Here is a 115,343-nt window from a genome sequence, read left to right as displayed (position 1 = left end):
ATTGATATGATTATTTTAGCCACAATAACACCTGATTATTTCACAATGCCCTCAACCGCATGTTTAGTAGCTGAAAAACTGGGAATCACAGCGCCAGCAGTGGATATCAGCGCCGCTTGTACCGGCTTTATTTATGCCCTTGCCCAGGCAAAGGCTTTTATTGAAAGCGGGGTATATAAAAACATATTGATAATCGGTGCGGAGACACTCAGTAAAATAGTAAACTGGAAAGACAGAACCACCTGTGTTTTGTTTGGTGACGGGGCGGGAGCCGCAATTATAAGTGCAACAGATAAAAAAGAAGAAGCCATAACAGACATAGATATAAATGCCGACGGTAAATATAAAGATTTTTTAATAACACCTGGCAGAGGTGTAAAATATGGATGTGAAAGCGATAGAATCTGGCTCGAAATGAAAGGCAACGAAACATTTAAAGTCGCCGTTAAAACATTGTCCCAGTCTGTAACCGATATATTAAAAAGAAACAGTATGACAAGCAGAGAAATAGACTGGTTTATTCCTCATCAGGCAAATTACAGAATAATTGATGCTGTTGCAAGAACCATTAAAATGCCAAAAGAAAAATCTGTTTTAACCGTTCATAAATACGGAAACACTTCTTCTGCTTCAATACCTATGGCAATAAATGATTTATATAAAGTTGGAAAAATTAAGAAAGGCGATATTATGCTTCTTGACGCTTTCGGAGGCGGATTTACATGGGGCAGTGCGATAGTCCCTTTTAATCTATAAGATTTCTTTCCAAATCATCAAGAGCCAATAACACATTACTTTCAAGTTCGGGAATATGGGAAAAAGATAAAGAATATGCAATTTTAATCCCGTCTATTTCAAAATTATCTAATGATTTTCTTATTCTGTTTATTATTTTTTCCGTTACATCAAGAGGAGAAAATGTTATTATTTTAAATCTAAAATCGTTTCTGAAAATAAAGTCTATATCCCTTAGCAAATTTTTTAATTTATCGGCAATTGCTTTTAATATTTCATTTACTTTTTCTCTTCCGTATAATCCTTCAATTACCCCTGTGTTTTTTATATCTATATAAATAATTCCGAGAGGTTTGTCAAAATCCTTGTATTCTTCAATCAACACTTCAAAATATTTTTCATTATAAACACCTGTAAGAGGGTCTTTTATTACAATATCGGCAATTCGTGCACTTATCATTTTAAAATTAACTTCACCGATAAGCTCGTTGTTTTTAATTACAGCTACTTTTTTTAAATTGTTTGAACGCATATAATAATACGCATCTATAATATTTGTATCATAATTTAAAACATTTATTTTTTTAGGATGTTTTTTGATATACTCCAAAACATTTACATCCAATTCATTACTCAAAAGCACATCTAAAAAATCAATATGTTCAAACATAAAAACAGGATATTTATTTTTTGTCAGATAAATTGAATCCGTTTTATATTTATTTGATAAAACAATTAATTCTTTAATTGTCATATCTTTTACTTCATTACACTCTTTATAATAAACGTCTTCGACATATTTTTCTATAGTCATATTTTTAATCCTTACATAATGTATCATTATTGTAGCATAAAATTAAACTTTATGGTATAATTTCATCTCAATTTGAGTAAGGAGCTTAAAATGCCTAAAATGAAAACAAACAGAGGGGCGGCTAAAAGATTCAAAGTTAAAAAAAGCGGTAAAATCAAAAGAGGAAGCGCTTTTAGAAGCCATATTTTGACTAAAAAATCACAAAAAAGAAAAAGAAATTTTAGAGCCCCTAAATATGTTGCAAAAGCAAACATAAAAGAAGTAAGAGAACTTTTAGGAGTTTAGTGTAGAAGTGGCCAAGTGGGTAAAAGACCCCGCCTAAAAGGCTAAGTTGCGAAAGTTTGCACGCCAAAAAACAAGGAGAAATAATGAGAGTAAAAACAGGAACAGTAAGAAGAAAAAGACATAAAAAAATATTAAAAATGGCTAAAGGCTTCTATTCTGGCAGAAGAAAACATTTTAGAAAAGCCAAAGAACAGATTGAAAGAAGTCTTGTATACGCTTTTAGAGACAGAAAACAGAAAAAAAGAGATTTTAGAAAATTATGGATAGTAAGAATAAATGCCGCATGCAGATTAAATGGTATTAGCTATTCAAGATTTATAAACGGTCTTAAAAAAGCCGGCATCGAACTTGATAGAAAAATACTTGCCGATTTAGCTATGAACGAACCAGAAACTTTTGCTGCGGTTGCTCAAAAAGCAAAAGTTGCATTAAAGGAGCAATAAATGAAAAAAGATATACATCCCAAATATTTAACTTGTCAGGTTACATGCACATGCGGTCACACTTTTGAAATACTTTCAAATCAACCTACACTGAGAATTGAAGTATGCGACAAATGTCATCCTTTCTATACAGGACAGGAAAGAAACTTAGACAGAGGCGGAAAAGTAGAGAAATTTAAGAAAAAATACGGCTTAAAATAATTGATATATTTTGTTCCAACACCCATTGGAAATTTAGCCGATATTACAAAAAGGGCTCTTTTAGCCCTTGAAAATTCCGAAATTATATTTTGCGAAGATACAAGGGTTACAAAAAAACTTCTAAATCTTTTAAAGATTCCCCTAAATAAAGAATTTATTTCAATGCATTCACATAATGAATCAAAAATAATTAACAGCCTGGATATAAATCTTCTAAAAACAAAAGAATGCTCTTACGTCAGTGATGCGGGAATGCCCGGAATCAGCGACCCAGGCAGTAAATTAATTCGGTTTTGTCAGGAAAACAATATACCTTACACTGTTTTACCGGGACCGAGTGCATTTGTAACGGCATATGTTGCAAGCGGATTTGAAGGTGAATTTTGTTTTTATATGTTTTTACCGAATAAAGGAAAAGAAAGAACCGATAAATTATATGAAATTATGCAAGCAGGCAAAATTTCTATTCTTTACGAAGCTCCTCACAGAATTGAAAAACTGATTAAAGAAATTCAAAAAATAGATGAAAACAGAGAAATTTTTCTAATAAAAGAAATATCAAAAATTCATGAAAAATTTATAAAAGCAAAAGCAAAAGATATAAAGTTAGATAATACCAAAGGCGAATGGGTTGTTGTAATAGACAAGGCAAAAAAAACAAAAATGCTAAATTTAACATATGAAGACATATTAAACCTTAACCTTTCCATAAAAGAAAAATCAAAACTTCTTGCTAAAATCAGTGATAAATCACAAAAAGAGATATACAATTCACTGTTAAATAATGGATAATTGAAAATATAAAATGGAAAATTAATAATTTGATATAATAATGATAAAAAGGTAATTTTATGAATTATCAATATAATAACTTCTATGAAATACTTGAAAAAAATGCAAAAAATTTAAAAAACAAACCTGCCTATTTTCTAAATAACAGAAAAATTTCCTGGGAGAGAGTCAAAAAAAAAGTTGACACGTTTGCCAGGGCTTTGGAAATTATAGGTGTTAAAAAAGGTGATTTAGTTCCTGTTTTAGTTGGAAATTCAATAGAATTTATTGTTGCAATTCTTGCCATACAAAAACTCTCTGCCGTTGCTATACCGGTTAATACATTTTTAAAAGAAGAAGAAATTACTTTTATTTTAAATGACACTGAAGCTGAAATTTTAATAGCTTCAAGCAAATTTAAAAACAATCTAAAAAATATAAGAAACAATACAAATATTAAAAAAATAATATGGGAAGGTGAAGTTGAAAATATAGATGAAAATAATATCTCTTTTTCAGAAATTCTCTCAAACTTTGAATCACATGAAATAAAAGAGCTTCCTAAAAGAGATGATTTGGCGGTAATTATTTATACATCCGGAACTACCGGAAAACCAAAGGGGGCAATGCTTACATACAAAAATTTTTTCTCAAACATCTACGGGGTAAATGAGCTTATTAAACTCACAAATAAAGACAGATTTATAGCGTATCTTCCAATGTTTCATTCTTTTACTTTAACTGTAAACATACTTCTTCCCATGTTTTACGGCTCACCTGTTGTAATAATACGCTCAATTATGCCTTTTAGTAATATTATAAAACAGACCCTACTAAAAAGAGTTACAATTTTCACAGGCGTTCCGGATGTTTATTCTGCACTCTCAAGGGCAAAACTTCCTTTTTATTTTCACTGGTTTAATAAAATAAGGTTTTTTGTTTCAGGTGCCGCACCACTCGCCGGTGAAGTACTTGAAAGATTTTCAAAAAAATTCAAAAGGGCAAAACTGCTTGAAGGTTACGGACTTAGCGAATGCTCGCCTGTAGTAGCCGTCAACAGAGCCGAACTTCAAAAACCTTTTTCAGTCGGCCCCGCAATACCGGGTGTTGAAGTAAAAATAGTAAATGATGAATTAATTGAAGTGCCGAGAGGAGTTGCCGGTGAAATTATCGTAAAAGGCGATAATGTCATGAAAGGCTATTATAAAAGGGAAGACGCCACTCAACAGAGCATCATTAACGGATGGCTGCTTACGGGAGATATAGGAAAAATAGATGAAGACGGATATATTTATATACTTGACAGAAAAAAAGATTTGATTATCTCTAAAGGCGTTAATATTTATCCAAGGGAAATCGAAGAAATCTGTCTGAAATTTCCGGGAATCAAAGAGTGTGCTGTAATTGGGAAAAAAGAAAATAACGATGAAATACCGGTTGCTTTTATTGAGCTTGAAGAAGAAGCCGATTTTAAAGAATTAAAACTAAAAAAATTTTTAAAAGAACATCTTGCAAATTATAAAATTCCAAAAGCTTTTTATGTAATAGAAGAACTTCCAAAAAATGCCACCGGAAAAGTTTTAAAAAGAAAACTGAGAGAAAACATTGAGGAATATATTAAATGAAACTTTCAAAAGAAAATGAAGAGCTGATAAAAAATCTTGAAACATTAATTCAGAGGACTTATGAAGTAGAAAACGAATTTATCGAACTTAAAAATATATTAAACGGGGTTATAGAATTTTTACCTCATGCCCTGTGGGTAATAGATGAAAACGGGGAAATTATTGCCCAAAATTCTAAAACCAATGAGTTTGATTTTATTCCAAACGAAGGCGAAATAGAAATAAATAAAAAAGTTTATTTAATCAGAAGCTCAAAAATCGAAAATAAAAAAATAATAAGCGCTACCGACATAACAGAGCAAAAAAGAAATGAAAGACTAATCTCTATGGGACAGATGGCGGCACACTTAGCCCATGAAATCAGAAACCCAATAGGTTCTATTTCCATACTTTTGTCTTTATTAAAAAAAGAATGCCCAAATAACGAATTAATCAATGAAGCAAAAAGCTCGATTTTCAGGATTGAGAGAATAATTAAATCGACTCTTCTTTTTTCAAAAGGCTTAAAACTTAATAAAAGAATCTTTTTTTTAAGCGAATTACAAAAAAATTTGGAAGAGATTATAAAATATTATTCTTATTCTAAAAATATAGAATTTATATTCTTTTTACCTGACATTGAAATAAATGCCGATTATGATTTAATATTACTCGTTCTTCAAAATATGTTAATAAATGCGATTGATGCAATAGAAGAAGATGAAAATGAAGAAGGATTAATTGAAATTTTATACGATAAAAAAGATAATTATCATATTATTAATATTTATGATTCCGGAAAAGAAATAGAGGATAAAAACATTCTTTTTACACCTTTTAAATCCACAAAAACAAAAGGTAACGGTCTTGGACTTGCTTTAAGCAAGGAAATAATAGAAGCCCATAACGGAAAAATAGAATTGGCAAAAGAAAAAAAAGGATTTAGAATTTATCATCCTATTTAAAAAACAGATTTTCACATTCCTCTTTAGTTACGCCATCTCCATTATCACAGACAATAAGACCGTTTGTTGAATTATATTCAAATTTTAAATCTTTTGAAGAATTGTATTTATATTCGTATTTATTGTCATCATACTCTTCAAAACATCCGGAATTTTTATTTCCGCAAGAAAGTACGGGCACTTTTAATATATAAGAAAAAAGCTTATCAGTATTTTTTCCGTCATCAAGTTTTTTAGGATATCCTGTATTATCATCAAAATCTGCTGAATGGTCAATTCCGTCAGCCCCGATCCATTTAAAATCATCATTTACAATCCACTGAGAATGGATATTGTCAATTGCGGATTGAACAGAGGTAATTGTTGATTTAAGCGCGGAATTTTTAGCATTTGTTGTAAGATGTGTAAATTTAGGAACGGCCACAGAGGCCAGAAGACCTATGATAACTATTACAAAAATAAGTTCTATTAATGTAAACGCTTTTTTCATTAATTATTTTTGTGTTGCTAAATCTATAGTATAGGAAGTTCCACCTGGTGAGCAATCTAAACCATGAGCTTTTAAATAATTTTCAACTGCTTTTCCCTGATCTGTTGAGGTATCACAATAATTTGTTATAGTTACTGTACCATCATTGTTATAAGTAAAAGTGGCATTTAAATCGTTATACCCGTCTCTATATATGGCACTTTTATTGTCATTTGATACTTTCCAATAACCGCCTTCAAATTTATATAAATTTGTTAAATTTAAATCTGTATCTTTAACACCATTCAATTCTGTTGCATTAAGATAAGCACTTGCTCCACCACTTCCATTTAAATCATTAATTGCCCCTACCAATGGTGATGCCTCAGCATTTTGTTTAAGATTCAAAAATTTAGGAACCGCAACTGCTGCCAAAAGACCGATAATTACAATTACAAAAATTAACTCAATTAACGTAAAACCTTTTCTCATTTTTACTCCTTTTCTTTATTTTTTTTAATTATACTACAATGTGTTTTAAAAGTCGAGCGTTTTAATAAATATTTCATAATTTTTTAAATATTGGAAACTTTATAAATTATCCATAAAGCAAAAGCTAAAATTATTGTACTGATAATTGCCGTTATTATACTTCCCGTCTCTATCCCCATATCTTCTCCTATTGCATTGCCTCTGTAAGGTTCCACATCGGCAAAAATATTCCAAGTGCCAGTGTAAATACAAATCCCGCTATTGCAGCTATTAAAACAGGCTCAATCAGTGCTGCTATATTATCAACAATATACCTGTATTTATTCAGATAATAATTGCTTGCTTTTTGAAGCATAAGTACAAGCGAGCCCGATTCTTCCCCCGCCGCTATCATTTGAATTATCATATTTTCAAACAGTCCGCTCTCAACAAATCCCTGTTTTACAGTCCCACCCATCTGAATGGAATTTTTAATCAGTATCAGTCTTTTGTAGATAAATCTGTTATCAACAATATTTAAAGCAATTTCCACCGCATTAATTATAGGAATCCCCGCATCAATAAGTCTTTGCATTACAAAAATAAACCTTCCAATCATGGCAAGCTTAATAACAGGCCCAACTATATAGATTTTCAGCATAAACTTATCCATTTTAAGTCTTGCTTTTTCACTGGTATTATAAATATATGTTAATATTCCAAAAATTATTATAGCACCTGCTAATACATAAAGTCCATATTGTTCAAAAGCATATTCTATCCACAATAAAAACCTTGTAGGAAGCGGCAATTCGGTATGAAGAGAGGCAAAAAGGGATTTAAATGGAGGAATTACAAATAAAATCACCACTACAAATGCAATCATCATTGCAAATATAATAAAAACAGGATAACGGGTTGCTTTTTTAAGCCTTTTTCTATTTTCCAAAATTTCACTTAAAATTTGAGAGAGATCATGCATCGCCCTTGCCAAATCTCCTGTTTCTTCACCCAAAGAAACCATTGCTGTACTTAATGTACCCAAATCTTTTTCAAATTTTTTAACACTTTCGCTAAGTGAAAGCCCTGCTCTAATATCGTTAGAAATAGCATAAAAAATTTTTTTTAATTTTTTATTTTTTATATTTTCTTTTATATTATCTATTACTGTATCTATACCAAGTCCGGCATCAAGCATTACATATAATTGATCAATAACGCTTATATATTCTTCCAAATCTATTTTTGCTAAATCAAGTTTTGTTAAAAGTTCATCTATAACCGAAGCTTTTTCTATTTCTTCAATATTTTTTACAATAGCTCTGTTATCTCTTTTTTTTAATAAAAAAATAGCTTCTTTTACATTTTTTGCCTTAATGATTTTTGAATTTAATTTTCCTTTACTAATATAATTAATTTTAAACAACATCTACTTTTACAACCCTCAAGATTTCTTCTAATGTAGTAATACCGGCTTTTACTTTATTTATACCGTCATCTATCATACTTACAAACCCAAGTTCTTTTGCGATTTCGAGAATTTCAACCTTGTCTTTGCTGTTCGCTATCAAATGGGCCAGTTTGTCATTAATAATTAATACTTCGCTTATCATTTCACGTCCCAAATATCCTGTAAAATTACATTCCTTACATCCTTTGCCTTTGTAAAAGGTAATATTTTCTTTTAAATACGGTTTTATTAATTCCAGTTCCTGCTTGCTTGGATGAAAAACTTCTTTGCAATAAGGACAAATTTTTCTTACAAGTCTTTGGGCAACCACTCCGATTAAAGCGTCGGCCACCAGATAATTCTCCGCCCCCATCTGAACCATTCTTGTAATTGCACTTGGTGCATCGTTTGTATGAAGTGTGGCGAGTACCAAATGTCCCGTAAGTGCCGCCTGAATGGAAGCTGTGAGTGTTTCAGTATCCCTGACTTCACCTATCATTATAATATCAGGGTCCTGCCTTAAAATACTTCTTAAAGCCACGGCAAATGTTACACCTATTTTATAATTTACGGGAATTTGTTGAATCAGAGGAATTTCATATTCTACAGGGTCTTCCACTGTAATAATTTTTTTATCAACACCTTTTAATTCATTTAACGCAGCATATAAAGTGGTTGTTTTACCGCTTCCTGTAGGACCTGTTACAAACACTATTCCATAAGGGGTATGGATAAGTTTTTCAAATCTTTTTAAATTATATTCGCTCATTCCAAGTTCTGTTAGCCTAAGGAGTATTTTTTGCTGGTCAAGAACTCTTAAAACCACGCTTTCACCGTGCAGTGTCGGTGTGGTGGAAACCCTGAAATCATAAATATGGTTATTATAATTTTTTGTAAATCTTCCGTCCTGGGGTCTTCTTTTTTCACTGATATCCATATTTGAGAGTAATTTAATTTTGGAAATCAAAGGAAAATATATATCTTTATCGAAAGAAAAAAGCTCTCTTAAAACCCCGTCTATTCTGCTTCTTACCGAAAAATTGTATCTGCTCGGTTCTATATGAATATCGGTTGAACGCTGTTTTATCGCATTTTGAATTATTACATCCAAAAGCTCATCTATTGCGGCTATATTTTTCCCGCCTCCTTTTTGAAGTTCAATTTTTACCTTTTTAATCGATTCATTGGTTGAAAGGGTAACTTTTAATCTCTCAAATATGGCATTTATATCTTTGCTTAAAGATATATATATTTGAAGAGGTTTTGGAGAAAATTTTTCAACCGTTTCCACCGCTTCATAATCAAGCGGGTCTGAAGTGGCAACATAAATATATTCGTTATCTTTTCTAAAAGGCAGAATCTTATGTCTTTCGAGCAAAGCAATTGGAAATGAGCTCATCAAATCATAATCTATTTTTTCACCAAACAAATCTACAAAAGGATATCCGAGCTGACGAGAAAGTGTTTCAAGTATCTCTTTTTCCGTTGCAAAACCGAGTTCAATTAATATTTCGCCGAGTTTTTTATAAATCCCCTCTTTTTTTAATTCTTTTTGTTTTTCGAGAGCTTTGTTTAATTCTTCTTCGTTAATTATTTTATTTTGTATTAATAAATCCCCAAGTCTTACATTTTTTCTAATCATCTGAACCAATACCTTTTTAATAATTCTTTTTGATTATATTCTTCTATTATCATTTTATCATTTTCTTTATACATTTTTATCGTTAGATTTTTATTTTTAATTAAATAAATATCTCCTATTTTTTTATATTGTTTATTTTTAACAGCATTAAACACTACAGATAAAACATGATCGGTTTTTGGAAAATCAAAACTGTTTATATTAAAATTATCAAACAAAAATGAATAAAGAAGTTTTTTTTCGTTAAATATAACCAAAAAATAGATTGCGTTTTTTCTTCCGACTGACGTGTGTATTAAATAATTTATTGTATACGGAAGCATATATAAATTATTTGTTTTAACACAGGAATCACCGATAATAGAAAGAATTTTTTCATTTTTTTTATATTTCGTTATATTTTTATAACTGCATACTTTATTATAATTTTTATTTTTATATTCATCAATTATTGAAGCATTTAAAAAAACTGTCAATAAAATAAAAACACTAAAAAGTTTCCCCATTTTTCATCCTTTCTATAAGATTTAAAATATCTTTATTTTTAGTATAATCATAATAAATTTTTAAAATTTTAATCGCTTTTTGTTTTTGATTTAATTTATAAAGACTTTTGGCCACGATAATCCAGCTTTCAGGTTTATTTTTATTTTGCAAATTGGCATTTTTTGCCCATTTTAAAGCATTTTCATAATCACCGTTTTTATAATAATTTTTAGCCAGTGTTATACATGTTTCAAAAGAAGGCAGGGTTGAAATATTTAATAATTCTTTTTTGGATTTAATAATTTTTGTATTATTAACTTCCTTTTTAATCTTTTTTTTAGCTTCATCAACAGATATATTTAAATCTATTATCGGTTTTAAAATTTCTGTTTTTTTTATTTTTTTAATTTTTTTTGTCTTTTGAACTTTTTTAATTTTTTTATTTTCTGTTTTTTTTATCTTTTTATCTTTTTTAAATGAAAAATAATAAGCGCTCAAACCGATACTTAACATTAAAAAAATTAAGAACATCAATAACAAAAACGAGTTTCTTTTTCTTTTTTTACACTCTTTTTCCAATTCGTAAAAAGTCATTTTAATCCCAGTTTTATAGCACTCATTGTTAAAATACAGTTATCTATTTTCCTGTATTTCAACGAATTTTTCAAAGAATAATTTAAAAGAAACAAAGAGGTAAACACTATTTTTTTGCAGAGCCTGAAATTACCTCCGGAAAGGTTATAAATTTTTTTAAGTATTTTTTTATTTATTAATTCCGGTTTGTTATATTTTAGAAATTTTGCTGTCACATATTTTTGAAAGTCTTCAAAATTCAACGGTTTTAAATAAATTTTCTCATTGTATCTTGAAAAAAACTGTGGAAGTTTTGCAATTTTTTCCCCTTCAATTTTGTGCATCGCAAAAACAACCTGATTTCCCCTGTCGCTTAATATTCTTAAAAATTCAAGTATTTTAATGTCCAAAAGCTGGGCTTCGTCTATTAATATTTTTTTATTATTTATTTCTCCCGCAATCCTAAAAAATTCTTCTTTACTTTCGAAGGGTTCTTTTATTAAAATATAACTGTTAAAATTATTAAAAAGATAATTCAGTAAAAAACTTTTTCCGCTTCCCGGTTCTCCCAAAAGAAAAATAATATTTGATTTTGAAGAAAGCAGTGATTCTTTAATTATTTCAAAATTTACATAAGAAAAATAATCTTTCAAATTTATTTTATCCTCAAATTCATTTATTAAATCACTTAACATCCAAATCCTCTAAACTCGGAAGTTTCTTAAAACCGTAATCTTTAAGCGTTTTTTTGGTATTTAAATCGATAATATGCGGGGTTATAACAAATACAAGCTCTTTTCTTGAAGTTATTTCGTCTTTTGAAGAAAAAAGATATTTAACCAAAGGGATTTCTTTTAAAACAGGAACTCCGTTTACATTTACATTGGAATCGTCCGTAATAAGACCTCCTAAAACAAGTGTTTGGTTATTTTTCATCCTGACAACGCTAATTAACGAATTATCTTTTGTATCAGGCGGCATATCTCTTTTTGTATCTTTGAGCTGACCTGGATTTTTAAAAGCGCTTATTCTGGGACTTATACTTAAAATTATATTCCCGTTATCGCTAATTTGGGGGGTTATATCAAGAACCACCCCAACAAACGTTGAATTAATTTCATATGATGCTGTGGGATTTCCGTTTGAATTTGTGGTAATTTCATTTGCATATTTATAATAAATCGTATCCCCTACTCTGATTAACGCTTTTTGATTATTAAGTGTTACTATTTTAGGATTGGATATTGAATTTACATTTCCGTTTTGAGCTAAAAAATTTAAAAATCCGCTTATATTAAACGTTGCCGAATTGAAAACAGATTCACTGCCTCCAATATATGCCGCCCTGAGAGGAATATTCGAAGCATCCATTGCAATATTGAGTTTTGACCAGTCTATACCAGTCTGATGTGATTTTGAGAGTTCCACACTGTAAATTTTAACATCAATTAACACTTCTTTATGAAGCCTGTCACTTAAATCATTGAGATATTTTTTTATTTGATCCATTTGCGGTTTATTCGCAGTTACTGTTATCAGCCCTGCATTTTTATCTATTACAGGTTTTTTATAATCCCCGTTTATATTTGAAAGAATATTTATCAAATTATTTCTGAGGTTCTGCCAGAAATCAAAACTGTAATCGGTTTTTACCGTATTGTCGGTTGTATCCATATTTGAAACACCGGTTATGGAATTTGGTACAAAATCGAGCTTAAATGTCTTTGTTTTATAATAAGATATATATATATTATTGTTTTCTATTTTATAAAAAAGATTTTTAACATCAAAAAGGGTGTTTAAAAAATCCTTTAATGAGACATTGTCAATATTTATATAATTTATATCGGTATTTAAAATATCCTTTGCTTTTTTATCAATAATTACCACATTTAAATTACATTCGCTTGATATGTCTGAAATAATGTTACTGAATTTTACAGGGCTTTTTAGATGCAGGGTAAAGAGTTTTTTATTACAATCTGTGGCAAAAAGAGTTATTGCAATAATTAAAAACAGAAATATTTTTTTCATTTTTTAACCTTTAAAATATTACTTTCAAATTTTAAAACAACATATTTGTTGTTTTTTTTCAAAATCACTTTTTTTGGAAACACTTTTATTATTTTATAACCTTTTACACTGTTTCCAGCCCTCACCCATTTATGGTTAATAAGAGCTTTTTTATTAAAAATCGCTTCCAGTTTTAAATTCAAATTACTAACAGTATTGTTTAATACAGTTTTTTTTCCTTTTAAAGTACATGCTGGTAAAAATATTTTTTTAAAACGAGGTTTAAAATTTTCTATTTTTACTATTTCCATTAAAGCATTGCTAATACCCGCATATAAAAAAATCCCTGCTAATAAAAATAAAAATTTTTTCATTTAAGTCCCCAGACATTATATTTTATGTAAAAATTTGATCTGTTTTCATCAATATAACAACTCTCTACACTGTTTACATATTTTTGGGATTCCAAAAATTTAATAAGATTGAATAAATTTCTTTCATTGCAATACCCTAAAGTCCCGTTTATTTCTATATTGTAAATTTTAAAATTATTATTGTTTTTACTAATATAGAAATTAGGGTTTAAATTTAAAACCGAACTTTTATACAAAATATTTTCAAGCAGGGAGTAGAAATTTTTATCATTTATATTCAAAATACTTAAATCAATTTTTTTATTTAAATAATCCAGATCCTGAAGCTTTGAATATTCTTTTATTTTTAAATTTCTATATTCTTTTTTCAGTTTTGCCAGTTTTGTATTGTATTTTTTTAATGAAACATTTGCTTTATTTTCCAAATCACCAATCAATCGGCTGTTTTCATCAATTTTTGAACTTAAAACATTATAATTAAAATTGTAATAAATAATAATTCCGATTATAAATACAGATAAATAAAGTAATAATAAATTTTTTTTATCAAGATTTTGTAAAAATTCTTCCAATCTATTCATCATTATACTTTATTACAGTGATATATCTGTTTTTTTTATTGGTAATTTTATTGGAGAAAACATTTTTATATCCCAAATCTATAAGTTTTTTTACAAATTTTGCAATTAAATCTGAATTGTCAATATTGCTTTTTATCATTAAGTTTATTTTATTTTTGTTTTTTTCAAATTTTATAATTTGTAAATTATGTTTAACCGCAAAATCAACTGCATCGGCTATTTCATTGAAAAGGGGTTTTTTAACTTTTAAACCATATAAATAATCTATTTTTGATGAAATGTCTTCTGTTTGGGTGTCAATATTTGCAGTATTTTCTTTTTCTTTGTCAAATTTTTCTTTATATTTTTTTATGTAAAGTTTAACCAGTTTTATTTCTTTTTCTTGTTTTTGAAAAAAATTTTGCAATCTTGAAATCTGTTTTTGTTGATTGTTTATCAAATAATATTTGTATATTCCGTCAATTAATAAAAACATTAAAATAATAAAAGAAAATACCACAAATTTACCGCTTTTTGTTTTATAAAATTTCGGAGGTCTTAAAAAAATACTGAAATTGACTTCTTCATTATTATAATTTTTAGCATTATATACAGTTGCACAATATTCAAACGGGTCATATTCGCTCTCAATTTCAAATTTTTTAAATTCAATACCGCTTAAATGCCAAAAATTTTCATACGTTTCAATTAAAGCGTTTATTTTTATATCTGAATAAAAAAATATCCTGTTAATTTCATCCATATGGTAAAAATTTTTGGAATAATTAATCAAATTATTCACTTTCATAAAAAACTGTGAAAAAAAACTTTCTATTTTATTAAAAAATTCATCATTTTCATAAGATGTTTTATTTAAGCCTTTTTCTTTTAAAAGAGTGATAAGGGCGTCTTCTTTAAGATTTGTAATTGCAGCCAATTTGGAAAATTTATCCAGACTTTTGACAAAAACAAATTTTTTATCTTTAAATCCCACCAAAAATGCGTCTTTTGGAGTAAAAAATATAAATATATCGTTTTTGGGAATTATATTTGCAATATTATAATATTCTTCGAAAACAAAAGGGGCGGCCCCGACAAAATCGATATATTTAAATTTTTTAATAATATCGGAAAATTCTTCTTTTAACCTGTCAGCCTCAGCTATAAAAGCATCCACCAAATAATAATCATCAAATTTTTGAAATTTATAATTAATTTTATATTCTTTACTCAAATCAAGCGTGGCTTCGTTAAAAACCGTTTTTTCAGCTTCTATAACCAATTCGTCTTTATTTAAATCCGCAGGGAGTTTAAATGTATTATTAAAAATATCTTTAAAATAAATTATTGAAGTATAAATACCTTTTTCTTTTTTAAGTTCTTTTTTTACAACTCTTCCGTCAACATATTCATACATATAATCTTTAGTTAAAAAATAGACATTTTCCATTAATTACCTTACATATCCGCTTACAGGATAGAGTGTTAAATTTTTCTCTTTATTTTTATAATTTAATGTTATTGTAACAAAATTTTTAAGCAAATGTGTAAGCTTTTCATCCACCCCTCCGTCATAAGGCCTTCCCATATAATCAAAACAGAGTAAATCGCCGCTTAACCCGCTGACTTGAATATCCGATTTAAAGCGGTATTTGACTCTTGAAGCATTTTCTTCACTGTTAATATCGTTTTTTGTTAATTTTATACACGTTTCATTGTTTTCACCGAAAATTTTATACCCGAGGGCATTTGTTTTTTTAGTTAAAATAAGTTTTTTTAAAATTTCAGAATCACTTAAAGGCGTTTCATTTGGAATAAACTGCATTCCCACAAATGAAAGTATTCCCATAATAACCAAAACAAAAATAAGTTCTATCAAACTAAATGCTCTCATTCACGGCCTTTGAAGTGTTACTTTTTCAAGCACTATTTTTTTATTGTCATTTTTTGCACTGTTTAAGCTCACTACTTTTACATCCATTAACACATATCCGTTTGAAAAACCTGTTTTTATAGGAACACATATATTACAGTTATTTGGGCATTTTTTATAAATATAATATCTCAAAATCGTAATATTGGCTTTAAATCTGCCATCTTCATCTGTAAAATGAATTGTTTTAAGGCAATTTCCACCGCTTCTATCATATCCCTCAATTGCTAAAATCGCATTTTCAATTGCACTTTGCATAAAAAGCTGGGCCCTTTGAATCATATAAGTATCGCTTGTATGTTTAACACTGAAAAATGCTATTTTTGTAACAGCAGTCATTAATGTAGCTATTAAAAGCAATATTATAATCGCCCAAATAAGTCCTATACCTTTTCTCAAAATACTACCTTTTGTTTGGAAACGGAGATATTAATATCACCCCTGCTTTTAAAAAATGTAAAAAACATTTCAAGATGTGAATTTACTTTTTTAAATTTAAATCCTTTTACATTTTGAGCCAATACTGTAACGTTTCCTTCCGGATTTCCATTATTATCCGCACAAAAAGTATCACCCTTCCATGGTCTGTAATTGTAAAATAAAAAAAGAGTATTATCCAATTCATTATCCGGAATATGAAGATTGGCTATACACGTGGCATTTTTGTTTATATCTTTTCCAAGCGCCAGTGCATAGGCACTGTCGGCCAGATAAAATTTGGCATATATTCTTTTGCCGTCTGTATCATTTAAACTTAAAAAACAGTTATTTCCATTTTGGGTATAATTTGATATTGTAAAAACATAGTTATGATTATGATTATGCCATCCAAATGCATTTTTATAATCAGTTAAAACTTCCTGGCCCCCCTCATCAAATGTCCCTGCAAAAATCACCGCTGTTAAACTATCTAAATTATTTGAAGTATTGTATTTGTTATGCAAAACATCATTAACAAAAGAAGAATTAAAATCAAGTGCTTTAAGATTTGGCTTGCTGCTGGCATATAAATCCGCAAAACCGCTTAAATTTCTACCGGTTTTTGCATCGTTAAGCTCTCCAATCCATTCCATTACAGGATAATTTTCATTTTCACCAATCTCACCAATATATTTAAAATCATTTCCGTTATAACCAATTACACTCAAAGGAATTCTGTTATATAAAAAAATTGACAGCTGATCAGCGAGCTGCTGGGAAAAATATTCAAAATCGCTTTCAGTTTTTGCTATGTAGTTTCTTTTATAAAGTTTTGAAATTAAATTAAAACTGCCGATAGCAATAAAAGCCAAAATAACAATTACAAAAATCATTTCAATTAAAGTAAAAGCTCTTTTTACCATTGCACACTTCCGATTTTTATATGCCCGATATTTGCAGAATAATATTTAACAGAAGAAATTTCTTTACCATTTTGAGAAACTTTAATTTCTATTCTTTTTATATTAGTTTTCTTATTATTACTTGTATTTGTAAAATGAAAATCCAGTGAAGTTCCGTTATAATTGTTTTTATTCCATTCATCTGTATAACCAACAGTTACATTTATATCATAAGTTGTATGACCATAACTTAATGTTTCATGAAAACCGTTATAATCATCCACATCATCATAAGGGGGCTCATTTGAATCAGCTCCTATAGCACTCTCTTCAATGTGGTTTATACAGTTTCTGCTTCCGACAAATCCGCCTATTCTGTAATTAGTAGTTGTATTACATTCTAAAATATTTTGATTTCCTGTTAATAATATATCATCATATTTTGTATTTTTTTCATCATATTCTTTTAATGAAATATCCATAGCTTTACTCATCATATTAAATATCGCATCCTCTTTTTTTGAAAACATAAGAGATTTGTTTGAAATTTGAATTATTTTTGGAATTACAGTAAATGTAAAAGCAATTATTACCATGGTAAAAATAAGTTCTATTAAAGTTAACGCTTTTTTCAGCTTTTTTCCTTTTCACTAATTAATACATCTTCTATAATTTCCTGCAAATCCCCGTCAAGTATATCGTCAACTTTTGAATATGCCTTATTACTTCTAACATCTTTTACCTGCTGATAAGGAAACAGCACATAACTTCTTATCTGATGGCCCCACCCCATTTCATCTTTCGGTTTTCCTTCTTCTTCGGCTCTTCTTTTTTCAGCTTCAAATTCATAAAGTTTTGACTTTAACATTTTAAACGCCATTTCTTTATTTTTATGCTGACTTCTGTCCTGCTGGCAGGACACTACTATACCTGTGGGGATATGTGTAATTCTGACTGCGCTTTCCGTTTTATTTACATGCTGTCCCCCGGCTCCGCTTGCCCTGAACACATCAAGTCTGATATCTTTCGGATCAATTTCTATATCAATATCATCGTCTATTTCAGGGGAAACCTGAACGGAAGCAAATGAAGTATGTCGCCTGCCGCCGCTGTCAAACGGGGAAACCCTTACGAGTCTGTGAATTCCGTTTTCTGTTTTTAAATATCCGTAGGCATTGTCACCCTCTATCAAAATTGTAGCATCTTTTATCCCGGCCTCATCTCCGGCCTGATAATCAAGCACTTTTACCTTCCAGCCTTTTCTTTCGGCAAACCTTAAATACATACGATAAAGCATACTCGCCCAGTCATGGCTTTCAGTCCCCCCGGCACCCGGATGAATTGTGATAATTGCATTTTTTGAATCATTTTCATCACTTAGCATTACTTCAATTTCAAGTTCTCTTATTTTATCTTTTAATTTTTGCGCTTCATTAAAAACTTCTCCCAGTGTCTCTTCATCTTCTTCGGCACTGGCCAGCTCATACATATCGTTGTTATCCATAAGTTCTTTTTCAACTTCAAGATATTTATTCAGTTTTTTTAATAAAATATTTTTTTCTTTTTGAATTTTTGCGCTTTTTTTAGGATCATTCCAAAATTCAGGCTCGTTTTCCATTTGTTCAATTTCAGAGAGTCTTTTTTTTATTTCATCCGGTTTTAAAATAGCTTTTATGTTATTAAGTTTATTTTCGAGTTCTTTACTTAATTCAGAATATTCGAATGCGTCCATCTAATTCCTTGTTTTTTTTATATAATTCTACCAAAAAAGGCTGGTTATGAAAATTTTAAGCTCACCCGAAGAGGCCATTGAATACACAAAAAGCTTAAAAGGCAATATCGGTTTTGTACCAACAATGGGCGCTTTGCATGAAGGGCATTTAAGCCTTATAAAAAAAGCAAAACAAGAAAATGATTTTGTAATAGTTTCAATTTTTGTAAATCCAACCCAGTTTTTACCGGGGGAAGATTTTAACAAATATCCAAGAAGGCTTGAAGCTGATTTTGAAATATGTAGACGCGCGGTGGTTGACGCTGTCTTTACCCCGACACCTGAGAATATGTACAGTGAAGATGAGGTTTTAATAAAAGCCCCGAAAGTAAAAGGATATATACTCGAAGGTTTCAATAGACCAGGACATTTTGACGGTGTTTTGCAGGTGGTAAATAAACTCTTTAATATTATCCGCCCAACAAAAGCATATTTTGGCAAAAAAGACGCCCAACAGCTATATTTAATAAAACAGATGGTAAAAAACTTCTTTTTTGATATTGAAATAGTGGAATGTGACACAGCCAGGGAAAAAGACGGACTGGCACTTTCAAGCAGAAATATCTATTTAAGCGAAGATGAGAGAAAAAGGGCTCTTAGTATTTCAAAATCGCTAAAAAGAGCCGCAAAATTATCAGCTACTATTAAAGACACAGACAAAATAAAAGAAGAAATGCTGAAAATTTTGGATATAGACGAGCTTCAGTATATTGCTTTTGTAGACAGGGATTTTAACTATATAAAAGAAATTATTCCTGGAAACACAATAATTTTAATTGCTGCAAAAGTTGGAGAAACAAGGCTTATTGATAATATTTTTATCTAAAAATTTTAACACCTCTTTTTGTTTCATTTACTTTTGTAGTATTTGATTCTGTTCCTTTTGTTTCTCCGCTTTTAATAACCCCTTTTTCTCCGTTTTCCCAAGTTATACTAAAACAAAAATGATTTAAACAGGTAGAGTTAGGTGAAATGTTGTAATCATTTCCATATCTTGAATACCAGAGCCATTTTAAATTAGGTTCAAGCAAATGCACAACCGCAAAGTTAACTGATGAATTCGTTCTTTTAATATGAAAAGTGATTTTTCCATTTTGAATAGAATTCACACTTACCTCAACACCGTTTATTTGATTAGAAGCGTTATAATCGCTTGATACAACAATATCACTGTTGCTTATATTTCCATCAATGGTATTATGATAACTGTTTACATACCAATCAGGCAGTATTTCATTATTTGAAGGTAGTTTATCATCACTTTCATTATTGTCATAAACTATAAAATAATCTTTTCTTGTATCAAATTCATCGCTTGTGACTTTTTCGTCAAAAAGTACTAAATTTCCGTAATAATAAAGTACTTTTCCTATATTTTGAGTATTTCCGTTTGCCTGTTTGTCAGTTAAATTAATTTCACTAATGTTCATATCAAATGGATTTACAGCATTTGAACTGTTTCTGTCAAAATTAATAAACAAACTTATTTTAGTAGAACCGTTATTATCGGTTGTAAAATTAGTATCTTTATAATGTATTTGGACAGTTTTATTAATATCCTGAGAAAAAATATTTGATTTATTATCTTTTGCATCAATATAATAATATTTTATTTTATCCAAATTAGGTATAGGAGCTAAGTTTTTTGAAATATTTATATCAATATCTTTAGCATAACAGTCTTTATTATAATTCGTTGTGGTTTTATTGTCTTTATTTTTTGCAGTAATATTAATATCCAAAATTGAATATAAATTTAAATCATTATCCAAATAGGTAAAATTTTTATCATAATTTTGAATACTTGCATTAATGTCAAAATGATCAGGAGAAACTGAAATTTTAGCTTCTGCAGGCACTATTAGCCTATCATTATCAGAAGTGTCATCATTATCAGCAATTGAAAATTCACTGCCATTTACTTCTTTAAGCGTCAAATTAACATCCCCAACTTCGCTATATTTTAATATAACTGTTGCAATTCCATCCTTAAAACTACCACCACTAACTAATTCTAAATTTCCGTTATCACAATTATTTTTTGAAATATTGTATTCCAAATCGGGACTAGCTCCATTAATATTTACGCTTTCATTATAATCTTTTGAAGGATTACCGTTAACATCTAAAGCTTTTAGGGTTAAATTAAACTCATCCCCGGCTTTAATATTTGAAGGAATATTTGTTATTTCAAAACTTTCAGGTCTCACGGCAAAATTATCGGTTGCATTACTTTCCTGTATCGGATTTAGCGGATTGGTAACATTTCCTTCTATATGGACCTTTATACATTTTACAGCTTTATTTACTTTAACATCAGAAATACCCAGACAGCCGGTAGGAGAAGTTTGGCCACAGTTAGTACAAATATTTTCTATATTATAATTTCCACTACAGTCGTTTGAATTATATTCATAAAAATCAACTTTTGTAATATTTGCCTCAAGTGGAACATTTAAATCTTTATCTTTTGCCAAAACTGTTAAATTAAAATCTTTATTTACAATTTTTGTGGTTATATTGTCATCCCAGTCATTCAAAGCATTACACTGCCCTGAAACATAATCAACTGCATTAAAAGTTCCGTTTATTTCCTGAGTGCCTCCGCAGGAAGGGCATATTCTTTCACTTCCATCATAATTTTTTCCACTCTTTTCATTATTATAAATAATTCTAATATTTCTTTTTCTTAATGTGGTATTGTATATTTCAAATTCATCCACATCAGTTCCGATTGACTGACCGTTTGGCTCATTGTCTGTATTGCTTCCATAATCACTGTTAAATATAAGCCCTAAATATCCTGTATTAGGATGAGTATTAAATTTATCATAATATTTCCCATCCAAATAAAACTTCGTATTTTTGTTAGTTATTTTAAAAGTCAGCATATGCCATCCATTAAGATTTTGAGGATTGAAATTTATACTGTCCCCGCCATTATCATCATCTACATTTAAAGTCCACGAATCTGAAAACCAGCTTTTTTCTTCAGTAAAATAGATAAAATCATATTTACTTCCAACCCTGTCTGCAATATTGAAATAATTTACTATATTATATTCTAAACAAATCCCAAAAAAATAATTTGTACATACTTCAAAATCTTTATGCCCCTGCGTATTCAAAGGAAATTTAATCCATACATTAAGTGTGTATTTTTTAGGCAGTTTATAATTATTTTTTAATAAAACTGCTTTATCTTCTGTTGAAGTTGAATTTATATCACCGCCTCTGCAAATTTTTCCTTCAGTTGTATTTGCGCCATTTAAAGCTGTGGCATTATATGTATTCCCTGAATTACCACTATTGTTTATTTCATATGTATTTGGATTATTATCCCATTTACATTCATCCATTCTTAAATCTATTACTGGTTGAGATATTGCATATAAAAAACTAAAAAACAAACCGAATAAAACAATCAATTTACGCAAGCTTAACCCCTATAAACAAAATTATTATTCCAAATAAAAGAGGCATTAAAATTTTTAAAATACCTCTGAATTTTTTATAAAATACCCACAAAACCCATAAAACCAAAATATTAAAAGCAGCAAAAAAAACATATTTTCCAAACCATTTGCTCTGATTTAGCTCAAAAGATAATAAAATATTTTTATCAATATAATACATTCCGATAATAGACAAAATCAAACCGACAAATAGTCCCAACTTATCCACTTTTCACCTTTTATTAATTTTTATTGATTTAATTATATCACTTTGATAAAATAAATCAAAAAAGGAGAATTTTGAAAAAACTGTATTTAGCATCTCTAGGGTGTGTAAAAAATTTAATAGATTCAGAAGTAATGCTAGCTCGTCTTAAAGATTATAAACTAACAGACAACCCAAATGAAGCGGATGTTATTATCGTAAATACCTGCGGCTTTATAGAAGCTGCAAAAGAGGAAAGTATTGAAACAATTTTAAGTTTAGCGCAAGTTAAAAAAGAAAATGCCATTTTAGCAGTTACAGGATGTTTAAGCGAAAGATACAAAGAGATCCTGCCAAAAGAGATACCTGAAGTTGATATTTGGAGTGGCGTCGGGGATTTCAACAGAATTGATGAATTGATTGAAAATAAAAAGTCTCAGTTTAGCCCAAATATATATTTAATCCACAATGAAGAAAGAATTATTACAGGAAGCAGTTACCACGCATATATAAAGCTCAGCGAAGGCTGCAATCAAAAATGTGCATTCTGCGCAATTCCAAATTTTAAAGGAAAATTAAAATCCCGTACAATTGAGGAAATAGTTGATGAAATAAAAAGACTAAAATCACAGGGCTTTAAAGATTTTTCACTTGCATCTCAGGATAGCAGTTCATATTTAAGGGATTTTGGTATAAAAGATGGTCTAATTAGGCTTATTGATGAAATAGATAAAATAGAAGGAATAACAGTTAGAATTTTATACCTTTACCCTGCCACCACAACTAAAAAACTGATTAGAAGGATATTTGATTCAAGCGTAGTGGAAAATTATTTTGATTTACCAATCCAGCATATAAGTGAGAGAATGCTAAAAATTATGAAAAGACCATCAAGCGTTAAAAAATTAAAATCACTTCTTGAAGATATGAGAAAAGAATTTTCATTTGTAAGAACTTCTGTTATTGTGGGACATCCGGGGGAAACCGAGGAAGATTTTGAAGAACTTAAACAGTTTTTAGAAGAATATGAGTTTGACAGGGTAAATGTGTTTGCATATTCAGACGAAGAAGATACGGGCGCTTATAAAAGAAAAGATAAAATACCTCAACAAATTATTGAAAAAAGACTCTTTGAAATAGAAGAAGTTGTAAAAGAAGCCACAATAAATTCGCTTAAAAAATATATTGGAAAAACCTGTAAATGCTATTTTGACGGATTGACTGAGGATAGTCTTTTTTATACAGTAAGACCAAAGCTGTGGGCACCTGAGGTTGACGGGGATGTTTTAATAAATGAAAGTGAAACAGAAAATCTGGAAATTGGTAATTTATACAATGTAAAAATTAAAGAACTTATAGGAGATGAATTAATTGGAAAAATTACAAAATAATCTTTTGGCATTTTCAGGGGGAGTTGATTCTACGGCTCTGTTTTTTTATCTTCTTGAAAGAAATATACCATTTGATATAGCCATTGTAAATTATCACACAAGAAAAGAGAGTGATGAAGAAGTTGATTATGCCAAAGAACTGGCCCAAAAATACAATAAAAAAATTTATATTAAAGACTGTTTATTAGAAAAATTCAGCGAAAAAGAGGCAAGAAAGTGCAGATATAAATTTTTTGAAGAAATTATGAAAAAATTTAATTATAATACACTTATTTTAGCACACCAGTTAAATGACAGGTTTGAATGGTTTTTAATGCAGTTTGGCAAAGGTGCGGGACTTAATGAATTAATAGCAATGGACAAAACGGAGGAGAGAGATTTTTATAAAATATATAGACCTTTTTATAATATATCTCGTGATGAAATATTAGCATACTTGAATGAATCAGGTGTTAAATATTTTTACGATAAAAGCAATGACGACATAAAATTTGTAAGAAATTTAATCAGACACAGATTTTCTAATGAATTTATTACACAATTTAGAGAAGGGGTTAAAAAAAGTTTTGAATATTTAGAGAAGGATAAAAAACTTTTATTTGATAAACCTGTTAACAGAGAAAAGGACCTGTTCTATTTTGAAAAATCAAACCCTGAAATTGATATAAGAATAGCAGATAAAATTATTAAAAAATTAGGAGTCTTACTTACTTCAAAACAAAGGGAAGAAATATTAAAAACAAACTTTAACTGCGTAATTCAGGGAAAAATTGCTGTTGACAACAATGAAAAATATATCTATATATCACCTTATATTAAAACTCCAATGCCAAAAGAATTTAAAGAAAAAATGAGAAAAGAAAAAATTCCTCCAAAAGTTAGAGGTTATGTTTTTACATTCTTAAAGTAGCTATAATTCTTTTTGGTTTTTCCAATAAATTTACAGCATCAATTATGGATTTGCAGATAACATCAGAATTTATAATCGATTTAGAACTTGCCCCTTCTTCATTTATTACACATACCCCAATATCTGCAGCTTTAAGCATCAAGGAATCATTACTTCCGTTTCCTACGGCAAATGTGTTTTTTAAATTTTTTACAAATTCCTCTTTTTCTTTTGTGTGATTGTTTGTTTTTAATATTGTAAGTTTAACCGGCAGATTTTGGAGCTCTTTAGCGGCATTTCCGTGGGTATCGGAAGTTAAAACATATATATTAAAATTTTCAGCAAGATTTATGATTTTGTCTTTCACTTCTTTATATATTTTTCCGTCTTTTGCAATTGTTCCGTTAAAATCAAAAACTATATTTTTTATCTCAATATTTCCTACATTTTGAATTTCAAGTTTCATTTTACATCCTTAGTGAGTAGTGAGTTGTGATTGGTAAGTAGTATAGAGATTTTTACAACTCACTATTCACAATTCACCACTCACTAATTAATGGTGGTCGCAACAGGGCTCGAACCTGTGACCCCTACCACGTCAAGATAGTGCTCTACCAACTGAGCTATGCGACCTCGGATGAAATTTTATCATTTTTTTTAAAAAAATAAAAGTAAGCAAACAGTATTATACTTAAATCTATCATTGTATCCGCAAAATTAAAAATGGCAAAATTAAATCCGCAGTGCCAGTAAACATAATCCACAACCCCGCCTCTTATAAACCTGTCAGACAAATTTGACAAAGCCGCCCCAAACAAAATACCGCTAAGTATCGGATGTTTATTTATAATTTTTTCTTTTATAAAATAAAATCCCAGTAAAACAATCAAAATTAACTGAATATATTTTAAATAATTTCCCAAAAAACTGAACATAGAAAAAGCAACGCCTTTATTTATTGCAAGTGTTAAAGATATACATCTGTTATTCCATTCAAATCCGTTTAAAAATAAAACTTTTATAGCTTGGTCTATTACAAAAATAATTAAAAAAGAAAAAATAAATTTTAATTTTCCATCATGGCCGTTTTTCAAACGGCCAGATGAGTTTAATTCGCTTAGCTCATTTACACTCATTTTCCATTATCCATTTTCCATTTATGAAAGTTTACTTTTAAAAAATTCCGTCAGTTTATTTAAAAGCTCTTTTGCTCTTTTTTCGTTTTCCCCTTCTATTAAAAGTCTTAATTTATTTTCCGTTCCGGAATATCTTATTAAATGTCTGAATCCGTTTTTTTCAATTTCTTCGAAAAGTGCTTTTGCCCCGTCTATTTTTTGAAGGGGAATTTTTTCCACCACATTTATATTTGCCTGAATCTGGGGAAACAGTTCAAACAGATTAAACGCCTCACTCGCTTTTTTAGACGATTCCAACAAATATGCACATACCTGAAGCGCACTTACAAGCCCGTCGCCTGTTTTGGCATAATCGCTGAAAATTATATGGCCCGACTGTTCTCCTCCAAAATTTATATTTTCTTTTTTCATAAGTTCCAATACGTTTTTATCGCCCACATTGCTTCTTAATACTTCAATGCCGAATTTATTTAAAAATTTATCAAGTGCGGAATTGCTCATAACGGTAACCACTGTTTTATTGGTGGAAAGTTTATTTTTTTATGTAAATAGTATGCCAAAGCACCGAGTAATTTATCGCCGTCGATAACTTCGCCTTTTTCATCAACCACCACAAGCCTGTCGGCGTCTCCGTCAAGTGCAAAACCCACATCAGCCCTGTATTCTTTTACTTTTTCCGCCAAAATTTCAGGATGCATGGCTCCCGAATTTGAATTTATGTTAAATCCGTTGGGATTATTGTTTATTGTAATTACATCGGCTCCCAATTCTTCAAAAATAGTGGGGGCCACTTTGTAAGCCGCCCCGTTTGCCGTATCGATTACTATTCTAAACCCGTTTAAATTAAGATTTTTAGGAAAAGAAGATTTAATATGAACTATATATCTGCCTATAACGTCGTCTATTCTTTTGCTTTTCCCTATTTCTTTTCCTGTTTTTAAGGAAAAATCATTTTTAAAATATCGCTCTTCTATTTTTGCTTCTATCTTTTCATCAAGTTTATTTCCCGTTGCATCAAAAAATTTTATTCCGTTATCATAAAAAGGATTATGACTCGCGCTTATCATTATACCGCCGTCGCATCTCATATCTTCCGTTAAAAAAGCAATCGCGGGTGTCGGCATAGGGCCTATCTGGATAACGTTGTATCCTATGGCCGTAAGCCCGGAAACAATTCCGTTTTCTATCATATAACCGCTTCTTCTCGTATCTTTGCCGACCAGTATTTTTCCGGTTTTTTTCTCTATTGTCTCCCCGAAAGCCATTGCTATTTTTGTAGCCAAAAAGGGTGTGATTTTTTCTCCCGCTTTACCTCTTATCCCGTCTGTGCCGAATAATTTCATTCTTTTCCTTTGTGGAGTGAAAAATTAATTTGCAAATTTTACCAAATTTTTATAAAATACGCTTCAAAAAAGGATATAAATGGCAAATAACAAATCAGCTCTAAAAAGAATTAGACAAACAAAAAAAAGAACTGAAAGAAACAGATATTTTAAAACAAGAGTAAAAACAATTACTAAAAAAATAGAAAACGCAGTGGCTGAGGGAAATTATGAGGAAGCTTTTAATGCGTTCAAAGTTGCAAACAAAAAATTCCAGGGTTATATCAATAAAGGTATTTTAAAGAAAAATACAGCAAAAAGAAAAATAAGCAGACTCCATCATTTAGTAAAATCAATAGAACCAAGCGCATAAATTTCCCCCTCTTTTTTTATTTTAATTTATTTCAGGTTAAAAATGAAAGGTGAAATTCTATTTTTCGCTTTTCACTTTTAACTTTTAACTCTTAAGGAATAAAAATGCTACTTGATAAACTTAAACCGTTTGTTGATAAATACAATGAAATAAATAAAAAATTAAGCTCGCCCGAAATAACAAAAGATATCAAAAAAATGACAAAACTTTCTCGCGAAGCAAAACATCTTGAAAAAATTACCCAAAAAGCAAAAGAATATGAAAAAACCATAAATACTATTGAAGAGGCAAAATCAATGCTTGATGACCCTGAAATGGCGGAACTTGCAAAAGAAGAGTTAAAAGAAGCTGAAGAAAAATTACCAAAACTTGAAGAAGAGATAAAAATTCTTTTACTTCCAAAAGACCCAAATGACGATAAAAATATTTTCCTTGAAATAAGAGCAGGAACCGGAGGGGATGAAGCGGCCCTGTTTGTGGGAGATTTATTAAAAGCATACCTCAGGTATGCTGAGAATAAAGGCTGGAAGGCAGAAATTGTAAGTGAAAGCAAAAACGACATGGGAGGCTTCAAAGAGGTTATTGTATTAATAAAAGGTGAAGGCGCTTACTCGCGCCTTAAATATGAAGGCGGAACCCACAGGGTTCAAAGAATTCCCGAAACCGAATCTCAGGGGAGAATACACACTTCCGCTGTAACAGTTGCCATTATGCCGGAAATTGACGATGTGGATTTGGAAATTGATCAAAAAGATTTGAGAATTGATGTCATGAGAGCCGGAGGGGCCGGGGGACAGCACGTAAACAAAACGGAAAGTGCCGTCAGAATCACCCACATCCCCACAGGAATAACAGTATCTATGCAGGATGAAAGAAGCCAGCAGAGAAACAAAGATAAAGCCATGCAGATACTTAAAGCAAGGGTTTACGAATATTATGAAGAAAAAAGACTGGCCGAAACTAAAGAAAACAGGAAAAGTCAGGTTGGAAGCGGAGATCGGAGTGAAAGAATAAGAACATACAACTATCCTCAAAACAGAATAACCGACCACAGAATAGGACTTACATTATACAAACTAGAACAAATTATGAACGAGGGGCTTTTTGATGAGATAATCGACCCGCTTATAACCCATTATCAGGCAGAAGCATTAAAAGAAGCGGGGCTATAATATAGTGAGTTGTGAGTGGTGAGTGGTGAGTTGTGAGCATGGCCGGCCGCTTGAAAAGCGGCGGGGTGGTGAGTTGTGAGTTGTGAATTGCCAAGTGCCAAAAAAATAAGTTTAGGAGAATGGAAAATGAGCGAAAATGAGCAAAGCGAATTAAGCTCACCTGGCCGTTTGAAAAACGGACACGGTGGAAAATTAAGAATTTGTGAAGAAGCAAAAAAATTAAACATTCCACATTGGGTTAGGCCAACCCCTTTTTTAACGGTTGACGGGATTATTAAAATTTTTAATCCGGAATTTAGCGGGATTGTGTTAATTAAAAGAAAAAATCCTCCTTTTGGATATGCTCTCCCCGGTGGTTTTGTAGACTATGGGGAAAGTGTAGAAGATGCTCTAAAGCGTGAAATGAAAGAAGAAACTTCTTTAGATATAAAAATAAAAAAACTTCTTGGAATTTACTCTAATCCAAATAGAGATCCAAGACTTCATACCGCTAGTACGGTTTTTATATGCAGGGCATTTGATATGCCCAAAGCCGGGGATGACGCAAAAGAATGTAAAATTTTTAAACTTGAAGAAATTCCTTTTGAAAAATTAGTATTTGACCATTCAAAAATCTTAAAAGATTTTTTAAATATGATATAATTAATAAAAAAAAGGATGAATTATGGCATTAAAAGTAGCAATAAATGGACTTGGAAGAATCGGAAAAATGGTATTGTGGCATTATGTCATCAATAAACCTGAAAATATTGAAATAGTTGCGGCAAACGGGGGAAGCGGAACAGCGGAAGATTTGGCATATATGCTAAAGTATGATTCAGTACATGGTAAATTTCCGGCTGATATCAGCTATACTGAAGATACATTAAAAGTTGGGGATGCAGAAATTAAATTAGTTACAGGAAGAGACCCCGAAAAACTTCCATGGAAAGAGCTTGGAATTGATATTGTTTTAGAATGTACAGGCCATTTTACAAAAAGGGACGATGCTGCAAGACATTTAAAGGCCGGAGCAAAAAAGGTGCTTATATCAGCCCCGAGTAAAGATGCTGAACTTACAGTAGTTCTTGGTGTAAATCAGGACTGGTTCGACCCGGCCAAACATGACGTAATTTCAAATGCAAGCTGCACAACAAACTCACTCGCACCGGCAATCAAAGTACTTAATGACAGTTTCGGAATTGAAAGTGCACTTGTTACAACTGTTCATTCATATACTTCATCTCAGGCTATAGTTGACAGAAAAAATCCAGGAAAACATAGACGTGGACGTGCTGCTGCTGCAAATATAATCCCTACAACAACAGGAGCGGCTATTGCTACAACAAAAGTTATTCCAGAACTACAAGGCAAAATGAATGCATTAGCTCTTAGAGTTCCAACTCCTGATGTTGCAATTACAGATATTTCTGCAACACTTAAAAAAAACGTAACAAAAGAAGGAGTAAATAAAGCTTTTGAAGAAGCTATGAATTCATACTTAAAAGGAATTTTAGAAATCACTTATGATGAAGTGGTTTCAACTGATATTATCAATAATCCTCATTCAAGCATTATTGACGGACTTTCAACAATGGTAGTTGACGGTAATAAAGTAAAAGTATTTGCTTGGTATGATAATGAATTTGGATATTCTGGAAGACTTTTAGAATTAGCTGATTTCGTAGCTTCAAAACTTTAAGAGGATTAACCCTCTTTATTTTTTAAAATTTTTTGAATATATGCATTATTAACACCTAAATATCTTGCAATTTCTGTATATTTGTATCCTGCTTTTTTGGCTTCTCTTACGGCTTTTGCTTTATCTTTATATTCATTAAAAAAATCACCTATTTTTTTTCTGATTACTTTGAGGCTGCCGTCTTCTGTTTTAACAATTTTAGGCTCATTATAAATTTCCTCAAGTTCAAATTTTTCGAGAGGTTTATTTAGCCATTTTATATATTCGTCAACAGGTTTTGTTAATATTTTACTTCCCTCAATAATTTCATTGAATTTTGTTTTATGCTCTCTTAAATACAAAGACTGATACTCCCATTTTGTTATGTCATCCACAAGTCCCAATACAAAAGCATTTCTTTCTATATATTTTACAATCTTCCAAAAATGCTCTTTATTAAAAAGCATAAAACTGTCAAACCTTCCTTTCCACAAATGCCCGATTCTGTTGCTTTTATAGTTATACCATGCGGCATATGCACTGTTTAAAAGCCTCATGGCTTCGCTTAAATTTGCTTTGTGCGTTTGCACTAACAAATGATAATGATTTGGCAAAATTGTAAAAGCATGAAATGTAATGTCATAATCATATTTTGTTTTTAACATCAGTGATAAAAATTTATAAAAATCTTCTTTTTCATTAAAAATTTCCGCCCCGTTTACACCTCTGTTGACGATATGATAAAATCCAGGGTCATTTACTCTCGGTTTTCTTGCCATTTTACTCCTTTAAGATGGTAAAAACATGAAAAATGGTGAGTAGTAAATTGTTAATATTGTTAATTATGAATGTTGAGTTATAAATTGCACTTTAATTTTTACTACTCACTACTCACTTAATATTGTGTCTGTCACTAATGAAAGTATAACATAATTTGTTATTATTTTATATCTTAAAACCAAAAGGGATTTTATGCTGCTTGATTATAGAAAAAAACAGGAAGAAAACGCATTAAAAAAACAACTGAAACTCACAGAAAACGAACTTGAAATGTTTTTTGAAAAAGATATACTTTTTGATGTATATTTTAAACCGAAAGACACATTAAACGGAGATATGATATATTCTAAGATTATAAAAGAAAATGAATATTTATGTGTTATGGTTGATGCAATGGGAAAAGGAATTTCAGCAGCATTGAGTGCAATTAACTCAATAAGTTTTGTCAGACATTCTTTAAAGAAAGCATTGGAATACAATGATTTTAATTTTGAAAAACTTTTAAGAGATTTTATAAATTATGTAAAATCAATTTTAATAGACAATGAAATCTTATGTGCAAAATTTATTTATATAAAAAACAACAAAGTATTATATGCCAATTTCGGACAGCCGCCTATTTTTACAGAAAAAGGAAAAATAAAAGCAAATAATTTACCTATCAGGGAGGAAACAAAAAATTTTAATATTGATGTTTTTAAATACCCTGAAAAAATGGTTTCAACAAGCGACGGACTGATTGAATCAATATTGAAAAACAAAAGCGGTGTTTATTATTCCGAATTTTTAAAAAGTTTTGATAATGCCGTTTTTTTAAAAGACATAATCAGAGATTTTAATGAAAAAGCTGCCCAGACAGATGATATCAGTATTTTTATGATGAGAAAAGATGATTTTATAATGGATAAAATTTTTGAAAAAGAGATTTTAATATCACAGCAAAATTTAGATGATACACTAAAAGAAATAGAGCTTAGTTCTTTACCCCAAAAAGAAAAAATAATTTTTATTTTACATGAAATTTTTATGAATGTTATAGAACATTCCGTTTTAAAAATAAATACAAAAAAACAAAAAGAAAACGCCCTAATAAAAAATTTCCCCAAATTCAAAAATATAAACAATAAAATCAAAATAAAACTTTATAAAAATAAATTTATGTTAAAATTACTTTACGAAGACAACACAGAAGGATTTGAAAGAAAAAATCTTTCAAACGCCTTGCATTTGAAACATCACGGAAAAGGTTTTAAAATTATCAGAAATTTAAGCGACGGAATTTTTATAAATGAAAAAGGCAATAAAATAAAAATTTTTTTAAAGGAAACAAAATGAATTTGAGTATAAACAACAATATTTTAACAATAGAAGGGAATATCACAACCATCGAAGATGCGGAAAAAATAATTAACGCTCTTTATTCTTTGAGCGATAAAGACAGTATTATTGTTAAAATAAAAGACAGCTTTTCTCTGCCTTCGAGTATTATAGGAGAACTTTTAAAACTCACAGATATGGAAAAAAAAGTTATTCTTGAAGTAAAAGACCCTGTTCTTTACGAAATGCTTGATGATTTAAATCTTACAAAAACTTTTAATGTCAAAAGGATATAAAATGCATTCCATTATTAAAGATTTTAATATAAAGCTTCTTATTATCAATATACTGACAAGCGCCGTTCTTTTAATATACACATATATGGTTGATTATGCCCATTTTTGGGAAACAGCCGGGGAACATTTGATAATAGCCGTTGTTATCCAGATAGCGGCTTATTATTTATTGGAAATATATGTTGTAAAACCTGTAAGGGAATATATCAGCGTATCAAAAGAACTGAGTGAAGGGGAAGGCGATTTAACAAAACAGATCATTATAAAACAGCAAAATGAAATAAAACTTGCGGCTGATTATATAAATAAATTTATTAATAATGTAAAAAATGTTATAACAGATATTAAAACAATAAGTTCTACAATAAGAACCAATACAAATCAGCTCGAAAAAGTTACCTTCGAATTAAAAGAAACAATTGCCCAGACGGACAAAGAGGCCAAAGACATAGCAGACATTTCAAATAAACTCGGGGAACATCTGGATAAAACGGAAGAGTCTGTCTCTTTTACAACGGAAACATTGATAAAAACAGCGGATTTTCTGGAAAATTTCGCAATTTCGCTTGAAGGTGAAATAAACGAAATATTGGAAATAAACACAAAAGAAATAGAATTAAATGATTTATTAACCAATCTGAATGCCCAAACGGATGAAATAAAAAATGTATTAAAAATAATAAACGAAATAACAGAACAGACAGAATTACTTGCCCTTAACGCGGCAATAGAAGCGGCAAGAGCGGGTGAGCACGGGAGAGGATTCGCAGTTGTTGCAGATGAGGTAAGAAAACTTGCGGAAAAAAGCACAGAAAGTTTAAGGGATATAGAAAATATTGTAAAAACGATTACTTCCACAATAGAAAAAACATCCAGCGAGATTAATAACAATTCTAAAAAAATGAACAAAGTTGCAGATGAAACAACAAAAATAAAAGAAGAATTGACTCAAATATTGGATATAAACAAAGAAAATATAAACTATGCAAAAGAAGCCACCAAAAACGTAACAATAATGTCCCATTATTCAAAACAGCTTCTAAACAACACCGACACATTAACAAAAATTTCCGATACAAACCTTAAAATATCCCAAACAATTTCAAGTGTAACAAATTCATTAAAATCCGCTCTTCAGAAATTATTAAAAGAACTATCAAAATTTAAAATATAGAGCGTTAATAACAGCGCTCTACCCTTAAAATTCTGTTCCCGTTAAATACAACCCTTACGCATTCCCCTTTACCAAAAGCAACACCTTTTACTATTGTCACTATATCCCTTCCGTCGTTCAAATGGATATAAAGCTCTTCACCGTTTGCCTTATCCGCCTGAGTTCCCACATACGCACCGCTGAGTCCTCCCGCAAGGGTTGTAAGGGCATTTCCTTTGCCGTGTCCAAACATACTGCCTAATACTGTTCCGACCAGTGCTCCAATCATTGTACCGCTTCCATTGTCTCTTATTGTAACCAGTCTGACATCTGTTACGCGCCCTTTTTGATAAGTATAAATCCCGTTTGTCTGTTCTAAATCGACTTCGTTTGAATTATACATTTGTGTACATCCGCTAAACATAAACAGTGCAATTACCGCAAAGATTAATTTTTTCATTTCCACTCCTTAATTTGTTTTTAATTAATTTGATTTAAAATTATAATAAAAAAAGGCCGCTAATGGAGATTATACAAAAAATAAAAGAAGAAATCCAAAAAATTGTTGTAGGCCATGAAAAACTTATAGACTCAATGCTTTTGGCGTTAATCACAGACTCCCACCTTTTAATAGAAGGCGTACCCGGTATTGCAAAAACGACAAGTGTAAACACACTCTCAAAAACAGTGAATCTGGATTTTAAAAGGGTACAGTTTACCCCGGATTTACTCCCAAGTGACATTACAGGAATAGAAATTTTTAATCCCAAAACAGATGAATTTGAAACAAAAAAAGGACCGGCATTTACAAATTTACTTTTAGCAGACGAAATAAACCGTGCACCCGCCAAAGTTCAAAGCGCCCTTTTGGAGGTTATGCAGGAACGCCAGGTAACAATAGGGAACAATACATATAAAATAGATGAGCCTTTTTTGGTAATTGCCACTCAAAACCCGATCGAAGAAGAAGGTACCTACCCTCTTCCGGCGGCACAGCTTGATAGGTTTTTAATGAAAATAGTTATAGGATACAACAGTTTCGAAGAAGAAATGGAAATTATTAAAAGACTCGATTTAAAAAAAGAAGTTAAAAAAGTGGCGGACAAAGAAGACATTTTAGCCCTCAGGGATAAAATAAAAGAAATTCATATGGATGAAGAAGTTTTAAAATATATTGTTAAAATTGTTGAAGCTACAAGAAGCCCTGAAAAATATAATATAAATATCGAAGAATACATTGATTACGGAGCGTCTCCGAGAGCAACTATTTCACTTTTTAATGCCGCAAGGGCTTATGCCATGATACAGAACAAAGATTATGTAACACCGCTCGATATTGCAAAATTAGCACCCGATATTTTAAGACACAGGCTTGTTTTAAGCTATAAAGCAGAAATCGATGAAATAAACGAAGATAAAATCATAGGAAAAATACTAAAGAGTATTCCTTTGCCATGATTAAATTTAAAACAAAAAAAAGAATTTTTTCCATCCTTCAGGGCCGCAATTTAAGCCGTTTTAAAGGTGAAGGACTTGATTTCAGGGAATTCAGGGAATACGGATTCAATGAAGATGCAAAAAAAATAGACTGGAAAATTTCCGCCAAAATAAATAAGCCGCTTGTAAAAGAATATGACGAAGAAAGGGAACTTAGAATTATAATCGCCATTCTTCCCACACCGAGTCTGCATTTTGGAATAAAAACATTAAAAAGCGAATATCTCCAGGGCTTAATTGAATTTTTGGGCATAGAGGCAATAAAAGAGGATAACAGGGTTGAGATGGTTATTTTAGAAAAAACCCCCGTTATCTTCAAACCTACAAAAAATATAAAAACCCATATTGCATATACTCAAAAAATAAAAAATATCGACTTTTTAAACACCTGCCCCGGAGATTTGAAAATTTTAAACAAATTTAGAAAATCGCTTCTTATTTTAATAGGAGATTTTTTTGAAAAAATTGATTTAAGTTATTTAAAGCATGAAACATTCGTCATCGTATTAAGAGATATTGCGGAAGAAAACCCCCCTTTCAGAGGAGATATAACACTGTTTGACCCTGTAAAAAAAGAAGATGTCAATGTCAATTTTACAAACAGTGATGCAAAAAAAATAAATATGTATATTCAAAAAGTTGATAAACAGAATTTTCTGCATTTTAAAAAACTGAAAATTCCATTTGTCAAAATTTATACAGATGAGAATCCCATTCCTAAACTGATAAGGCTTTTTAAATGATTCCGATTCGTGATATAAAACCGAATGTTACAATAATAGATTGGGAATTTAGCGCTTTTGCAGCTGTTATTTTACTTATTTTAATTTTTATAACTCTTTTTTTGTTTAAAAAGCTGAAAAAGAAAAATCCTAAAAAAGAAATATTAAAAAAACTTCAAAACATCGATTTTAATGATTCAAAAAAAGCCGCTTATGAATTCAGCGCACTTGCAAGGTTTTTTATAAATGAAGAAAATAAAGAAAAATATCAGCAAATCGTAAATTCGCTTGAAAAATACAAATACAAAAAAGAAGTCCCGCCTTTAAGCAATGAAGATAAACAAAATTTAAAAAATTTTATAAAGGAAATTCATGTTTGAATATCCTTTGTTTTTAATAATTCCTCTGATTTATATATTCTGCCGTTTAAAATGCCCTTTGAGAAGCGATAAAATAATTTTTCCAAATGCTTTTATTTTAAAAAACAGAAAATTTATCAATATATGGGAATTTTTGAGCATACTTTTTTTAAGCATTGCACTTGCCAGCCCCGTAAAAACAAAAATAATCACCAACATTCAAAAGAAAGGCTACGATATTGTAATTGATCTGGATACAAGCGGGTCGATGGCTCAGTTTAACAAAATAAACATTGCAAAAAATGTAATAAGAGCTTTTATAAAAAAAAGAAAAAACGACAGAGTCGGTCTTGTTATTTTTGGAAATATTGCATATATTGCTTCACCACTGACCCCGGACAAAAAAGCATTAAATGAAATATTAAAAAGAATATATCCCGGAATCGCAGGAGAAAAAACGGCTATTTACGACGCCCTGTTTCTCTCAAACAATCTTTTTAAACATTCACACGCAAAAAACAAGATAATAATACTTGTAACAGACGGAATGGACAACGCATCAATAACCCCTATTGACGTAACATTAAAAAAACTTAAAAAAGAGAAAATCAGGGTTTACACTGTAGGTATAGGAAACGAAATAGACCCTGTAACATTAAGGTTGATAGCAAATAAAACCGGAGGAAAATTTTTTGACGTATTTTCAAAAGATGAACTGAAACAGGTTTATGAAACAATAAACAGGCTCGAAAAAAGCAGTATATTATTAAAAACAATAATAAATAAAATTTATTATTTCGAATACCCTCTCTTTTTGGGAATTTTATTTTTATTAATAACGGTTTACAAAAGGCAGCTTAAATGGAAATTTTAAACCCGTGGGCATTAATACTGTTAAGTTTTATTTCTCTTTTTTTAAAACACAGAAAATTAAACACACTTAAAAAAATAACCGTTTATTCCCAAAAAAATTATTTCTTTTTAATTGCCTTTTTACTGTTGGTTACAGCACTTTGCCGCCCTGTGATAAACAACGGCTATATAAATGTCAAACTTCCGAAAACAAATGTAATAATAGGGCTGGACATAAGCAAACATATGCAAAAAAATGATTTTTACCCCAACAATTTGGAATTTGCAAAAAACAAATTCTCAAAATTTGTAAAATATTTAAATTATGAGCCAGTCTCGCTTCTTTTATTCGATAAAGATGTTTATCTACTCTCTCCTTTAAGCAGTGATTATAATTCGATTGTTTATCTTTTAAAACACATTCCTAAAATACAAACCTCTTTTTACCCAGACTTTTATAATCTGATAAAAACGGTAGACGAATTTAAAAATCCTAAAGTTTTGGTGATTTTTACTAACAGCACGGCTTCGAAAAAAGCTTTGGAGGAAGCAAAAAATAAAAACCTTAAGGTTTTTATATATTTTATAGGCAAACAGCAAAACAAAGCAATGGAAAATTTTGCCATGATTACAAACGGAGGAATAGTTTATGCAAGTTATCTGAACACTGATATTAAAAATCTCTCTAGTATGATAAATTCAATAAATAAAAAAAGAGTGATAAAAATAAAAGACAAAAAAGAGCTGTTTTATTATCCTCTGTTTTTGGGGATTTTATTCATATTTTTAGCTCTTTTTAAAGGCAGAAGATGAGAATAATTATATTTTTAATTATGTTTAAATTTTTATTTGCATTTGATTTTTTTCATATTCTTAAGGCAAATAATTATTTTAAAAACAAAGAATATATAAAAGCGGCTAAAGAATATGAAAAAATCCATTCCGATAAAGCCCTTTTAGATGCGGCAAACAGTTATTACAAAGCGAAAAATTATAAAAAAGCATTGACACTCTATTCAAAAATAAAAGATAAAAATTTACTTTTTGAGAAATATTACAATTCAGGAAACGCATATGTCAGATTAAAAGAATTTAATAAAGCTGTTGAAATGTATAAAAAAGCCATTAATTTAAAAAAAGACAAAGATGCCGAATATAATCTGAAACTGATTGAAAAACTGCTTAAAAAAAGAAAAAATAAATCAAAAAACAATAATTCAAACAATAAAAATTCTCAAAAAAAACACAGTTCCCAAAATAAAGACCTTAATAAAAACAAAAAAAACGCTACCGGTAAAAAACAAAACAAACCCGAACATAAACAAACAAAAAATAAATCAAATAAATCAAAAAACAAAAATCCGTTGCAAAAAAAGCAGCAAAAATCTGATTTAGAAAAAAATTCATTAAAAAATGCTAAAATGAAAACACAAAAAAAAGAAAACAATACAACAGATTTAAGAATGAAATTTTATGAAAAAACATTAAAAAATTTAAATTTCAATTCTTTAATAATACCTCTAAAGGATTAAAATGAAAAAATTTATTTTATTAATAGCGGTTTTACTTTTTGCAAATGTAAACGTAAACGTAAACGTAAACAAAACTGACATATCCGAAGGCGATGAAGTAATTTTCACAATCACGGCGGAAGGTAAAAATGTAAAAATGCCGGATATTGCGCAAATAGGACCATATAAAGTGCAGGGAAGCGCAAAGAGTGAAAATGTGACTATTATAAACGGAAAAATGAACACACAAATTTCCAGAAGTTATATTTTTTATCCTTTAAAAAATATAACAATACCTTCTTTTAAAGTTATTGTAGACGGCAAAACCTTTTATACAAAGCCGATAAAAATTACCGTTCATAAATTGGAAAAAACAAATGATAAAAACTATGATTTGACTCTCAGTTTAGACAAAAATGAAAGTTTCTTAGGGGAAGGAAGGATATTAACCATTAAATTTTCCCAAAATATTGATGCAAATCCGCAGAGTATTCAGATTCAAAGGCCTACACTTCAGGATTTTTTAATAAATCAAATTTCCAGCAAAACTTTTATTAAAAACAATTATAAAATAACCGAATATAAATTTTTGATAATACCTCAAAAAAGCGGAATTTTTGAAATAGGGCCTATTCTGGCCAATATCGGAATTTTGCAAAAAGAAAACCCGTTTGATGACCCTTTCTTTTCAGCCGCTTTTATCAGATATAAAAGAATAGTATCAAATGAAGTAAAATTAAAAGTAAAACCGATTCCCCAAAACAGTATCTGGGGCGATTTTAACATAACATTAAGTGCTGACAAAAAAGAAGCGCTTGCAAACACGCCCGTTCATATAACATTGAAAATAAGCGGATGCGGAGATTTTTATGATATGAAAAATTTCAAATTAAATATAAAAAACGCCACAATATATGAAAAAAAACCTGTATTGAAAACAAAAATTATAAATAACAGACTTTGCGGCGTTTATCAAAAAGAATTTACCGTGTTAAGCCCAAAAGATATTAATCTCTCACCCGTTTCATTATTGGAATTTAACCGAAAATTCAAAGAAGTAAAAAGCAACCCTTTATATATAAAAATAGAAAATTCTATGATAAATCTGCCAAAAACAGAAAATTTCACCCATCCGGTAAAAATTAAAACAAAAATTGTATATAAAACAAATTATATTTTAATATTAATCGCTTTTGTTTTAGGGGTTTTAATTACACTGCTGTTAAGTTTAAGTTTATATAAAATAAAATTTCCAAAAAAAGATATTTATGAACAAATCAAAAAAGCAGACAATAAAGAGCTTTTTCAATTATTGCTTCCTTTTGCCGGGAACAAAAAAATAGATGAAATATTAAAAAAACTTGAAGCCAATATTTATAAAGGTGAAAAAAATAAAATAGACAAAAAAGAGATTATAGAAATAATCAAATCTCTTTAATTTTATTTTACCCGTATTATTTTGTGGCACTGAGTAAATGGTAATAATATACAAAAATAACTACAAAGATAAAAATATGGCAGCTTCAGAGCTTCATTTTGCTAATGCACCGCTCAAATTTTGCTAAAAATTGCAAACAGGAGAGCCGTTAATAAAACGACAACTGCTTGTCGTTTTTAGGCTCGCACGGCGATGAATTTGTGCAAACTTGCACTTCATACGCCTGCAGCCCTAAGGGCTCGGTGCAATTTTTTAAACGCAAAATTTTCGCTAAATTCCGCTACGCTGTCATATTTTTACTTTTCCATTATTTAGTCAGTGCCTATTTTGTTTTTTCTTGACAAGCAAATATTTTTTTCTTATAATTTCACTCCACAAATGACTGACCCGTTAGCTCAGTCGGTAGAGCATCTGCCTTTTAAGCAGAGGGCCGTTGGTTCGAATCCAACACGGGTCACCACTTGGTCCCCATCGTCTAGAGGTCTAGGACACCGCCCTTTCACGGCGGCGACACGAGTTCAAATCTCGTTGGGGACGCCAATCTCCAAAAAACTTTACGGTCGCTTAGCTCAGTTGGGAGAGCACCAGCCTTACAAGCTGGGGGTCGCAGGTTCGAGCCCTGCAGCGACCACCATATATTTTATCATACGGAGCCGTAGTTTAGCTGGTTAGAATGCCGGCCTGTCACGCCGGAGGTCGCGGGTTCGAGTCCCGTCGGCTCCGCCATAACAATTGAAAATGGACAATGAAAAATGTAAAATTTTTAATAATTAATTTTATTATGAGTGTCTGTCACTATATATTAGTCTATTATCTTAATATTTCTTTTCAATTAGTTATATCAATTCTCAATTAGTTACTTTAAAAAATATAAAACTTTCATTATTTCAACATTTTAATTATTTTCCATTTTCAATTGGTATATAACTTGCTTTCTTAGCTACTATTCACTTCATTTTCCATTCATTGAATTATTTGACTTCTAAACCCGTTTATGGAATGAAAAACCACCTTTTTATATTTTTTTGCATAAATTTTTATAAGCATTTCCTGGATACTCGGCATAATTGAAGGGTTAAACCATGCCAAATTGCTCATACCAATCACATAATTCGGTTTTAATTTGTATAAATTTTCGCTTGTTAACTCATAACATATGGCATTAATAAATTTAAATTTTTTTATTTTAAATTCTCCAAATTTCTTACTTACGGAAAAATCGCTGCTGTCAGCAAAAAACAGATGGTTGATTTCTTTTTGAAAAAAAGGAAGAGGGATATATTCTCCAAAAGGGACCAGAAGATGCTTATCAAGAATAGTAACTTTACCGTTTTCAAAAATATATGTTGAATTGAAAAACTTACGGTTTTCATAATGAAGCGCCCCTGTAATGATTACAATTTTTTGAGACAAATTTTTTAATTTCTGCATTAAATCCTGATGTAGATTCAAAAACAGAGGGAATGCGCTCTCTGGTAAAACAACCGCTTCATAATTATTTGTAATGGCTTTATTAATTAAATTAAAGTTATTTTTTATTTCAACAGGAATATAAAACTTTTTCCATTTTAAATTCTGGGGTACATAAGTACTGGCCAGATAAATTTTAATTTTTGGCATTTTCGGAACATCATAATTTATAAAAAAAAGCGGAATAATAAGTAAAAGTAAAAATTTTTTATCTATTTCATAAAACAAAATTGCGCCAAAAAAAATTAAAAGCGTAATTTTATCTATCCCGAAAAAAGAATTAACAAATAATATTTCTGGTTTCAGCCAGTCAAATGTAAAAGGTGCTAAATAATCAAAGGCAAAAGTAAATACTAAAATATAGTAAATTTTTTTCATATAACTGTTTTTTATAAAATTTTCTGTTTTTTTTATAATCCAAAAAACAACCCCATAAAAAACACCTATTGCAAAAATTACCAAAGGGATTAAAAAACTTAAATTATAATACCTGAAACTAAGACTAATCCAATAAAACCAAAAAATTCCTATAAAAAATCCTGTTTGGAAAAAAGAATGTTTGATATAAAAAAAAGAAATAAAAGCCAAAAGCAAAATAAATGTAAAAATAAATTTTGTAAAAAAATTATCATTAATTCCAAATTTAAGCATAAAAAAGTTTAAATAAACAGGTAAAGATATTAGAGTTGCCACAATCAAAGAATTTGTGTTAAAATATCGCTTAAAAAAGGATACACATGAATTTTCTATACGCAGCAGCACCGGCAGCAGGCCAACCGAGTTTAGTCGCATCGCTATTACCCCTTATTATATTATTTGCAATTTTTTATTTGCTTGTAATTTTACCACAACAAAGACAGGCAAAAAAGCATAAGGCAATGGTGGCGGAACTGAAAAAAGGTGACAAAATTGTCACAACAGGCGGAATTATCGCAGAAGTGGTAAAAAACGAAGAAGGCTTTATCAAAGCCAAAATAGCCGATGGTGTTGAAGTAAAAATAGATAAAGCTGCAATAGCTAGAAAACTAGAAGTTGAAAAATGAAAAAACTTAATTACAGACTGGTTATATTTATATTAGCCGCTCTTTTTGGAGTGGCATTTACCGTTCCCTCATTTATAGGGAAAAATCCTAAAGTCAATCTGGGACTCGATTTGCAGGGAGGAATGTATTTGGTTTTGGGTGTAAAGGGGAATGAAGCCGTTAAAAACAAAATTAAAACATTTGCATCCACAATCAAATATATAACAAATAAAAAAGAAATATTTATAGACAGTTTGAAAGTTAAAAAAGACGCTTTAAGTTTTGAACTTATAGATAAAGATGACGAAGCTAAAATGGATAAAATTTTAAAAAAGTTAAAAGGTGTTCAAATAATTAAAAAGCCTCAAAAAGAGAGTGTTTTATATACTATTAAACTAACCCCGGCTGAAATTCAAAAAACAAAAGAAGATGCCGTAAATCAGGCAATTCAGACAATAAGAAGCAGACTTGATGCATTCGGTTTAGCTGAACCGAGTGTTACAAAACAGGGAATTGATAAAATTGTGGTGGAACTTCCGGGAATAAAAACTGAAAAAGAAAAAGATTCCGTCAGAAAACTGATTTCCACTTCGGCACATTTGGAGCTGTATGCCGTTGATGACGAGCATAAAGCCATAACTAAAAAAGACGCTGCAAAATACGGAGATATACTGCTTCCAAGCAAAGATAACCCTGATAGAAAATATCTGTTAAAAACCCCTCCGGTACTTGACGGAAGCATGATTACGGACGCAACCGTTGGATTTACACAAAAAACAAACCAGCCTGCTATTTTCTTTACGCTAAATTCTCAGGGCGCCCAGATTTTTGGAGATTTTACAGGCAAAAATGTAGGAAAAAGGCTTGCAATTGTAGTGGATAACAAAGTCTATTCAGCACCTGTCATACAGGAGAGAATAGGAGGAGGAAGCGGCCAGATAACCGTAGGAAGCCCTGAAGAAGCCCATGTTCTTGCCATAGCTCTAAGAAGCGGCTCTCTTCCGGCACCGGTGGTACTGCTTGAGCAAAGAAGCGTAGGCGCAAGCCTTGGGGCAGACAGTATTAAAAAATCGATGATAGCACTGATAAGCGGATTTGTAATAGTTGTTATATTTATGGCGTGGTATTATAACCTTGCAGGTATTATTGCAGACATCGCGCTTATTGTAAACCTGTTTTTAATTATTGCCGTAATGGCGCTTTTTGGCGCAACGCTTACGCTTCCCGGAATGGCCGGTATTGTATTAACCGTCGGTATGTCGGTGGATGCAAATGTAATTATAAATGAAAGGATAAGGGAATTAATCCGTGAAGGCAAACATATAAAAACAGCAATTGAAGGCGGATATAAAAATGCAATGAGCGCCATTGTTGATGCAAATATCACAACCTTGATTGCGGCGATTGCCCTTTTTGCATACGGAACCGGAACAATTAAAGGTTTTGCAATTACCATGGCTTTGGGGATAATAGCCAGTATGCTCACAGCTATTCTCGGAACACACGGCATTTGGGGATACATACTCTCAGGTGGTAAAAAAATTACTCCAAAACACTTTGGAATGAAGGCTTAAAATGGAACTTTTTAAAAGTGATAAAACATATAATTTTATGAGCAAAAGAAACCTGTTTGTTTCCATTTCTCTTATATTTATTGTGCTTAGTCTGTTTTCTATTTTTACAAAAGGGTTTAACTGGGGGATAGACTTTAAAGGCGGAATTGAAATTCAGGTAAAATTTGATAAACCTGCCGATTTAGGAGAAATTAGAAAAATAGTCTCTAAAAAATTCCCTTCTCCTAGCATTACAACATTCGGAAGCAATGAAGAAATTCTGATAAGGCTTAATGTAAATGCCGTTTCCGGGGATGTTCAAAAATCACTCGGGAAAGAGATAAAAAACCTTTTAAAACCTATTGGAAATGTTGATGTAAGAAGGGTGGACATAGTAGGAGCTAAAGTAGGAAACGAATTGAAAGAAAAAGGATTAAGCGCATTTATTCTTTCAATAATAGGCATATTAATATATGTTGCGTTCAGGTTTGAATGGCGTTTTGCCCTGGCCAGTGTATTGGCACTTTTTCATGACACAATAATTTCACTCGGTGCTGTTAGTTTTTTTGGCATTGAAACAAATCTTGACGTATTGGCGGCCATTTTAACGCTTATGGGATATTCTCTTAACGATACGATAGTGGTATTCGACAGAATCAGAGAGCAGGTCAGAGATTCAAAAGTAAACGATTTGGCGGCGCTTATTAATGAAGCGGTATCTAAAACGCTCTCAAGAACTGTTTTAACTTCACTAACAACTTTCTTTGTTGTACTTACACTCTTCTTATTCGGAGGAGAAATTATAAGACCTTTTAGTTTCACTCTTTTAGTGGGAATTATAGTAGGTACATACAGTTCTATTTTTATAGCCTCTCCGCTTCTTATCTGGCTCGGATTTAAAATTGACGATTACAGAAAAAGACTTGCCGAAATTGAAAAAAGAAAAAGAGAAAAAGAAAAAATGCGCCAGATGTATCAGGGCGGAGTTGTATAAAAAAAGTGAGTGGTGAATGGTGAGTAGTGAGAAATATAAAATGAGCTTACTCATCTGGCTGTTTAAAAAACGGCCATGATTGATAATTGATAATTAATATAAAGGGCAATAATGGACTGGGGAAAAGTAATATATGTGTTTTTTCAATTAATGAGTCTTACAAGTGTTGCCGGTTTTTTATATGACCATAATAAAGTGGCCCTTTTTATAGCTTTGAGTTTAAACCTGATATCGACTATTTTGAAAATAGGTGTAAAAAACATAGTTGCAGCAGAACTGTTTGCGGCAAGTTTAGTGGCGGATTTACATTTGATTCCGGCTTTTATTTATCTTGAAATAAAAAATGATTTGGATGCCGCTTACGCAATGGCGATAGGTGCATTAATAGCCAATATTGTAACGATAATTCTAAGTTTTATAGAAATAGCCAAAACATATAGACTGGGAATAAATGGGGAGTTATGAGTTATAAGTTATAAATTATGAATTATGAGTTATGGATTGTGAGTGGTAAATTGTGAATAGTAAAAAAGTATTAAAAGGAGAATTGATGCAATATAATCCAGCTGTTATAGAAAAAAAATGGCAAAAAATCTGGGATGATGAAAAAGCATTCGAGCCGAAAGAAAATAAAAATCTGCCAAAAAAATATATTTTAAGTATGTTCCCGTACCCGAGCGGAAGAATACATATGGGACATGTAAGAAACTACACTATAGGCGACGCACTGGCCAGATACTACAGAAAATCCGGATTTAACGTACTTCATCCGATAGGATGGGACAGTTTTGGAATGCCGGCTGAAAATGCGGCAATTAAACATAAAGTCCATCCTAAAAAATGGACATATGAAAATATTGATTATATGAGAAAAGAATTAGCTTCTTTAGGTCTTTCTTTTTCCAAAACAAGGGAATTTGCCACAAGTGACCCGGAATATACAAGGCGGGAGCAGGAATTTATTATTAAATTTTATGAAAACGGCCTGCTTGAAAGACGCACACAAAAGGTAAACTGGTGCGAAACGTGCCATACAGTATTGGCAAATGAGCAGGTGATTGACGGATGCTGCTGGAGATGCGACAACCCAATAGAAATAAAAGAACTTCCGGGATGGTATATCAAAATTACAAAATATGCCGAAGAACTGCTAAACGATATGGAAAAAATAAAAGACGGCTGGCCTGAAAGAGTTCTCACCATGCAGAAAAACTGGATTGGAAAATCCACAGGGCTTGAATTTAAATTTAACCTGACGCAAAACAGCAAAGAAAAACTTAACAATAAATTTGACGGATACGAAGTTTTTACAACAAGACCCGATACAATTTACGGAATAACCTACTCTGCCCTGGCCCCTGAACATCCTATAATTGATTATATGCTCGAAAACGGATTGTTGGATGAAAAAACAGAAAAAAAGGTAAGGGAAATAAGAAGCATTCTACCTAAAGAGAGACAGTCTATGCAAAAAGACGGATGTTATCTCGGAATTGATGTACTTCATCCGCTAACCGGCGAAAAAATACCGGTATGGGTGGCGAATTTTGTTTTGGTTGAATACGGAAGCGGTGCTGTAATGGCGGTTCCTGCCCATGATGAAAGAGATTTTGAATTTGCCACAAAATTTAACCTTCCGATTAAATGGGTTATTAAACCTCTAAACGGGGAACTTGATAAAAGCAAAGCCTATACAGGTGAGGGAATTTTAATAAACAGCGGCGAATTTAGCGGAGTGTTAAACACTGAGGCAAAAGAAGCTATTATTAAAAAATTCGAAGAGCTTGGAATCGGTAAAAAAGTTACAAATTACCGTCTTAGAGACTGGGGAATAAGCCGTCAAAGATACTGGGGTGCCCCTCTTCCGTTTGTAAAATGTCCAAAATGCGGGATAGTTCCTGAAAAAATAGAAAACCTTCCGATTACACTTCCTGAGGATGTGGAAATCACAGGAAGCGGCAATCCTCTTGAAACACATCCTACCTGGAAATATACAAAGTGTCCTAAATGCGGAGGCGAGGCAATACGTGAAACAGACACAATGGATACATTTGTTGAGAGCAGCTGGTATCAGTTTAGATATGTAACAGACTTTCACAAATATAAAGATGTCCCATTTAGGAAAGAGGATGAAAAATACTGGATGCCGGTTGATCAATATATTGGTGGAATTGAACATGCAATTTTACATTTACTTTATGCAAGATTTTTTACAAAAGCATTAAGAGATCTTGGATATGTAAGTGTGGATGAACCATTTGCAAGGCTTTTAACTCAAGGAATGGTTTTAAAAGATGGCGCTAAAATGTCTAAATCTAAAGGAAATGTGGTAGACCCTGATGATATTATTAAAAAATATGGAGCTGATACTGCAAGACTATTTATTCTTTTTGCCGCTCCACCAGAACAAGAACTTGAATGGAGCGATAGCGGTGTTGAAGGAGCTTATAGATTTTTAAATAGGTTATATCTAAATGCTTCAAAATGTTATAAAACAGATACAATACCTCAAATTGATACCAGTAAACTTAATAAAGAAGAAAAAGAAGCAAGAAGAAAAGTTTATGAAACATTACAAAAAAGTAAAGAAACATATGAAAAAACATTTGCATTTAATACATTGATTGCAAGCTGTATGGAAAGTTTAAATGCTTTAAATAAAATTGATAACAAAGATGTATATACTGAAGGATATTGGATTTTAATGAATGTGCTTGAACCAATTATTCCACATATTGCAAGTGAAATTAGTGAACATTTATTTAAAAGAAGTAATTTTAAAGAAATAGAAATTGATAAGAAGGCTTTAATTAAAGATGAAATAAACTATCCTGTAAGTGTTAATGGTAGAAAAAGGGCTGAAATTACTGTAAATGCTGATGCAAGTAAAGAAGAAATTATTGAAATTGCAAAAAATGCTGTTAAAAAATATCTTGAAGGAAAAGAGATTATAAAAGAAATTTTTGTACCAAAAAGAATGATAAATTTTGTAATTAAAGGATAACCAATAAAAAAATATTTATTTTACATTTTACCTTTTACATTTTACATTTTTTTAATAGGTTGTGGTTATAAACCAAGTAGTTATTATCAAAAAAATATTATCGGAAATAAAATTGACGTAATTGTTAATATTGATGTAAAACAGCCTCAGGAAAATGTTTTTTTAAAAGATGCATTAAATGAAGCAATTTATACACTTTTTGGTTCTTACATATCAAATAAAAATGCCAATACAACTATAAATTTAACAATACTTTCAAGTTCTCTTAACGCATTAGATTATGATGAAAATGGGTATCCTATTCTTTATAGAAGTTCGGTAACGCTTCAGGCAGATATAACCGACAAAAACAATAAAAAAAGAACTTACAGCGTAAACGGGACTTATGATTTTGCCACATCGCCCAACAGCGTTATAAACGACCAGATTAAATTAAACGCATTTAAAAGAGCTTCTATAAATGCATTAAATAAACTTATTGCTTTAATTACAAAGGATGGTATCAATGAATCTAAATAAAATCGCAAAAGAAGCCCTTTTAAAATTTAAATCAAAAGGTTATGTTTTTACCCCAAGCGAATATGAAGAAGAATTCTGCAAAGCGGCCAAAAAGCACAAGGTTATTATTGAAGATTGTAATAAAATTTCAAAATATATAGCAAAACTGGATAAAAAATATCAGGTTATAGCCAAAAATTACAATATCAGAAATTTGGATGAACTTATTTTATTTTTAATAAATTATCTCAACAGAATAAATCCCCAAAAAGAAAAAAAGAGCCTTGAAGAGCTTTTTTTATATACCAAAAGGGTTCTTGATGTTATTGTTGTTTTACCGTTTACCAAAAGCAGACATATTGCCATAAAACATCTCGATTTTTTAAATCCTAACTTAACAAAAAAAGAGTTTTCAAAACTACGGGAAGAATGGATTGATTTTTTGGATAAATTTGATAACAGGGTTATTCAAAAAGCCAAACATATAACAGGCGTTGAAAGTGAAGACTGTATAGAAATTACAGAGGCTCTGTTAGAAAAGCTTGAGGAAATGCCAAAACTTGATTTTCTGGCTGATGCCATAATTTACACACTCTCGCCGAGTTATGCCCCTTTTATGAATGATGAAATTGCAATGATTAAAAGACAGTTAAAAAACGATTCGTCTTTTATTTATACAAAAGCATTTGCCGAAGATTTAAAAATTCTTACGAATAAAAGAATAAAACTTGACAAAGAAGAGTTAAAAAGAAAAATTAAAGATTTGGATAAAATTGCTGAAAGACTTTCCATTAAAATATTAAAAATACTTAAAAAAACAGATGATTCTTCAAATGAAATAAAAAATATTACAGTGGAAATTCAAAACTGGAGACATGATGCGGAAAATTTTGAAACAATAAAACAAAAGCTGATAAATATAGCAAAATCCATTGACGGTGAACTTAATAATTTTCACTGTGAAATTAAAAAAGAGGATGAAGAAATTAAAAAATTAAAAGAAAAAATTCACTTTCTTGAAGGAAAACTTAAAAAACTCGCCACCGAAGTAAAAACCGATTATCTGACAAACATCGCCAACAAAAAAGCCATAGAAGACGAGCTTAAAAAAAATGAATCGGCCTACAACAGATATAACACCAATTATTCTGTTGTTTTTTTTGATATAGACCATTTTAAAAATGTAAACGATACATACGGCCATGATGCCGGAGATGTTATTTTAAAATCGCTCGGACTGCTGTTTAAAAGATATGCGAGAGATATAGATATGATAGGAAGATTCGGAGGGGAAGAATTTGTTGCAATACTGCCTAACACGGATAAAAACGGGGCTTATAAATTTGCTGAGAAAATAAGAGAAATTGTACAAAAAACAAAATTTATGTATAAAAACACAAGAATTCCTGTAACAATTTCGGGAGGAGTTGCTGAGAGAAAAGAGATTAATTCAAAAGAAGAAGTGTTAAAAAAAGCAGATGAAAGACTTTACTTGGCAAAAAACAGCGGAAGAAACAGAATCTGTGCAGAGGATAAATGTAAATAATAGTGAGTGGTGAGTGGTGAGCAAAGAAAAGTTAAATGAATTTTTAGAAAAAAAACCTCTTTTTTACAAAGAAATAGATATAGAAAGAATGCCAAAAGCTTTTAATTTAATAAAGGACAAAATCAATATAAACCCGATTATTCATATAATAGGGACAAACGGAAAAGGCTCAACCGGCAGATTTTTGGCCCATACCCTTTTAAAAAAAGGTTACAGTGTAGGACATTATACATCCCCGCATATTCTTAAATTTAACGAAAGAATATGGATAAACGGAAAAAATATAACTGATGAAGATCTCGAAACCGCCCACTCACGCCTTCAAAAACTGTTACCTGAGATCAGCGAATCTCTCAGTTATTTTGAATATACAACCCTGCTTGCAGCCATTGCTTTCGATGGGCTTGATTTTGTAATAATGGAAGCAGGACTCGGGGGAGAATTTGACGCCACCAATGTATTTGATAAAAAGACAACCCTTGTAACTCCTATTGATTATGACCATCAAAATTTTTTGGGAAATTCAATTAAAAAAATAGCAACCACAAAACTGAATGCGATTGAAAAAGAGGCGATAATAGGGAAACAGATAAACAAATTGAAAATGGATAATGGAAAATGGAGTATTTTAGAATATGCTAAATACCTAAAACCAAATGCAAAGATTTATAATTATTTGGATTTTTTTGAAAAAGATGAAATAAATGAATTAAAAAATAAATTTAAATTTGCAAAATTCCTTTTTGATAATTATCTGCTTGCTGTGAGTTTTTTAAAAAAAGAAAACATACCTTTTAGCATCAATGATATAAATGATTTAATACTTCCTGGCAGAATGCAGGAAATTGAAAAAAACCTTTTTATTGATGTAGGTCACAATCCTCTTGCTGCAAAGGCTATTGTAAACTGTTTAGATAAAAAAGTAAATTTAGTTTATAACACATATAAAGACAAAGATTATAAAAAGATTTTAACAATTTTAAAACCAAAAATAAATAAACTTTATTTAATTGATGTAAAAAACGAAAGAATTGAGAATAAAGAGAAAATAAAAAAAGTTGCAAAAAATTTGGATATTGAAATAGAAGATTTTAAACAGATACAAAAACCCATGCTGGTATTCGGGAGTTTTTCGGTAGTGGAAGAGTTTTTAAGGAGAAAATTTGCAGGCAAAAGTTTATGAATTTTTACAAAAAACTAAAAAAAACATAGTTACAAAGAATTTAAAAGAAGCACTCTTAACAGGTGAAGTTTTTAAATATTTGAATATCCCCTATTCTGTTTTTCCGGATTTCAGAGCCGGTTTTGGGGACGATTTAAGAAGTTTCAGAAATGAAATATTTGAACTTAATAATGCATTGTTTAAATATTATAACGAAAATGCTTATTTTATCTCTCCCTATTCCACCGTTTTAAAAAAGCTCCCTCTTAAAAAATATTATAAATCCATAACCCTTGAATTTGGGGAAGAAATAGAATTTGAAAAGTTAAAAGAAAAAATCATTTATTGGGGATATGAGAGGGTAGATATAGTAAGTGAAAAAGGGGAAGCCAGTTTTAGGGGTGATATTTTTGACATTTGGCCGATAAACAGTGAAAAGCCGATAAGAATTTCCCTTTTTGACACCCAGATAGAAAGTATACGGACATTTGATGAAACTACCCAAAAAAGCATTGAAGAGATTGAAAAGTTTTCAATTATCCCCGCAATCGCCGCACTTGATGAAAAAGAATATAATGAAATTCTCAAGAAGTGTCAAAATAGCGAGTTTTCAACATTTTATAAAGATTTTTACTCCCTCGGATTTTGGTATCTTGAAAGAGATTATTTAAATGATTTTGTTTTAATAAAAGATTTGACCCAGGAGATTGAAGAATATAAAGAGTTTTACAAAGAATTTAACCAGGCTTTCTTTAATGCAAAAATTATCCCAAACGGAAAATGCATTGATGTTAAATGGAAAATTGAAAATGGAAAATTGAAAATTGATAATACAGTTTATAATGAAAAAACTCCATTGGAAATAATTGCTAAAAATGAAGTTTTCTTAAAAGAATACAATTTATATGATTTCGTAAGATTAAAAGCGCCTGTTGTAAGATGGATAAAAAGCGATTGCCTAATCAATATAAAATGCCCTGATAAAACCATAATCTCTTTAAACCCGCCCGAATTTGAAAAGAAAAAAAGAATCACCCTTGCTTTGGATGAACTTAAAAAAGGCGATTTTGTCGTTCACGAAAACCACGGTATCGGCAAATTTATGGGACTTAGAAAAATGGAAGTTTTAGGAAAAGTCAGTGAATTTGCCCAAATTCTTTATGCAAATGATGATAAACTGCTTTTGCCTGTGGAAAACTTGAATTTATTAGAAAAATATATCGCCCCTGGAGGGGTGATGCCTCAGCTCGATAAACTTGGAAAAAGCTCTTTTTCTAAAAAAAGAGAGAAAATTAAAGAAAAAATATTTTCAATGGCTGCCGATATTATTAAAATTTCTGCCAAAAGGCATCTCTTAAGCCCTATGCCGCTTGATTTCAAAGGAGTTTATGAATTTATAAAAAAAGCGCCTTTTATCCATACACCTGACCAGAAAAAAGCTATTGAAGAAATTATTAATGATTTTAAAACAAAAATAATGGATAGATTATTAAGCGGCGATGTGGGATTTGGAAAAACGGAAGTCGCAATGGTTACAAGTTTTATTATTGCAAAAAATAATTATCAGGTTGCTGTAATATCCCCTACTACAATTCTTACAAACCAGCATTATCAAAGCTTTAAAGAAAGATTTGTTGACTATCCGGAAATAAAAATAGCAAAACTCGACAGATTTACTTCAGCAAAAGAAAAAAAAGAAATTTTAGAGAGTGTCAAAAAAGGCGAAATTAATATTTTAATTTCAACCCATGCAGGGTTAAATGTGGAATATAAAAACCTGGGCCTTGTAATTATTGACGAAGAACATAAATTCGGCGTAAAACAAAAAGAAAAATTAAAAACTTTTGCCGAAAATATTCATACGCTTTATATGTCGGCAACCCCAATTCCCAGAAGCCTTAATATGGCACTGAGTAAAGTAAAAGATTTAAGCACATTAGAAACCGCCCCAAAAGGAAAACAAGCAACAAAAACATTTGTAAAAGAGTGGGATAAAAATGTAATAAAAGAGGCTATTTTAAGGGAAATCAGGCGTGGAGGACAGATTTTTTATATATACAACAACATTGCTTACATAGAACACAAAAAAGAAGAAATTCAAAACATTCTGCCAAATTTAAGAATTTTAACACTTCATGCCAAACTGACTCCAAACCAAATAGAAAAGGGACTCGTTGATTTTATAAATAAAAAATATGATCTGGCGCTAACCACCACAATTGTTGAAAGCGGAATTCACATTCCCAATGTAAATACAGTAATTGTAGAAAATGCAGACAGATTCGGAATAGCGGATTTGCACCAGATAAGAGGAAGGGTCGGCAGAGGAAAGCATGAAGGATACGCATATTTTCTTGTAAAAAACAAAGAGGAATTAAGTGAAGATGCCAAAAAAAGACTCATTGCCCTTGAAGAGAATTCATTTCTCGGAAGCGGAAGTATTTTAGCTTTGAGAGACTTAGAAATAAGAGGAGGAGGAAATATTTTAGGAGCTGAACAGTCCGGACAAATAAAAGGCATCGGATATGCCATGTATATTAAAATGCTGGAAAATACTTTAAAAGAATTAAGCGGGGAAACAAAAGAACAAAATGAAACAGAAATAAAACTGAATATCAATGCGTATCTAAGCCCGGAAATTATTAAAGAAGACAGACTAAGACTTGAATTATACAGAAGACTTTCTCTTGCAAAAACAACAAAAGAAGTGTATGAAATAGAAAAAGAAATAATCGACAGATTCGGAAAAACAGACAAACCAACACAAAACTTTTTAGAAAAAATTAAAATAAAAATAATGGCCAGCGAAAAAAACATAAAATCTATTTCTAACTATAATGAAAATATATCAATTATTTATAATAACGAAAAAAAAGAAATCATTAAAGCGCCTTCAAAAGATGATGAAATTATTTTGGAAAGCATTTTAAATAAATTAAAAAATGAATAATGAAAAATTTGATATAATTTTATTCCTTGGAGAGTTGGCCGAGTGGTTGAAGGCGCACGCCTGGAACGCGTGTGTGGGTTAACACCCACCGTGGGTTCGAATCCCACACTCTCCGCCATAGCTTCTAAAACTTCATCTAAACTCATAAATATAATAATTTTTTTATTTAACTCACATAAATTGTTTTGAAAAATTCTAAAATTTGATTAAAATCATTATAAAAAAGGAAAACATTGAAATTTTTATTTTTTGGCACAAGTGCGGGAAGACCAACAAAACAAAGGAATGTTACAGCAATGGCCATGGAGTTTGAAAATGACAATAAATGGTATCTGTTTGACTGCGGGGAAGCCACGCAGCATCAGATTTTAAAATCAAGGCTCAGCAGTGCAAAGCTTGATACGATTTTTATAACACATCTTCATGGTGATCATGTTTACGGACTTTTTGGGCTTATTACATCAAGGATGCTTGATAAAATCACTAAACCGCTTATAATTTACGGACCTAAAGGACTTAAAGAGTTAATTTCATCAGTGGTCGATATAAGTTATAAACATTTAGGATACGAACTAACAATTAATGAGACTTATGCCGGAGCTGAAATAAACTTTGATAAATTCAAGATAAAAGTTTTACCTTTAATGCATTCGGTTGAATGTTTTGCTTATTACATAAAAGAAAATGACAAATCAAATAAAATCAATCAAGAAAAACTCATAAATGAGGGGCTTAAACCGTGTGCATTATACGGCGAAATAAAAAAAGGAAAAGATGTAGAATTTGAAGGTAAAAAATATAGAGCAAAAGATTATCTGCTTGAACCTGTTTTAGGGCAAAAAATAATTATAGCCGGAGATAACGCCGAGCCTGAAATACTGTGCCCTTATCTTGAAAATCTGGATTTACTGATACACGAAACTACTTATACTCAGGAAATTTTTGACAATATGCAAACGAAATATATGCATACAACTGCTAAAAATTTAGGATTAACAGCCCAAAAATATAATATAAAAAATCTTATTGCAAATCATATTTCGCCCAGATTTGTTACAAATGAACCTATTTTAAATGAACTTAAAAAATATTACAACGGAATTGCTTTTGTGGCAAACGATTTTGATGAATTTGAACTAAAAGAAGGTAAATTAAAACTTATTGATGATTGATTTTTGTTATTTCAACATCACTTCCGAATATTTCCCTGACTTTATTTATAATATCATCTGTTTTTGAAAAAATATTTTTAACTTCTTTTGGCTTTTTTACATGATTTATTTCATTTTTTATTTCATTTTTTTTTTGACACCTGATAGGCTCTATTTTTACCCCGATACCAAAAATTTCGTTAATCAAAGGCCTGATTACAGGTGAAAAAAATCTCTTAAACATATTTTTACAGTTTTCATCAGGGCAGCTCTCCCATGTAATTACACCGTTTTCAAAAGAGATAAATTTCACGCTTGTTTCAAAACAGACCCCTAAATCGATATCTCTTTCTTTTATTTTTTTAATTAAAGTTTTAAATAAATCTTCTTTTTGCTCGATTTTCGGCTCATATGCGTTAACATCTATTTTTTGCTCTAAATTTTGTATTAAATCATCTATTTTATGCGGTTTAATTGCTTCTATCATTCTAAAAAATATTAAAAGCAATACAAATTCGTTATCGGTATTATATTTTATAAGTTCCCTCGCATCCGAAATAATATTTAAAAATCTACCTGCCGTTACAAGAGGAAGTGTTGAATTAAACACCGCATCTTTTACATATAAAATAACCTCATCTAAAATGGCTTCTATATCATAATCTTTTACAACATCAACCAGTTTTTTTACTTCCTGTTTGTCTTCTTTTAATACGCTTTCAAATATTTTTGAAATAACTTCCGGATTTATAACCCCAAGCATTTCCACAACGCTTTGGATATCTATTTTGCCTTTTGAATATGCAATGGCCTGATCAAGCAGGGTCAGTGAATCCCTGATAGAACCTTTTGCCGATTTTATAAGAAGCCTCAAAGCTTCATTTTCAAATTCGACATTTTCAATGCTCAAAATTTTAATCAAATAATTTTCTATAAGTTTTTCGTTTATTTTATTAAATCTAAAATGCTGAACCCTACTTAAAATTGTAGCGGGAAGTTTTAAAGGGTCTGTGGTCGCCATAATAAATTTTACATATTCAGGCGGTTCCTCAAGGGTTTTAAGTAGAGCGTTAAAAGCTTCGTTTGTAAGCATATGAATTTCATCAATTATAAAAATTTTATATTTTCCATAAGTCGGTTTATATTTTGTATGTTCAATAAGTTCCCTGATATCTTCTATTTTTCTGTTGCTTGCAGCATCCATTTCAATAATGTCGATATGTCTGTTTTCATTGGCCATTACACAGTTTTCGCATATTTCGCAAGGGTTAGACGTAGGACCTTTATCGCATTCAAGCGCTTTTGCAAATATTCTTGCGGTTGATGTTTTTCCTGTTCCTCTCAGTCCAGAAAACAAATATGCGTGGGCTAATCTTTTTTTATCGAGAGAATTTACAAGAGTTTTTATTATAGCATCCTGACCCACCACTTCTTCAAATCTTTTGGGCCTGTATTTTAAAGCTAAAACCACAAATCGCCTTTTTTTAAAATTATATCAAAAAGCAAGTTTAATGAGTTGTTCGTTTAATTCGTAAGCTAATCTTTCTTTTAATTTATTAAAATCTTCGGTTATATCGATATTGGGGGAAAATTTAAATGTGTTTTGGGAATTTACAAACCTTTGAAGTTCGGAATGAGATGAAGTTTTAATAAAATCATAAACCAGTTTTTTTATATCATCCGGATAATCATACCTGTCCAATAATTTCAGGGTATAATTTGTTTCTTTATTTTTTATTTTATTAATAAAAGGCATTTTTTTGATATTAAACACAACACCTCTTTTTTTAATAATTATAATACTAAATTTAACATATGTCAATTGATTTTTTATATTTTTTATCGAAACATCGTATTTTCGGGGATTTTAATGGTAGTGAGGGAGAGACTTGAACTCTCGACCTCCGGCTTATGAGACCGGCGCTCTGACCAGCTGAGCTACCTCACCTTCTGCAGGAGTGAAATTATAAAAAAATAAATAAAGTTTGTCAATATAAAAATAAATCTTGTTACACATAGTAACAATACATTAATTTTATTTTAATAAAAACATTTGATAAACTTATAAGTGATATAATACTAAAAAAAGGAGAAAAAATGAACTTACTAAAAGGATTATTAAGTGCAGCGTTAATAGCAAGTTTTTCATTTGCGGCAGATTATGTTATTAAATTTTCACACGTTGTATCACCTGATACACCTAAAGGAAAAGCGGCCAATTATTTTGCAAAAAGGGTTGAAGCGTTAAGTCATGGAAAAATAAAAGTTGAAGTTTATCCAAACGCACAGTTATGCGGGGATAAAGTTGTTCTTAGAAAAATGAAATTTAATGCCGTACAAATGGCGGCCCCTAGTTTTTCAAAATTTACAGGGCTTGTTCCACAGCTTGCTTTATTTGATTTACCGTTTCTGTTTAAAAATGACAATCATTTACATAAAGTTCTTGACGGAGAAGTAGGACAAAAACTTTTGAATATGGTAACAAAAAAAGGATATGTAGCCCTTGGTTACTGGGATAACGGATTCAAACAGATAAGTGATTCAAAAAGGCCTTTAATAAAACCTGAAGACTGCAAAGGGTTAAAATTCAGGGTCATGAGTTCAAAAGTGTTAATTGAACAATTTAAGGCTCTTGGAGCGATTCCGGTAGTACTTCCTTTCAGTGAAGTATATTCAGCTCTTCAACAGGGAGTTGTTGACGGACAGGAAAATACAATTTCAAATATTTATACAAAAAAATTTTATGAGGTTCAAAGATATATGACTTTATCTAATCACGGATATTTGGGATATATGGTAGTAATGAGCAAAGCATTCTGGAAAAAACTGCCTGATAATTTAAAAGCTGTTGTAAAAGAAGCCTTCAAAGAAGCCACTGCAAAAGAAAGAATCTGGGCAAAACAGCTTAATGATTCACAGCTTGCAAAGATTCAAGAATATGCAAAAAAAACAGGAAAACTTGAAATCGATACATTAACGCCTGGGCAGAGAAAACTCTGGGAGGAAAAATTAAGAGCCATTTATCCAAAATTTTACGGCACTATCGGAAAAGATTTAATTGAAAAAGCGATTAAAGCGGGTGAATGAAATTCTTAAAATGGATTGATATTACTGTAGGATTAACAAATGAATTTATTGCTTCGTTTGGAATTTCGGCAGGTGTTTTTTTAGCTTTTATAAATGTAATTGCAAGGTTTATGTTTCATCAGGGAATAGACTGGGCGTTTGAACTGACCAACTATCTTTTTATATGGTCTGCCCTTTTTGGGGCGGCATACGGTTTTAGAAAAGAAATTCATATTAAAGTTACATTATTGGTAGACGTTCTGCCTTCCATCTTAGCAAAATATACAATTATTTTGGCAAAATTAATTACTCTTATTTATTTACTGGCTGTGGCTTATTTTGGCTATTTGTTTATTTTTGACCCGGACTTCGGATTAAAAGCCAGCGGCGAAATCAGCATTGATTTAAATATCCCTATGTGGATACCTTATATTGCCCTGCCTCTTGCTTTTTTAAGCGCATCAATAAGAGTTTCACAAAAAATAATTGAACTTATTAAAACCCCTTTTGATGATATTAAACAGGTTAGCGAGCATGAAATGATTATTGAAGAAACAAAATTAAATCTTGGAGAAAATATATGAGTGTGGCGTTGACTCTTTTTGGAATATTTTTTACATTTCTTATTTTAAGCACCCCTGTCGCAGTGGCACTCGGAGCCTCCACTTTTATAACTTCATATATTTTTGAAGGAAAAGAATCTTTAATAGACCTTGCCAGTGCACTGTTTTCAAAGCTGGATAAATATGCACTTATGGCTATTCCCATGTTTATTTTGGCCGGAAATATATTAAGTAAAGGTGGGAGCGCAAAAAGAATAGTGGATTTTGCAAAAGCTTTTGTAGGCCATCTTCCGGGCGGACTTCCTATTGCAGCAATTTTTTCAAGCATTATTTTCGCAGCTGTTTCAGGCTCATCCCCTGCCACTGTCGCAGCAATCGGTTCTATAATGTTCGGTGCGATAACAGCCGCCGGTTATCCCAAATCTTACGCCGTGGGGACAATTACGGCAAGCGGGTCCCTTGGAATTTTAATACCGCCGAGTATCGTTATGATTATTTACGGGGTAACTGCGGAACAAAGCATTGGAAAACTCTTTATTGCCGGAATAATTCCGGGTCTTTTAATAGGTTTTATGTTAATAGCCGTTACATATTTCGGAGCAAAAAGGCTTGGGTTTAAAAAAACCGCCCCTGCAAGCTGGCGTGAGAGATGGGAAAAATTTAAAGAAGCTTTTTGGGCTTTAATGACTATTGTCATTATTATAGGAGGGATTTACGGCGGAATATTTACTCCTACAGAAGCCGCTGCCGTTTCGGCTGTCTGGGCACTTTTTATAGCGATTTTTATTTATAAAGACATTAATATTAAAGAATTAAAAACAGTGTTTTTAGACAGCGCCGCAACAAGTGCTATGATAATGTTTATTATTGCAAATGCTTCCGTATTTGCATATTTTCTGACTCTCGAGAATATTCCGCAAATGTTAAGCAACTGGGTAGTAAGTATGCATCTTGGAAAAATAGGATTTTTAATTGCCGTAAATATATTATTGCTTATAGCGGGTAATTTCATGGAACCGAGTTCTATTATTATGATAATGGTTCCCCTGCTTTTACCGGTTGCAAAACTGCTTGGAATAAACCCTATTCATTTTGGTGTAATAATTACAATAAATATGGAACTCGGAATGCTGACACCTCCTGTAGGGCTTAATCTGTTTGTAGCAAGCGGAATTACTTCCCTTCCGATAAAAGAAGTGGTTAAATCTGTAATTCCTTGGTTTATAGTTATATTAATTGGACTGATATTAATTACATATATTCCTCAAATTTCACTGTTTTTACCTAATTTAATGATTTCTTCATAAAATACCTTAGTCTAATTAACTAAACATTTCTTAAAAATTTAAATAATTTTCTTGACTTTTTCTTTCTTTTTTTATATAATTTCGTCAGTTAAACAAAATAACTGCTAAAAGGAGGCGGAAATGTTTAGACCTATAGGCTTAAGAGTTCTAATTGAAAGAGTTGAAGAAGAATCAAAAACAGCAAGCGGAATTATTATTCCGGACAATGCAAAAGAAAAACCGCTTGAAGGAAAAGTGGTTGCTATTTCCAAAGAAGTGGAAGAAGATGAAAACCTGCCAATAAACGTAGGTGATACAGTAGTGTTTGCAAAATATGCAGGTACAGAAATTACAATTGACTCAAAAGAATATTTGGTATTAAATACCGACGATATTCTTGGAAAAATAGAATAAGGAGGGGAGCATGGCAAAAAATATAATATATTCAGATGCAGCAAGAAACGAATTATTAAAAGGTGTTGAAAAACTTGCAGATGCAGTTAGAGTTACAATGGGTCCAAAAGGAAGAAATGTTTTGCTTCAAAGAAGTTTCGGAGCACCTCATATCACAAAAGACGGTGTAAGTGTAGCTAAAGAAGTAGAACTAAAAGATCCAGTGGAAAACATGGGAGCTCAGCTTGTAAAAGAAGTTGCAAGCAAAACTGCCGATGAAGCGGGTGATGGAACAACAACAGCAACAGTTTTGGCACATGCAATCTTTAAAGAAGGTTTAAAATACATAACTGCCGGCGCTAACCCAATAGCAGTTAAAAGAGGAATGGACAAAGCGGTAGAAGCGATTATCGCCGAACTTAAAAAAATGAGCAAACCTGTAGAAAATAAAGAACAAATCGCTCAAGTCGCAACAATTTCAGCAAACAATGATAAAAAAATAGGTGAGCTTATTGCAGAAGCAATGGATAAAGTCGGAAAAGACGGTGTTATCACTGTTGAAGAAGGAAAATCGCTTCAAGATGAACTTGAAGTGGTTGAAGGTATGCAGTTTGACAGAGGTTATTTAAGCCCTTATTTTGTAACAAATGCCGATAAAATGGTGGCTGAATATGAAGATGCGTATATTTTATTATATGACAAAAAAATTTCCAATATGAAAGATTTATTGCCATTACTTGAAAAAATGGTTCAAACTGGAAATAAACCATTATTAATTATTGCCGAAGATATTGAAGGTGAAGCATTGGCAACACTCGTTGTTAACAAATTAAGAGGAGTGTTAAACGTAGTTGCTGTCAAAGCTCCTGGATTTGGTGACAGAAGAAAAGCTATGCTTCAAGATATTGCAATTCTAACAGGCGGACAGGTAATCAGCGAAGAGCTTGGTAGAACACTTGAAGGTGCAACCCTTCAAGACTTAGGACAGGCTGGAAGAGTGGTAGTAGATAAAGAAAATACCACAATTGTGGATGGAAAAGGCGATAAAGCTTCAATCGAAGCAAGAATTAACCAAATTAAAAAAGAAATTGAAGAAACAACAAGTGATTATGACAGAGAAAAATTACAAGAAAGACTTGCAAAACTCAGCGGCGGAGTTGCAGTAATTAAAGTCGGTGCCGCAACTGAAACTGAAATGAAAGAGAAAAAAGACAGAGTTGATGATGCATTAAGCGCAACAAAAGCTGCTGTAGAAGAAGGAACGGTAATCGGTGGCGGCGCTGCCATACTTAAAGCAGCCAAAAAAGCCGAAGTTGAAAGTGTAGACCCTGATGAACAAATAGGAATAGACATAATTAAAAAAGCGGTAAAAGCTCCAATTAAACAAATCGCTTTAAATGCCGGATTTGAAGCTGGTGTAGTTGCTCTGACAGTTGAAGAGGCAGATGATGAAACTGGATTTAATGCAAGCAGTGGAGAATATGTAAATATGTTTGAAACCGGAATTATCGACCCGGCCAAAGTTGAGAGAATAGCTCTTCAAAACGCAACAAGTGTTGGAGGACTTTTATTAACAACTGAAGCTGCTGTAACTGAAGAACCAAAAGAAGAAAAAGCAGCTCCGGCAATGCCGGATATGGGAGGAATGGGAGGAATGATGTAATTCCTCTTTTTTCTTTTTTATAACAATTATAAGTGTCTGTCACTATACTTATTTATATATTTAACATATTGGTTTTATTAATCAAATTATATACAAATTTCTAAATTAGGGTTAAAAAATTCTTAAAAAATAAAGTATAATTTATTCCTTCATTATTTTAAGGAGAAATATGAAAATAGCAATTACAGGAGCCGGTGGATTTATTGGCTCAAATCTAAAAAATTATTTTCCTGATTTCATTGAAATAAATAGAAATGACAACGAAAAAGAAATTGTTGAAAAATTAAAAGATGTTGATATAGCTTTTAATTTAGCGGGGGCTAGTATATTAAAAAGATGGTCTGAAAATTACAAAAATACTTTATTCAAGCAGAATTGAAACTACAAAAAAACCTGGTGAAGTCTATTAATAAAAGCAATATAAAACACTTTATTTCAACTTCTGCAATCGGAATCTATCCGGAAAATACTCCGTGTGATGAATACTGTAACATTACTGCAGATGATTTTTTGGGAAATTTGGCAAAAGAATGGGAAAACGAAGCAAATAAATGCAACAAACCTACAACTACAATAAGACTCAGTGTTGTTTTAGGAAAAGGCGGTGCTCTTAAAGAAATGCTTTTACCGTTTAAAATAGGTCTTGGAGGAATTATTGGAAATGGCGAAATGAAAATGTCCTGGATTGATATCGAGGATTTTTGGAAAAGTTTTACATAGACCTACAATTTTTAGAATTCCAAAATTTATTCTTCATTTACAATACGGTGAAGGGGCCGGCGTTTTAACAAGTTCTAAAGAAGTCTATCCAAAAAGATTATTAGAAAATGGATTTAAATTCAAATATCCTACAATTGAAAAATCTTTAAAACATATTTTAAAATTATAAATAATTTTTTAAATAAAAAATTTTTCTAAATCGTTTCTTATATCAATTCTGTTAAATGCAAGAGGCGAAGGATGAAAACAAACCCCGATTTTAAATCCGTTTATTTCATAAACACCGCATTTTTTTAAACTTTTAACTTTTGTAAATTTATTTATATAAGAAAATGCTTTAATTGCAGAATTTCCAAGAAGCAAAATAATAGAAGGTTTTACAATATTTATTTCTTTTTCAAGTAGATCAGCACCAATTTTAAGTTCATTTGCTTTTGGAGTTCTGTTTTTATTATCTTCAAATGTTCTAAACGGAAAGGCGTTGGTTATTAAAAAATCCCCGCACCTATCAAATCCGCTTAAATTTATAAGATAATTCAGATTTTCCCCTGCCTTTCCTACAAAAGGCGAATGCATTTCAACCTCTTTTTTACCAGGAGCCTCACCTATAATCATTATGGGATTATCCCTTTTTTTATCAATACAAGGGTCAGTTACCTCTGTAAAATCAATATTTTCATTTAAATATTTTTGAATATATTTTTTTCTTTTTTGATAAAAATCAATTAATTCTTTTTTGCAACTCACAACTCACATCTCACTTTTTCACACTTTAATATTTAAGTTATTTCCTTTTCCGGTGGCTTTTGCAGCTTCTTCTATGGCCTTTGTATTTTCAAAAGTTTTCTCAAGCAAATTTCCCAAAACATTTTTTACAACATCCTGTGCTTTTTTCTGAGCATCAATTCGCAAAATGGCATTAATGTTTTGATTTGAAATTTTCATAATATTCCTTTATTATATTCACGCTGTTTTGTAAATCTTGGTTTTCAACAGTTAAATCGGCCAGTTTTTCATATATTTTAGTCCTTGAATAATAAAGTTCCTCAGCTTTTGATCTCTCTTTAAAAAGAGGCCTTTTTTCAATTTCTTTTTTATCCATTCTTTTTAAGATATCTTCGAAATCCACTTTTAGATAAACCACAATCCCTGCTTCTTTAATCTCAGGAATAAATACCGGAAACCCTCCCCCTACTGAAATAACAGTATTAAAAACATTTTTTTTAATCCATTCGAAGCAGTATTTCTCCTTTTGGCGAAATATTTTTTCTCCATGGGTTTTAAAAATTTCACTGATAGTTTTATTTTCAAAATTTTCAATCAGTAAATCCGTGTCAAGAAAAAAAGTTTTCATCTCTTTAGCTAAAATTCTGCCTATTGTAGACTTCCCGCTGCCCATAAAACCTGTTAAAAGCAGGTTATTTGAGCTCAATTTTAATCCCCTCTTCAGTTTTTGTGAGTTTATATGAATAATTCGTATCAAAATATATAACAATCCGATAAAAACCTTTGTGGTTTCCAACAACAATTTTTTTTACAAAATATTGTTTTATAATTCTTTTCATCGTTAAAAAATCTGCGTTTTTTTGAAAATCCAGAACAAGCCTGAACGGTCTGATTAAAAACATATTTCTTATCAGTTTATCTTTTGTTTTTATAAAAAGTTTTTTATTTTTGATAAAAAGAGTAAAAAGAGAATCAAATTTATATTCTTTAATTCCGAAAGTTTTAGGTTTATGGATAATAACTACGGGAGAGTGAAAATCAATATTTTTGTTTATTAAAATTTCTTTATTTTTAATATCTCCGCTGGAATTTTGATAAACAAAAATAATTTTTTTAAAATTCTTGCGTCATTTGGAAAATAAACTTTTTTTCTTTAAAAAATTCGGGTTTAATAATTATTTTATTTTGAGGGTTAATTACAGGTTCAAACGGATTTATCCTTGCAAATAACAAAACATTCATTATAATCAGTATTAATATTCTCATTAATTTTCCATTTTACATTTTACATTTTTCATTAGATTATTTTCCTTCAAGCTCTTTAAGTTCAAAATACTCTTTTTGAAGCGTTGTATTTTCTTTTTTCAAATCTTTTACTTTTTTATTTAAAATTTTATATTCTTTTTGTAAATCCAACATTCTGCTGAAAGATTTTTCACCAAAAAGCAAATTAAAAATATAAATGCCAAAAAGAAAAGAAAGCAAAATAACTAAAATTATTTTTAAATCCACTTTTCTTTTAGCTCTTATGTCGTCAAATTCTATCATTTAAAAATTTCAGCCCCTATAAATTCAGTTCCCTCCACACTTCTTTCAATTTCAAGAAGTCTATTGTATTTAGCAGTTCTTTCACCTCTTGCAGGAGCACCTGTTTTGATTTGTCCTGAATTCATAGCCACAGCAAAATCCGCAATAAACGCATCTTCGGTTTCACCGCTTCTGTGACTTACCACACAGGTATAATTGTTTCTGTATGCAAGTCTCATAGTCTGCATTGTTTCTGTAACTGTTCCTATTTGATTTAATTTAATAAGGATTGAATTTGCAATACCTTCTTCAATTCCTTTTTTTAACAGTTTTTTGTTTGTTACGAAAACATCGTCACCCACCAACTGAATTTTATTTCCAAGTTTTTGGGTTAACAGCTTCCATCCTTCATAATCGTTTTCAGCCATACCGTCTTCTATGGAAACAATAGGGTATTTTTCAACCAAAGCCGCATAATAATTTACCATTTCTTCGGCACTTAATTCTTTTCCTTCACCGGCTAAAACATATTTTCCGTTTTTATAAAATTCACTGCTTGCAGGGTCCATTGCGAGTGCAATTTCTTCTCCTGGTTTATAACCAGCTTCTTTTATCGCTTTTACCAAATATTCTAAAGGCTCTTCATTATTTTTAAAATTAGGCGCAAATCCCCCTTCATCACCAAGAGCAGTAGGATGTCCGTCTTTTTTAAGAAGATTTTTAAGAGTATGATATGTTTCTGCTGCCGCCCTTAACGCCCTTTCAAAAGAATTAAAACCGACTGGCATAATCATATATTCCTGAAAATCGACATCATTGTCAGCATGAACACCGCCGTTGATAACATTTAACATAGGCGCAGGCATTACAAGTGCATTGCTTCCCCCCAAATATCTGTAAAGCGGAAGAGACAAAGATGAAGCAGCAGCCCTTGCCACAGCCATACTTACACCGAGAATTGCATTAGCACCTAATCTGCTTTTATTTTCTGTTCCGTCAAGTTCTATCATTGTGTTATCAATTTCAGCCTGATCAAACGGACTCATACCGATTAATTCATTTGCAATGATTGAATTTATATTTTCACACGCTTTTAACACGCCTTTTCCGCCGTATCTGTTTTCATCTCCGTCTCTAAGCTCAAGCGCTTCCCTTTCACCTGTGCTCGCACCGCTTGGAACATTCGCACTTGCTACAACACCGTCGCTTAATTCAACCGTTACTCTGACAGTCGGATTACCTCTGGAATCTAAAATTTCATCTGCAAATATATTTTCAATAAAAACCATTTTATTCTCCTTTTTCTTCAGTTTCTTTTTCTAATGCCTCAATCATATTTGAAAGTTCCACTCCCATGGCCTCTTTAATTTTCTGTTCAATCTCCTCTGCAACTTCAGGATGCGTTTTTAAATATTCTTTCGCATTTTCCTTGCCCTGACCCAACCTTGTGGCACCGTAACTAAACCACGCTCCGCTTTTATCAACAATATCCAGTTTTACACCGTAATCGAGAATTTCGCCTTCCCTGCTTATTCCTTTTCCAAACATTATGTCAAATTCCGCTATCCTAAAAGGCGGTGCCACTTTGTTTTTTACTACTTTTACTTTTGTTCTGTTACCTACTTCTTTATCCGCCTGTTTCAGTGTTGCTATTCTTCTGACATCAAGCCTTACGGAAGAATAAAATTTTAAAGCGTTACCGCCGGTTGTTGTTTCAGGGTTACCGTATCCCATCATTCCGATTTTCATTCTGATTTGGTTGATAAATACAACTGTTGTATTCATCTTGTGAATTGCGGCGGTCAGCTTTCTAAGGGCCTGAGACATAAGTCTTGCCTGCACACCCACCTGTGCATCCCCCATATTTCCTTCTATCTCCGCTTTTGGGGTGAGGGCGGCCACTGAATCAATTACAATAATGTCAACCGCACCGCTTCTGGCGAGTGTTTCAACTATTTCAAGAGCCTGCTCCCCGTAATCGGGCTGTGACACCAATAAATTATCCACATCCACGCCTATATGTTTCGCATAAATTACATCAAGGGCATGCTCCGCGTCTATAAATGCGGCCACACCGCCCTGTTTTTGAGCCTCGGCTATAATTGAAAGCGCTAACGTTGTTTTACCGCTGCTTTCAGGTCCGTATATTTCGGTAATTCTTCCTTTTGGAATACCGCCAATTCCAAGGGCCATATCAAGGCCGAAACTTCCAGTGGGAATCGCCTCAATAGGTTCTATATCCCGATCGCTCAGCTTTACCAAAGCTCCTTTTCCAAACTGCTTGTCAATCTGTTTAATTGCAAGATCCAAAGCTTTTTGTTTTTTATCATTCATTAAAGACCTTTTTTTGTTACAATTATAACAAAAAAGGTTATTAAAAATTTAATTTTTAAAGGACTATCTTGAAAACATATAATTTGGCGCATTCTCCGGATGCAGACGATATTTTTATGTATTACGCCATTAAATTTGGATGGATCTCTACTAAATGGAAAACGGGAAATGGAAACAACGGTTATATTTTTGACAGCGAAGCGGAAGATATTGAGACTCTCAATCAAAAAACCCTTCAAAATATTTATGACATAAGTGCCATAAGTTTCGGTGCTTATCCTTTTTTAAAAAATGAATACGCCCTTTTGAGATGTGCGGTTAGTTTCGGATACGGATACGGGCCAAAACTTGTTAAATTAAAAGGCAAAAAGTTAAAACCGAATTTCAAAGTGGCTTTAAGCGGAAAATATACAACTAATGCCCTGCTTTTTAAAATTTACTATCCAAAAGCAAGAATTGTATATAAAAATTTCCTTGAAATTGAAGATGCTGTTTTAAGCGGTGAGGTTGATGCCGGGGTTTTAATACATGAAAGTATTTTAAATTTTAATGAAAAACTCGAAGTGGAAAAAGAACTGTGGGATATATGGAAAGAACTTGCCGGAGATATTCCGCTGCCTCTCGGGGGAATGGCTTTGAGGCGTTCAATTCCACTGCTTGATGCCATAAATATAGAAAATATATTGACAAAAGCCGTTGATATTGCAAACAGGCATAAAAACATACTCTCAAAAATGCTTCTTGAAAGAAATTTGGTAAGGGTTGATAATAAAACACTGGATAAATATTTAGACCTTTACGCCAATAATAAATCGGTTGAAATGGACGAAGAACAGTTAAACGCACTCAATAAACTCTTTGAGCTTGGATATAAAAACAATTTAATCCCGCATATGGAAGATGTAAGAAATTATTTAATTCCAAAAGAATATAAAAACTTAAGATGTGAAAGCGGTGAAAACCTGCCCGGCCGCTTGCAAAAGGCGGGGTGGTGAGTAGTGAAAATGAATTTCAAAAGTGGTATGAAAGAAATGAATTAGCACTAAAATGTAAACCGAGAACTCAAAGGGCAAGTTTTATAGAGTTTTTGGAAGGGGAATTTAAAGGTGAACCCCCTGTTAATTTTAAAAGAGGTGAAATATATTTTGCAAAACTGACCAATTCTGCAAAAACAAGGCCGTTTTTAATTTATCAAAATAATTTTTTAAACGAAGCCTGCTTCAGGGGGCTTTACCATACGGTAATAGTCTTACCCCTTTCTGGACAGATTCTCGGGGGAGATTACAGAATATTCATAAAAAAAAGAGATTTAATGAGTAAAGACAGTGAAATAGTTGCAAACGCAATAGGAATAATTTCAACAGGAAAAATAATATTTTCAAAAGGAATTGTTACAAAATTAAGCGATGAAGAAATGAAAAAAGTTGACATTGCCGTAAAAAAAGCCACAGGAATGGAAAATGAATCAGTCTGAGGTTATCGCTTTAGCGGTACAAACACTCAAACTCGCTCTTTTACTCTCACTTCCGGCACTGTTAGTAGGTATGGTGGTGGGACTTATAATTTCCATTTTTCAGGCTACTACACAAATTAATGAAATGACGCTGAGTTTTGTTCCGAAAATTATAGCTATTGCGGTGATTTTAATTCTTACAATGCCGTGGATGATGAATGAAATGATAGATTTTACAACATATGTTTTTAAATTAATACCGACGTTTTTAAGATAGTGAGTAGTGAGTTGTGAGTAGTGAAAAATTTAAAATAATAGATTTTAGTAAGTTTTCTTCTATAAAAATAGGGCCAAAAATTAAAGTTAAAATAATTGACGAAAGTAATTACAATAATGAATTTTTAATAGGACGGGCCACAAATACCCTGATTTCCCCAAATCCCCAAAATTTAGGAATTCTATCTGATAAATATAAATTTATCGAATATAAAAACGGTTACCTAAAAGTTGGAGGTAAAGTTAAAAACAGGGTTATTTATAATTTTTGCAAAAGAAAAAATATTGGAGGATTTGAATTCCTATCTCATCTGCCGGGCACAATAGGCGGCAGTATTAAAATGAATGCCGGAGTGAAAAATGAAGAAATTTTAAATAATTTAATTGCTGTAAAAACACTTAACGGTTGGATAGAAAAAAAAGATATTTTATTTGATTACAGGTATTCAAACATAAATGCTCCGATTTTTGAAGCCCTTTTTGAAATAAAAAGAAATTATGACCCCGTTTTAGATAAATATTTAAAAAATCTGAGATTTAATCAGCCAAAAGAACCAAGCCTCGGAAGTGTATTTAAAAACCCAAAAGGTGATTTCGCCGGAAGAGTGATTGAAAAAGCAGGCCTTAAAGGAATGAAAAAAGGGGATATTCAAATTTCAAGGATTCATGCCAATTTTTTTGTAAATTTAGGAGAAGGTAAATTTGAAGATATGATTTATTTAATAAACCTCACAAAAAAAAGGGTTTATGAAAATTTCGGAATAAAACTAATTGAAGAAATAAAAATCATTTAATTTTTCACTTGTTTAAGTTCCATTTTTGAATGAACAAACGCCGCTATCAGTAAAATAAGCCCAAGAGTCCCTGTAACAGTTTCCGGAATTTCTATAAAAATTTTTAAAAACATAATAAAAGCCAAAATTCCAATTGCATAATGGGCACCGTGTTCAAGATATTTGTATTCATCAAGCAATTCCTTCTCAACCATCCAGATGGTAAGACTTCTGACAAACATTGCGCCAATTCCAAGCCCAAGCATTATTAAAATAATATTAGGAGTAATAGCAAAAGCACCAATTACCCCGTCAAAAGAAAAAGAGGCATCTAAAATTTCAAGATAAACAAGTCCCATAAGCCCATTTTTTACATTTTCGGTGGAAAAATATTCATCCAGCGCTTTTAAAAGGGAATAAGACAAAATACCTAAAAAATAAGCTATTGCCACTCTATGACTTTTGGCGTCATAAACAATTATAATTCCGATTAAAATCGCAATTATTAAAGAAATATTATTAACCTTTCCAAATTTTTCGGTTGTTTTTTCTATTGGTTTTATCCATTTTATTTCTTTTTTTTCAAACATAAAATCGCTAAAAACCATCCATAAAAAAGCACCTCCAAACGCATATATGAGATTTTCGGTGTTTGATAAAATACTTTCATATTTATCAGGCTCAAACAAAGCAATATTAACAGTTTGCATAATTCCCATATCTGCGGCAACAGCCACTATTAAAATAGGGATTATAAGCCTCATTCCAAAAACCGCTATTATAAGTCCCCAGGTTAAAAATCTTCTTTGCCAGATTTTATCCATTGTTTTTAAAATTTTTGCATTTACCACTGCATTATCAAAGGAGAGGGAAATTTCCAAAACAGCCAAAATTGCCGTTAAATAAACAGCTTCAAATCTCCCGACAAAAAAAGCAAGCCCCAAACCGGCAACAGCAATAATAAAGGAAAAATAAAAATATTTCACAATTTTGCCTTATTATTAACCATTTTCACTACTCACCATTTTCACTACTCACTACTTTCACCATTTTCACTATATCTTAAATAGACTCTCAAGCTTTGAGGTGTCTTTTGTTTTCTCTTTGGCATCTTCTAACACAATTTTATATTTTGTAAGCATACCGGCCAGTGTTATATTTACTCCGTTTTTTCCTATTGCTTTAGCTTTTTGCTCAGGGTCCACCTCCACAATCGCAACTCCGTCTTTTTCATTTATTTTTACGCTTTTTATAATTGCGGGCGAAAGAGCCCTTGCTATGTAAATTTCAGGTTTATTGGAATATTCGATTACATCAATATTCTCACCGTTTAATTCATTGCTTACGGCATTTATTCTGACTCCGTTTTTACCTATTATTGTTCCTATAGGCTCAATTCTCGGATTTATACTGCTTACGGCAACCTTGCTTCTAATACCCGGTATTCTTGCACTTGCATGAATTTTGATAATTCCGTCTCTTACCTCGGGAACCGCTTTTTCAATTAATTTCTCCAAAAATTTCGGGCTTGTCCGGCTAAGTTCTATAACAATTCCTCTTTTATCGTCAAAATGGACAAACTTCAAAAGGGCTTTTAACACATCCCCCACTTCAAATTTTTCACCTTTTATTCTGTTTCTCATAGGAAGAACGCCTTTTACGCCGTTTAAATCAACCCATGTGTTTTCTTCACTGTCAACTTTTATAACTTCACCTGTTACAATAGTGTTTAATTTTGAAATAAGTTTTCTGTAAATTTCATTTTCAAGCAGTCTTGTAACTTCCTTTTCAAATTCTCTTTGCAAGCTGTTAGCACCGCTTCTTCCGAGTTTTGACAAATCAAGTTCCACTTTTAACTTATCCCCTAACTGAATATCAGGCTCAAAATCTCTCGCTTCGTCGAGGTATAAATATTTTTCGCTGTTTTCAAGTGCTCTGTCGTCATTTACAACTTCAAAAATCTGATAAATTCCCATTTTATTTTCTAAATCAATTTCAACATCAATATCACCTATATATTTTTTGGCAGTTTTAATAATTGAGCGTTTAAAAGCTTCTTTTACTTCTTCTTTATCAAGTCCTTTTTCATGCGCCACTAATGATAATAAATCTTCTATTTTTTCCACTTATAACCCTTTTTTCAATGATTTTTTTTATTTAAGAAGAAACGGGGAGTTTTCTTAGGTATAATTTTACAAAAAATTTTGATAAAATAATAGTAAAAAGGACAAAAATGACATTAAAATTAATAGAAAATGAACATAAAACAAAAGAAGTAAATATGGAAGATTTTCTTAAAAGTGTTAAATCCAACTCATTTTATTATTTTCACAAAGATACAAGTTATAAAAATCTTAAAGATTTGATAGATAAATTAAGCGAAATAGGGTTTTCAGTATATTTCAGAGAAGTAAAATACGGGCTTGACGAGGGGGCGTATATGTATGAAATGCATATATTATAGTGAGTGGTGAAAATGGTGAGTGGTGAGTTGTGAAATGAAAAAACTCTATATTGAAACTTTCGGCTGTCAGATGAATGTAAAAGACAGCGAGCATATTGTAGCAGAGCTTTCAAATGAATATCAAACCACACAAAATCCGGATGAAGCGGATTTAATTATTCTCAACACCTGCTCAGTAAGAGAAAAACCGGTTAACAAACTCTTCTCCGAACTCGGGAAACTGAAAAAAATAAATCCAAATGCAAAATTCGGTGTTTGCGGATGCACTGCAAGCCATATGGGAGAGGAAATTATAAAAAAAGCTCCTTTTGTCAGCTTTGTATTGGGTGCTAGAAATGTAAGTAAAATAAATGAGGCCGTAAACAAAGAAAAATATATTTTTACCGATATAAATTATGATGACACAACATATATGTTTAAAAACACAAGAAAAAATCCGTATAAAGATTTTGTAAATATAATGGTCGGCTGCGACAAAAAATGCACTTTTTGCATAGTGCCGAAAACGCGTGGAAAAGAAATATCCATTCCTATGGATTTAATTTTAAAAGAAGTTGAAAAATTGGCAGATGAAGGCGTAAAAGAAATAACGCTTCTTGGACAAAATGTTAATAATTACGGAAAAAGATTCAGTGTTGCCCATCCCAAAGTAGATTTTACAGACCTTTTAAGGGAAGTCAGTAAAATTGACGGAATTGAAATTATAAGATTCACTTCCCCCCACCCTCTTCATGCAGACGACAAATTTTTGGATGAATTTGCAAACAATCCTAAAATAGCAAAACACATTCATTTTCCTCTTCAAAGCGGAAGCACTAAAATACTTAAAGCCATGAAAAGAGGATATTCTAAAGAATGGTTTCTAAACAGATGCGAAATTTTGCGTCAAATCCCAGAGGTTTCAATAACCACCGATATAATCGTCGGTTTTCCGGGAGAAAGTGAAGAGGATTTTAATGAAACGCTTGATGTGGTAGAAAAAGTAAGATTCGAGCAGATGTTCAGTTTTGTATATTCTCCAAGACCTCTCACAGAGGCTGCAAATATGGCCAATCAAATAGACAAACAGACAGCAAAAAAAAGACTGCATAAACTTCAAAATATGCACAAAGCCATCCAGGATAAAATATATCAAAATAAACTTGGTAAAATTTATAAAGCTTTGATTGAAGAAGAGACACTCGCCAGAAGCAATAATAATTTCACCATTAAGATTGCCCCTGATAACAAAAATCTGGGAAAAATTTTAAACGTAAAAATAAAAGAAGTAATTAACCATAATCTGATAGGAGAAGTAATATAAAAAAAATTCTTGTTTTTCTTGGTATAATTATTTTAGGAGTTTTTATTTATTATATGTTAAACGATTCATACAGGCTTTCATTTGAAGCTAAATATTTTTTTGAAATCGGCGATTATAAAAAAGCCGAGCTTTTGGCAAAAAAAGCATATATCTTAGAACCATATAACAGAATGGCGTTTACAGTTTACACACAGTCCAAAATTGCAAACGAATGGCAAAATTATATAAATGACGCAGTTAATTATTTTAAAAGAATAGAAGAAATTGCAAACAAAAAAAATATTACAAAACAGGACAGGGAAAAAGTAAAAATAATGCTTGAAATTATAATAGACGAATATAAAACATTGACACCATCGCTTCTTTTACCAGAAAGTTTAAAAAAAAAGGCACAAAAGATGTACAGGAAGGGGAAAAAATTGTATGAAAACGTTTTTGCAAAAAGAATCCAATAAATTTTTAAAATATATTGAAAAAACAAAATCAAAAGAGACTTTAAGGACATATGAAAGCACACTCAAAGAGGCAATTAATTTTATTGAAATAATTAACAATGAAATAGATATAACGCCATACAGATTGCATATTGCCTCTTTAAATAAAAAAACCATAGCAAAAAAAATATCCGCCATCAGAAGTTTTTTTGAATTTTTACAAAGTGAAGGGTTTAAATACAAACTTATAGGGGATGAGCATATAAAAGTGCCAAAAACCCTTCCCAAACCCATTAGCATCGAAAAAATAAAAGAGGTTTTAAAAATAGCCGATATGGAAGAATATTTAGCAATTATCGTAATTTTCTCCCTGGGACTCAGGATAAGCGAAGCTGCGAATATAAAATTAAACGATATAAAAGGGGAATGGATAGAAATAAAAGGCAAGGGGAATAAAACAAGAATACTTCCGCTTCATCCAAAACTTAAAGATTTTATCAATAAATTCTTAAAAATAAATCCGAAAAAAGAATATCTTTTTGAAAAAAATTCCGTTCCCTTAGGGGAAAGCAAATTACGATATATTATTCAAAAAGCTTTTAAAAAAACAGGCATTCATGTAACGCCTCATCAGCTAAGACATTCGTTTGCCACTTATTTACTAAATAAAGGTGCCAGAATAAACGATGTAAGCGAACTGCTGGGGCATGAATTTATTTCAACCACCCAGATTTATACAAAATTAAGTTCAAATTTGAAATTAAAAAATTACATGAAAGCACATCCGTTATGTTCTTAAAAAGATTTATAAAAAAACAGTATATTTCTTTTTATTTTGATGAAAATTATAAAATGTTAAATGAAATATATAAAAACAATAAATTATTGGAAGAAAACAGATTTGAATTCGAAAATAAAAAAGATTTAATAAATAAAATGAAAGAATTATCCCAGGATATTCCCCAAACATATCTCTCTTCCGTGATACAGACTATAAACCAGGGCGTTATTCCCACATGCGAAAAAAAAGAATTTTCCAAATTCGGCATAGAAACCGAAAACATTAAATATATCTGTATAAACAATAAATTTGCCGTATATGCTTCTATTTTTGATTTAATGGAATTAAAAAGATTCAATCTCGATTTTATTTATTCAATTTTTTCACTTATTGATTATAAAGCCGCAAAAAAAACAAACACTTTATATGTAATTATTACAAAAGAAAAATTTTATGTATTGATTTATCATAAAAATATTCCTGTTTATTCCGATATTTACGAAAAAATAGAAGAGATGTTCGAAGAAAACAATGAAAATACAGACGACGAAATAATAGAAGAAATAGACGATGATGATGGTATGGTAGAAGATTTAGATAAAATAGAAGACATTCCTGAAGTTGAAGAAAAAGAAATTAAAACAGGAATTGAAATGGATGTTGTCAATTTTATAAAATCATCGCTTGAAGAATATTATAACAATTATTCTGAAGATTTTATTGAAAACATTGTTATATTAGACAGCGGTATTTTAAACGATGATGTTACACAAATAATAAAAGATATGCTTTTAATTGAAGCTAAAAAAGAAAATTTCGACATATTAAAAACAATAAACGAAATAAGCAGGAAAAATGTATAGTTTTACAAAACCGAAACAAAAACCGCTCTTGTTAGAAGATACAAAATTATGGCTTGTTTTTATTTTTATTTCCCTGAGTCTTTATATATTGTTTGGAGTGTTTTTAAGCCTGAAAGCATATATTTTTAAAAAAGACACCGATACATTTCAAAAAGAAATTATAAATTTAAACGCTAAATTAACAAATATTCAAAAACAAAAAACATTTATTTTAAAAGAAAAAACACTGTATGAAGACATTATGGTTAAAAACTCACTTTTAAAACAAAGCATTAAGAACCTGCTTGATTTAATACCCGACCCGATTACCCTTAGTTCATGCGAATTTGACAAAAACAGGCTTGTACTTTACGGAATAACCCCGAGTAAGGACATATATAATATTTTAATGCTTCCGCCTCTTGAATCTATTTTTAATGAAACAAAAACCTACTTTTACCAGATGCCAAACGGCTGGTACAGATTCAAATCCGAAAATTATTTAAAGAGTAAACAATGAAATTACCAAAAATCAACTCTTTTAAAATACCGAAAATAAAAATATACGGAATAGATGTTATAAAAAATTTTCTTTTTTTTACATCATTTATTGTTTTAACATTATTTAGTATCGGCTTAATTATAGCCCCGTCTATTAGAATTTTCAAAAAAAACCAAAACGAATATTATAAAACAAAAACCGAATTTGAACATTTAAAAAACCGTTATTTAGAAAAATCATTGACACTTAAAAAATTTCAAAAAGAAAACAAAAAAGTAATTTTAGCCCTGAAAAGAGATTTTAATAAAAAAAATTTTAAATCATTTGCTTCAAAATATATGAATATATTAAATATTAAAGAAATCAACTCCTCCGCTTACCAAAACATTTTTTTGAAAACATCTTACATGGTTGACGCCGTTATAAAAAACCCCAAAAATTTTTATGACTTTTTAGACGCCCTGAAAGATTATAAATATGTGATAAGGGCATATTTTCCTGTAAATTTTGAAAAAAAAGAAGAAAGTATTGCACTTACTTTTAAAATAGAGCAATATAAAATTAAAAAACAAAAATGAAATATAAAAAAAGAATTTATTATTCCCATACCGATGCAGGCGGAATTGTATATCATACAAATTATATAACGTTCTGTGAAGAGGCAAGAAGTGAAATTTTCTTCCAAAAAGGCATTTTTTTTGAAAAAGAGGAAGGTTATGTGGTAAAGGATATAAACGCCGTTTTTCTCTCAAGTGCCAAACTCGGAGACATAATAGAAATAAAAACCGAAATTTTAGAAATAGGAAAAGTAAAATTAAAAGTTATGCATTCAATATTTAAAGAAAATAAAAAAATTTTTGAAATGTTTGTTACACTCGCATATATTAAAAATTCAAAACCCTCACGCATTCCGCAAAACCATCTGGAAATACTGCATGAATACAAAAACTAAAGGAAATATTGCCGAACAAAAAGCCGCCCAATTTTTAAAAAACAACAATTTTAAAATAATTGAGAGAAACTTTTACACAAAATTCGGAGAAATAGATATCATCGCTTTTAAAAACAGTGTTTTTCATTTTATAGAAGTAAAGAGCGGTAAAAATTTTGAGCCTGTTTACAATATAACGCCCGCCAAACTTCAAAGAATTATAAAATCTGCATATGTATATTTAAAAAAGCACAATATAAACTCCGCTTTTTGTATAGATGCAATTATTATAAAAAACGATATTGAATTTATTCAAAACATTACATTTTAAGCTCCCAAAAGGGAGCAACCTTTTAATTAAAAAAGGAGAAAGGATGAAAAAGGGGGGATTAGAATTATAATTAAAAAAGATTAATTTTTTATTAAGTTTATAAAATATATGTCAAATTTGTAAAATTTATGTCAAATTATATAGGCTCAGGTAAAGGCTCATACAAATAATAGCCCTGGACATAGTCAATACCTAAATTTTTGACAATTTCAAAAACTTCTTTATTATGAACAAATTCCGCAATCGTTTTTATGTTTTCCCTCTTTGCAAAAAGACCCACCAATTCCACCACAGTTTTGGAAACACTGTCTTTATCGATATTTTTAATCAGACTCCCGTCTATTTTTATAAAGTCTATATCTAAATTAATAATATGTGCAAAGTTTGAATATCCGCTTCCAAAATCGTCTATTGCAAAAGAGATGTTTTTCATTTTCATTAATTTAATAAATTTCTCAACCTGTTTATAATCTTTGACTGCCTCACTTTCAAGAATTTCAAAAGTCAGATACTTTTCAATTCCTTTAAATTCTCTGAATTTTTTTCTTAAAAACCAGATAATTTCGGCGTCTAAAATATCCTCAATGGATAAATTGACAGAAAAATATATATTTTTATTATAAAGCATTTCAAAGGCTTTGGAAATTATAATTTTGGTTATTTCCCTGTACATTCTGTTTTCTTTTGCTATTTCAAGATAAGGAAAAATTGATTCTATTTTTCCGTTATTATCAATTCTGGCTAAAACTTCATATTTTATAATTTTATCTGTTTTAACATCCACGATTGGCTGAAAATACGGAATAATCCTGTTATTGTTAATGGCATTGGACAAAATGGTGGATTTTTTTATATTTCTTTTAATTTTTTCAGAATTATCTAAATTATCATTATATTCAATAAATTTTAACCTTTTGTTTTGTTTAATATAATGAAGGGCAATTTCAGCTGTTTTTAAAAGCGGTTTTTTTTCACTTATTGCAGCGCTGAGTGAAATTTGAAAATCAAGTTTTTCATCCACAGAATAATTTACATACTCAAATGTATTCATTATAGTTTTAACATAGGTTTCAACTAAATTTTTATCTTTTGAGAGAATTGCAAAATTATCTGCAACTATTCTATAAACATTTTTATCCAATTTTTTTAAAAAATCCGCAACTTCCATTAATATTTTATCACCTCTCTCCCTTCCGTATAAATCATTTATATTTTTAAAGCCGTCTATATTTAAAAGAAGAATCGCATTAAATTTATTCTGGTCTTCCAAATATTTGTTTCTGTTATAAATATTTGTAACATTATCAATATATGCAAGTTCGTATAAAAGGTCTTTATCTTTTTCTACCATTCCTATTAAAATTATCAATGCCACAAATAAGGCAAACAATATAAAAATTCCAAAATATCCTATAATTGTGAAACTGTTGATTTGTATATTTGAAATTATTAAAAACTTTTGTTTTAACTTATGCAGTTTTTCAATACTGTCTGAATTCAGGATTTTATTTAAATAGATATTATATTTACTCAAATTATTTAAAATTACATTTATATGTAAGATTAAAGATTGGTTAAAAAGATTAGCTTTTTTATTGTTAAATTTTATTTTTTTAAAATAATTTATATTAATATTTTTTATTAAAGACATATCATTTGTAAACTTAGCCAAATATACAGATGAAACAGCATAAACCACTTTTTTTCTATAATTTACAGGAACATTTAATTCGGGAAGTGTTGAAAGAAGTGTATCCAAAAAAATAGTTGAATTTTTGATAGGGGCGTTAACTTTTTGAAATTCATATACATAATATACCTTTTTGTTAAATGCTTTTTTATATTCAAACAGATATTTTAATATAAAAGATTCATTCATTTTTAATAAATTATCTTTTAAAACATTTATTTTGTTTTTTATTTCTTTTATAGAATAAACATTTTCATCAAAACTTGAATATAAAAACAAAGAATTTTTAAGTATATAATAATTTAATCTATACTCTTCTTTTTCAATATTCAACAAAATATTGTTTATTTTATTTATTTTTAACAAATAATTTTTTGCGTAATTATTAAAAGCATATATTATTAAGATTACAGCTAAACCGATTATTCCCACATATACTTGCGCTGATGTGAATTTAAATCTTTTAAAATTCATTTCTCATCCAGTATTTTCGGTTTTTTACCCGTTAGAGTTTTTAAAAAAGCAACAATTTTATCTGTTTCATTATTATTAAGTTCAATACCCAAATTATAATAAGCCATCAATTTAACCGCCTTTTTTAGGGTTTTAACGCTTCCGTCGTGAAAATACGGATATGTAAGGGCTATATTTCTAAGAGTAGGGACTTTATAAACATATTTATCATCTGGATTATGGGTTACATAAAATCTATCTAAACCTCTCGGTATTTTATAAACTTTCACAACCACCCCTATTTTTTGATAAGAATTTCCTCCAAAATTAATTCCGTTATGACATGTTATACATCCGTATCGTTTAAAAAGCATAAACCCTTCTTTTTCTTTTTTATTTAGTTTTACTTTTCCTTTTAAATATAAATCAAATTTAGAGTTAGAAGTAATCAGTGCTTTTTCAAATTCCGCTATGGCATCAAAAACTAAATCATAGTTTATATAATCAACCCCGTATACTTTTTTAAATAATTTTTTATATTCACTAATTTTATTTAACTTTTTCTCTAAAAGTTCCCTGTTCATTCCCATTTCTTTTGGATTTTGATTAGCCTCTTCGGCCTGAGCCTTTAAGGTTGGTGCCCTTCCGTTCCAAAAAAACGCTATATTAAACACTGCATTAAAAACAGTAGGGGAATTCATTGATTTATCTATTTGATGATGTACACCTATACTAAACTGTCTGTTGTCATCCCCTCCTTTAAAAACATTATGACAGCTTGCGCAAGAAATGGTATTGTCTATTGAAAGACGGGGGTCAAAAAAAAGTTTTTTGCCAAGCAGGGCTTTTTGTTTATTATATTCAATATGTTCAGGTATCGGTTTTAGAAGCTGGGCATTAACAAAAACAATTACAAAAAATATTAAAATTTTTCTCATTTATCCTCTTTAAGAGTTTTTTATACAATTATATCACCCCCCCCCGTAAAATCAAGGCTTTTTTAATCAGTATAATAATAACAATTTACTCTTTTTAATTTCTCTTCAAAATCCACTCTTTCAAAAGGCAGATCAACTAAAGCCGCAATTGTGCCTTTTCTTATTTCATCTGTATTATGTGTATATAATTTAAATCCGAGTTTATACAGTGCACACCTCACGGGTGTTGCAACGCTATACGAAGTTATTATACCAAATTTATTTAATATATTCTTAATCTGTGTAAAATATTCTATACTCCACAGCTCTTTATTTACTTTTGGAGAAAAGGCATCCTGAAAAACAATATCAATACTACTTAATTTTTTAATATATTCCCTTGCATCTCCTATAAACACTTCAATTTTTACAAATTCGTCTTCATAATAAAAATTATCGCTTATTTTATTTATAATGTGTCTTATGCTGTCAAACTCTTTAGGATATGGAAAATCTTTTAAATTCTTAATTAAATCTTCATCCATTTCTGGGGAGAAAATATTTAATTTTGAATGTTGGAGTCTGTTTAAAACACTTAAAAATGTGTTATATCCAAGTCCAAAACAGATATCTAATATATTAATTTCTTTTTTTTGAATAACATTGAAAGCCGGATATATGTGTTTATAAAGGCTTTCTTTAACAGCCCCCTCGCTTGAATGATAGCATTCGTTAAATTTATCGTTTTTTAATGTAAAAGTTCCGTCAGCTGTTTTTATCTTTTTCAACCTTTTTCCTTGCATAAAAAAATGCCAAAATTCCTATAATTACATATAAAGAAAATACAAAAACAAGCTCTATTTTATTTATTTTATATTCATAATAAAATATAAAAACACCGCCTATAAATAAACCGGCCATCGAAATTAACGTAATAATGAGCGATGAATTTGTCTTATCCTTTATTTTAAAATTAGCCAGAGACATTAAAAAAGAGACTAATAAAAATGTAATACTTCCAAATTCCAATATTAATCTTAAATTTCCTATAATAATGAGTAAACTCGCAACAAATGCCATAGTAACAATAGAATAACTTGGAATTGTACCTTTCCTGAAACTTAAAATCTTTGGCATATATCCATCGTCCGCAATTCTTGCAAGCTGACGGGAAGAGCCGAAAAGAGTGGAATTAATGGCACTTGTTGTAGCCAAAATTGCGCTAAAAATAACCAGAGCCCCTCCCCATTCACCTACAATCGATTTCATTCCCACAGCCAGAGCCGCTTCTTTATTTCTTATTAATTCATTCTTATCAATTGATAAAACACTGGCTAAAGCAATAATAAAATAAATCATACTTACTATAAAAATTGCCGAATATATCGCCCTTGGAATATTTTTATCCGGCTCTTCCATATCTTTTACACCGTTGATTATAAGCTGAAAACCTTCATATGCCACAAATGTAACGGATGAGACCATTAATATATTCAAAAACGGGGTGTTTTTAAAATCACTGCTTAAAACTCTTATAAACGAATGGAAATCATATTTTGAAAAATAAAAAAGAATAAATGAAATAATAAATAAAATAAACAGCTTTAAATACACAATAACATCTTCAACCTCCCCCATTCCCCTGACACTCCAGAGATTAATTGCGGCAAAAGTCCATACTATTAAAATAGCAATTATTTTTCTGATTATTTCATTTTCTCCGAAACTCATTAGACTTATCGAATAAGATGAAAATGTATAAGCATATAAAGCAATGGTTGAAATATATCCAAAAACCGTATACCAGCCTATTATTGCCGCCGCAAAATGCGAATTTGCAAATGTTCTTTTAAAAAAAGCGTATGTTGCACCTTCATCCTTATAATAAACTCCAAGTTTTACATATGCATATCCGGCAAAAAAAGCCAAAACACCTCCAAGAGCTATTGAAAAAGGAGCTAAAAATCCTGCAATTGAAACGGAAATTCCAAGAATGGTAAAAATTCCGCCCCCTATCATCCCGCCTATTCCGATTGCTAAAAGTTCTTTAAACCCCAGAGCTTTTTTAGTCATTTTCCACCACTTCCACAAAAGCATTATATAAAGTTACAATATCCCTGTCCGCCTTTCTTAAATGTTTTGCCAGGTTATATGAAATTATCCAAAGCATTTTTACCCCAATTGTAGGATATGTGTCAATTATTTCTATAAAATCGTTATGCTCTATTTCAAAAACCAAAATATCGGTTTTTGCTTTTATAGTTGAGCTCACAAATCCCCTGTCTATTAAATTGACCTCTCCAAAAAATTCTTCCCCTCCTGCCTTTATATCAGTTATAATATAATCATTTTTATATATTGTCTCTTTTATTACACTGACTTCGCCCTCTTTTAGAATAAAGGCTTTACCTGAATATTCGCCCTCTTTTACAAGGATTTCATCCTTTTTATATCTTTTTTCCTTAAAAAAATCTTTTATCTCTTCATATTCTTCATTATTCAGCGTTTTAAATATCGGATGGTTTTTCATAATATCTCCTCAATTATCAGCTGGACTTCCCTGCCGTAATAATTATTTTCACTTAAATTGAATTTAAATGTTATATTGTCATCAAATTCTCCGTCAAATCTAAAAATAATTGCAGGCAGATAAATATCGTTTTGACTTAAAATCAGTTTATAATGATTATCTTTTAAATTTTGAATATGCTCAATTTTGGCATGAGAGATAAATTTAGGTTTCGGATTGGCTTCTCCGAAAGGCTCATAACCTTTTATAATATCCAGCAGTTCCAAATCTATTTCACAAAAAGGAAGTTCGCCCAAAACAAAGTCTTCTATAAAAAAATCATCCTCACTGTATTTTTTTATTTTTTCATTTAAGGCTTTTTTTAACTTTTCAAAATTTTCTTTTCTTATTGTAAGCCCACAGGCCATTTTATGCCCCCCGAAGCCATCTAAAATTTCAGAACATTCATTAACCAATTCAAAAATATCGATATTTCCGAGACTTCTTCCGCTGCCTTTAAGAAATTTACCCTTTTTTGAAAAAACAATTGCAGGTTTTTTATACTTTTGAACAAGCCTGCTTGCAATAATCCCCACAACACCTTCATGAAAATCACCGTAGAAAAGAATAAAATCTTCATCTTCCACTTCAATAGATTCAATAATTTCTTTTTCCGTTTCTTTTCTTAAATTGTTAAGCCTGTCAAGTTCAAGATAATATCTAAAAGCTTCCTCTTCGCTTTTACTCACCAAAAAATTATATGCCGCATATGCACTCTCCATCCTGCCGGCCGCATTAATTCTCGGGGCTATCTGAAAGGCAATGGTTTCAGAGTTTATTTCTTTAAATTCACGCACCAAAATTCTGCTAAACGGCCTTAATGCCATATTCAGCCTTTTTAAGCCCATATTCACAAGTGTTCTGTTCATATGTGTTAAAGGCATTACATCGGCAATTATTGCAATAGAGAGAATATCCAGAAACTCCCTTAAATCTATTTTTAAATTCATTCTCTGTTTTATAGAGGCGCACAGATACCATGCAACCTCAGCCCCACATATTTCTTTAAAAGGAAATTCAGGTGAAATTTTCGGATTAATTACGGCATAAGCCTCCGGTAATTTAAATTCACCATTTTCACCACTTTCACCGCTTTCACCATTAATTATTGGCGTGTGGTGGTCCGTAATTATTAAATCAATTCCAACCTCTTTACAGATTTTGGCTGCTTCAAATGAGGTTATCCCGTTATCTACTGTAATTATCAAATCGGCTTTTATTTCTTTTAGAATTTTTGGGCTCAGTCCGTATCCGTGAACAAACCTGTTTGGAATAATTATTTCTACATCAACCCCAATTTTTTCAAAAAAAAGTTTCATTATTGCCGAACTGCTTGTCCCGTCAACATCATAATCACCGACAATTACAATTTTTTCTTGTGTTTTAATTGCTTTTACTATTCTATCAGCTGCTTTATCGATATCTGATAAAAAAGAAAAATGGGGAATATTAATAGAATCAATATTCTCTATTCTTGAAGATAATATATTTTTTATCAGCTCTTTATTTAATTTTACATCATGGCCGCTTTTCAAGCAGCCAGATGGGCTAAACTTATTTTTAACTTTTAATTTTTCATTTATATTCTGCATTTATATGCATTCTCAACAAAGCTCATAATTACTTTATTCGGAGATTTTAATTTATTTGTAAATTCCGGATGAAACTGAACTCCTACAAACCAGGGGTGATTTTTAAGCTCAACCGCTTCGATAAGCCCTTCTTTACTTTTACCGCTTACAATCATTCCATTTTCTTCCAATGCTTTTTCATACGCATTGTTTACTTCATATCTGTGACGGTGTCTTTCAATCACTTTATCCACTTTGTAGGCTTCATAAAGCTTTGTATCTTTTTTTATAATACATTCATACCCTCCAAGTCTCATAGTGCCGCCCAAAGGGGATTTGTGTGTTCTTATCTGTTTTTGTCCGTTTGCATCTATAAATTCATCTATAAGATACACAACCGGCTCGCTTGTATCCGGTTCGAATTCCTGAGAATTGGCGTATTTTAAACCTAAAACATTTCTTGCAAATTCTATTACAGCAAGCTGCATCCCTAAACATATCCCGAGATAAGGAATTTTATTAACCCTGGCGTATTTTATGGCTATCAGTTTACCTTCAACCCCTCTTTCACCAAAACCTCCCGGGACTAAAATTCCACTTACTTCCGCAAAAATATTTCCAAGTTCTTCATCACTGATTTTTTCAAGATTTTCACTGTCTATCCATTCAATTTCCACTCTCATATCAAGATGGGCGCCGCTGTGAATTAAGGCTTCTATTAACGATTTATAGCTCTCTTTTAATTTAAGGTATTTTCCGACAAAAGCTATTTTTACCGACTTTTGAGGAGAAATAATTTTTTTAACAAGATAATTCCATTCACTCATATCCGGGTGCAGTTCACCAAGATCGAGCTGTTCTGAAATCGGCTTTAAAATATCCTGATTAAAAAAATTCAGAGGGACCTGATAAATGGTAGGGGCATCCACCGCTTCAATAACGGCTTCCCTGTCTATGTCGGTGGAAGTGGCAAGTTTGTCTTTAAGACTTTTAGGAAGAGGCTTTTCTGTCCTGCAAACTATCATATGAGGCGTAATACCTATACGTCTTAGTTCCTGCACACTGTGCTGGGTCGGTTTTGTTTTAAGCTCGCCCGCAGCCTTCATATAGGGAATCAGAGTAACATGCACAAACATAGCATTATTTTTACCGACTTCCTGTTTAAGTTGCCTTACCGCCTCTAAAAAAGGAAGCCCTTCAATATCCCCGACTGTCCCTCCGAGTTCTACCACAACAATGTCGACATCGTTACTGACGTCTTTTATTCTTTTTTTTATTTCATCCGTAATATGTGGAATAATCTGAACCGTTTTCCCCAGATAATCCCCTCTTCTTTCCTTTTTTATTACGCTTAAATAAACCTGCCCTGTTGTAAAATTGTTTTTTTTGCCTAAATTTATATTTAAAAATCTTTCATAATTTCCCACATCCAAATCCGTTTCAGCTCCGTCTTCGGTTACAAAAACCTCTCCGTGCTCAAACGGGCTCATTGTTCCCGGGTCAACATTAATATAAGGGTCTATTTTTACCATAGTGACTTTCAATCCGCTGTGTTGAAGAAGCGTCGCAATGGAAGCTGAAGTAATACCTTTTCCGAGAGAACTGAGCACGCCTCCGGTTACAAAAATAAATTTAGCCATAAAGTCCCTTTTTTATGAAATTATATCATTTTTAAATAAGATATAATTTCATAAAAATACTGACTAAATAACGAAAAAGTAAAAATATTACAGCGTTGCGGAATTTAACAAAAATTTTGCGTTAAAAAATTGCATCTAACCCGTTAGGGCTGCGTAGCTGTTTGCAATTTTTAGCAAAATTTGAGTGATACTTTAGTAAAATGAAGCACTGAGCTGTAATATTTTTATCTTTGTAGTTTTTTAATTATCCATATTTAATCAGTACTAAAAAAGGTTATGATTGATAATATCAATATTAATTATATTTATTGCGGGATATCTTTTTAAAATATTTAAAAACGACTATTCCAAACCTTTGATAGATATTGTTATTTTTATCTCTTTTCCGGCACTTGTTATTTATAAAATTTATTATTTAAAATATTCGAATGAAATTTTAGAAATTTTTTTTATTTCATTTATCAGTCTTTTATTTGGCATGACATTCGGATTTATAATTTCAAAACTAATGAAATTTGACAGAAAAACATCTGCCGCCGTCCTTTTAACCACGACTCTCGGAAACACATCTTTTTTGGGCTTTCCGATGGTGGTAAGCCTGTTTGGGGAAAAAAATCTAATCTGGGCTATTTTTTTTGATCAGATAATGTTTTTCGGTTTAATTGTTTTTGGAAGTCTGTTTGTGGCATATGGAAGCGAAAAAAAAATAGATATAAAAAACATGGTAATAGACACATTTAAATTCCCTCCTTTTTTGGCCCTTTTATCAGCTCTGTTTTTAAGAAACTTTCATTTAAATCTGGAATTTTTAAAACCCGTCGGAAATTCTTTAATCTTTTTGGTAATATTGGCAATAGGAATGAGATTCAGCTTTTCGGATGTTAAAAAAAATATAAAACTGGCCTCATTGGTTCTTTTTATAAAAATGTTTTTAGTTCCTCTTAGTATCTATTTTATTATTTATTTCTTTTTTGATATCAAAAATCCCGCATTTCAGGTAGCTTTTACAGAAAGTGCAATGCCTCCTATGGTTATGGCTTCCGTTTTGGCAATAGAGGCAAAACTCAGGGAAGATTTGGCAATTTCTGCCGTGGGACTCGGAATTTTACTCGCCTTTATTTTACTGCCTCTTTATAAATATTTATTATTTTGATATAATTGCGTCCTAAAAACAAACGAAAGGTGGTGAGAGCAGTGCCAGGAATCGTAGTTCATCCGGGAGAAGATTTCGAATCTGCTTACAGAAAATTCAAAAGACAAGTTGATCGTAACTTGATTGTTGTGGAACTCAGAAAAAGAAGATTTTACGAACCTCCTAGTGAAGCTCGCAAAAAAGAAAAAATTGCGACCCGTAAAAAAATTCTTAGAAAACTTTGGATGCTCAGACGTTACGAATCAAGATTATAATCTTGATTCATTTTTTATATCTCTTACATCCGGCATTTAGCATTTCTTAAACCCTATCCTTGGCAAAATTTTAATATCTTTATAATCACTGAATTTATTATTTTTATATAATTCAACTGCAGCCCTTGCAATCATTGCCGCATTATCAGAAGTATATTTCATATCCGGATAAAAAAGTTTGAAATTATATATAAGTGAGAGTTTTTCAAATTCTTTCCTTAAAGACTGATTGGCACTAGCCCCTCCCACAATTGCAAAATTTTTAGGCCTCTGTTTTTTAATTGCTCTTTTTGCCATAAAAACCAGATGCTCTATTGCTTTTGCCTGAAAAGAGGCGGCAATATCTTCTTTTTTATATTTATTTGATTCAATAACCAAACGGACGGCATTTTTAAGACCGGAATAACTGAATTCTATTTTTGAAGAATTTTTAAGGGGAAGTGGTAAATCTATGCAAACCTTTCCTTTTTTTGCAATTTTTTCTATTTCAGGCCCTCCCGGATAAGGTAGTCCTAACATTTTTGCACATTTATCAAAACTTTCCCCAAAACTGTCGTCCAAAGTTGTGCCTATTTCACAAATATCATCAATCCCGTTGAAATTAATTATTTTTGTGTGACCGCCGCTTACCAGTAAAACCATCATAGGCTTAACTTCTTCTTTTTCAATAAACAGTGAATAAATGTGCCCTATTAAATGATTAACGGGAATTATCGGCAAATCAAGAGCAATTGAGAGGGCTTTGGCCATCATTACCCCTTCTTGAAGCGTGACACTGAGCCCCGGCGCATTTGTTACCGCCACGGCTTTAAGTTTTGGAAAAAATTTTTTACATTCATTTAAAATTTTAGGAAGGGCCTCGGCATGAAGTCTGCTTGCAAATTCGGGTACAACGCCGCCGTAAACAGAATGCTCAAGTTCCTGTGATATTTTTTTATGAAACAGAAGTTTTTTACTTTCTATTTCAACAACAGCTATGCTGCTGTCGTCACAGCTGCTTTCAATTGCTAAAATCATATTTTTTCCCTTCAAATATTAAAAAACTTAAAGATTTTTTAAACAAAATAATGTATAATTGTATCATATCAAATAAGGAGGTAAAAAATGAAGATACTGTTAATTGAAGACGATGAAAAAATTGGGGAAAACATAAAAGAATATTTAAAAAAAGAAAATTTCAGGGTAGACTGGGCAAAAGACGGAGAAGAAGGTTATTACCTTGCACAAAACAATAAATACGATGTTTTAATTGTTGACTGGATGCTGCCTAAAATGAGTGGGATTGAGCTTATAAAAAAACTGAGGGAAAAAGACATTTTAACGCCGGCGCTAATTCTTACGGCAAAAAGCGATTTGGAGGATAAACTCGAAGGTCTCAGTGTGGCAGATGATTATTTGACAAAACCTTTTGATTTTGAAGAACTTGTTGCAAGAATTAAAGCGCTTTTCAGGAGAAGCAAAAATATAAAAGAAAATATTTTAAAAGTGGGTGATCTGGAACTGAACCCCGACACAAAAGAAGTAAGAAGAGGGGGGAAAAACATAGAACTTACCGCAAAACAGTTTGAGCTTTTAAAATATTTAATGATAAACAAGGGAAAAATTGTAACTCCTGAAATGATTGCCAATAATTTGTGGGAAATGGATGAAGAGATTAATTCAAATGTTATTAATGTCTATATTTCGCATTTAAGAAAAAAAATAGACAAAGACCATGAAAAAAAACTTATAAAAACATTCAGGGGAATGGGTTTTAAATTAAGTGATGAATAATCTCAGAAACGATCTGTTTATAAAATTTGCAGCGGTTGTTTTAATAATAATAGCCCTTTTTGAGGGGGCTTTAATTTTTGCACTTACCAAATCATTTAATATGCATTTAAAAGACAGGCTTGTTATAATAGCTTCGGAAATTGCAAATTCTAAAAAATATAATATAAATAATTTAATAGAACTTCAACACAAATACAAAATTTATCCACTGTTTGTAAAAATAACAACACTTTCCAAATCCGCCGAAAATTTAAAAAAATATGAGGGTTTTGAAGTAAAAACAATAAAAACACCGAGCGGAATAGAAAAAATGCTTATTTTTAATTATGTTAAAAACAATAAAATAATAAGCGTTAAAACAATTATTTCAGGAAACAGCGACAAAATAGAAATAGTAAGAACGATATCTCTTGCAATATCATTTTTTATTTATCTTATAGTTTTGCTCGTAGGATATAAATTTATAGATGCCATTGCAAAAAATATTGAAAACACAATCAAAAGATTAAAATTTTTCAATTCAAACGTCTCACATGAGCTAAAAACTCCTCTGACTATTATGAAAGGGGAAATTGAACTTGCTTTAAAAAAAGAAGAATGCAGCGAAAAACTTTTAAAATCTATATTAAATGAAATTAATTATATAAATGACATAACTGAAAAACTGCTGTTTTTAACCAAAAAAGATTTCACAAAAAAAGATTTCAAACAAACAGATTTGGAAGACATTATATTGGAATTATATGAAAAATATTCAAAAAGAATTTCTATAAATCTGGAAATAAGTGAAGATGATTTTCTTATAAACGGGGATAAAACTCTCCTTAAAATGGCAATTTCCAATTTAATTGAAAATTCCATAAAATATCATGCAAAACATATAAATTTAAAATTAAAGAAAATAAAAAATAAAATAAAACTCATTATAGAAGACGACGGAATAGGTATACCAAAAGAAAAGATACCGTTTATATTTGATGAATTTTACAGGGTGGATGAAAGCAGAAACAAAAAAATCAAAGGATTCGGACTTGGTCTTGCCATTGTAAAATCAATATTAAACCTGCACAGCGCCAAAATAAATGTTGAATCTGATATAAACAAAGGTGTAAAATTTACAATAGAATTTAACTCTATTTAAAAAAATATTGGTATAATATCGGTTAGAGAAGGAAAATGTAACCGTTCATTTCAAAATGAAATTAAGGCTATAGATGGAATATAATCATTACATTTTCCGCTGTTTATATTTATATTCCATCTGCAGCCTCCCAAAGGAGAGGCCATGTATATCTACACTGAAAAACTCCTTAAAATGGATGATATTGTCATAACAAACGATGTACAAATTATTTTTTCCACCATTGACAATGAAAAAATATTAAACTGGCTTTTAGAAAACCATTTTCCCAACAGTTTTATCGAAGATATGCAAAACGAAGACCAGTCAATAACATATGAAGAGACAGAAAAGTTTAAATTGATTATTATGAAATATATCAGATTCGATGAAGAAGAAAATTTACTCTACGATGATTCGAATGTGGTAATAATAAAAACAAAAAACAAGCTTTTCATTTTAGCACAGGAAAAAGAAATAGTTACGGAACTTGCAAAAAAATTTGAAAAAAAATATAAAAAATCTAATTCTTTTGAATATTTAATTTATATCACTATAGATATTTTGATAGACAACACAATTTTATTGGTTGACGTAATAGACGAAACCCTGGAAGATTTGGAAGATTCTATTTTTCACGAAGAAGTTGAAGAAGACGAACTTCAAAAAGATGTTTATTATGCAAGAAGAACTCTAAACAGAATTACAAAAGTTTCCATTCACGAAAGAGACATTATAAATAAAATTCACAATAAACTCGATGAGACTCATAAGCATATGCTTAAATATGAATTTATAGACCTAACGGAACATTTAAAATATTTAATCAACGAATCAAAAACCCTGCTTGAGAGAACCGGCTATCTCCTTAACCTTCATATGGGTATTCTCTCAACCCGTATGAACAAAGCCATGCAGCGCCTCGCCGCCATATCACTTATATTTTTACCGTTAACTTTTATTGTTGGAAATTACGGAATGAATTTTAAATATATGCCGGAACTTAACTGGAAATACGGATATTTTGCCACATGGATTATAAATATAAGCATTGCTGTCGGGATTTATATCTGGCTTAAAAGAAAAAAATGGATTTGATTTTAATAAAAATTAAATATTAAATAAAACATTTTTATATATACATTGTGCCTGTCACTTTTTATAAAAAAAGAGAAGAAAAAAGAAAAGAATTTTGTTTTTAACTTAAACTCCGGATTCTTCTCTTCTTTGTAAATAATCCCAATACTGATCCACGTTTTTTTGAATTTCTTCAATAACCCACCTGTTTTCAGGTTTGAATAGATGGGCGAATCTTCCCTGTTTGCCCAAATATTCTTCAACAGGAAGTTTTTGTTTTGGTCTGTAAGTAATTTTTAACCTGTATCCGTCTTCAATTTCATACAAAGGGAAAGCACAGGTTTCAACAGCCAAATCTGCAATTTCCACCGTGTCTTCCGGTTTAAATTTCCATTCAGTCGTACATGGGCTAAGCGCATTTATAAATGTAGGTCCCACAGTGGCAAGAGCTTTGGCGGCTTTGTTAGCCAAATCTTTCCAGTGTTTGCTTCCGGGAACAGCAGTTGCAACATAAGGACAGCCGTGTGCGGCCATTATCATTGTTAAATCCCTTTAGGGGTTGTTGAAGTATGCGCCCCGAGCGGAGTGGATGAACTTCTCTGTCCACCTGTGTTTGCATAATTTTCATTATCCAAACATACATAAAGGAAATCATGGCCTCTCTCAGTAGCACCGCTTAATGACTGAAAGCCTATATCATATGTCCCGCCGTCTCCTCCGAATGCAACAAATACGTTTCTGTCAGGATTATATGATCTGTTTTTTTGCTGAGAGCTTTATACATAGCTTCTGCCCCGCTTATTCCGGCAGCCGCATTTTCAAAACCGATATGAAGCCAGGAAACATCCCATGATGTATACGGATAAATCGCACTGCATACTTCAAGACATCCTGTGGCGGTTGAAACAACCAAATCGTCATCAGTTGCATTAACAACTTCTCTAACTATCATACTGTGGGCACATCCGGGACATAATCTGTGCCCGCCTTGAAATCTGTCAGGAGTACAAGCAAACTCTTTTAAATTACCAATATTTTTCATAAAAACTCCTTAATTAAAACTAAGCTCAGGACCTCTAAGGTTAATAAAACCTTGTAAGTCTGTAACTCTTTTTCCAGCTTTTGCATTTTTATCAGTTTCTCTAATTACTTCTAAAATATGACTGGCTGTTGTGTCTCTTCCGCCAAGCCCGTAAATATAATTGGTCATAACTGCATTTACTCCGTTTGCATTGAGCGCACCGGCCACTTCATTAAACAAAGCCCCCATCGCTCCCATAGGACAGTTTCTATCAAGTGCAGCAACAGCTTTTACATTTTTAAGTTTTTGGGCAATTTCATTATAAGGGAAAGGTCTGAAGGTTCTTGGCATAACAAGACCGGCTTTAATTCCTTCTTCCCTGGCCATGTCCACAGCAACCATTGCGGTTTCGTATGCACTGCCCATTACAATAAGAGCCACTTCCGCATCTTCTATTTTATAACTTTCAACCCTTTGGTATTTTCTGCCTGTCAGTTTTTCAAAAGCCTCGAACACTTCGTCTATAACTTTCGGTGATTCCATCAAAGCCTTATGCTGGGTGGCTTTATGTTCAAAATGCCACTCTTCTTCCGTCTGTGCACCGTGTGTTACAGGATTTTTTGTATCAAGCATTGGATTTACGGGAATATAATCACCTATAAAATTATAAGCAACTTCGTCTTGAAGCGGTTCAACCACCTGGGCGGTATGGGACACCAAAAATCCGTCCTGGTTTGTTGTAACAGGAAGTCTCACTCTTTTATCCTCCGCTATTTTAAAAGCACATAACGTCATATCATAAGCTTCCTGAGGGTTATTTGCAATCAGATGAATCCACCCAGCATCTCTTCCTAAATATAAATCACCATGGTCTCCGTGAATATTAAGCGGAGATGCTAATGCTCTATTTACAACAGTCATAACAATTGGAAGTCTCATACCACTTGCTTGATATAAGACTTCTGCCATTAATGCATAACCTTGGCTAGAAGTTGCTGTTGCAACTCTACCACCGGCAGCCGCAGCACCCACACATGCACTCATTGCCGAATGCTCACTTTCAACCATTACAAATTCACCGTCTACATATCCGTCTGCCAAAAAACTTCCGTAATTTTGAACAATCGGAGTTGAAGGGGTAATCGGATAGGCTGCTACAACATCGACCTGAGCCTGTCTTAGTGCATGGCTTGCGGCCGTATTTCCATCCCAAACTTCCTTAGCTTTTAATTCATATTTTTCTGCCATAACTATTCCTTTAATCTTTTTTAGGCCACTCTTGAAGAGCTTCTTGCGTTTGTGTAAATTCAGGAAACATTAAAAGAGATTTTATAGGAGTGGGGCACACTTCCACACAAACTCCGCATCCTTTGCATAAATTATAATTAATTCCAACAATTTTAGCCTGTTTTTTCCCTCTTTTGCTAACTACCTCTTCTACCTGAAAGCAGCTGTCCGGGCAGCTTACCCAGCAAAAATCACAGTCTATACATAAATCTCTGTTAAATACAGGTTTTTCAACCCTCCAGTCAGCCACTTTATAATTGTATGAATTGAATTTGCTTCTTATTTTTTTTCTGGGTCTTCAAAACTTGGAAGTACCGCTCCTGGTTGAATTTTGTCCCAGGTAGTCATCATTTCTTTTGGTGTTGCCATAATTTCTCCTTATTTTACTTCTTCGGCGGCTCTTTTCATAGCCTTTAAGTTACCGTCTATTATTTTTTGAGGGAATTTAGAAAGAATATCTTTCATTGAACTTAAAAAATCTTCAAACCCGATAATACCGCTGATTTTAATAAAAGCACCGAGCATAGGCGTATTTGGAATTGCTCTTCCTATCTCTTCTTGTGAAATTTTAATTGCGTCCACTGTATAGACTTTTTTACCCTGAAGATGTTTTGCAATATTTAATAAATCATCTTTGTCCATATGGGTAGTAACAATAAAAACAGTATCGTCTTTTGTGTTTTCCACAATTTCTTTTTGAAAGGCCAAAGACGGATCTATCACCAAAACATAATCAGGAACAATCATTTTTGAATGGTCTAAAATAGGTATGTCTGAAATTTTATCATATGCGCTCATAGGTGCCCCTCTTTTTTCCGCACCGTAAACAGAATAAGCCTGAACATATTTTCCAGTTCTTGCCATTACATCCGCAAGAGCCTTTGCTCCAGTTACCGCACCTTGTCCCGCACGTGAGTGCCATCTGATTTGTAGCATTGTTATCCTTTTTGTTTGTATTTTATACAATTTTTCTTAAAGTATTCTTAATATAGCATAAAATCTATCTTTTTTTACGTAATTAAATTTAAACATTTAGCAAATTTACAATTATGTTACTTTTTGTAATAATTTATTGTATAATAAATTTTTAGAAACCTCATATCAAGGAAAAGTATGAATATTTTAATTGCCGGAGCGGGAAAAGTCGGCTACAATTTAGCAAAAATACTTTCAACAAACCATAATATAATTATAGTTGATAAAAACGAAAAAGCTCTCAATTCAATAAAAGAATCTATTGATGTTATGACCATTCAGGGAGACATGAGAGAAGCAAACACTTTTTTACATATAGAAGACAAAATAGATTTTTATATAGCCGTAACAAACAATGATGAAATAAACTTAATTTCAACAATAGTTCTCACAGATATCTTAGAAACAGAAAACATTATTGTAAGACTTACAAACACTTCTTATATTGCAACAAATTTTCAAAAAAAACTTGATATAAACAGGGTGGTTTTCCCTTATAAACTTTCAGCCGCGGCGGTTGCAAAATTACTTGAATTTCCAAAAGCAAACAATATAAAAGAATTCCCTTTCAGCCAATGCGTACTTATTTCTTTTAGCGTAAAAAACCCTCAAATAACAAAAATCAGTGAAATAGAAGAGGATAACGTTAAAATAATAGGCGCAGAAAGAAATAATGAATTTATTTTTTTGGATGAAAATGATGAAATCAAAGAAAATGATTTGTTATATATCTTCGGAAATAAAGAAAAAATTAAAAAATACTTAAATTTAATTGACACTGTTTCTCCTGAAAATATTCAAAATACATTAATATACGGGGCAAATGAACTGGGAATAGAAATAGCGAAAATACTTTCAAATTTTGAAATGAATATAAAAATCTTGGAAAAAGACGAAGAACTGGCCCTAAAAGCCTCTGAAATTTTGGGAGAAAAAGTCAGTATAATAAATTCATCTTACGAAGATGAGGAAATGCTTTTAAACGAAGGGGTTCAATACAGCGATATTGCAATAACGGCTTCCGTAAAAGACGAATCAAACATTATAAAATCCCTTCAGGCAAGAAAACTCGGAATTAAAAAAATAATAACCATAAATAATAATTTAAATTATTACTCATTAATGCACTCTCTCAGGCTTTCAACGATAAGAGGGCCTAAAATAGCGGCTTTTTATGCCATTTTGGAAGAAATAGATTCAAGACTGCTGGTTTATGAAAGATTTTTCCTGGGCGCAAAAGGAAAAATCTTCATTAAACAGATTTATAACGAAAAAATTATTACACCCCCTAAAGAAAAAGCAAAAATTTTAATAATAAGAGAAGACAAAATTTATATATTAAAAGAAAGTTTTGAAATAAAATCAGGCGATATTGTAATGGAATTTAATTTTTCAGGAAACAAAAAATGGATAGAAACTCTTTAAAAAATATTCTCAAATTCCTCTCTCTTGTAGGAATGATAGTCATCGTATTTTTTTTAATACCCATGATTACAGGTTTTATATATCATGAGCATGATAAAAAATTTTTAATTTTTTTATTTTTATCTTTTGTAATTTTCGGAGCTATTTTATATTTTTTAAGAAATCATAAAATGAAAATGAAAATCAAAGAAGCAATATTAAGTGTAAATTTAGTTTGGCTGATGCTTGGCACCCTGGGGGCAATACCGTTAATGATGGGAACTCACGTCAGTTTTATAGACGGATTTTTTGAGGCAATAAGCGGTTTTACAACAACAGGGGCCACAATATATTCAAATATAGAGGCATTGCCAAAATATATATTAATGCTAAGAAGCACTATGCACTGGATAGGCGGTATGGGTATTATTGTTTTGGGCGTCGGACTGCTTTCATTTATAAATCCTACCGGTTCCCTTGCTCTTTTTCAATCCGAATCCACCGGCATAACGGCAGAAAAAATAACCCCAAAGCTAAAACATACGGCTCTAAAATTATGGGGCGTTTACGCACTTTTAACACTGATTGATATGATTTTACTTAAAATAGAGGGAATGAGCTTTTTTGATGCCATAAACCACGCATTCGCCACCCTCTCAACAGGAGGATTTTCAACCAAAAGTTCATCTTTGGGATATTGGAACAACAATTATTTTATTTTGTGGACTACTACATTTTTTATGTTTCTTTCCGGAATGAACTTTTTAGCCCATATAAAACTGCTTAATAAAGATTTTTCAGGTTATAAATCCGAAGAGGTAATGTGGTATACACTGATATTTTTTGTATTGGCGACAGTATTAACATTGGTTCATTATTTCACATCACACGATTCATTTTTCTTCTCTCTCACACACTCGTTTTTCACTATTTCATCTATTCTTACAACCACAGGTTTTGCAACACTGGATTATTCCACATGGGGGCAGGCGGCAATAGCAATTGTGTTTCTTGCAATGCTAATCGGGGGAAATACAGGTTCAACCGCCGGGGGTATTAAAACAATACGATTTGTTGTTATGTTTAAAAATTTAAAACATCAAATAAGAAAAATACTTCATCCCAATGTTGTATGCTCCGTAAAAATAGACAATAACAAACTCTCCTGCGACACTGTAAACAACGTCAGTGCATTTATATTTTTATATATTCTTACGGTAGCGGTAATTGCTTTATATTTATTTGCAAACGGATATGACACAATGACTTCTTTAAGCGCCACAATAGCATGTGTCGGTAATATAGGTCCGGGGTTCGGACATGTGGGGCCGGCGGATAATTTTGCTTTTTTTACCCAGCCTCAAAAATTTATTTTGGCAATAGGCATGATTATAGGAAGATTGGAATTTTTTACTGTTTTAATGCTTCTAAGCCGAGAATTTTGGAAAAAATTTTAAAATTTTTCTATAAATTCCACAGCTTCCAAAACATTTTCTTCTATAATTTCGGCGCAGTTTTTCAAATTTTCTTCATATTCCCACTTTACACCAACAGCTTTAATTCCGGCTTCTTTGGCACTTAAAATATCCATACAGGTATCACCTATCATCCATCCATTTTCTTTATGGGCATTCATTAAATAAAGTGCTTTTAAAATTGGCTCAGGATGAGGTTTCGGATTAATTACATCCTCTCTTCCGATTAATACTTCAAAAAATTTTGTAAGATTAAAATAATCCAGCAGTTCTTTTGAATATTTTGCCGTTTTTGTAGTTACAATTCCAAGTCTTGCAAATTCTTTTGCCTTGTTTAGAGCTTCTTTTGTAAACGGTAAAAGTTTTGTTTTTTTAGTAGAAATTTTTCTGTAATGCATTTTATACGTATTTACATATTCATCCACATTTTCATCTATTCCAAGTTTAAAAAACATAATCTCAAGCGGAAGGCCTATAAGTTTTTTTACATTTTCGTCACCAGGATAAGGCTTATTGTATTTTTCAAAAGTAACCTTAAATCCTTCCAAAATAGCCTCTGTTGAATTTATAAGCGTCCCGTCCAAATCAAAAAGAATTACTCTCACACCATTCCCTTACCTCTTTTTTAATTTCGAATATTTCATCAATATTATTTGTTTTTATATTTTCAAATTTTTCAATTGCTTTTAAAATAATTTTACTGATATCCAAAAAGCCTATCTCTTCTTTTAAAAATTTATCTATTGCAAATTCGTTTGCCGTATTTATAACGATTCCCAAATCTGAATTATTCAGCAAAATTTCTTTAATTTCCCAGACAGGATAACGACCGGAATCTATTTTTCTAAATTCCAAATTTCCGACATCCAACAAATTTACATGCTCTAAAATTTCTTCTTTTACCTCATTTAATATGGCAAAAGAAATAGGAAGCTTCATATCTGTTTTTGAAATATGGGCGGTTGTACTGCCATCCATCCATTCCACCAATGCGTGAATAACGGATTTTGTTTCTATAAAAGCGTCAATATTACTGGTATTAAAAAGCCATTTGGCTTCAAGAAGTTCAAAAAGTTTATTTACCATTGTGGCAGAATCAATAGTAATTTTTTTACCCATAGACCAATTTGGATGTTTTAACACATCTTTAAGTTTTGCTTCTTTTATTTTCCCTATCGGCCAATCCCTTAAAGCTCCGCCGCTTGCCGTAATATAAAGTTTCCTAAATTTTTCACTTTCTAAGTTTCCATTCAATAAATACCAGATTCCGAAATGTTCACTGTCAATAGGGGTTATCTTATTTATATCTATAAATTTACCGGCAATTACAAGCGATTCTTTATTGGCTAAAGCAATTTTTTTATTTAGCTCCCCCGCTTTTAAAGTGGGTTTAAGCCCGGATTCACCAACAATAGCGTTTACAACCAAATTACTTTTACATTTTTCCAGCATATCCAAAATAGCATTTTCACCGTATAAAATATTTTTAAAATCTACTTTTTCTGCTGTGGCTTTATCTTTTACCACTACAAATTCGGGCTTAAATTTTTTAATCTGTTTGTTTAAAAGTTTATAATTATTTCCCGCAACCAGCATTTCAACAGGAATATTAAATCTTTCGGCAACTTTTAATGTATTTACGCCGATACTCCCGGTTGAACCCAAAACTATCATTATATTCCCAACATTACAAGCATCACAGGAGCGGCAAACAGATAACTGTCTATTCTGTCAAGCACACCTCCGTGACCCGGCAGTATATTTCCGCTGTCTTTTACCCCCGCCCTTCTTTTTAGATAACTTTCAAACAAATCTCCAAATACACTTACAATACTGACAACAAAAGAAACCCCAAAAGCTATTAAAACAGGATAATAAAAACCTCCGATTATTCCACCTGCCAGAGCGCCGCCGATAACTCCGCCTATTACTCCCTCCCAGGATTTATTGGGTGATGTATGGCAAAATCCGTTTTTAAAAAATTTTTTTGCAAAATTTTTACCTACAAAATATGCAAAACTGTCCGTCAGTGCCACAATTACTATAAGCCATATAACTGTATTCATTCCGTATCTGAAATAAAGAGAGTAAAAAAACATTAAAGGCAAAAACGGATAAACAAAAGGCGCCACCAGATTAATTTCTTTTTGTAAATACGCCACATAAGAAGCTATTATAATAACACCGAAAATTCCTGCAAAAAAAGGATTTATAAAAGAAAAAAGAAGCGATATTCCAAGTATCAGATAAATTTTTTCGTCTAAATCAACATTAAATAACCTGCTCGCTTCATAAAATCCTATTATTGTAATAACTGCAAATAAAAACCCGGTTAAATAATAATTATCAATTACCGCCACTATTGCCAAAACCGCTAAAATTCCAACCGCCGTTATAATTCTTTCTTTCACTTTATACCTTTAATTTAATTCTCCATTTTCACAACTCACCACTCGCTACTCACCATTTTCACTATTTTCACCTATGCTTTTATATCAATATGCCTTGTGGCTTCTTTTTTAACCTCTTCTTTTTCACCCTCATCAGGCACTATTTTTTCAATTTCTTCCACAGGTCTCACCTCTTCTACTTTTCTCTCTTTTTCCGCAGAGGCCAATTTTTGCAACTCTTTAGAAACAACTTCTCTTGCCATTATATCAGATGCGATGATTGAAGGGACATGCTGGTTTTGGTTAATTAATGTAATCTGGCCAATTAAACTCATAATTTCACCTTTATAGAAGAATATTTTCCATATTCAACATTTGCCTTGTCTTTAATTTTTACAAATTTTCTTTTAGTATAATCGACAATTCCCTCATCTTTATTAGAAAAAGCTACGGCAAGTTTTGCCCCTTCATTTAATATTTTTTCATCAATTTTTAATTTATTGTTTTTAATAATCACATGGGCGCCCGGATAGTTTTTTATATGCATCCAGATATCGTTTGCATTTGAAATTTTAAGAAGTTTAATATTGCCTTTTTCATTTTTACCAACCATTATCAGATAATCGTCAAACATAAATTTTGCTATGTTTTCGTCCTCTTTTTTTTCTTTTCTGTTAGGCTGGTATTTTTTCAGTGAGCTTAAATCTTTTGCATTTTCCACAAGTTTTTTATAATTTTGCAAAAATTGAAGCTGTGAAGTTAAAAAACCTTTTTCTATATCAATATTTTCAGCCTTTTTTTTAGCTTTTTTCGAAAGTCTGTAATAATAATTTCCTATCTGGTTTATATTTTTAAGCTCCGGCAGAGGCACAGTTGTTTCATTCCCTTCAAAATCATATGTTTTAAGCTCTTTTTCAAAAGGTTTAATCAAGTGTAAATTTGCCATAGCGACATCCGCATATTTTCTATAGGTTTGGCTTTTTTTATCCAGTTCTTCAATATCCGGCAGTTTTTTTATTTTTTTTTCAATCTCTTTTATCTTTTTATTAATTCTGTTTAATATGACTTTTTTGGTTTCATTCACTTTTTTTTCATATTTTTTTTCAAAAAGTTTTTTTGTATAATTTTCCAAATCATCAATTTCAAACTCTTTTTCTTTTATCTCCCTCGGTGGCAGTTCTTCAAGTTTAACCCCTGGTTTTACAATTCTGCTTGATTGGCTTTCGCTGATATGTCTTAGTGATTCTATAACTTCATCAAATTCATTTAAAATTATTGCATTTGTATAACGGCCGGTAAATTCAAATCTTATTTTTACAATCTCTTTTTTAAAATTATTATTATTTTTTGCTGTAACTGTTAATATTCTCTCATTACATTTTACACCAAGTATTTTGGCTTTTGTAAATTTTTTTTCCAATACTATATCAAAAGGCGCTTTAAACTTTTTAACCAGAGGATAATCAATATTTATATAAATATCGCTGTTTCCTTTTGTCAGATCAAAATAAAACCTGTCTTTGTCAAACTGCATTAAAATCAGATTTTCATCAATTCTGAAGACTTTTTTTATAATTTTATAATTTTTAAGTTTCTCGGCAATTTTTTTTAAAACAAACGCTTTCAATTATTTTCCTTCACTTTACACTTTATATCATGGCCGCTTTTCAAGCAGCCAGATGAGCAAAGCTCATTTTTAACTTTTCACTTTTTGGCTGTTTCTATAAATTTCCTAACTTTTCGTTTATCTTTCTTGCCGGGAGCGCTTTCAACCCCACTGCTTACATCCACACCGTAAAATCCGTAACTTCCTATTTCAAAAACATTCTCAGGAGTAAGACCACCGGCTAAAATAATTTTTGAATTCTCTTTTGTTTCAAACCATTCAAGCGCCAATCTTTTCCCGCTTCCCCCAAATTCAGGGACATATGCATCCACAATTCTGTATTCGCCGGCATATTTATCAATATCTTTTTTTTCTTTTGCCCTCACAACCTTTAAATATTTACAGTTCAGTTTTTTAAAAAAACTTTTGTCAGCTTCAAAATGAATCTGTGCAATATCCGCTTTTGTATAAGCCATTACCTCATTTACAAATTCCGGCGCCACTTTTACAAACAAAACTGCTTTTACCACAAAAGGAGGAAGTTTTTCAATTATTTTTTTAATCTCAACCGGGCTTATAAACCTCGGGGATTTTTCATATGTTACAAATCCAAGGGCATCAGCTCCGGCATCGCAGGAAATTTTAGCATCTTCCCAGTTTGTAATACCGCAGATTTTTACCCTCATTTACACCCTTAAACTTTCGATCGCTTTTTTGTAATCACCGCTTTTAAAAACATAACTTCCCGCCACCAAAATGTCGGCACCCGCTTCAAGAAGCGCTTTTGCGTTTTTACCATTCACCCCTCCGTCTATTTCTATCAAAAGAGACGGATTTCTTTTAACAGAGAGTTCTCTTAATTCCTCTGTTTTTCTTAAAGTGGACGTAATAAACTTCTGCCCTCCGAATCCCGGATTCACACTCATTAAAAGCACCATGTCAACATCTTCAATTATATAATCAAGCAAACACACAGGAGTTGCCGGATTAAGTACAACTGCCGGACGGATATTTTCTTTTCTTATTTTTTGAATAACCCTGTTTATATGTTTTTCCTCTTCTACATGAAAACTTATAAATTCCGGCTCCAAATGTTTATACATATCTACAAAAAAAGGAATATTTTCAACCATAAAATGTATATCAAGCGGCACGCTCGCAGTCTTTTTTACCGCTTCAATTATCATAGGTCCCATCGTCATATTCGGTACAAAATGCCCGTCCATTATATCGCAGTGAATATAATCTGCGCCCGCTTCGCATACCGCCTTTACCTCATCAGCTAATCTGCCAAAATCTGCACTTAAAATACTTGGTGCAACTTTCATTTACAATACCTCCTGTTTATACAATTATAAATATCTATTCTTCTGTCCCTGAAAAACGGCCATATTTTTCTAACTTCTTTTGCAGCTTTTAAATCTATTTTGGCTTCAATTATCTCTTCATTCATACCGCCTCTTACAATTTCTTCTCCCTGAGGCCCGAAAACAAAACTGTTTCCCCAAAACTCTATTCCCCCGAGCACACCGCTTTCATCTTTTTCCTCTCCCACCCTGTTTACCGCAGCCACATAAACCCCGTTTGCAACAGCGTGACCTCTCTGCACGCTTTTCCATGCATTTTTCATTTTTTCTTTTTCTTCAATTGTATTTTCTTTTTCACAAAGCTCATCAACTCTATCTTCTGGACACAAAAGCCAGCCTATTGCCGTTGGATAAATCAATATTTCAGCTCCTTTAAGTGCCATAATCCTTGCAGCTTCTGGATACCACTGATCCCAACAAACTAATACCCCAAGTCTTCCAACACTGGTATCAATTGGCTCTATTGAATCACCTGGAGTAAAATAAAATTTTTCATAAAATCCAGGGTCGTCCGGAATATGTGTTTTTCTGTATTTCCCGGCAAGTTTTCCCCTGTCAAAAACAACGGAAGTGTTATAATAAATTCCGTCCATCACTTTTTCAAACAAACTTGTTACCAAAACCCTGTCTTCTTTTTTACTCACATCAGCCCAGAATTTAACATCCTCTTCAAAACTCTCTGCCAAATCAAAATATTTTGTATCCTCGCTTTTACAGAAATATTCGCTCTGATGCAGCTCCGGCAAAATAACAAGCTCTCCGTTTGATTTTTTTATCATTTCAACAGTATGATTAATTGTAGCTTCTATAGTCCCCTTGAAAGACTGCTGGATAAGAGAGATTTTCATTATAAACCTTTGACAAAATTATTACATATAGAAAATTATATCAAATTATTTTTTAAAAATGTTATAATTTGAAAAAAGGAGGATGATGGCAAACCTTTTAATAATCGGAGCCGGCGGAGTCGGAAGGGTCTCGGCATTTAAAGCGGCGAAAAACAAAAACACATTTAAAAATATAGTTTTAGCAAGTAGAACTAAATCTAAATGTGATGCCATTTCTAAAGATATAAAAGAAAAACTTGGAATTGAAATTAAAACCTATGCACTTGATGCAAATAAAAAAGAGAATGTAGTTGATTTAATAAAAAAAGAAAATATAGATATTGTCTGCCATGTGGCGCTTCCTTATCAAAACCTGCCTATTATGCATGCATGCATTGAAACAGGTGCGGCTTATCTTGATACAGCTCTCGCGGAAACAGAAGATAATCCCGACACTTATTATGATTTGCAATGGGCATTAGATGAAGATTTTAAAAAAGCCCGCACTATGGCACTTCTTGGATGTGGGTTTGACCCGGGAGTTACTTCTATAATGGTTAAATATGCGGCTGATTACCTGCTGGATGAATTGAAAGAAATTGAAATATATGACTGTAATTTCGGAAGCCACGGAAGGGCATTTGCCACAAATTTTGACCCTGAAATAAATCTTAGAGAGCTCAACCTGCCTGGTAAATACTGGGAAAATGGAAAATGGCATACAACAAAACCGTTTGAAATACAGACTAAACACAATTATCCGGAATGCGGGGAGGCTACAAGCATTTTAATATGGCACGAAGAGCTTGAGAGTATTGTAAAACATTTCCCAAATTTAAAGAGTGCAAAATTTTATATGTGTTTCAGCAACCGGTATTTATATCATTTTAATGCTTTAAAAAATATAGGGATGTTCAGTATTGAACCTATTGAAATTTGTGAAGGCTGCAGCATTTCACCTCTTCAATTCCTGGCAAAAGTACTGCCTGACCCACAGGAGCTTGTTACAAACTACAAAGGTAAAACAAATATAGGCGTAATTGTAAGAGGTAAAAAAGATGGAACTAATAAAGAATACTATATCTACAACATCTGTGACCATGAAAAGGCAATTGAAGAAACGGGAGCTCACTGCGTAAGCTATACAACAGGTGTACCGGCAATTATAGGCTGTAAATTGATGGCTAAAAAAATCTGGTGGGAAGAAGGCGTTAAAAACGTGGAAGAATTTGATGCTTTAGCCTTCTTTGAAGAAATGGAACGGGAGGGACTTCCAATTAAAATTAAGGAGATGAAATGATTGATGTAAAAAATCTAAAATTAGAAGAAAAACTTTTTTTAATGGAAGAAATTTTAAATTCTTTAGAAAAAGTTGATTCCCCTTTATGGCATAAAGATATATTAAACAGTAGAAAAGATTTTAAAAATAAAAAAAGTTATACAATACAAGAAATAAAAAATGAGTTTTCAAGTAAAAATATCTGAATATGCTAAAGATGATTTAAAAATATTTAAAGGACAGAAAATGAGCAATTTATTAATTATCGGAGCCGGTGGAGTCGGCAGGGTTGCCACTTTTAAAGCCTCAATGAATGACCATATTTTTAAAAACATTGTGTTGGCAAGCCGTACAAAAAACAAATGTGACGCTATAGCAAAAGATATTCAAAAAAGACTTGGAGTTGAAGTAAAAACGGCTGAAATTGATGCAATGGATGTAGATGCAACTGCAAAACTAATTAAAGAAACAAACAGTGATATTGTCTTAAACGTTGCGCTTCCTTATCAGGATTTGGCGATAATGGATGCATGTTTAAAAGCCGGAGCGCATTATGTGGATACTGCAAATTATGAACACCCGGAAAAGGCTAAATTTGAATATAAACTTCAATGGGCAAAAGATAATGATTTTAAGGGAAAAAATTTAATGGCGCTTCTTGGCAGCGGTTTTGACCCTGGAGTTACAAATGTATTTACAGCATTTGCGACGCAGGAACTTTTGGACGAAATTGAATATCTTGATATACTTGACTGCAACGCGGGAGACCACGGATATCCATTTGCCACAAATTTCAATCCTGAAATTAATATCCGCGAAATTACACAAAAAGGAAAATATTACGAAAACGGAGAATGGAGAGAGATTGAGCCGATGAGCGTTAATTTTAAATGGAATTATAGGGGAGTCGGGGAATTTCCAAGTTATCTTTTATATCACGAAGAGCTTGAAAGCCTTACTAAAAATTTCCCTTCAATTAAAAGAGCAAGATTTTTTATGACTTTTTCTGATAAATATCTTTGGCATTTAAAAGCGCTTCAAAATGTCGGAATGACAAACATAGAACCTATTGAAGTATGCAAAGGGTGCAAAATTTCACCAATGGAATTTTTAAAAAAAGTACTTCCAGACCCAGCAAGCCTGGGCCCAAGAACAAAAGGTCAGACTCATATAGGAGTTGTCGTAACAGGATATAAAGACGGTAAAAAGAAAAGATACTATATCTACAACATCTGCGACCATCAGTGTGCATTCAGGGAAGTCGGAGCTCAGTGTGTAAGCTATACAACTGGGGTTCCTGCAATGATTGGGGCTAAAATGATTGCCACTAAAAAATGGTTTAGTGAGGGAGTAAAAAATATGGAGGAATTTCCGGCAAGAGCTTTTATGTATGAACTGAATAAAAACGGACTTCCTTGGTTTGTTGAGGAACTGCCGAGTGAAGGACTTCCGATTGACGAAATATAATTTTAAAAATTTTCTCCTTTTTGCCCTTTTAATTACACTTTACAGACTTTTTGTTTTATATCATGTAAATATTGATTTGCATGTGGATGAGGCGTATTACTGGGGATGGTCAAAGCATCTTTCTTTTGGATACTATTCAAAACCCCCTATGATTGCATGGGTTATTCATTTAGCTTCCATGATTTGCGGAGATAATGAAATATGCATAAAACTACCTTCTTTAATTTTGTATTTACTAACTTCAATTAATATTTTTTTTATTGCAAAAAATCTTTTTAATGAAAAAACGGCCTTTTTTTCCGCACTTACTTTTATTACAACACCTTTGGTTTCTTTTTATTCCATGGCAATTACAACAGACAGCGTACTTTTATTTTTTTATTCATTAACTTTATATTTTTTTATAAAAGCTATAAAAGAAGATAAACTGTTTTATTGGATAATTGCGGGAATTGCCGGAGGTTTAGGGCTTCTCAGCAAATATAATATGATTTTATTTATACTAAGTGTTGTAATATATATCTTTTTGTGCAAAAAGAAAGAATTTAAAAAGAAAAATTTATATATAGCAATGATTATTGCGGCAGCCATTTATCTTCCAAATTTAATATGGAATTATCATCATAATTTTATAACATTTGATCATATAGAAGATATAAGCGAAATAGACAGAAAACTTTTTCATCCAAAACATCTGTTAAATTTTATTTTAACTCAGTTTGGTGTTTTTGGTCCAGTATTTTTTGGAGTTTTACTTTATCTCTTAATAAAACCATATTTTAAAAACTGCAAATATAAACTTTTATACTCTTTTGCATTTGTATTTTTAGGAGTGATTTCCCTGCAGGCATTCTTAACAAGGGCTTTTGCAAACTGGGCAAGCGCTACATATATTGCCGGCACTGTTTTAGTAATAGCTTATTTAATTGAAAAAAATAAAATAAATCTTATAAAAACAGGAATTGCCATAAATTTATTAGCTGCTATTTTATTTTATCATTATCATGATATTACAAAAGCTTTACATATTACACTTACTTCAAAAACCGACCCTTTTAAAAGAGTTTTGGGATGGAGGGAGGTTGCTGATAGATTAAAACCGATAATCCAAAAATATCATTATCCCCTTATGTTTGATGACAGGGTGATTATGGCTGAAATGATTTATTATTTAAAGCCAAATGCGTTTAACTCTGTAATGTTTAATCCTTCACATAAAATCGAAAATCAATATGATATGGATACAAAACTAAAAACAGGGAAAAACTATATTTATGTTACAAAAGAAAATCATGCTAAAAAATATTTTAAAAACTCAAAATTAATTGCTATAATAAACGCGCCTTTATATAAAGACTTTAACAGGACATATAAAGTATTTTTTATGAAGAATTTTAAAGGATATTGAGCTATTTATACTAAAAGTTATTGACTTATCTTAAAATAAGTTATATAATTATAAAAATTTTAAGGAGGGAGAAATGTTTTTAAACAGAATTGACAAAGAAAATCTTAAAGAGTTTAGTACTCTTTCAATTATCTCAGGTATTTTAATGGTAATTGCGGGCATTCTTGCAATAGCAAAACCGGTTGCCGGAAGTCTGGCTTTTGTAATATTCTTAGGGGCTTTGTTTTTAGCCGCGGGACTGGTTCAGTTATATACCACATTTAAGGCTCATACAAAAAGTTTAAGTGCTTGGTTTAAAGCTTTGATGCTTTTAATTACGGGTATTTTACTTGTAATCTGGCCTGGAAGCGGTGTAGCAGCAGTTGCAATACTTTTTGCGGCATATTTTTTCTTTGACGCATTTGCGAGTTTCGGTATAGCCCTTGATTTAAAACCTTTAAGCGGTTGGTGGCTCTCTTTGCTAAACGGGGCACTCAGTTTCATTTTAGGAATTATTTTAGTGATAGGATGGCCTTTTAGTTCATTTTTTACAGTGGGGATAATCGTTGGGGTCAGTTTTTTAATGGATGGGATTGTTCTCATATATCTCGGATGGCTGGCTAAAAAAGGGGCTTATGACGAAAAATAATTCGTCTTTGCCCAAAATTTAATCTTTATAGATTCTTTCTCCGATTTCCCTGTATCTTTGATAATAATATTTTACAAATTCATCCGCTTTTTTATTTATCGGATAATAATTTTTATCTTTATAAACAATTTTATCCAAAAATTCTTTTGCATCTTTTTTTTCAATATAATGATTTGCCAAATCCAGATAGGTATCTTTATACCAAACTTTAAGTTTTTCATAATTTTCATAATTATATTCCAGATTCTTACCGTTAAATTTAATTACTTCATTTTCAAAAAGCCCGGTTAAATGAATAAGCCCTTCAATATAATAAGGCAGTACGTCGTCAACTTCCATCCAGGAAATTAATCCAACAGCCCTTTTTATTGTATCTTCCAATACGGATTCAATCAATTCCTTTTCTTCATTTTCAAAAAACGCCATCAGTCCGCCTGTTGTTGCTTTAAATTCCTCTACATTTTTAAACATGCCGCTTTTATTCATTTTAGCTTCGCTCTCTTCATCCACCCATAAAATATGCCCGAACTCATGGCCTATTGTTGTAATGTCATAAACTTTTACAAATTTTTCTTTATCTTCTAAGTTTTTATAAAACTTATCCATAAATTCTTTACCTAAAATTTCATAACTGAGAAGCATTTTTGGTCTTGCTTTTATATCTTCATAAACCTTATCCACAAAAGCAAATATTTTTTTACCTTTTTCACGACTTACACCCTCATCATTTGGTACAACCTGGGCTGAAAAAAGCCCGTTAAACTCAGCTCCGTAAAAAAGAGCGGGGGTTGAAATGAAAAGCTTAGTTCTTTCAATATTTTTTAAAGCATTTTCTAAAAGATTTTCATCAGTGCACTGTTTTTTATACATTTTAACAATATTATCTTTTACACTGCTTTTAACATTCGGGTTTTGAATCCTTACATCAAGCTCAAGTGCCACGGCTTTACGGAATTTATCCTCATAATATTCAAGCGGATGGCCTACCTGAATCGGGGAATCTATATCCATCCAGATTCTGTCCACATTTGCCCATCTTTTAATAAGTTCTTTTTTATTTTTTTCGAGAAGCGCCGTTTTTAAGGCATTAAAATACAAAATCCATTCGGCTTTTTTTTCATTTTCCAGCTTTTCAAGAGCTAAAATAAGTCCGTCTATCGCCCTGACAGCTTCATTTACTTCCTCTTCAAAAACCTCTGCGTATGTTTTTACCACATATCCGTTTTGGGTTTTTACCAAAACACTGTAACTTCTGTCCGCCGCTTTTTTATCCATTAAATCATTTTCCAATAAATAAGCCATTACTTTTGCCTCGTCGCCCGCAAATTCCAAAGACAGCTCTTCATTAACTGTATGAATAATATGTTTTGTCCATTTTGGCTGACATGCAGAAAAAGCAATGCCTATTTTATGCACCCCTCTTAAAAGTTCGGTATAAAAAGGCCCTATAAAAGGTGAAAGTTCGTTTATAAGTTTTTCATGCTCTTTTATCCAGAAATTTTTGGTAAGTTCGTATAAATCAAGCTGAATTTCCTTTATTTCCGATTCATTCAATTTTGCTTTTTTTAAAAGATTTATAAGAGAATCTTCCCTTAAATGAAAAAATCTTTTTTTAAGGGCGGTTAAATTGTCTTCATTTATTTCCAGGTTCAGTGTTTTTAATATCTCTTCAAACAATGCCCTTATATCATCCGGGCATTTTTTAAAATATTTATTTATTTTTTCATCTCTTTTTCTCACAATTTCATAAGCCTTATTTAAAAACATATTTTTCCTTTTAATTATTTGTCCTTTTCAATAATTCCAGGATAATTGATAATACCCTGTGCTAAATGGGGAACATCTATATTAAACTTTTGTTTTAAATAATTTTGAAGATAAGAAGTTCTGTTCCCGCTTCTGCAATAAATTATAAAATCTTTTTTATTTTTTATTAAATCATTCCATATTTTCATATCATTTTGAAAATTTGTAATAGGAAGCAGTCTGTCGACACCTTTTATTTTTGCCTCTTTGTATTCAAACGGCTCTCTAATATCAATAAGTTCAAAATCTATTAATTTATTTTTTCTGGCGTTTAACAATTCAACCAGTTCATCTCCCAAAATCTGGGTTTTTTTTAAAATATTTTTATTTTTCATCCATTCCCTTTTTAATTTCTTCACATTTTTCCGGATTACAATAAATTCCGCAATGACAGCACCCTTCCGCTACCTCGTGGTCAATTGCAGGTTTACAAGGACAGATTCTGTCTTCTTTATCACCCATCGGGATAAAACAAGGGCAGTATCTCTTTCCAAACATCAGTTTATTTCTTGTAAGACCCTTAACAACGGCATCATAAACTTCTTTATCCGGAGTTATACACCATCCGAACTGTTTTACAACTTTTTTAACAAATTTTTTTGTTTTTTCCTCTTCAGTTTTAAATTCTTCGCTGTTCATATCAACATTATCTCTTTTTGGTTTAAGCATAAACCCTCCTTTTTTGCTTGATTTTATCAAATTAAAAAAAAATGTCAAAAAAGATATAATTCATCTTAATTTAATATTTTCTTTACACCAATTGATTAAAATTTAATCAGTTTAAAGAATAAACTATTATAAAAAAATTGTTACACTTTCAATGTAAAAAATAAAGGAGGAGCTATGAAAAAAATTGAAGCAATTGTAAAGCCTTTTAAATTAGATGAAATTAAAGAGGCTTTGGTTGAGGCTGAAATTACAGGTATAACTGTAAGTGAAGTAAAGGGTCACGGCAGACAGCACGGCCACACTGAATTATACAGAGGTGCGGAATATGTTGTCGATTTTTTGCCGAAAATAAAACTTGAAATTTTTGTAAATGACGATTTTCTGGAAAAAACGGTTGAAATTATTCAAACCCATGCAAGAACAGGAAAAATCGGAGATGGAAAAATATTTATCCTGCCTGTGGAAGATGCTATAAGAATAAGAACAGGGGAAAGGGGAAGCGATGCTGTTTAGAATATTATCTATTTTGGGGCTGGCAAGCCTGGCTTTTGCGGGTGAGCCTACACTTGATTCTGGAAATACATCATGGATGATGACGGCAACTGCGCTTGTTATGATAATGACACCGGCAGGGCTTGCACTGTTTTACGCAGGTATGACAAGAGCTAAAAATGCATTAAACACAACAATGATGGTCTTTACAGCTTATGCCCTGGCAACGGTAGTCTGGGTGTTTTGGGCATATTCTCTGGCTTTTGGGGACGATGTCGCAGGAATTATCGGTAGTTTAAAACATATATTCCTTAACGGAATAGGATATAACGATTTGGAAAGCAGCGGTTATCCGAGTTATGTGTTTGTTGCGTTCCAGGGAACTTTTGCCGCAATTACAGTGGCAATTGCAAGCGGTAGTATAATTGAAAGAACTAAATTTTCAACATGGCTGGTGTTTGTAATTCTTTGGGGAACATTTGTTTATGCTCCTATTGCCCATATGGTATGGGGAGGAGGATTTTTATATAACGCAGGTGCACTTGATTTTGCCGGTGGAACAGTCGTTCATATGAACGGAGGTCTTGCAGGGCTTGTTGCAGCTATTATGATAGGTAAAAGAAAAGGTTATCCTAAAACTCAAATGATGCCAAGCAGTATTATTTTAACAGCACTCGGCGCATCTTTACTTTGGTTCGGATGGTTCGGATTCAATGCCGGAAGTGAATTCGCAGCCGACGGAGTTGCTGGAAGCGCATTTTTGATGACAAACTTTGCAGCGGCAGCAGCAGCAGTTACATGGATTATTTTAGATTACATCAAATTTGGTAAACCTACATTACTTGGTGCAGCTTCCGGTGCGGTCGCAGGACTTGTTGCAATTACACCGGCTGCCGGATTTGTCGGTGTAATAGGTGCTTTGATAATAGGTATAGGCGGAAGCGTATTTGGATTTTTCGGTGTAACAGTACTTAAAAAAATATTTAAATACGATGATTCACTTGATGCATTCGGTGTTCACTTTATCGCAGGTCTTTGGGGTGCACTTGCAACAGGACTGTTTGCTCTTAAAGATTTGGCATGGGCAGGAAGTCCTTTGCATGATCACGGAGACAGATTGGGACAGATGATAGTACAATTGGAATCAGTTGCTGTAACTATTATTTTCACAGCCATAATGACAGCAATTGTTTTAAAAGTATCAAGTCTTCTTACAGGGGGAGCCAGAGTCAGTGAAGAAGCAGAAGTTGAAGGTCTTGACGCTACAATCCACGGAGAAAAAGGTTTTAACTTATAATTAACCCCAAAAAACCTATCGGTTTTTCGGGGACCCCTGTATTTATCTATCTTTTATTTTGTAAAAAGGCAACTTATGAATGAGTTAATTGAAATTTACAACAATAATAAAGAAAACATAAAATCATTTTTGAAAAACACTGTCGAAAATTTCAATTCCTTGATAAAATTCGAAAAAGATAATTTCGAAGAACTGTTTGATTTATTTAAATCTTTGGAATTGGTTTATGTTGTCGATACAAGCAATAAAATTCAAATTTCACCAAATTATTACAGAAACAGAACTGACAATTCTCAAAAAAAACATAAAAAGAGATTACCTTTTGGAAAAATTTGAAAATACCGATTTTGCCATTTCTGAAGCCTATAAAAGTTCTGCAAGCGGAAATTTATGTATTACATTAATAAAAAAAGAAAACGATAAATTCATTTTTTTGGATTTTAATATCAAAAAACTGCTTGAGAGATTCAAACTGCTTGAAATTCACCCTTTTTTTGACAGGCTTACATCGTCTTTTTATTTTTTAAGCGGTATTTTGATGGCACTGTTTGCATTTTTGATGCTTGGTTTTTCTTTATTTAAAGTACTTACCCATATACATAATCTTGAAATTATGGATTTTTTTAAACCTATTATTTATATTACAATCGCTGTGGCTATTTTCGATTTGGCAAAAACGCTTCTTGAGGGGGTACTTTTCAAAAGTTATAAAAGGGAAGTGACGGAATTTAAAACATTTATAAAATTTATTCTTTCTATTATGATAGCCCTCTCTATTGAAGTATTGATGCTTGTATTTAAAATTTCGCTTAATTATCCTGAAAAAATGATTAACGCCCTGTATCTGTTTGTAGGAATTTCTTTAATGATGGGAAGTGTGGCTTTTTTTGTAAAAAGAAAGAATTTGATATAATACTGATCAAAAAGGTGTAAATGTTTTTAACCAACTCTGAATATTTAACAAAAATAAAAAATCTGGCGGATATGTCAAGGGAACTTAATTTAAGCGTTTATATCTGGGGAGAAAAAGGTGTCGGAAAGACAACTCTTGCCAAATATATTTCACCAAATGCAATTATCAATAAAATAAACACAAAATATCCCTGCATTATTGAAAATTTTGATAAAAACCCCATGCTTTATGAAAATATCCCCATATTAATTGCCACAGGAGAAAAGCCTATGGACAAAGCAATATTAAAAAAATATTTTGCTTTTGAAATAGAATTAAAACCGCTAATTGACCGTCCGGAAGATATAGCATTTTTTATGGAATATTTTTTACAAAAAGCAAAAGAAGAACTTAAAATTGATAAAAAAATTAAAATTCAAAATCCTGATATCAGTGAAAATTTAAATTCACTTAAAAAACAGGTTTATAAAGAGCTCCTTAAACCGAACAGGGAAGAAATTTACAAAATTTTAAAAGAATATTTAAAAGAAAAACATTCGACATATGAAGAAGAAATAAACAGATTTGAAAAAATACTTTTTAGCGCTATGAAAGAAAAATATAAATCCAAACTTCAAATTTCTGAAAGATTAAAAATCAACAGAGTCACACTTACAAAAAAAATGAAGGCTTTAAATGTTTAAATTC

131 protein-coding genes, 7 tRNA genes and 2 pseudogenes (2 of these 140 running past the window's edge) are annotated in these 115,343 nt (G+C 31.4%); 77 read left to right on the top strand and 63 right to left on the bottom strand.

Annotation, left to right across the window (positions count from 1 at the left end; translation table 11 throughout):
* Positions 1–756: the 3' portion of a beta-ketoacyl-ACP synthase III gene (locus DZ68_RS0105770; protein WP_024787684.1), read on the top strand. It extends 213 nt beyond the left edge of the window; 756 of the gene's 969 nt are visible here — the last part of the coding sequence; the start codon falls outside the window, past its left edge; it ends in the stop codon at positions 754–756.
* Here DZ68_RS0105770 and DZ68_RS0105765 read toward each other — a convergent pair.
* Positions 746–1,549 carry a diguanylate cyclase gene (locus DZ68_RS0105765; protein ID WP_024787683.1) on the bottom strand — a complete coding sequence of 268 codons (804 nt, stop codon included), beginning with the start codon at positions 1,547–1,549 and terminating at the stop codon, positions 746–748. The two genes, DZ68_RS0105770 and DZ68_RS0105765, sit on opposite strands and share 11 nt — an antisense overlap.
* Positions 1,550–1,639: 90 nt before the next feature.
* On the opposite strand from DZ68_RS0105765, the gene rpmI reads away from it, so the two are divergent.
* The 6 genes from rpmI to DZ68_RS0105735 all read left to right on the top strand — a co-directional run bounded on the left by rpmI (position 1,640) and on the right by DZ68_RS0105735 (position 5,818).
* Complete coding sequence (gene rpmI / locus DZ68_RS0105760) at positions 1,640–1,834, top strand: 50S ribosomal protein L35 (RefSeq protein WP_024787682.1); 195 nt, start codon at positions 1,640–1,642, stop codon at positions 1,832–1,834.
* An 80-nt stretch (positions 1,835–1,914) separates the two neighbouring features.
* On the top strand, positions 1,915–2,277 hold the full coding sequence (gene rplT, locus DZ68_RS0105755; RefSeq protein WP_024790889.1) for a 50S ribosomal protein L20: 363 nt from the start codon (positions 1,915–1,917) through the stop codon (positions 2,275–2,277).
* Entirely contained in the window at positions 2,278–2,478 is a 201-nt protein-coding gene (rpmE, locus tag DZ68_RS0105750; protein ID WP_024787680.1) for a 50S ribosomal protein L31, read from the top strand.
* Positions 2,479–3,270: a 16S rRNA (cytidine(1402)-2'-O)-methyltransferase gene (rsmI, locus tag DZ68_RS0105745; RefSeq protein WP_024790888.1), complete on the top strand. Its 792-nt coding sequence runs from the start codon at positions 2,479–2,481 to the stop codon at positions 3,268–3,270.
* Positions 3,271–3,329: 59 nt separating this feature from the next.
* Complete coding sequence (locus DZ68_RS0105740; RefSeq protein ID WP_024787678.1) at positions 3,330–4,874, top strand: long-chain-fatty-acid--CoA ligase; 1,545 nt, start codon at positions 3,330–3,332, stop codon at positions 4,872–4,874.
* Complete coding sequence (locus DZ68_RS0105735) at positions 4,871–5,818, top strand: PAS domain-containing sensor histidine kinase (protein ID WP_024787677.1); 948 nt, start codon at positions 4,871–4,873, stop codon at positions 5,816–5,818. The genes DZ68_RS0105740 and DZ68_RS0105735 overlap by 4 nt, the downstream gene beginning before the upstream one ends.
* On the opposite strand, the gene DZ68_RS11065 is transcribed toward DZ68_RS0105735, so the two are convergent.
* The 16 genes from DZ68_RS11065 to prfB form a co-directional block, all read right to left on the bottom strand.
* On the bottom strand, positions 5,811–6,308 hold the full coding sequence (locus DZ68_RS11065) for a type II secretion system protein (protein ID WP_024787676.1): 498 nt from the start codon (positions 6,306–6,308) through the stop codon (positions 5,811–5,813). The two genes, DZ68_RS0105735 and DZ68_RS11065, sit on opposite strands and share 8 nt — an antisense overlap.
* A gap of 3 nt (positions 6,309–6,311) precedes the next feature.
* Complete coding sequence (locus DZ68_RS11295; protein WP_024787675.1) at positions 6,312–6,779, bottom strand: type II secretion system protein; 468 nt, start codon at positions 6,777–6,779, stop codon at positions 6,312–6,314.
* Between the two features lie 187 nt (positions 6,780–6,966).
* Positions 6,967–8,187 carry a type II secretion system F family protein gene (locus DZ68_RS0105715; RefSeq protein ID WP_035907168.1) on the bottom strand — a complete coding sequence of 407 codons (1,221 nt, stop codon included), beginning with the start codon at positions 8,185–8,187 and terminating at the stop codon, positions 6,967–6,969.
* Positions 8,177–9,850, bottom strand: coding sequence for a GspE/PulE family protein (locus tag DZ68_RS0105710; protein ID WP_024787674.1), 1,674 nt, complete (start codon positions 9,848–9,850; stop codon positions 8,177–8,179). The genes DZ68_RS0105715 and DZ68_RS0105710 overlap by 11 nt, the downstream gene beginning before the upstream one ends.
* Positions 9,847–10,356: a hypothetical protein gene (locus tag DZ68_RS0105705; RefSeq protein ID WP_024787673.1), complete on the bottom strand. Its 510-nt coding sequence runs from the start codon at positions 10,354–10,356 to the stop codon at positions 9,847–9,849. Before DZ68_RS0105705 ends, DZ68_RS0105710 begins: the two co-directional genes overlap by 4 nt.
* The gene (locus tag DZ68_RS0105700; RefSeq protein WP_024790886.1) at positions 10,340–10,930 is read right to left on the bottom strand and encodes a CDC27 family protein; all 591 of its coding nucleotides are present in this window, start codon (positions 10,928–10,930) and stop codon (positions 10,340–10,342) included. Before DZ68_RS0105700 ends, DZ68_RS0105705 begins: the two co-directional genes overlap by 17 nt.
* A complete protein-coding gene (locus DZ68_RS0105695) occupies positions 10,927–11,604 on the bottom strand; it encodes an ATP-binding protein (RefSeq protein ID WP_024787672.1) in 678 nt (225 codons plus the stop codon). The genes DZ68_RS0105700 and DZ68_RS0105695 overlap by 4 nt, the downstream gene beginning before the upstream one ends.
* Positions 11,594–12,943: a type II secretion system protein GspD gene (locus tag DZ68_RS0105690; RefSeq protein WP_024787671.1), complete on the bottom strand. Its 1,350-nt coding sequence runs from the start codon at positions 12,941–12,943 to the stop codon at positions 11,594–11,596. The genes DZ68_RS0105695 and DZ68_RS0105690 overlap by 11 nt, the downstream gene beginning before the upstream one ends.
* A complete protein-coding gene (locus DZ68_RS0105685; protein WP_024787670.1) occupies positions 12,940–13,296 on the bottom strand; it encodes a hypothetical protein in 357 nt (118 codons plus the stop codon). The genes DZ68_RS0105690 and DZ68_RS0105685 overlap by 4 nt, the downstream gene beginning before the upstream one ends.
* Positions 13,293–13,880: a hypothetical protein gene (locus DZ68_RS0105680; protein ID WP_156920221.1), complete on the bottom strand. Its 588-nt coding sequence runs from the start codon at positions 13,878–13,880 to the stop codon at positions 13,293–13,295. Before DZ68_RS0105680 ends, DZ68_RS0105685 begins: the two co-directional genes overlap by 4 nt.
* The gene (locus DZ68_RS0105675; protein WP_024790885.1) at positions 13,870–15,306 is read right to left on the bottom strand and encodes a hypothetical protein; all 1,437 of its coding nucleotides are present in this window, start codon (positions 15,304–15,306) and stop codon (positions 13,870–13,872) included. Before DZ68_RS0105675 ends, DZ68_RS0105680 begins: the two co-directional genes overlap by 11 nt.
* 3 nt (positions 15,307–15,309) lie before the next feature.
* Entirely contained in the window at positions 15,310–15,750 is a 441-nt protein-coding gene (locus DZ68_RS0105670; RefSeq protein ID WP_024787667.1) for a type II secretion system protein, read from the bottom strand.
* Positions 15,751–16,188 carry a hypothetical protein gene (locus DZ68_RS0105665; protein ID WP_024787666.1) on the bottom strand — a complete coding sequence of 146 codons (438 nt, stop codon included), beginning with the start codon at positions 16,186–16,188 and terminating at the stop codon, positions 15,751–15,753.
* Complete coding sequence (locus DZ68_RS0105660; RefSeq protein ID WP_024787665.1) at positions 16,185–17,132, bottom strand: type II secretion system protein; 948 nt, start codon at positions 17,130–17,132, stop codon at positions 16,185–16,187. The genes DZ68_RS0105665 and DZ68_RS0105660 overlap by 4 nt, the downstream gene beginning before the upstream one ends.
* Positions 17,126–17,707, bottom strand: coding sequence for a hypothetical protein (locus DZ68_RS0105655; RefSeq protein ID WP_024787664.1), 582 nt, complete (start codon positions 17,705–17,707; stop codon positions 17,126–17,128). The genes DZ68_RS0105660 and DZ68_RS0105655 overlap by 7 nt, the downstream gene beginning before the upstream one ends.
* A 35-nt stretch (positions 17,708–17,742) precedes the next feature.
* On the bottom strand, positions 17,743–18,843 hold the full coding sequence (gene prfB / locus DZ68_RS0105650) for a peptide chain release factor 2 (RefSeq protein ID WP_024790884.1): 1,101 nt from the start codon (positions 18,841–18,843) through the stop codon (positions 17,743–17,745).
* A gap of 46 nt (positions 18,844–18,889) precedes the next feature.
* On the opposite strand from prfB, the gene panC reads away from it, so the two are divergent.
* Entirely contained in the window at positions 18,890–19,708 is an 819-nt protein-coding gene (gene panC / locus DZ68_RS0105645; protein WP_024787662.1) for a pantoate--beta-alanine ligase, read from the top strand.
* Here the strand turns inward: panC and DZ68_RS0105640 are convergent.
* Both DZ68_RS0105640 and DZ68_RS0105635 read right to left on the bottom strand, forming a co-directional pair.
* Positions 19,701–22,319, bottom strand: a complete 2,619-nt coding sequence (locus tag DZ68_RS0105640; RefSeq protein WP_024790883.1) for a hypothetical protein — start codon at positions 22,317–22,319, stop codon at positions 19,701–19,703. The two genes, panC and DZ68_RS0105640, sit on opposite strands and share 8 nt — an antisense overlap.
* A complete protein-coding gene (locus DZ68_RS0105635; protein ID WP_024787660.1) occupies positions 22,312–22,566 on the bottom strand; it encodes a hypothetical protein in 255 nt (84 codons plus the stop codon). Before DZ68_RS0105635 ends, DZ68_RS0105640 begins: the two co-directional genes overlap by 8 nt.
* 71 nt (positions 22,567–22,637) lie before the next feature.
* On the opposite strand from DZ68_RS0105635, the gene rimO reads away from it, so the two are divergent.
* Complete coding sequence (rimO, locus tag DZ68_RS0105630) at positions 22,638–23,933, top strand: 30S ribosomal protein S12 methylthiotransferase RimO (protein ID WP_024787659.1); 1,296 nt, start codon at positions 22,638–22,640, stop codon at positions 23,931–23,933.
* Positions 23,914–24,843 carry a tRNA lysidine(34) synthetase TilS gene (tilS, locus tag DZ68_RS0105625; RefSeq protein ID WP_024787658.1) on the top strand — a complete coding sequence of 310 codons (930 nt, stop codon included), beginning with the start codon at positions 23,914–23,916 and terminating at the stop codon, positions 24,841–24,843. Before rimO ends, tilS begins: the two co-directional genes overlap by 20 nt.
* On the opposite strand, the gene DZ68_RS0105620 is transcribed toward tilS, so the two are convergent.
* From DZ68_RS0105620 to glmM, 4 genes and pseudogenes are all read right to left on the bottom strand, one after another.
* Positions 24,827–25,288, bottom strand: coding sequence for an HAD family hydrolase (locus DZ68_RS0105620; RefSeq protein ID WP_024787657.1), 462 nt, complete (start codon positions 25,286–25,288; stop codon positions 24,827–24,829). The two genes, tilS and DZ68_RS0105620, sit on opposite strands and share 17 nt — an antisense overlap.
* 91 nt (positions 25,289–25,379) lie before the next feature.
* A tRNA-Val gene (locus tag DZ68_RS0105615) sits at positions 25,380–25,455 on the bottom strand.
* Positions 25,446–25,958: a signal peptidase II gene (gene lspA, locus DZ68_RS10470; protein WP_024790882.1), complete on the bottom strand. Its 513-nt coding sequence runs from the start codon at positions 25,956–25,958 to the stop codon at positions 25,446–25,448. The genes DZ68_RS0105615 and lspA overlap by 10 nt, the downstream gene beginning before the upstream one ends.
* A gap of 21 nt (positions 25,959–25,979) precedes the next feature.
* Positions 25,980–27,301: pseudogene (gene glmM / locus DZ68_RS11355) on the bottom strand (phosphoglucosamine mutase).
* A 79-nt stretch (positions 27,302–27,380) separates the two neighbouring features.
* Here glmM and rpsT point away from each other — a divergent pair.
* The 4 genes from rpsT to gap all read left to right on the top strand — a co-directional run bounded on the left by rpsT (position 27,381) and on the right by gap (position 30,506).
* Positions 27,381–27,653: a 30S ribosomal protein S20 gene (gene rpsT, locus DZ68_RS0105600; protein WP_024787654.1), complete on the top strand. Its 273-nt coding sequence runs from the start codon at positions 27,381–27,383 to the stop codon at positions 27,651–27,653.
* Between the two features lie 104 nt (positions 27,654–27,757).
* Entirely contained in the window at positions 27,758–28,825 is a 1,068-nt protein-coding gene (gene prfA / locus DZ68_RS0105595) for a peptide chain release factor 1 (RefSeq protein WP_024787653.1), read from the top strand.
* Positions 28,826–29,050: 225 nt separating this feature from the next.
* Positions 29,051–29,467 carry an NUDIX hydrolase gene (locus DZ68_RS10100; RefSeq protein WP_035907413.1) on the top strand — a complete coding sequence of 139 codons (417 nt, stop codon included), beginning with the start codon at positions 29,051–29,053 and terminating at the stop codon, positions 29,465–29,467.
* A 22-nt stretch (positions 29,468–29,489) separates the two neighbouring features.
* Entirely contained in the window at positions 29,490–30,506 is a 1,017-nt protein-coding gene (gene gap / locus DZ68_RS0105585) for a type I glyceraldehyde-3-phosphate dehydrogenase (protein ID WP_024787651.1), read from the top strand.
* A gap of 5 nt (positions 30,507–30,511) precedes the next feature.
* Here the strand turns inward: gap and DZ68_RS0105580 are convergent, their stop codons facing one another.
* Positions 30,512–31,264, bottom strand: coding sequence for a transposase (locus tag DZ68_RS0105580; protein ID WP_024790881.1), 753 nt, complete (start codon positions 31,262–31,264; stop codon positions 30,512–30,514).
* A 193-nt stretch (positions 31,265–31,457) separates the two neighbouring features.
* Here DZ68_RS0105580 and DZ68_RS0105575 point away from each other — a divergent pair, with 193 nt between their 5' ends.
* Genes DZ68_RS0105575 through DZ68_RS0105565 form a run of 3 tightly spaced genes read left to right on the top strand, consistent with a single transcriptional unit; the run spans position 31,458 to position 34,052 of the window.
* Positions 31,458–32,600, top strand: coding sequence for a SpoIIE family protein phosphatase (locus DZ68_RS0105575; RefSeq protein ID WP_024790880.1), 1,143 nt, complete (start codon positions 31,458–31,460; stop codon positions 32,598–32,600).
* Entirely contained in the window at positions 32,597–32,878 is a 282-nt protein-coding gene (locus DZ68_RS0105570) for a hypothetical protein (protein ID WP_024787648.1), read from the top strand. The genes DZ68_RS0105575 and DZ68_RS0105570 overlap by 4 nt, the downstream gene beginning before the upstream one ends.
* Position 32,879: 1 nt before the next feature.
* Positions 32,880–34,052: a methyl-accepting chemotaxis protein gene (locus DZ68_RS0105565; protein WP_024787647.1), complete on the top strand. Its 1,173-nt coding sequence runs from the start codon at positions 32,880–32,882 to the stop codon at positions 34,050–34,052.
* 4 nt (positions 34,053–34,056) lie between these two features.
* Here DZ68_RS0105565 and DZ68_RS0105560 read toward each other — a convergent pair whose 3' ends face one another.
* On the bottom strand, positions 34,057–34,491 hold the full coding sequence (locus tag DZ68_RS0105560; RefSeq protein WP_024787646.1) for a glycine zipper 2TM domain-containing protein: 435 nt from the start codon (positions 34,489–34,491) through the stop codon (positions 34,057–34,059).
* A 62-nt stretch (positions 34,492–34,553) separates the two neighbouring features.
* On the opposite strand from DZ68_RS0105560, the gene DZ68_RS0105555 reads away from it, so the two are divergent.
* The 11 genes from DZ68_RS0105555 (at position 34,554) to DZ68_RS0105505 (ending at position 41,136) form a co-directional block, all read left to right on the top strand.
* Positions 34,554–35,489, top strand: coding sequence for a MoxR family ATPase (locus DZ68_RS0105555; protein WP_024787645.1), 936 nt, complete (start codon positions 34,554–34,556; stop codon positions 35,487–35,489).
* Positions 35,486–36,271 carry a DUF58 domain-containing protein gene (locus DZ68_RS0105550; protein WP_024790879.1) on the top strand — a complete coding sequence of 262 codons (786 nt, stop codon included), beginning with the start codon at positions 35,486–35,488 and terminating at the stop codon, positions 36,269–36,271. The genes DZ68_RS0105555 and DZ68_RS0105550 overlap by 4 nt, the downstream gene beginning before the upstream one ends.
* Complete coding sequence (locus DZ68_RS0105545) at positions 36,268–36,630, top strand: hypothetical protein (protein ID WP_024787643.1); 363 nt, start codon at positions 36,268–36,270, stop codon at positions 36,628–36,630. The genes DZ68_RS0105550 and DZ68_RS0105545 overlap by 4 nt, the downstream gene beginning before the upstream one ends.
* Positions 36,623–37,483, top strand: coding sequence for a VWA domain-containing protein (locus DZ68_RS0105540; RefSeq protein WP_024787642.1), 861 nt, complete (start codon positions 36,623–36,625; stop codon positions 37,481–37,483). The genes DZ68_RS0105545 and DZ68_RS0105540 overlap by 8 nt, the downstream gene beginning before the upstream one ends.
* Complete coding sequence (locus DZ68_RS0105535; RefSeq protein ID WP_024787641.1) at positions 37,471–38,274, top strand: VWA domain-containing protein; 804 nt, start codon at positions 37,471–37,473, stop codon at positions 38,272–38,274. Before DZ68_RS0105540 ends, DZ68_RS0105535 begins: the two co-directional genes overlap by 13 nt.
* The gene (locus DZ68_RS0105530) at positions 38,271–38,993 is read left to right on the top strand and encodes a lipopolysaccharide assembly protein LapB (protein WP_024790878.1); all 723 of its coding nucleotides are present in this window, start codon (positions 38,271–38,273) and stop codon (positions 38,991–38,993) included. The genes DZ68_RS0105535 and DZ68_RS0105530 overlap by 4 nt, the downstream gene beginning before the upstream one ends.
* 1 nt (position 38,994) lies before the next feature.
* Positions 38,995–40,410, top strand: coding sequence for a BatD family protein (locus tag DZ68_RS0105525; RefSeq protein WP_024787639.1), 1,416 nt, complete (start codon positions 38,995–38,997; stop codon positions 40,408–40,410).
* Positions 40,411–40,794: 384 nt separating this feature from the next.
* Positions 40,795–40,870, top strand: a tRNA-Lys gene (locus DZ68_RS0105520).
* Between the two features lie 4 nt (positions 40,871–40,874).
* Positions 40,875–40,950 (top strand) — tRNA-Glu (locus DZ68_RS0105515).
* An 18-nt stretch (positions 40,951–40,968) separates the two neighbouring features.
* Positions 40,969–41,044, top strand: a tRNA-Val gene (locus DZ68_RS0105510).
* Positions 41,045–41,059: 15 nt separating this feature from the next.
* Positions 41,060–41,136, top strand: a tRNA-Asp gene (locus DZ68_RS0105505).
* A gap of 237 nt (positions 41,137–41,373) precedes the next feature.
* Here DZ68_RS0105505 and DZ68_RS0105500 read toward each other — a convergent pair.
* Positions 41,374–42,672: an apolipoprotein N-acyltransferase gene (locus tag DZ68_RS0105500; protein WP_084021790.1), complete on the bottom strand. Its 1,299-nt coding sequence runs from the start codon at positions 42,670–42,672 to the stop codon at positions 41,374–41,376.
* On the opposite strand from DZ68_RS0105500, the gene yajC reads away from it, so the two are divergent.
* From yajC to leuS, 5 genes are all read left to right on the top strand, one after another.
* Positions 42,618–42,923 (top strand): preprotein translocase subunit YajC, encoded by a 306-nt coding sequence (yajC, locus tag DZ68_RS10095; RefSeq protein ID WP_024787637.1) that lies wholly within the window; start codon positions 42,618–42,620, stop codon positions 42,921–42,923. The genes DZ68_RS0105500 and yajC overlap by 55 nt on opposite strands.
* Positions 42,920–44,476, top strand: coding sequence for a protein translocase subunit SecD (gene secD, locus DZ68_RS0105490; RefSeq protein ID WP_024787636.1), 1,557 nt, complete (start codon positions 42,920–42,922; stop codon positions 44,474–44,476). The genes yajC and secD overlap by 4 nt, the downstream gene beginning before the upstream one ends.
* 1 nt (position 44,477) lies before the next feature.
* Positions 44,478–45,449, top strand: coding sequence for a protein translocase subunit SecF (gene secF, locus DZ68_RS0105485; protein WP_024787635.1), 972 nt, complete (start codon positions 44,478–44,480; stop codon positions 45,447–45,449).
* A 111-nt stretch (positions 45,450–45,560) separates the two neighbouring features.
* The gene (locus DZ68_RS0105480) at positions 45,561–45,914 is read left to right on the top strand and encodes a DUF6394 family protein (RefSeq protein ID WP_024790877.1); all 354 of its coding nucleotides are present in this window, start codon (positions 45,561–45,563) and stop codon (positions 45,912–45,914) included.
* 85 nt (positions 45,915–45,999) lie between these two features.
* Entirely contained in the window at positions 46,000–48,453 is a 2,454-nt protein-coding gene (leuS, locus tag DZ68_RS0105475; protein WP_024787633.1) for a leucine--tRNA ligase, read from the top strand.
* A gap of 383 nt (positions 48,454–48,836) precedes the next feature.
* Here the strand turns inward: leuS and DZ68_RS10750 are convergent, their stop codons facing one another.
* A complete protein-coding gene (locus tag DZ68_RS10750) occupies positions 48,837–48,980 on the bottom strand; it encodes a hypothetical protein (RefSeq protein WP_156921109.1) in 144 nt (47 codons plus the stop codon).
* Between DZ68_RS10750 and DZ68_RS0105470 the strand changes: the two genes are divergently transcribed.
* The 5 genes from DZ68_RS0105470 (at position 48,959) to DZ68_RS0105450 (ending at position 55,781) form a co-directional block, all read left to right on the top strand.
* Positions 48,959–50,497: a GGDEF domain-containing protein gene (locus DZ68_RS0105470; RefSeq protein ID WP_024787632.1), complete on the top strand. Its 1,539-nt coding sequence runs from the start codon at positions 48,959–48,961 to the stop codon at positions 50,495–50,497. The two genes, DZ68_RS10750 and DZ68_RS0105470, sit on opposite strands and share 22 nt — an antisense overlap.
* Positions 50,498–50,513: 16 nt before the next feature.
* Positions 50,514–51,680 carry a folylpolyglutamate synthase/dihydrofolate synthase family protein gene (locus DZ68_RS0105465; protein WP_035907842.1) on the top strand — a complete coding sequence of 389 codons (1,167 nt, stop codon included), beginning with the start codon at positions 50,514–50,516 and terminating at the stop codon, positions 51,678–51,680.
* Entirely contained in the window at positions 51,661–54,609 is a 2,949-nt protein-coding gene (locus DZ68_RS0105460) for a DEAD/DEAH box helicase (RefSeq protein WP_024790876.1), read from the top strand. Before DZ68_RS0105465 ends, DZ68_RS0105460 begins: the two co-directional genes overlap by 20 nt.
* A 28-nt stretch (positions 54,610–54,637) precedes the next feature.
* A tRNA-Ser gene (locus tag DZ68_RS0105455) sits at positions 54,638–54,727 on the top strand.
* 115 nt (positions 54,728–54,842) lie between these two features.
* Positions 54,843–55,781, top strand: a complete 939-nt coding sequence (locus tag DZ68_RS0105450) for a ribonuclease Z (protein WP_024787630.1) — start codon at positions 54,843–54,845, stop codon at positions 55,779–55,781.
* Here the strand turns inward: DZ68_RS0105450 and DZ68_RS0105445 are convergent.
* From DZ68_RS0105445 to DZ68_RS0105435, 3 genes are all read right to left on the bottom strand, one after another.
* Entirely contained in the window at positions 55,768–57,231 is a 1,464-nt protein-coding gene (locus DZ68_RS0105445; protein ID WP_024787629.1) for a DNA polymerase III subunit gamma/tau, read from the bottom strand. The genes DZ68_RS0105450 and DZ68_RS0105445 overlap by 14 nt on opposite strands.
* 24 nt (positions 57,232–57,255) lie before the next feature.
* The gene (locus DZ68_RS0105440) at positions 57,256–57,582 is read right to left on the bottom strand and encodes a hypothetical protein (protein ID WP_156921107.1); all 327 of its coding nucleotides are present in this window, start codon (positions 57,580–57,582) and stop codon (positions 57,256–57,258) included.
* 49 nt (positions 57,583–57,631) lie between these two features.
* Positions 57,632–57,708, bottom strand: a tRNA-Met gene (locus DZ68_RS0105435).
* A 149-nt stretch (positions 57,709–57,857) separates the two neighbouring features.
* On the opposite strand from DZ68_RS0105435, the gene DZ68_RS0105430 reads away from it, so the two are divergent.
* From DZ68_RS0105430 to DZ68_RS10860, 8 genes are all read left to right on the top strand, one after another.
* Entirely contained in the window at positions 57,858–58,847 is a 990-nt protein-coding gene (locus DZ68_RS0105430) for a TRAP transporter substrate-binding protein (RefSeq protein WP_024787627.1), read from the top strand.
* Positions 58,844–59,410 carry a TRAP transporter small permease gene (locus DZ68_RS0105425; protein ID WP_024787626.1) on the top strand — a complete coding sequence of 189 codons (567 nt, stop codon included), beginning with the start codon at positions 58,844–58,846 and terminating at the stop codon, positions 59,408–59,410. Before DZ68_RS0105430 ends, DZ68_RS0105425 begins: the two co-directional genes overlap by 4 nt.
* Positions 59,407–60,696, top strand: a complete 1,290-nt coding sequence (locus DZ68_RS0105420) for a TRAP transporter large permease (protein WP_024787625.1) — start codon at positions 59,407–59,409, stop codon at positions 60,694–60,696. Before DZ68_RS0105425 ends, DZ68_RS0105420 begins: the two co-directional genes overlap by 4 nt.
* A gap of 120 nt (positions 60,697–60,816) precedes the next feature.
* Positions 60,817–61,089, top strand: a complete 273-nt coding sequence (gene groES, locus DZ68_RS0105415) for a co-chaperone GroES (RefSeq protein WP_024787624.1) — start codon at positions 60,817–60,819, stop codon at positions 61,087–61,089.
* A 10-nt stretch (positions 61,090–61,099) separates the two neighbouring features.
* Entirely contained in the window at positions 61,100–62,731 is a 1,632-nt protein-coding gene (groL, locus tag DZ68_RS0105410; protein WP_024787623.1) for a chaperonin GroEL, read from the top strand.
* A 169-nt stretch (positions 62,732–62,900) separates the two neighbouring features.
* Positions 62,901–63,110 carry a hypothetical protein gene (locus DZ68_RS10870; RefSeq protein WP_201767421.1) on the top strand — a complete coding sequence of 70 codons (210 nt, stop codon included), beginning with the start codon at positions 62,901–62,903 and terminating at the stop codon, positions 63,108–63,110.
* A 17-nt stretch (positions 63,111–63,127) separates the two neighbouring features.
* On the top strand, positions 63,128–63,451 hold the full coding sequence (locus tag DZ68_RS10865; RefSeq protein WP_201767420.1) for a hypothetical protein: 324 nt from the start codon (positions 63,128–63,130) through the stop codon (positions 63,449–63,451).
* Positions 63,417–63,620, top strand: a complete 204-nt coding sequence (locus DZ68_RS10860) for a DUF1731 domain-containing protein (RefSeq protein ID WP_201767419.1) — start codon at positions 63,417–63,419, stop codon at positions 63,618–63,620. Before DZ68_RS10865 ends, DZ68_RS10860 begins: the two co-directional genes overlap by 35 nt.
* 8 nt (positions 63,621–63,628) lie before the next feature.
* Here the strand turns inward: DZ68_RS10860 and DZ68_RS10085 are convergent, their stop codons facing one another.
* The 8 genes from DZ68_RS10085 to recA all read right to left on the bottom strand — a co-directional run bounded on the left by DZ68_RS10085 (position 63,629) and on the right by recA (position 68,038).
* On the bottom strand, positions 63,629–64,198 hold the full coding sequence (locus DZ68_RS10085) for a uracil-DNA glycosylase family protein (RefSeq protein WP_035908498.1): 570 nt from the start codon (positions 64,196–64,198) through the stop codon (positions 63,629–63,631).
* Between the two features lie 18 nt (positions 64,199–64,216).
* Positions 64,217–64,396: a hypothetical protein gene (locus DZ68_RS0105395; protein ID WP_024787621.1), complete on the bottom strand. Its 180-nt coding sequence runs from the start codon at positions 64,394–64,396 to the stop codon at positions 64,217–64,219.
* Positions 64,371–64,883, bottom strand: a complete 513-nt coding sequence (locus DZ68_RS0105390; protein ID WP_024787620.1) for a shikimate kinase — start codon at positions 64,881–64,883, stop codon at positions 64,371–64,373. The genes DZ68_RS0105395 and DZ68_RS0105390 overlap by 26 nt, the downstream gene beginning before the upstream one ends.
* Positions 64,870–65,079, bottom strand: coding sequence for an AMIN domain-containing protein (locus DZ68_RS11045; protein ID WP_024790875.1), 210 nt, complete (start codon positions 65,077–65,079; stop codon positions 64,870–64,872). Before DZ68_RS11045 ends, DZ68_RS0105390 begins: the two co-directional genes overlap by 14 nt.
* A 211-nt stretch (positions 65,080–65,290) precedes the next feature.
* Positions 65,291–65,443, bottom strand: coding sequence for a hypothetical protein (locus DZ68_RS11040; protein ID WP_236619703.1), 153 nt, complete (start codon positions 65,441–65,443; stop codon positions 65,291–65,293).
* Between the two features lie 36 nt (positions 65,444–65,479).
* On the bottom strand, positions 65,480–65,725 hold the full coding sequence (locus DZ68_RS0105375) for a septum formation initiator family protein (RefSeq protein WP_024787618.1): 246 nt from the start codon (positions 65,723–65,725) through the stop codon (positions 65,480–65,482).
* Entirely contained in the window at positions 65,722–66,993 is a 1,272-nt protein-coding gene (eno, locus tag DZ68_RS0105370) for a phosphopyruvate hydratase (RefSeq protein WP_024787617.1), read from the bottom strand. Before eno ends, DZ68_RS0105375 begins: the two co-directional genes overlap by 4 nt.
* A gap of 1 nt (position 66,994) precedes the next feature.
* Positions 66,995–68,038 carry a recombinase RecA gene (recA, locus tag DZ68_RS0105365; protein WP_024787616.1) on the bottom strand — a complete coding sequence of 348 codons (1,044 nt, stop codon included), beginning with the start codon at positions 68,036–68,038 and terminating at the stop codon, positions 66,995–66,997.
* A 65-nt stretch (positions 68,039–68,103) separates the two neighbouring features.
* Here recA and DZ68_RS0105360 point away from each other — a divergent pair, with 65 nt between their 5' ends.
* Genes DZ68_RS0105360 through DZ68_RS0105345 form a run of 4 tightly spaced genes read left to right on the top strand, consistent with a single transcriptional unit; the run spans position 68,104 to position 70,561 of the window.
* Positions 68,104–69,033, top strand: coding sequence for an MqnA/MqnD/SBP family protein (locus DZ68_RS0105360; RefSeq protein ID WP_051428186.1), 930 nt, complete (start codon positions 68,104–68,106; stop codon positions 69,031–69,033).
* A complete protein-coding gene (locus tag DZ68_RS0105355) occupies positions 69,030–69,512 on the top strand; it encodes a type II toxin-antitoxin system PemK/MazF family toxin (RefSeq protein ID WP_024787614.1) in 483 nt (160 codons plus the stop codon). The genes DZ68_RS0105360 and DZ68_RS0105355 overlap by 4 nt, the downstream gene beginning before the upstream one ends.
* A complete protein-coding gene (gene fliQ, locus DZ68_RS0105350; protein WP_024787613.1) occupies positions 69,499–69,768 on the top strand; it encodes a flagellar biosynthesis protein FliQ in 270 nt (89 codons plus the stop codon). The genes DZ68_RS0105355 and fliQ overlap by 14 nt, the downstream gene beginning before the upstream one ends.
* Before the next feature lie 13 nt (positions 69,769–69,781).
* Complete coding sequence (locus DZ68_RS0105345; RefSeq protein ID WP_051428183.1) at positions 69,782–70,561, top strand: UDP-N-acetylmuramate dehydrogenase; 780 nt, start codon at positions 69,782–69,784, stop codon at positions 70,559–70,561.
* Here the strand turns inward: DZ68_RS0105345 and DZ68_RS0105340 are convergent.
* Together DZ68_RS0105340 and nusA are read right to left on the bottom strand one after the other, a co-directional pair.
* Positions 70,558–71,526, bottom strand: coding sequence for a DUF475 domain-containing protein (locus DZ68_RS0105340; RefSeq protein ID WP_024790874.1), 969 nt, complete (start codon positions 71,524–71,526; stop codon positions 70,558–70,560). The genes DZ68_RS0105345 and DZ68_RS0105340 overlap by 4 nt on opposite strands.
* Before the next feature lie 69 nt (positions 71,527–71,595).
* On the bottom strand, positions 71,596–72,666 hold the full coding sequence (gene nusA, locus DZ68_RS0105335; protein WP_024787610.1) for a transcription termination factor NusA: 1,071 nt from the start codon (positions 72,664–72,666) through the stop codon (positions 71,596–71,598).
* A gap of 107 nt (positions 72,667–72,773) precedes the next feature.
* On the opposite strand from nusA, the gene DZ68_RS0105330 reads away from it, so the two are divergent.
* The 9 genes from DZ68_RS0105330 to DZ68_RS0105290 are packed head-to-tail and all read left to right on the top strand — an operon-like array spanning position 72,774 to position 78,128.
* Positions 72,774–73,004: an HP0268 family nuclease gene (locus tag DZ68_RS0105330; protein WP_024787609.1), complete on the top strand. Its 231-nt coding sequence runs from the start codon at positions 72,774–72,776 to the stop codon at positions 73,002–73,004.
* Positions 73,005–73,038: 34 nt separating this feature from the next.
* A complete protein-coding gene (gene miaB, locus DZ68_RS0105325) occupies positions 73,039–74,307 on the top strand; it encodes a tRNA (N6-isopentenyl adenosine(37)-C2)-methylthiotransferase MiaB (protein WP_024787608.1) in 1,269 nt (422 codons plus the stop codon).
* 53 nt (positions 74,308–74,360) lie between these two features.
* Positions 74,361–74,762, top strand: a complete 402-nt coding sequence (locus tag DZ68_RS0105320; RefSeq protein WP_024787607.1) for a hypothetical protein — start codon at positions 74,361–74,363, stop codon at positions 74,760–74,762.
* Positions 74,731–75,540 (top strand): tyrosine-type recombinase/integrase, encoded by an 810-nt coding sequence (locus DZ68_RS10080; RefSeq protein WP_035907709.1) that lies wholly within the window; start codon positions 74,731–74,733, stop codon positions 75,538–75,540. Before DZ68_RS0105320 ends, DZ68_RS10080 begins: the two co-directional genes overlap by 32 nt.
* The gene (locus DZ68_RS0105310) at positions 75,531–76,385 is read left to right on the top strand and encodes a hypothetical protein (protein WP_024790873.1); all 855 of its coding nucleotides are present in this window, start codon (positions 75,531–75,533) and stop codon (positions 76,383–76,385) included. The genes DZ68_RS10080 and DZ68_RS0105310 overlap by 10 nt, the downstream gene beginning before the upstream one ends.
* On the top strand, positions 76,378–76,884 hold the full coding sequence (locus DZ68_RS0105305; RefSeq protein WP_024790872.1) for a hypothetical protein: 507 nt from the start codon (positions 76,378–76,380) through the stop codon (positions 76,882–76,884). The genes DZ68_RS0105310 and DZ68_RS0105305 overlap by 8 nt, the downstream gene beginning before the upstream one ends.
* Positions 76,881–77,444 carry a hypothetical protein gene (locus tag DZ68_RS0105300; protein WP_024787604.1) on the top strand — a complete coding sequence of 188 codons (564 nt, stop codon included), beginning with the start codon at positions 76,881–76,883 and terminating at the stop codon, positions 77,442–77,444. The genes DZ68_RS0105305 and DZ68_RS0105300 overlap by 4 nt, the downstream gene beginning before the upstream one ends.
* Positions 77,441–77,818: a thioesterase family protein gene (locus tag DZ68_RS0105295; protein WP_024789753.1), complete on the top strand. Its 378-nt coding sequence runs from the start codon at positions 77,441–77,443 to the stop codon at positions 77,816–77,818. Before DZ68_RS0105300 ends, DZ68_RS0105295 begins: the two co-directional genes overlap by 4 nt.
* Positions 77,802–78,128: a YraN family protein gene (locus tag DZ68_RS0105290; RefSeq protein WP_035003149.1), complete on the top strand. Its 327-nt coding sequence runs from the start codon at positions 77,802–77,804 to the stop codon at positions 78,126–78,128. The genes DZ68_RS0105295 and DZ68_RS0105290 overlap by 17 nt, the downstream gene beginning before the upstream one ends.
* Positions 78,129–78,264: 136 nt before the next feature.
* Here DZ68_RS0105290 and DZ68_RS10465 read toward each other — a convergent pair whose 3' ends face one another.
* From DZ68_RS10465 to DZ68_RS0105255, 7 genes are all read right to left on the bottom strand, one after another.
* Positions 78,265–80,292 carry an EAL domain-containing protein gene (locus DZ68_RS10465; RefSeq protein WP_024790871.1) on the bottom strand — a complete coding sequence of 676 codons (2,028 nt, stop codon included), beginning with the start codon at positions 80,290–80,292 and terminating at the stop codon, positions 78,265–78,267.
* Positions 80,289–81,209, bottom strand: a complete 921-nt coding sequence (locus DZ68_RS0105280) for a cytochrome-c peroxidase (protein ID WP_024787599.1) — start codon at positions 81,207–81,209, stop codon at positions 80,289–80,291. The genes DZ68_RS10465 and DZ68_RS0105280 overlap by 4 nt, the downstream gene beginning before the upstream one ends.
* 62 nt (positions 81,210–81,271) lie before the next feature.
* The gene (locus tag DZ68_RS0105275) at positions 81,272–81,976 is read right to left on the bottom strand and encodes a tRNA (5-methylaminomethyl-2-thiouridine)(34)-methyltransferase MnmD (RefSeq protein WP_236617788.1); all 705 of its coding nucleotides are present in this window, start codon (positions 81,974–81,976) and stop codon (positions 81,272–81,274) included.
* Positions 81,954–83,261, bottom strand: coding sequence for an APC family permease (locus DZ68_RS0105270; protein ID WP_024787597.1), 1,308 nt, complete (start codon positions 83,259–83,261; stop codon positions 81,954–81,956). Before DZ68_RS0105270 ends, DZ68_RS0105275 begins: the two co-directional genes overlap by 23 nt.
* Positions 83,254–83,718: a Crp/Fnr family transcriptional regulator gene (locus tag DZ68_RS0105265; RefSeq protein ID WP_024790870.1), complete on the bottom strand. Its 465-nt coding sequence runs from the start codon at positions 83,716–83,718 to the stop codon at positions 83,254–83,256. Before DZ68_RS0105265 ends, DZ68_RS0105270 begins: the two co-directional genes overlap by 8 nt.
* Positions 83,715–85,349, bottom strand: a complete 1,635-nt coding sequence (gene recJ, locus DZ68_RS0105260; RefSeq protein ID WP_024790869.1) for a single-stranded-DNA-specific exonuclease RecJ — start codon at positions 85,347–85,349, stop codon at positions 83,715–83,717. Before recJ ends, DZ68_RS0105265 begins: the two co-directional genes overlap by 4 nt.
* The gene (locus tag DZ68_RS0105255; protein ID WP_024787594.1) at positions 85,337–86,968 is read right to left on the bottom strand and encodes a CTP synthase; all 1,632 of its coding nucleotides are present in this window, start codon (positions 86,966–86,968) and stop codon (positions 85,337–85,339) included. The genes recJ and DZ68_RS0105255 overlap by 13 nt, the downstream gene beginning before the upstream one ends.
* Before the next feature lie 280 nt (positions 86,969–87,248).
* On the opposite strand from DZ68_RS0105255, the gene DZ68_RS0105250 reads away from it, so the two are divergent.
* Entirely contained in the window at positions 87,249–88,121 is an 873-nt protein-coding gene (locus DZ68_RS0105250) for an AEC family transporter (RefSeq protein ID WP_024787593.1), read from the top strand.
* A 41-nt stretch (positions 88,122–88,162) separates the two neighbouring features.
* A complete protein-coding gene (gene rpsU, locus DZ68_RS0105245; RefSeq protein WP_024787592.1) occupies positions 88,163–88,375 on the top strand; it encodes a 30S ribosomal protein S21 in 213 nt (70 codons plus the stop codon).
* Positions 88,376–88,411: 36 nt separating this feature from the next.
* Here rpsU and tsaD read toward each other — a convergent pair whose 3' ends face one another.
* Entirely contained in the window at positions 88,412–89,392 is a 981-nt protein-coding gene (gene tsaD, locus DZ68_RS0105240; RefSeq protein ID WP_024787591.1) for a tRNA (adenosine(37)-N6)-threonylcarbamoyltransferase complex transferase subunit TsaD, read from the bottom strand.
* An 87-nt stretch (positions 89,393–89,479) separates the two neighbouring features.
* Here tsaD and DZ68_RS0105235 point away from each other — a divergent pair, with 87 nt between their 5' ends.
* The 3 genes from DZ68_RS0105235 (at position 89,480) to DZ68_RS0105220 (ending at position 92,366) form a co-directional block, all read left to right on the top strand.
* Complete coding sequence (locus DZ68_RS0105235) at positions 89,480–90,148, top strand: response regulator transcription factor (protein WP_024787590.1); 669 nt, start codon at positions 89,480–89,482, stop codon at positions 90,146–90,148.
* Positions 90,141–91,289, top strand: coding sequence for a cell wall metabolism sensor histidine kinase WalK (locus DZ68_RS0105230; RefSeq protein WP_024787589.1), 1,149 nt, complete (start codon positions 90,141–90,143; stop codon positions 91,287–91,289). The genes DZ68_RS0105235 and DZ68_RS0105230 overlap by 8 nt, the downstream gene beginning before the upstream one ends.
* Positions 91,290–91,433: 144 nt before the next feature.
* Positions 91,434–92,366, top strand: a complete 933-nt coding sequence (locus DZ68_RS0105220) for a magnesium transporter CorA family protein (protein ID WP_024787588.1) — start codon at positions 91,434–91,436, stop codon at positions 92,364–92,366.
* 105 nt (positions 92,367–92,471) lie between these two features.
* Here the strand turns inward: DZ68_RS0105220 and DZ68_RS11350 are convergent.
* The 4 genes and pseudogenes from DZ68_RS11350 to DZ68_RS0105195 form a co-directional block, all read right to left on the bottom strand.
* Positions 92,472–93,387: pseudogene (locus tag DZ68_RS11350) on the bottom strand (thiamine pyrophosphate-dependent enzyme).
* A 9-nt stretch (positions 93,388–93,396) separates the two neighbouring features.
* Positions 93,397–94,614 carry a 2-oxoacid:ferredoxin oxidoreductase subunit alpha gene (locus DZ68_RS0105210; RefSeq protein WP_024787587.1) on the bottom strand — a complete coding sequence of 406 codons (1,218 nt, stop codon included), beginning with the start codon at positions 94,612–94,614 and terminating at the stop codon, positions 93,397–93,399.
* 10 nt (positions 94,615–94,624) lie between these two features.
* A complete protein-coding gene (locus tag DZ68_RS10065) occupies positions 94,625–94,903 on the bottom strand; it encodes a 4Fe-4S dicluster-binding protein (protein WP_236619701.1) in 279 nt (92 codons plus the stop codon).
* 128 nt (positions 94,904–95,031) lie between these two features.
* Complete coding sequence (locus tag DZ68_RS0105195; protein WP_024787585.1) at positions 95,032–95,589, bottom strand: pyruvate flavodoxin oxidoreductase subunit gamma; 558 nt, start codon at positions 95,587–95,589, stop codon at positions 95,032–95,034.
* 177 nt (positions 95,590–95,766) lie between these two features.
* On the opposite strand from DZ68_RS0105195, the gene DZ68_RS0105190 reads away from it, so the two are divergent.
* On the top strand, positions 95,767–97,053 hold the full coding sequence (locus DZ68_RS0105190; protein ID WP_024787584.1) for an NAD-binding protein: 1,287 nt from the start codon (positions 95,767–95,769) through the stop codon (positions 97,051–97,053).
* Entirely contained in the window at positions 97,035–98,489 is a 1,455-nt protein-coding gene (locus tag DZ68_RS0105185) for a TrkH family potassium uptake protein (RefSeq protein WP_024787583.1), read from the top strand. The genes DZ68_RS0105190 and DZ68_RS0105185 overlap by 19 nt, the downstream gene beginning before the upstream one ends.
* On the opposite strand, the gene DZ68_RS0105180 is transcribed toward DZ68_RS0105185, so the two are convergent.
* The 8 genes from DZ68_RS0105180 to DZ68_RS0105145 form a co-directional block, all read right to left on the bottom strand.
* Positions 98,486–99,112: an HAD family hydrolase gene (locus tag DZ68_RS0105180; RefSeq protein WP_024790868.1), complete on the bottom strand. Its 627-nt coding sequence runs from the start codon at positions 99,110–99,112 to the stop codon at positions 98,486–98,488. The genes DZ68_RS0105185 and DZ68_RS0105180 overlap by 4 nt on opposite strands.
* A complete protein-coding gene (dxr, locus tag DZ68_RS0105175; RefSeq protein WP_024790867.1) occupies positions 99,093–100,181 on the bottom strand; it encodes a 1-deoxy-D-xylulose-5-phosphate reductoisomerase in 1,089 nt (362 codons plus the stop codon). Before dxr ends, DZ68_RS0105180 begins: the two co-directional genes overlap by 20 nt.
* A complete protein-coding gene (locus DZ68_RS0105170; protein ID WP_024790866.1) occupies positions 100,181–100,918 on the bottom strand; it encodes a phosphatidate cytidylyltransferase in 738 nt (245 codons plus the stop codon). The genes dxr and DZ68_RS0105170 overlap by 1 nt, the downstream gene beginning before the upstream one ends.
* 71 nt (positions 100,919–100,989) lie before the next feature.
* Positions 100,990–101,232, bottom strand: a complete 243-nt coding sequence (locus DZ68_RS0105165) for a hypothetical protein (protein WP_024787579.1) — start codon at positions 101,230–101,232, stop codon at positions 100,990–100,992.
* Positions 101,229–102,524, bottom strand: coding sequence for an NFACT RNA binding domain-containing protein (locus DZ68_RS0105160; RefSeq protein WP_024790865.1), 1,296 nt, complete (start codon positions 102,522–102,524; stop codon positions 101,229–101,231). Before DZ68_RS0105160 ends, DZ68_RS0105165 begins: the two co-directional genes overlap by 4 nt.
* A 77-nt stretch (positions 102,525–102,601) precedes the next feature.
* Entirely contained in the window at positions 102,602–103,189 is a 588-nt protein-coding gene (locus DZ68_RS0105155; RefSeq protein ID WP_024787577.1) for a phosphoribosylanthranilate isomerase, read from the bottom strand.
* Positions 103,190–103,831, bottom strand: a complete 642-nt coding sequence (gene rpe, locus DZ68_RS0105150; protein ID WP_024787576.1) for a ribulose-phosphate 3-epimerase — start codon at positions 103,829–103,831, stop codon at positions 103,190–103,192. It abuts the gene before it with no gap.
* A complete protein-coding gene (locus tag DZ68_RS0105145) occupies positions 103,828–104,718 on the bottom strand; it encodes a carbon-nitrogen hydrolase (protein ID WP_024790864.1) in 891 nt (296 codons plus the stop codon). Before DZ68_RS0105145 ends, rpe begins: the two co-directional genes overlap by 4 nt.
* 85 nt (positions 104,719–104,803) lie before the next feature.
* On the opposite strand from DZ68_RS0105145, the gene DZ68_RS0105140 reads away from it, so the two are divergent.
* The 5 genes from DZ68_RS0105140 (at position 104,804) to DZ68_RS0105120 (ending at position 109,479) form a co-directional block, all read left to right on the top strand.
* Positions 104,804–105,997, top strand: a complete 1,194-nt coding sequence (locus DZ68_RS0105140) for a saccharopine dehydrogenase family protein (protein WP_024790863.1) — start codon at positions 104,804–104,806, stop codon at positions 105,995–105,997.
* The gene (locus DZ68_RS0105135; RefSeq protein ID WP_024787574.1) at positions 105,994–106,182 is read left to right on the top strand and encodes an addiction module protein; all 189 of its coding nucleotides are present in this window, start codon (positions 105,994–105,996) and stop codon (positions 106,180–106,182) included. The genes DZ68_RS0105140 and DZ68_RS0105135 overlap by 4 nt, the downstream gene beginning before the upstream one ends.
* A gap of 40 nt (positions 106,183–106,222) precedes the next feature.
* Positions 106,223–107,443, top strand: coding sequence for a saccharopine dehydrogenase family protein (locus tag DZ68_RS0105130; protein ID WP_024790862.1), 1,221 nt, complete (start codon positions 106,223–106,225; stop codon positions 107,441–107,443).
* On the top strand, positions 107,430–108,851 hold the full coding sequence (locus DZ68_RS0105125; protein WP_024790861.1) for a glycosyltransferase family 39 protein: 1,422 nt from the start codon (positions 107,430–107,432) through the stop codon (positions 108,849–108,851). The genes DZ68_RS0105130 and DZ68_RS0105125 overlap by 14 nt, the downstream gene beginning before the upstream one ends.
* A 73-nt stretch (positions 108,852–108,924) precedes the next feature.
* Entirely contained in the window at positions 108,925–109,479 is a 555-nt protein-coding gene (locus tag DZ68_RS0105120) for an HdeD family acid-resistance protein (protein WP_024790860.1), read from the top strand.
* Between the two features lie 18 nt (positions 109,480–109,497).
* Here DZ68_RS0105120 and ciaB read toward each other — a convergent pair whose 3' ends face one another.
* Genes ciaB through DZ68_RS10055 form a run of 3 tightly spaced genes read right to left on the bottom strand, consistent with a single transcriptional unit; the run spans position 109,498 to position 111,954 of the window.
* Positions 109,498–111,246, bottom strand: coding sequence for an invasion protein CiaB (gene ciaB, locus DZ68_RS0105115; RefSeq protein ID WP_024790859.1), 1,749 nt, complete (start codon positions 111,244–111,246; stop codon positions 109,498–109,500).
* A 14-nt stretch (positions 111,247–111,260) separates the two neighbouring features.
* Positions 111,261–111,620: a rhodanese-like domain-containing protein gene (locus DZ68_RS10060; protein ID WP_035907141.1), complete on the bottom strand. Its 360-nt coding sequence runs from the start codon at positions 111,618–111,620 to the stop codon at positions 111,261–111,263.
* Positions 111,610–111,954: a ferredoxin-thioredoxin reductase catalytic domain-containing protein gene (locus DZ68_RS10055; RefSeq protein WP_035908495.1), complete on the bottom strand. Its 345-nt coding sequence runs from the start codon at positions 111,952–111,954 to the stop codon at positions 111,610–111,612. The genes DZ68_RS10060 and DZ68_RS10055 overlap by 11 nt, the downstream gene beginning before the upstream one ends.
* Before the next feature lie 174 nt (positions 111,955–112,128).
* Here DZ68_RS10055 and DZ68_RS0105105 point away from each other — a divergent pair, with 174 nt between their 5' ends.
* The 6 genes from DZ68_RS0105105 to DZ68_RS0105085 all read left to right on the top strand — a co-directional run.
* On the top strand, positions 112,129–112,467 hold the full coding sequence (locus DZ68_RS0105105; protein ID WP_024787569.1) for a P-II family nitrogen regulator: 339 nt from the start codon (positions 112,129–112,131) through the stop codon (positions 112,465–112,467).
* Positions 112,457–113,743 (top strand): ammonium transporter, encoded by a 1,287-nt coding sequence (locus DZ68_RS0105100; protein WP_024790858.1) that lies wholly within the window; start codon positions 112,457–112,459, stop codon positions 113,741–113,743. The genes DZ68_RS0105105 and DZ68_RS0105100 overlap by 11 nt, the downstream gene beginning before the upstream one ends.
* Positions 113,744–113,818: 75 nt before the next feature.
* Complete coding sequence (locus tag DZ68_RS11020) at positions 113,819–114,079, top strand: hypothetical protein (RefSeq protein ID WP_051428181.1); 261 nt, start codon at positions 113,819–113,821, stop codon at positions 114,077–114,079.
* Entirely contained in the window at positions 114,066–114,656 is a 591-nt protein-coding gene (locus tag DZ68_RS10050; RefSeq protein ID WP_051428180.1) for a hypothetical protein, read from the top strand. Before DZ68_RS11020 ends, DZ68_RS10050 begins: the two co-directional genes overlap by 14 nt.
* Positions 114,657–114,676: 20 nt before the next feature.
* Complete coding sequence (locus DZ68_RS0105090; protein WP_024790857.1) at positions 114,677–115,339, top strand: Fis family transcriptional regulator; 663 nt, start codon at positions 114,677–114,679, stop codon at positions 115,337–115,339.
* On the top strand, positions 115,332–115,343 hold the 5' portion of the coding sequence (locus DZ68_RS0105085) for a hypothetical protein (RefSeq protein ID WP_024790856.1). It continues 642 nt past the right edge of the window; 12 of the gene's 654 nt are visible here — the first part of the coding sequence; it begins with the start codon at positions 115,332–115,334; its stop codon lies beyond the right edge, outside the window. The genes DZ68_RS0105090 and DZ68_RS0105085 overlap by 8 nt, the downstream gene beginning before the upstream one ends.

This window comes from Lebetimonas sp. JS085 (assembly GCF_000523295.1).
In the GTDB taxonomy this organism is placed as follows: Bacteria; Campylobacterota; Campylobacteria; order Campylobacterales; family Nautiliaceae; genus Lebetimonas.
The sequence above is the reverse complement of the archived record's forward strand: the minus strand, read 5'-3'. Positions and strand labels throughout refer to the sequence as shown.

Bases quoted from the DNA above. Each gene is read 5' to 3' on its own strand.
- DZ68_RS0105765 (WP_024787683.1), bottom strand. From the start codon at position 1,549: ATGACTATAGAAAAATATGTCGAAGACGTTTATTATAAAGAGTGTAAT.
- rpmI (WP_024787682.1), top strand. From the start codon at position 1,640: ATGCCTAAAATGAAAACAAACAGAGGGGCGGCTAAAAGATTCAAAGTT.
- rpmE (WP_024787680.1), top strand. From the start codon at position 2,278: ATGAAAAAAGATATACATCCCAAATATTTAACTTGTCAGGTTACATGC.
- DZ68_RS0105740 (WP_024787678.1), top strand. From the start codon at position 3,330: ATGAATTATCAATATAATAACTTCTATGAAATACTTGAAAAAAATGCA.
- DZ68_RS0105735 (WP_024787677.1), top strand. From the start codon at position 4,871: ATGAAACTTTCAAAAGAAAATGAAGAGCTGATAAAAAATCTTGAAACA.
- DZ68_RS11065 (WP_024787676.1), bottom strand. From the start codon at position 6,308: ATGAAAAAAGCGTTTACATTAATAGAACTTATTTTTGTAATAGTTATC.
- DZ68_RS11295 (WP_024787675.1), bottom strand. From the start codon at position 6,779: ATGAGAAAAGGTTTTACGTTAATTGAGTTAATTTTTGTAATTGTAATT.
- DZ68_RS0105715 (WP_035907168.1), bottom strand. From the start codon at position 8,187: ATGTTGTTTAAAATTAATTATATTAGTAAAGGAAAATTAAATTCAAAA.
- DZ68_RS0105710 (WP_024787674.1), bottom strand. From the start codon at position 9,850: ATGATTAGAAAAAATGTAAGACTTGGGGATTTATTAATACAAAATAAA.
- DZ68_RS0105705 (WP_024787673.1), bottom strand. From the start codon at position 10,356: ATGGGGAAACTTTTTAGTGTTTTTATTTTATTGACAGTTTTTTTAAAT.
- DZ68_RS0105700 (WP_024790886.1), bottom strand. From the start codon at position 10,930: ATGACTTTTTACGAATTGGAAAAAGAGTGTAAAAAAAGAAAAAGAAAC.
- DZ68_RS0105695 (WP_024787672.1), bottom strand. From the start codon at position 11,604: ATGTTAAGTGATTTAATAAATGAATTTGAGGATAAAATAAATTTGAAA.
- DZ68_RS0105690 (WP_024787671.1), bottom strand. From the start codon at position 12,943: ATGAAAAAAATATTTCTGTTTTTAATTATTGCAATAACTCTTTTTGCC.
- DZ68_RS0105685 (WP_024787670.1), bottom strand. From the start codon at position 13,296: ATGAAAAAATTTTTATTTTTATTAGCAGGGATTTTTTTATATGCGGGT.
- DZ68_RS0105680 (WP_156920221.1), bottom strand. From the start codon at position 13,880: ATGATGAATAGATTGGAAGAATTTTTACAAAATCTTGATAAAAAAAAT.
- DZ68_RS0105675 (WP_024790885.1), bottom strand. From the start codon at position 15,306: ATGGAAAATGTCTATTTTTTAACTAAAGATTATATGTATGAATATGTT.
- DZ68_RS0105670 (WP_024787667.1), bottom strand. From the start codon at position 15,750: ATGAGAGCATTTAGTTTGATAGAACTTATTTTTGTTTTGGTTATTATG.
- DZ68_RS0105660 (WP_024787665.1), bottom strand. From the start codon at position 17,132: ATGGTAAAAAGAGCTTTTACTTTAATTGAAATGATTTTTGTAATTGTT.
- DZ68_RS0105655 (WP_024787664.1), bottom strand. From the start codon at position 17,707: ATGGTAATAATTGCTTTTACATTTACTGTAATTCCAAAAATAATTCAA.
- prfB (WP_024790884.1), bottom strand. From the start codon at position 18,843: ATGGACGCATTCGAATATTCTGAATTAAGTAAAGAACTCGAAAATAAA.
- panC (WP_024787662.1), top strand. From the start codon at position 18,890: ATGAAAATTTTAAGCTCACCCGAAGAGGCCATTGAATACACAAAAAGC.
- DZ68_RS0105620 (WP_024787657.1), bottom strand. From the start codon at position 25,288: ATGAAACTTGAAATTCAAAATGTAGGAAATATTGAGATAAAAAATATA.
- lspA (WP_024790882.1), bottom strand. From the start codon at position 25,958: ATGAGTGTAAATGAGCTAAGCGAATTAAACTCATCTGGCCGTTTGAAA.
- rpsT (WP_024787654.1), top strand. From the start codon at position 27,381: ATGGCAAATAACAAATCAGCTCTAAAAAGAATTAGACAAACAAAAAAA.
- prfA (WP_024787653.1), top strand. From the start codon at position 27,758: ATGCTACTTGATAAACTTAAACCGTTTGTTGATAAATACAATGAAATA.
- gap (WP_024787651.1), top strand. From the start codon at position 29,490: ATGGCATTAAAAGTAGCAATAAATGGACTTGGAAGAATCGGAAAAATG.
- DZ68_RS0105580 (WP_024790881.1), bottom strand. From the start codon at position 31,264: ATGGCAAGAAAACCGAGAGTAAATGACCCTGGATTTTATCATATCGTC.
- DZ68_RS0105575 (WP_024790880.1), top strand. From the start codon at position 31,458: ATGCTGCTTGATTATAGAAAAAAACAGGAAGAAAACGCATTAAAAAAA.
- DZ68_RS0105570 (WP_024787648.1), top strand. From the start codon at position 32,597: ATGAATTTGAGTATAAACAACAATATTTTAACAATAGAAGGGAATATC.
- DZ68_RS0105565 (WP_024787647.1), top strand. From the start codon at position 32,880: ATGCATTCCATTATTAAAGATTTTAATATAAAGCTTCTTATTATCAAT.
- DZ68_RS0105560 (WP_024787646.1), bottom strand. From the start codon at position 34,491: ATGAAAAAATTAATCTTTGCGGTAATTGCACTGTTTATGTTTAGCGGA.
- DZ68_RS0105555 (WP_024787645.1), top strand. From the start codon at position 34,554: ATGGAGATTATACAAAAAATAAAAGAAGAAATCCAAAAAATTGTTGTA.
- DZ68_RS0105550 (WP_024790879.1), top strand. From the start codon at position 35,486: ATGATTAAATTTAAAACAAAAAAAAGAATTTTTTCCATCCTTCAGGGC.
- DZ68_RS0105545 (WP_024787643.1), top strand. From the start codon at position 36,268: ATGATTCCGATTCGTGATATAAAACCGAATGTTACAATAATAGATTGG.
- DZ68_RS0105540 (WP_024787642.1), top strand. From the start codon at position 36,623: ATGTTTGAATATCCTTTGTTTTTAATAATTCCTCTGATTTATATATTC.
- DZ68_RS0105535 (WP_024787641.1), top strand. From the start codon at position 37,471: ATGGAAATTTTAAACCCGTGGGCATTAATACTGTTAAGTTTTATTTCT.
- DZ68_RS0105530 (WP_024790878.1), top strand. From the start codon at position 38,271: ATGAGAATAATTATATTTTTAATTATGTTTAAATTTTTATTTGCATTT.
- DZ68_RS0105525 (WP_024787639.1), top strand. From the start codon at position 38,995: ATGAAAAAATTTATTTTATTAATAGCGGTTTTACTTTTTGCAAATGTA.
- yajC (WP_024787637.1), top strand. From the start codon at position 42,618: ATGAATTTTCTATACGCAGCAGCACCGGCAGCAGGCCAACCGAGTTTA.
- DZ68_RS0105500 (WP_084021790.1), bottom strand. From the start codon at position 42,672: ATGCGACTAAACTCGGTTGGCCTGCTGCCGGTGCTGCTGCGTATAGAA.
- secD (WP_024787636.1), top strand. From the start codon at position 42,920: ATGAAAAAACTTAATTACAGACTGGTTATATTTATATTAGCCGCTCTT.
- secF (WP_024787635.1), top strand. From the start codon at position 44,478: ATGGAACTTTTTAAAAGTGATAAAACATATAATTTTATGAGCAAAAGA.
- DZ68_RS0105480 (WP_024790877.1), top strand. From the start codon at position 45,561: ATGGACTGGGGAAAAGTAATATATGTGTTTTTTCAATTAATGAGTCTT.
- leuS (WP_024787633.1), top strand. From the start codon at position 46,000: ATGCAATATAATCCAGCTGTTATAGAAAAAAAATGGCAAAAAATCTGG.
- DZ68_RS0105470 (WP_024787632.1), top strand. From the start codon at position 48,959: ATGAATCTAAATAAAATCGCAAAAGAAGCCCTTTTAAAATTTAAATCA.
- DZ68_RS0105430 (WP_024787627.1), top strand. From the start codon at position 57,858: ATGAACTTACTAAAAGGATTATTAAGTGCAGCGTTAATAGCAAGTTTT.
- DZ68_RS0105425 (WP_024787626.1), top strand. From the start codon at position 58,844: ATGAAATTCTTAAAATGGATTGATATTACTGTAGGATTAACAAATGAA.
- DZ68_RS0105420 (WP_024787625.1), top strand. From the start codon at position 59,407: ATGAGTGTGGCGTTGACTCTTTTTGGAATATTTTTTACATTTCTTATT.
- groES (WP_024787624.1), top strand. From the start codon at position 60,817: ATGTTTAGACCTATAGGCTTAAGAGTTCTAATTGAAAGAGTTGAAGAA.
- groL (WP_024787623.1), top strand. From the start codon at position 61,100: ATGGCAAAAAATATAATATATTCAGATGCAGCAAGAAACGAATTATTA.
- DZ68_RS10870 (WP_201767421.1), top strand. From the start codon at position 62,901: ATGAAAATAGCAATTACAGGAGCCGGTGGATTTATTGGCTCAAATCTA.
- DZ68_RS0105395 (WP_024787621.1), bottom strand. From the start codon at position 64,396: ATGAAAATTTCAAATCAAAACATTAATGCCATTTTGCGAATTGATGCT.
- DZ68_RS11045 (WP_024790875.1), bottom strand. From the start codon at position 65,079: ATGTTTTTAATCAGACCGTTCAGGCTTGTTCTGGATTTTCAAAAAAAC.
- DZ68_RS11040 (WP_236619703.1), bottom strand. From the start codon at position 65,443: ATGAGAATATTAATACTGATTATAATGAATGTTTTGTTATTTGCAAGG.
- DZ68_RS0105375 (WP_024787618.1), bottom strand. From the start codon at position 65,725: ATGATAGAATTTGACGACATAAGAGCTAAAAGAAAAGTGGATTTAAAA.
- eno (WP_024787617.1), bottom strand. From the start codon at position 66,993: ATGGTTTTTATTGAAAATATATTTGCAGATGAAATTTTAGATTCCAGA.
- recA (WP_024787616.1), bottom strand. From the start codon at position 68,038: ATGAATGATAAAAAACAAAAAGCTTTGGATCTTGCAATTAAACAGATT.
- fliQ (WP_024787613.1), top strand. From the start codon at position 69,499: ATGAATCAGTCTGAGGTTATCGCTTTAGCGGTACAAACACTCAAACTC.
- DZ68_RS0105330 (WP_024787609.1), top strand. From the start codon at position 72,774: ATGACATTAAAATTAATAGAAAATGAACATAAAACAAAAGAAGTAAAT.
- miaB (WP_024787608.1), top strand. From the start codon at position 73,039: ATGAAAAAACTCTATATTGAAACTTTCGGCTGTCAGATGAATGTAAAA.
- DZ68_RS0105320 (WP_024787607.1), top strand. From the start codon at position 74,361: ATGTTAAACGATTCATACAGGCTTTCATTTGAAGCTAAATATTTTTTT.
- DZ68_RS10080 (WP_035907709.1), top strand. From the start codon at position 74,731: ATGAAAACGTTTTTGCAAAAAGAATCCAATAAATTTTTAAAATATATT.
- DZ68_RS0105310 (WP_024790873.1), top strand. From the start codon at position 75,531: ATGTTCTTAAAAAGATTTATAAAAAAACAGTATATTTCTTTTTATTTT.
- DZ68_RS0105305 (WP_024790872.1), top strand. From the start codon at position 76,378: ATGTATAGTTTTACAAAACCGAAACAAAAACCGCTCTTGTTAGAAGAT.
- DZ68_RS0105300 (WP_024787604.1), top strand. From the start codon at position 76,881: ATGAAATTACCAAAAATCAACTCTTTTAAAATACCGAAAATAAAAATA.
- DZ68_RS0105295 (WP_024789753.1), top strand. From the start codon at position 77,441: ATGAAATATAAAAAAAGAATTTATTATTCCCATACCGATGCAGGCGGA.
- DZ68_RS0105290 (WP_035003149.1), top strand. From the start codon at position 77,802: ATGAATACAAAAACTAAAGGAAATATTGCCGAACAAAAAGCCGCCCAA.
- DZ68_RS10465 (WP_024790871.1), bottom strand. From the start codon at position 80,292: ATGAATTTTAAAAGATTTAAATTCACATCAGCGCAAGTATATGTGGGA.
- DZ68_RS0105280 (WP_024787599.1), bottom strand. From the start codon at position 81,209: ATGAGAAAAATTTTAATATTTTTTGTAATTGTTTTTGTTAATGCCCAG.
- DZ68_RS0105270 (WP_024787597.1), bottom strand. From the start codon at position 83,261: ATGACTAAAAAAGCTCTGGGGTTTAAAGAACTTTTAGCAATCGGAATA.
- DZ68_RS0105265 (WP_024790870.1), bottom strand. From the start codon at position 83,718: ATGAAAAACCATCCGATATTTAAAACGCTGAATAATGAAGAATATGAA.
- recJ (WP_024790869.1), bottom strand. From the start codon at position 85,349: ATGCAGAATATAAATGAAAAATTAAAAGTTAAAAATAAGTTTAGCCCA.
- DZ68_RS0105255 (WP_024787594.1), bottom strand. From the start codon at position 86,968: ATGGCTAAATTTATTTTTGTAACCGGAGGCGTGCTCAGTTCTCTCGGA.
- tsaD (WP_024787591.1), bottom strand. From the start codon at position 89,392: ATGATTTTAGCAATTGAAAGCAGCTGTGACGACAGCAGCATAGCTGTT.
- DZ68_RS0105235 (WP_024787590.1), top strand. From the start codon at position 89,480: ATGAAGATACTGTTAATTGAAGACGATGAAAAAATTGGGGAAAACATA.
- DZ68_RS0105230 (WP_024787589.1), top strand. From the start codon at position 90,141: ATGAATAATCTCAGAAACGATCTGTTTATAAAATTTGCAGCGGTTGTT.
- DZ68_RS0105220 (WP_024787588.1), top strand. From the start codon at position 91,434: ATGTATATCTACACTGAAAAACTCCTTAAAATGGATGATATTGTCATA.
- DZ68_RS0105210 (WP_024787587.1), bottom strand. From the start codon at position 94,614: ATGGCAGAAAAATATGAATTAAAAGCTAAGGAAGTTTGGGATGGAAAT.
- DZ68_RS0105195 (WP_024787585.1), bottom strand. From the start codon at position 95,589: ATGCTACAAATCAGATGGCACTCACGTGCGGGACAAGGTGCGGTAACT.
- DZ68_RS0105190 (WP_024787584.1), top strand. From the start codon at position 95,767: ATGAATATTTTAATTGCCGGAGCGGGAAAAGTCGGCTACAATTTAGCA.
- DZ68_RS0105185 (WP_024787583.1), top strand. From the start codon at position 97,035: ATGGATAGAAACTCTTTAAAAAATATTCTCAAATTCCTCTCTCTTGTA.
- dxr (WP_024790867.1), bottom strand. From the start codon at position 100,181: ATGATAGTTTTGGGTTCAACCGGGAGTATCGGCGTAAATACATTAAAA.
- DZ68_RS0105165 (WP_024787579.1), bottom strand. From the start codon at position 101,232: ATGAGTTTAATTGGCCAGATTACATTAATTAACCAAAACCAGCATGTC.
- DZ68_RS0105155 (WP_024787577.1), bottom strand. From the start codon at position 103,189: ATGAGGGTAAAAATCTGCGGTATTACAAACTGGGAAGATGCTAAAATT.
- rpe (WP_024787576.1), bottom strand. From the start codon at position 103,831: ATGAAAGTTGCACCAAGTATTTTAAGTGCAGATTTTGGCAGATTAGCT.
- DZ68_RS0105145 (WP_024790864.1), bottom strand. From the start codon at position 104,718: ATGAAAATCTCTCTTATCCAGCAGTCTTTCAAGGGGACTATAGAAGCT.
- DZ68_RS0105140 (WP_024790863.1), top strand. From the start codon at position 104,804: ATGGCAAACCTTTTAATAATCGGAGCCGGCGGAGTCGGAAGGGTCTCG.
- DZ68_RS0105135 (WP_024787574.1), top strand. From the start codon at position 105,994: ATGATTGATGTAAAAAATCTAAAATTAGAAGAAAAACTTTTTTTAATG.
- DZ68_RS0105130 (WP_024790862.1), top strand. From the start codon at position 106,223: ATGAGCAATTTATTAATTATCGGAGCCGGTGGAGTCGGCAGGGTTGCC.
- DZ68_RS0105120 (WP_024790860.1), top strand. From the start codon at position 108,925: ATGTTTTTAAACAGAATTGACAAAGAAAATCTTAAAGAGTTTAGTACT.
- ciaB (WP_024790859.1), bottom strand. From the start codon at position 111,246: ATGTTTTTAAATAAGGCTTATGAAATTGTGAGAAAAAGAGATGAAAAA.
- DZ68_RS10060 (WP_035907141.1), bottom strand. From the start codon at position 111,620: ATGAAAAATAAAAATATTTTAAAAAAAACCCAGATTTTGGGAGATGAA.
- DZ68_RS10055 (WP_035908495.1), bottom strand. From the start codon at position 111,954: ATGCTTAAACCAAAAAGAGATAATGTTGATATGAACAGCGAAGAATTT.
- DZ68_RS0105105 (WP_024787569.1), top strand. From the start codon at position 112,129: ATGAAAAAAATTGAAGCAATTGTAAAGCCTTTTAAATTAGATGAAATT.
- DZ68_RS0105100 (WP_024790858.1), top strand. From the start codon at position 112,457: ATGCTGTTTAGAATATTATCTATTTTGGGGCTGGCAAGCCTGGCTTTT.
- DZ68_RS11020 (WP_051428181.1), top strand. From the start codon at position 113,819: ATGAATGAGTTAATTGAAATTTACAACAATAATAAAGAAAACATAAAA.
- DZ68_RS0105090 (WP_024790857.1), top strand. From the start codon at position 114,677: ATGTTTTTAACCAACTCTGAATATTTAACAAAAATAAAAAATCTGGCG.